The sequence below is a fragment of the Tibeticola sediminis genome, from assembly GCF_003843835.1.
GTDB lineage: Bacteria > Pseudomonadota > Gammaproteobacteria > Burkholderiales > Burkholderiaceae_C > Tibeticola > Tibeticola sediminis.
The window spans coordinates 168,681-279,702 of the sequence record NZ_RKQL01000003.1 but is presented as its reverse complement, the minus strand read 5'-3'; the positions used below and the strand labels follow the sequence as shown (position 1 = coordinate 279,702).

General features: G+C 67.6%; 105 protein-coding genes, 1 other RNA gene, 1 pseudogene and 1 riboswitch. Of the genes and pseudogenes, 70 read left to right on the top strand and 37 right to left on the bottom strand.

What is annotated here, in order from left to right; all coding sequences use genetic code 11:
* Positions 1–2 precede the first annotated feature (2 nt).
* From EDC62_RS08280 to EDC62_RS08270, 3 genes are all read left to right on the top strand, one after another.
* The gene (locus EDC62_RS08280; protein WP_124222534.1) at positions 3–1,808 is read left to right on the top strand and encodes a sodium:solute symporter family protein; all 1,806 of its coding nucleotides are present in this window, start codon (positions 3–5) and stop codon (positions 1,806–1,808) included.
* Positions 1,809–2,040: 232 nt separating this feature from the next.
* Positions 2,041–2,394, top strand: a complete 354-nt coding sequence (locus tag EDC62_RS08275; protein ID WP_124222531.1) for a hypothetical protein — start codon at positions 2,041–2,043, stop codon at positions 2,392–2,394.
* Between the two features lie 8 nt (positions 2,395–2,402).
* Positions 2,403–4,574 (top strand): 3'-5' exonuclease, encoded by a 2,172-nt coding sequence (locus tag EDC62_RS08270; RefSeq protein ID WP_124222530.1) that lies wholly within the window; start codon positions 2,403–2,405, stop codon positions 4,572–4,574.
* A gap of 135 nt (positions 4,575–4,709) precedes the next feature.
* On the opposite strand, the gene EDC62_RS08265 is transcribed toward EDC62_RS08270, so the two are convergent.
* From EDC62_RS08265 to EDC62_RS08250, 4 genes are all read right to left on the bottom strand, one after another.
* Positions 4,710–6,242 (bottom strand): putative nucleotidyltransferase substrate binding domain-containing protein, encoded by a 1,533-nt coding sequence (locus EDC62_RS08265; RefSeq protein ID WP_211330957.1) that lies wholly within the window; start codon positions 6,240–6,242, stop codon positions 4,710–4,712.
* A 69-nt stretch (positions 6,243–6,311) separates the two neighbouring features.
* Entirely contained in the window at positions 6,312–7,157 is an 846-nt protein-coding gene (locus EDC62_RS08260; RefSeq protein ID WP_124222528.1) for an HAD family hydrolase, read from the bottom strand.
* The gene (locus EDC62_RS08255) at positions 7,154–8,797 is read right to left on the bottom strand and encodes a peptide chain release factor 3 (RefSeq protein ID WP_245968808.1); all 1,644 of its coding nucleotides are present in this window, start codon (positions 8,795–8,797) and stop codon (positions 7,154–7,156) included. The genes EDC62_RS08260 and EDC62_RS08255 overlap by 4 nt, the downstream gene beginning before the upstream one ends.
* A gap of 97 nt (positions 8,798–8,894) precedes the next feature.
* Positions 8,895–10,478: a glycerol-3-phosphate dehydrogenase/oxidase gene (locus EDC62_RS08250; RefSeq protein WP_124222526.1), complete on the bottom strand. Its 1,584-nt coding sequence runs from the start codon at positions 10,476–10,478 to the stop codon at positions 8,895–8,897.
* An 89-nt stretch (positions 10,479–10,567) separates the two neighbouring features.
* On the opposite strand from EDC62_RS08250, the gene glpK reads away from it, so the two are divergent.
* From glpK to EDC62_RS08220, 6 genes are all read left to right on the top strand, one after another.
* Positions 10,568–12,061 carry a glycerol kinase GlpK gene (glpK, locus tag EDC62_RS08245; RefSeq protein WP_124222524.1) on the top strand — a complete coding sequence of 498 codons (1,494 nt, stop codon included), beginning with the start codon at positions 10,568–10,570 and terminating at the stop codon, positions 12,059–12,061.
* Between the two features lie 46 nt (positions 12,062–12,107).
* The gene (locus EDC62_RS08240; protein WP_124222522.1) at positions 12,108–12,296 is read left to right on the top strand and encodes a hypothetical protein; all 189 of its coding nucleotides are present in this window, start codon (positions 12,108–12,110) and stop codon (positions 12,294–12,296) included.
* Positions 12,297–12,348: 52 nt separating this feature from the next.
* Positions 12,349–12,428: riboswitch (S-adenosyl-L-homocysteine riboswitch) on the top strand.
* 69 nt (positions 12,429–12,497) lie between these two features.
* Positions 12,498–13,937: an adenosylhomocysteinase gene (gene ahcY / locus EDC62_RS08235; protein ID WP_124222520.1), complete on the top strand. Its 1,440-nt coding sequence runs from the start codon at positions 12,498–12,500 to the stop codon at positions 13,935–13,937.
* A gap of 13 nt (positions 13,938–13,950) precedes the next feature.
* A complete protein-coding gene (locus EDC62_RS08230; RefSeq protein WP_124222518.1) occupies positions 13,951–14,769 on the top strand; it encodes a TlyA family RNA methyltransferase in 819 nt (272 codons plus the stop codon).
* On the top strand, positions 14,766–15,617 hold the full coding sequence (gene metF, locus EDC62_RS08225; protein WP_124222515.1) for a methylenetetrahydrofolate reductase [NAD(P)H]: 852 nt from the start codon (positions 14,766–14,768) through the stop codon (positions 15,615–15,617). The genes EDC62_RS08230 and metF overlap by 4 nt, the downstream gene beginning before the upstream one ends.
* A 112-nt stretch (positions 15,618–15,729) precedes the next feature.
* Positions 15,730–17,007: an O-acetylhomoserine aminocarboxypropyltransferase/cysteine synthase family protein gene (locus tag EDC62_RS08220; protein ID WP_124222513.1), complete on the top strand. Its 1,278-nt coding sequence runs from the start codon at positions 15,730–15,732 to the stop codon at positions 17,005–17,007.
* 220 nt (positions 17,008–17,227) lie between these two features.
* Here the strand turns inward: EDC62_RS08220 and paaE are convergent, their stop codons facing one another.
* The 6 genes from paaE to EDC62_RS08190 form a co-directional block, all read right to left on the bottom strand.
* On the bottom strand, positions 17,228–18,331 hold the full coding sequence (gene paaE / locus EDC62_RS08215) for a 1,2-phenylacetyl-CoA epoxidase subunit PaaE (protein ID WP_124222511.1): 1,104 nt from the start codon (positions 18,329–18,331) through the stop codon (positions 17,228–17,230).
* Between the two features lie 44 nt (positions 18,332–18,375).
* The gene (gene paaD / locus EDC62_RS08210) at positions 18,376–18,921 is read right to left on the bottom strand and encodes a 1,2-phenylacetyl-CoA epoxidase subunit PaaD (RefSeq protein ID WP_425469991.1); all 546 of its coding nucleotides are present in this window, start codon (positions 18,919–18,921) and stop codon (positions 18,376–18,378) included.
* Between the two features lie 13 nt (positions 18,922–18,934).
* On the bottom strand, positions 18,935–19,801 hold the full coding sequence (paaC, locus tag EDC62_RS08205; protein WP_124222509.1) for a 1,2-phenylacetyl-CoA epoxidase subunit PaaC: 867 nt from the start codon (positions 19,799–19,801) through the stop codon (positions 18,935–18,937).
* Positions 19,801–20,115 carry a 1,2-phenylacetyl-CoA epoxidase subunit PaaB gene (paaB, locus tag EDC62_RS08200; protein ID WP_124222507.1) on the bottom strand — a complete coding sequence of 105 codons (315 nt, stop codon included), beginning with the start codon at positions 20,113–20,115 and terminating at the stop codon, positions 19,801–19,803. Before paaB ends, paaC begins: the two co-directional genes overlap by 1 nt.
* The gene (paaA, locus tag EDC62_RS08195; RefSeq protein WP_124222505.1) at positions 20,112–21,134 is read right to left on the bottom strand and encodes a 1,2-phenylacetyl-CoA epoxidase subunit PaaA; all 1,023 of its coding nucleotides are present in this window, start codon (positions 21,132–21,134) and stop codon (positions 20,112–20,114) included. The genes paaB and paaA overlap by 4 nt, the downstream gene beginning before the upstream one ends.
* A 134-nt stretch (positions 21,135–21,268) precedes the next feature.
* Complete coding sequence (locus tag EDC62_RS08190) at positions 21,269–22,207, bottom strand: 23S rRNA (adenine(2030)-N(6))-methyltransferase RlmJ (protein WP_124222503.1); 939 nt, start codon at positions 22,205–22,207, stop codon at positions 21,269–21,271.
* 196 nt (positions 22,208–22,403) lie between these two features.
* On the opposite strand from EDC62_RS08190, the gene rplM reads away from it, so the two are divergent.
* The 3 genes from rplM (at position 22,404) to erpA (ending at position 23,828) form a co-directional block, all read left to right on the top strand.
* Positions 22,404–22,832 (top strand): 50S ribosomal protein L13, encoded by a 429-nt coding sequence (rplM, locus tag EDC62_RS08185; protein ID WP_124222501.1) that lies wholly within the window; start codon positions 22,404–22,406, stop codon positions 22,830–22,832.
* 11 nt (positions 22,833–22,843) lie between these two features.
* Positions 22,844–23,236 (top strand): 30S ribosomal protein S9, encoded by a 393-nt coding sequence (gene rpsI, locus EDC62_RS08180; protein WP_124222499.1) that lies wholly within the window; start codon positions 22,844–22,846, stop codon positions 23,234–23,236.
* Positions 23,237–23,441: 205 nt separating this feature from the next.
* On the top strand, positions 23,442–23,828 hold the full coding sequence (erpA, locus tag EDC62_RS08175) for an iron-sulfur cluster insertion protein ErpA (RefSeq protein WP_124222497.1): 387 nt from the start codon (positions 23,442–23,444) through the stop codon (positions 23,826–23,828).
* Positions 23,829–23,855: 27 nt separating this feature from the next.
* Here the strand turns inward: erpA and EDC62_RS08170 are convergent, their stop codons facing one another.
* Both EDC62_RS08170 and EDC62_RS08165 read right to left on the bottom strand, forming a co-directional pair.
* A complete protein-coding gene (locus EDC62_RS08170) occupies positions 23,856–24,989 on the bottom strand; it encodes an anhydro-N-acetylmuramic acid kinase (protein WP_124222495.1) in 1,134 nt (377 codons plus the stop codon).
* A gap of 22 nt (positions 24,990–25,011) precedes the next feature.
* Positions 25,012–26,352 (bottom strand): M23 family metallopeptidase, encoded by a 1,341-nt coding sequence (locus EDC62_RS08165; RefSeq protein ID WP_124222493.1) that lies wholly within the window; start codon positions 26,350–26,352, stop codon positions 25,012–25,014.
* A gap of 167 nt (positions 26,353–26,519) precedes the next feature.
* Here EDC62_RS08165 and tyrS point away from each other — a divergent pair, with 167 nt between their 5' ends.
* The 3 genes and pseudogenes from tyrS to EDC62_RS13235 all read left to right on the top strand — a co-directional run.
* On the top strand, positions 26,520–27,752 hold the full coding sequence (gene tyrS, locus EDC62_RS08160; protein WP_124222490.1) for a tyrosine--tRNA ligase: 1,233 nt from the start codon (positions 26,520–26,522) through the stop codon (positions 27,750–27,752).
* Positions 27,749–28,702: a cation diffusion facilitator family transporter gene (locus EDC62_RS08155; protein ID WP_124222488.1), complete on the top strand. Its 954-nt coding sequence runs from the start codon at positions 27,749–27,751 to the stop codon at positions 28,700–28,702. Before tyrS ends, EDC62_RS08155 begins: the two co-directional genes overlap by 4 nt.
* An 82-nt stretch (positions 28,703–28,784) precedes the next feature.
* Positions 28,785–28,907: pseudogene (locus EDC62_RS13235) on the top strand (c-type cytochrome); the annotation flags it as partial.
* A 30-nt stretch (positions 28,908–28,937) separates the two neighbouring features.
* Here the strand turns inward: EDC62_RS13235 and ybeY are convergent.
* Both ybeY and EDC62_RS08140 read right to left on the bottom strand, forming a co-directional pair.
* Entirely contained in the window at positions 28,938–29,399 is a 462-nt protein-coding gene (gene ybeY, locus EDC62_RS08145) for an rRNA maturation RNase YbeY (protein WP_124222486.1), read from the bottom strand.
* Positions 29,400–29,484: 85 nt separating this feature from the next.
* On the bottom strand, positions 29,485–30,438 hold the full coding sequence (locus tag EDC62_RS08140) for a PhoH family protein (RefSeq protein ID WP_124222484.1): 954 nt from the start codon (positions 30,436–30,438) through the stop codon (positions 29,485–29,487).
* A gap of 77 nt (positions 30,439–30,515) precedes the next feature.
* Between EDC62_RS08140 and ruvA the strand changes: the two genes are divergently transcribed.
* The 3 genes from ruvA (at position 30,516) to ruvB (ending at position 32,424) form a co-directional block, all read left to right on the top strand.
* Positions 30,516–31,088 carry a Holliday junction branch migration protein RuvA gene (gene ruvA, locus EDC62_RS08135; RefSeq protein WP_124222481.1) on the top strand — a complete coding sequence of 191 codons (573 nt, stop codon included), beginning with the start codon at positions 30,516–30,518 and terminating at the stop codon, positions 31,086–31,088.
* A gap of 46 nt (positions 31,089–31,134) precedes the next feature.
* Positions 31,135–31,281 carry a hypothetical protein gene (locus tag EDC62_RS13005; RefSeq protein WP_170159038.1) on the top strand — a complete coding sequence of 49 codons (147 nt, stop codon included), beginning with the start codon at positions 31,135–31,137 and terminating at the stop codon, positions 31,279–31,281.
* An 84-nt stretch (positions 31,282–31,365) separates the two neighbouring features.
* Positions 31,366–32,424 (top strand): Holliday junction branch migration DNA helicase RuvB, encoded by a 1,059-nt coding sequence (gene ruvB / locus EDC62_RS08130; RefSeq protein WP_124222479.1) that lies wholly within the window; start codon positions 31,366–31,368, stop codon positions 32,422–32,424.
* Positions 32,425–32,624: 200 nt separating this feature from the next.
* Here the strand turns inward: ruvB and EDC62_RS08125 are convergent, their stop codons facing one another.
* On the bottom strand, positions 32,625–34,424 hold the full coding sequence (locus EDC62_RS08125) for a lysoplasmalogenase family protein (protein WP_124222477.1): 1,800 nt from the start codon (positions 34,422–34,424) through the stop codon (positions 32,625–32,627).
* Between the two features lie 207 nt (positions 34,425–34,631).
* On the opposite strand from EDC62_RS08125, the gene EDC62_RS08120 reads away from it, so the two are divergent.
* A complete protein-coding gene (locus tag EDC62_RS08120; protein WP_124222475.1) occupies positions 34,632–35,222 on the top strand; it encodes a DUF4124 domain-containing protein in 591 nt (196 codons plus the stop codon).
* Between the two features lie 118 nt (positions 35,223–35,340).
* Here the strand turns inward: EDC62_RS08120 and EDC62_RS08115 are convergent, their stop codons facing one another.
* From EDC62_RS08115 to EDC62_RS08090, 6 genes are all read right to left on the bottom strand, one after another.
* A complete protein-coding gene (locus tag EDC62_RS08115; protein WP_211330967.1) occupies positions 35,341–35,991 on the bottom strand; it encodes a histidine phosphatase family protein in 651 nt (216 codons plus the stop codon).
* A 196-nt stretch (positions 35,992–36,187) separates the two neighbouring features.
* Positions 36,188–39,601 carry a response regulator gene (locus EDC62_RS08110; RefSeq protein WP_124222471.1) on the bottom strand — a complete coding sequence of 1,138 codons (3,414 nt, stop codon included), beginning with the start codon at positions 39,599–39,601 and terminating at the stop codon, positions 36,188–36,190.
* 12 nt (positions 39,602–39,613) lie between these two features.
* Positions 39,614–40,735: a response regulator gene (locus EDC62_RS08105; RefSeq protein WP_124222469.1), complete on the bottom strand. Its 1,122-nt coding sequence runs from the start codon at positions 40,733–40,735 to the stop codon at positions 39,614–39,616.
* A gap of 10 nt (positions 40,736–40,745) precedes the next feature.
* Complete coding sequence (gene ttcA / locus EDC62_RS08100; protein ID WP_124222466.1) at positions 40,746–41,672, bottom strand: tRNA 2-thiocytidine(32) synthetase TtcA; 927 nt, start codon at positions 41,670–41,672, stop codon at positions 40,746–40,748.
* Positions 41,673–41,706: 34 nt separating this feature from the next.
* The gene (locus EDC62_RS08095; protein ID WP_124222464.1) at positions 41,707–42,084 is read right to left on the bottom strand and encodes a dihydroneopterin aldolase; all 378 of its coding nucleotides are present in this window, start codon (positions 42,082–42,084) and stop codon (positions 41,707–41,709) included.
* Between the two features lie 8 nt (positions 42,085–42,092).
* On the bottom strand, positions 42,093–42,911 hold the full coding sequence (locus EDC62_RS08090) for an SDR family oxidoreductase (RefSeq protein ID WP_124222462.1): 819 nt from the start codon (positions 42,909–42,911) through the stop codon (positions 42,093–42,095).
* 35 nt (positions 42,912–42,946) lie between these two features.
* Between EDC62_RS08090 and EDC62_RS08085 the strand changes: the two genes are divergently transcribed.
* The 5 genes from EDC62_RS08085 (at position 42,947) to trxC (ending at position 46,885) form a co-directional block, all read left to right on the top strand.
* Positions 42,947–44,107 (top strand): class I SAM-dependent methyltransferase, encoded by a 1,161-nt coding sequence (locus tag EDC62_RS08085; protein WP_124222460.1) that lies wholly within the window; start codon positions 42,947–42,949, stop codon positions 44,105–44,107.
* Between the two features lie 19 nt (positions 44,108–44,126).
* The gene (locus tag EDC62_RS08080) at positions 44,127–44,321 is read left to right on the top strand and encodes a DUF2905 domain-containing protein (protein WP_124222458.1); all 195 of its coding nucleotides are present in this window, start codon (positions 44,127–44,129) and stop codon (positions 44,319–44,321) included.
* 68 nt (positions 44,322–44,389) lie between these two features.
* On the top strand, positions 44,390–45,373 hold the full coding sequence (locus EDC62_RS08075; protein WP_124222456.1) for a sulfurtransferase: 984 nt from the start codon (positions 44,390–44,392) through the stop codon (positions 45,371–45,373).
* 31 nt (positions 45,374–45,404) lie between these two features.
* Complete coding sequence (locus tag EDC62_RS08070) at positions 45,405–46,370, top strand: ROK family protein (RefSeq protein ID WP_124222454.1); 966 nt, start codon at positions 45,405–45,407, stop codon at positions 46,368–46,370.
* 74 nt (positions 46,371–46,444) lie between these two features.
* Positions 46,445–46,885, top strand: a complete 441-nt coding sequence (trxC, locus tag EDC62_RS08065) for a thioredoxin TrxC (RefSeq protein WP_124222452.1) — start codon at positions 46,445–46,447, stop codon at positions 46,883–46,885.
* A gap of 69 nt (positions 46,886–46,954) precedes the next feature.
* On the opposite strand, the gene EDC62_RS08060 is transcribed toward trxC, so the two are convergent.
* Genes EDC62_RS08060 through EDC62_RS08050 form a run of 3 tightly spaced genes read right to left on the bottom strand, consistent with a single transcriptional unit; the run spans position 46,955 to position 49,931 of the window.
* The gene (locus EDC62_RS08060) at positions 46,955–48,244 is read right to left on the bottom strand and encodes a multifunctional CCA addition/repair protein (protein ID WP_124222450.1); all 1,290 of its coding nucleotides are present in this window, start codon (positions 48,242–48,244) and stop codon (positions 46,955–46,957) included.
* A complete protein-coding gene (locus EDC62_RS08055; protein WP_124222448.1) occupies positions 48,241–48,933 on the bottom strand; it encodes a glutathione S-transferase family protein in 693 nt (230 codons plus the stop codon). Before EDC62_RS08055 ends, EDC62_RS08060 begins: the two co-directional genes overlap by 4 nt.
* Positions 48,934–48,953: 20 nt before the next feature.
* Complete coding sequence (locus EDC62_RS08050) at positions 48,954–49,931, bottom strand: complex I NDUFA9 subunit family protein (protein WP_124222447.1); 978 nt, start codon at positions 49,929–49,931, stop codon at positions 48,954–48,956.
* A gap of 201 nt (positions 49,932–50,132) precedes the next feature.
* Here EDC62_RS08050 and EDC62_RS08045 point away from each other — a divergent pair, with 201 nt between their 5' ends.
* The 7 genes from EDC62_RS08045 to htpX all read left to right on the top strand — a co-directional run bounded on the left by EDC62_RS08045 (position 50,133) and on the right by htpX (position 56,351).
* Positions 50,133–51,032, top strand: coding sequence for an amino acid ABC transporter substrate-binding protein (locus EDC62_RS08045; RefSeq protein WP_124222445.1), 900 nt, complete (start codon positions 50,133–50,135; stop codon positions 51,030–51,032).
* Positions 51,033–51,161: 129 nt separating this feature from the next.
* Positions 51,162–51,881 carry an amino acid ABC transporter permease gene (locus EDC62_RS08040; RefSeq protein ID WP_124222443.1) on the top strand — a complete coding sequence of 240 codons (720 nt, stop codon included), beginning with the start codon at positions 51,162–51,164 and terminating at the stop codon, positions 51,879–51,881.
* A 57-nt stretch (positions 51,882–51,938) separates the two neighbouring features.
* Positions 51,939–52,625: an amino acid ABC transporter permease gene (locus EDC62_RS08035; protein ID WP_124222442.1), complete on the top strand. Its 687-nt coding sequence runs from the start codon at positions 51,939–51,941 to the stop codon at positions 52,623–52,625.
* A gap of 30 nt (positions 52,626–52,655) precedes the next feature.
* Positions 52,656–53,393: an amino acid ABC transporter ATP-binding protein gene (locus EDC62_RS08030; RefSeq protein WP_124222441.1), complete on the top strand. Its 738-nt coding sequence runs from the start codon at positions 52,656–52,658 to the stop codon at positions 53,391–53,393.
* Positions 53,394–53,503: 110 nt separating this feature from the next.
* Positions 53,504–54,547: a dihydroorotase gene (gene pyrC / locus EDC62_RS08025; protein ID WP_124222440.1), complete on the top strand. Its 1,044-nt coding sequence runs from the start codon at positions 53,504–53,506 to the stop codon at positions 54,545–54,547.
* Between the two features lie 41 nt (positions 54,548–54,588).
* On the top strand, positions 54,589–55,371 hold the full coding sequence (locus EDC62_RS08020; protein WP_124222439.1) for a DUF3025 domain-containing protein: 783 nt from the start codon (positions 54,589–54,591) through the stop codon (positions 55,369–55,371).
* A 107-nt stretch (positions 55,372–55,478) separates the two neighbouring features.
* On the top strand, positions 55,479–56,351 hold the full coding sequence (gene htpX, locus EDC62_RS08015; RefSeq protein ID WP_124222438.1) for a protease HtpX: 873 nt from the start codon (positions 55,479–55,481) through the stop codon (positions 56,349–56,351).
* Between the two features lie 82 nt (positions 56,352–56,433).
* Here the strand turns inward: htpX and EDC62_RS08010 are convergent, their stop codons facing one another.
* Positions 56,434–58,251, bottom strand: coding sequence for an NAD(P)/FAD-dependent oxidoreductase (locus EDC62_RS08010; protein ID WP_124222436.1), 1,818 nt, complete (start codon positions 58,249–58,251; stop codon positions 56,434–56,436).
* Positions 58,252–58,354: 103 nt separating this feature from the next.
* On the opposite strand from EDC62_RS08010, the gene rnpB reads away from it, so the two are divergent.
* Positions 58,355–58,687, top strand: an RNA gene (gene rnpB, locus EDC62_RS08005) — RNase P RNA component class A.
* A gap of 67 nt (positions 58,688–58,754) precedes the next feature.
* Here rnpB and EDC62_RS08000 read toward each other — a convergent pair.
* A complete protein-coding gene (locus EDC62_RS08000) occupies positions 58,755–59,294 on the bottom strand; it encodes an Rrf2 family transcriptional regulator (RefSeq protein ID WP_124222434.1) in 540 nt (179 codons plus the stop codon).
* A gap of 136 nt (positions 59,295–59,430) precedes the next feature.
* Between EDC62_RS08000 and nhaR the strand changes: the two genes are divergently transcribed.
* From nhaR to EDC62_RS07980, 4 genes are all read left to right on the top strand, one after another.
* Positions 59,431–60,330, top strand: coding sequence for a transcriptional activator NhaR (gene nhaR / locus EDC62_RS07995; RefSeq protein ID WP_124222690.1), 900 nt, complete (start codon positions 59,431–59,433; stop codon positions 60,328–60,330).
* A gap of 103 nt (positions 60,331–60,433) precedes the next feature.
* Positions 60,434–61,480 carry a sulfurtransferase gene (locus EDC62_RS07990; RefSeq protein WP_124222432.1) on the top strand — a complete coding sequence of 349 codons (1,047 nt, stop codon included), beginning with the start codon at positions 60,434–60,436 and terminating at the stop codon, positions 61,478–61,480.
* Entirely contained in the window at positions 61,477–62,712 is a 1,236-nt protein-coding gene (locus EDC62_RS07985) for a YeeE/YedE family protein (RefSeq protein ID WP_124222430.1), read from the top strand. Before EDC62_RS07990 ends, EDC62_RS07985 begins: the two co-directional genes overlap by 4 nt.
* Before the next feature lie 4 nt (positions 62,713–62,716).
* Entirely contained in the window at positions 62,717–62,917 is a 201-nt protein-coding gene (locus tag EDC62_RS07980) for a hypothetical protein (RefSeq protein WP_124222428.1), read from the top strand.
* A 47-nt stretch (positions 62,918–62,964) separates the two neighbouring features.
* Here the strand turns inward: EDC62_RS07980 and EDC62_RS07975 are convergent, their stop codons facing one another.
* Both EDC62_RS07975 and EDC62_RS07970 read right to left on the bottom strand, forming a co-directional pair.
* Positions 62,965–63,690, bottom strand: a complete 726-nt coding sequence (locus EDC62_RS07975; protein ID WP_124222425.1) for a S4 domain-containing protein — start codon at positions 63,688–63,690, stop codon at positions 62,965–62,967.
* Positions 63,687–65,345, bottom strand: coding sequence for an MBL fold metallo-hydrolase (locus tag EDC62_RS07970; RefSeq protein ID WP_124222423.1), 1,659 nt, complete (start codon positions 65,343–65,345; stop codon positions 63,687–63,689). The genes EDC62_RS07975 and EDC62_RS07970 overlap by 4 nt, the downstream gene beginning before the upstream one ends.
* 220 nt (positions 65,346–65,565) lie before the next feature.
* On the opposite strand from EDC62_RS07970, the gene dapF reads away from it, so the two are divergent.
* The 24 genes from dapF to EDC62_RS13000 all read left to right on the top strand — a co-directional run bounded on the left by dapF (position 65,566) and on the right by EDC62_RS13000 (position 92,673).
* On the top strand, positions 65,566–66,498 hold the full coding sequence (dapF, locus tag EDC62_RS07965) for a diaminopimelate epimerase (protein WP_124222421.1): 933 nt from the start codon (positions 65,566–65,568) through the stop codon (positions 66,496–66,498).
* Positions 66,499–66,558: 60 nt separating this feature from the next.
* Positions 66,559–67,242, top strand: a complete 684-nt coding sequence (locus tag EDC62_RS07960; protein WP_124222419.1) for a DUF484 family protein — start codon at positions 66,559–66,561, stop codon at positions 67,240–67,242.
* 37 nt (positions 67,243–67,279) lie between these two features.
* Positions 67,280–68,299, top strand: coding sequence for a tyrosine recombinase XerC (locus tag EDC62_RS07955; RefSeq protein ID WP_124222417.1), 1,020 nt, complete (start codon positions 67,280–67,282; stop codon positions 68,297–68,299).
* Positions 68,300–68,375: 76 nt separating this feature from the next.
* Entirely contained in the window at positions 68,376–69,563 is a 1,188-nt protein-coding gene (locus EDC62_RS07950; protein WP_124222415.1) for a class I SAM-dependent rRNA methyltransferase, read from the top strand.
* Positions 69,564–69,756: 193 nt separating this feature from the next.
* On the top strand, positions 69,757–70,797 hold the full coding sequence (locus tag EDC62_RS07945; protein WP_124222413.1) for a CobW family GTP-binding protein: 1,041 nt from the start codon (positions 69,757–69,759) through the stop codon (positions 70,795–70,797).
* A 164-nt stretch (positions 70,798–70,961) separates the two neighbouring features.
* Entirely contained in the window at positions 70,962–71,912 is a 951-nt protein-coding gene (gene dksA, locus EDC62_RS07940; protein ID WP_245968807.1) for an RNA polymerase-binding protein DksA, read from the top strand.
* 86 nt (positions 71,913–71,998) lie between these two features.
* Complete coding sequence (locus EDC62_RS07935; RefSeq protein WP_124222411.1) at positions 71,999–73,738, top strand: STAS domain-containing protein; 1,740 nt, start codon at positions 71,999–72,001, stop codon at positions 73,736–73,738.
* A gap of 439 nt (positions 73,739–74,177) precedes the next feature.
* Positions 74,178–74,606 (top strand): division/cell wall cluster transcriptional repressor MraZ, encoded by a 429-nt coding sequence (gene mraZ / locus EDC62_RS07930; RefSeq protein WP_124222409.1) that lies wholly within the window; start codon positions 74,178–74,180, stop codon positions 74,604–74,606.
* Between the two features lie 10 nt (positions 74,607–74,616).
* Positions 74,617–75,525, top strand: coding sequence for a 16S rRNA (cytosine(1402)-N(4))-methyltransferase RsmH (gene rsmH, locus EDC62_RS07925; RefSeq protein ID WP_124222407.1), 909 nt, complete (start codon positions 74,617–74,619; stop codon positions 75,523–75,525).
* Positions 75,522–75,812 carry a cell division protein FtsL gene (ftsL, locus tag EDC62_RS07920; RefSeq protein WP_124222405.1) on the top strand — a complete coding sequence of 97 codons (291 nt, stop codon included), beginning with the start codon at positions 75,522–75,524 and terminating at the stop codon, positions 75,810–75,812. The genes rsmH and ftsL overlap by 4 nt, the downstream gene beginning before the upstream one ends.
* Positions 75,809–77,545, top strand: a complete 1,737-nt coding sequence (locus EDC62_RS07915; protein WP_124222403.1) for a peptidoglycan D,D-transpeptidase FtsI family protein — start codon at positions 75,809–75,811, stop codon at positions 77,543–77,545. Before ftsL ends, EDC62_RS07915 begins: the two co-directional genes overlap by 4 nt.
* Entirely contained in the window at positions 77,545–79,053 is a 1,509-nt protein-coding gene (locus tag EDC62_RS07910; RefSeq protein WP_124222401.1) for a UDP-N-acetylmuramoyl-L-alanyl-D-glutamate--2,6-diaminopimelate ligase, read from the top strand. The genes EDC62_RS07915 and EDC62_RS07910 overlap by 1 nt, the downstream gene beginning before the upstream one ends.
* Positions 79,050–80,495: a UDP-N-acetylmuramoyl-tripeptide--D-alanyl-D-alanine ligase gene (locus EDC62_RS07905; RefSeq protein WP_245968806.1), complete on the top strand. Its 1,446-nt coding sequence runs from the start codon at positions 79,050–79,052 to the stop codon at positions 80,493–80,495. Before EDC62_RS07910 ends, EDC62_RS07905 begins: the two co-directional genes overlap by 4 nt.
* Positions 80,485–81,663, top strand: a complete 1,179-nt coding sequence (mraY, locus tag EDC62_RS07900) for a phospho-N-acetylmuramoyl-pentapeptide-transferase (protein ID WP_124222399.1) — start codon at positions 80,485–80,487, stop codon at positions 81,661–81,663. Before EDC62_RS07905 ends, mraY begins: the two co-directional genes overlap by 11 nt.
* A gap of 5 nt (positions 81,664–81,668) precedes the next feature.
* Positions 81,669–83,189: a UDP-N-acetylmuramoyl-L-alanine--D-glutamate ligase gene (murD, locus tag EDC62_RS07895; RefSeq protein ID WP_124222397.1), complete on the top strand. Its 1,521-nt coding sequence runs from the start codon at positions 81,669–81,671 to the stop codon at positions 83,187–83,189.
* Entirely contained in the window at positions 83,186–84,457 is a 1,272-nt protein-coding gene (ftsW, locus tag EDC62_RS07890) for a putative lipid II flippase FtsW (RefSeq protein WP_124222395.1), read from the top strand. Before murD ends, ftsW begins: the two co-directional genes overlap by 4 nt.
* Positions 84,454–85,584, top strand: a complete 1,131-nt coding sequence (murG, locus tag EDC62_RS07885) for an undecaprenyldiphospho-muramoylpentapeptide beta-N-acetylglucosaminyltransferase (RefSeq protein ID WP_124222393.1) — start codon at positions 84,454–84,456, stop codon at positions 85,582–85,584. The genes ftsW and murG overlap by 4 nt, the downstream gene beginning before the upstream one ends.
* Positions 85,581–87,002 carry a UDP-N-acetylmuramate--L-alanine ligase gene (gene murC, locus EDC62_RS07880; protein ID WP_124222391.1) on the top strand — a complete coding sequence of 474 codons (1,422 nt, stop codon included), beginning with the start codon at positions 85,581–85,583 and terminating at the stop codon, positions 87,000–87,002. Before murG ends, murC begins: the two co-directional genes overlap by 4 nt.
* Positions 86,999–87,988 carry a D-alanine--D-alanine ligase gene (locus tag EDC62_RS07875; protein WP_124222389.1) on the top strand — a complete coding sequence of 330 codons (990 nt, stop codon included), beginning with the start codon at positions 86,999–87,001 and terminating at the stop codon, positions 87,986–87,988. Before murC ends, EDC62_RS07875 begins: the two co-directional genes overlap by 4 nt.
* Entirely contained in the window at positions 87,985–88,815 is an 831-nt protein-coding gene (locus tag EDC62_RS07870) for a cell division protein FtsQ/DivIB (RefSeq protein ID WP_124222387.1), read from the top strand. Before EDC62_RS07875 ends, EDC62_RS07870 begins: the two co-directional genes overlap by 4 nt.
* Before the next feature lie 3 nt (positions 88,816–88,818).
* Complete coding sequence (gene ftsA / locus EDC62_RS07865) at positions 88,819–90,048, top strand: cell division protein FtsA (protein ID WP_124222385.1); 1,230 nt, start codon at positions 88,819–88,821, stop codon at positions 90,046–90,048.
* Positions 90,049–90,226: 178 nt separating this feature from the next.
* On the top strand, positions 90,227–91,447 hold the full coding sequence (ftsZ, locus tag EDC62_RS07860; RefSeq protein ID WP_124222383.1) for a cell division protein FtsZ: 1,221 nt from the start codon (positions 90,227–90,229) through the stop codon (positions 91,445–91,447).
* Between the two features lie 115 nt (positions 91,448–91,562).
* Positions 91,563–92,486 (top strand): UDP-3-O-acyl-N-acetylglucosamine deacetylase, encoded by a 924-nt coding sequence (lpxC, locus tag EDC62_RS07855; protein ID WP_124222381.1) that lies wholly within the window; start codon positions 91,563–91,565, stop codon positions 92,484–92,486.
* A gap of 10 nt (positions 92,487–92,496) precedes the next feature.
* A complete protein-coding gene (locus tag EDC62_RS13000) occupies positions 92,497–92,673 on the top strand; it encodes a hypothetical protein (protein ID WP_170159037.1) in 177 nt (58 codons plus the stop codon).
* 33 nt (positions 92,674–92,706) lie between these two features.
* Here EDC62_RS13000 and ruvC read toward each other — a convergent pair whose 3' ends face one another.
* The 8 genes from ruvC to EDC62_RS07815 form a co-directional block, all read right to left on the bottom strand.
* Entirely contained in the window at positions 92,707–93,255 is a 549-nt protein-coding gene (gene ruvC / locus EDC62_RS07850; protein ID WP_124222379.1) for a crossover junction endodeoxyribonuclease RuvC, read from the bottom strand.
* A gap of 96 nt (positions 93,256–93,351) precedes the next feature.
* Positions 93,352–94,347 carry a phosphatidate cytidylyltransferase gene (locus EDC62_RS07845; protein WP_124222377.1) on the bottom strand — a complete coding sequence of 332 codons (996 nt, stop codon included), beginning with the start codon at positions 94,345–94,347 and terminating at the stop codon, positions 93,352–93,354.
* A gap of 10 nt (positions 94,348–94,357) precedes the next feature.
* Positions 94,358–94,978, bottom strand: coding sequence for a lysophospholipid acyltransferase family protein (locus EDC62_RS07840; protein WP_124222375.1), 621 nt, complete (start codon positions 94,976–94,978; stop codon positions 94,358–94,360).
* Entirely contained in the window at positions 94,975–95,721 is a 747-nt protein-coding gene (locus tag EDC62_RS07835; protein ID WP_124222373.1) for a transglycosylase domain-containing protein, read from the bottom strand. The genes EDC62_RS07840 and EDC62_RS07835 overlap by 4 nt, the downstream gene beginning before the upstream one ends.
* Before the next feature lie 27 nt (positions 95,722–95,748).
* Complete coding sequence (gene aroE, locus EDC62_RS07830) at positions 95,749–96,621, bottom strand: shikimate dehydrogenase (protein ID WP_124222372.1); 873 nt, start codon at positions 96,619–96,621, stop codon at positions 95,749–95,751.
* Positions 96,618–97,484 (bottom strand): cell envelope integrity TolA family protein, encoded by an 867-nt coding sequence (locus tag EDC62_RS07825; protein ID WP_124222370.1) that lies wholly within the window; start codon positions 97,482–97,484, stop codon positions 96,618–96,620. Before EDC62_RS07825 ends, aroE begins: the two co-directional genes overlap by 4 nt.
* A complete protein-coding gene (locus tag EDC62_RS07820) occupies positions 97,484–99,601 on the bottom strand; it encodes a ribonuclease catalytic domain-containing protein (protein WP_124222368.1) in 2,118 nt (705 codons plus the stop codon). Before EDC62_RS07820 ends, EDC62_RS07825 begins: the two co-directional genes overlap by 1 nt.
* Positions 99,602–99,798: 197 nt before the next feature.
* A complete protein-coding gene (locus EDC62_RS07815; protein ID WP_124222366.1) occupies positions 99,799–100,410 on the bottom strand; it encodes a YqiA/YcfP family alpha/beta fold hydrolase in 612 nt (203 codons plus the stop codon).
* A gap of 46 nt (positions 100,411–100,456) precedes the next feature.
* On the opposite strand from EDC62_RS07815, the gene rodA reads away from it, so the two are divergent.
* From rodA to EDC62_RS07795, 4 genes are all read left to right on the top strand, one after another.
* On the top strand, positions 100,457–101,611 hold the full coding sequence (gene rodA / locus EDC62_RS07810) for a rod shape-determining protein RodA (RefSeq protein ID WP_124222364.1): 1,155 nt from the start codon (positions 100,457–100,459) through the stop codon (positions 101,609–101,611).
* 96 nt (positions 101,612–101,707) lie between these two features.
* Positions 101,708–103,168 (top strand): metalloprotease TldD, encoded by a 1,461-nt coding sequence (gene tldD / locus EDC62_RS07805; protein WP_124222362.1) that lies wholly within the window; start codon positions 101,708–101,710, stop codon positions 103,166–103,168.
* A gap of 216 nt (positions 103,169–103,384) precedes the next feature.
* On the top strand, positions 103,385–104,515 hold the full coding sequence (locus EDC62_RS07800; protein WP_124222360.1) for a 3-deoxy-7-phosphoheptulonate synthase: 1,131 nt from the start codon (positions 103,385–103,387) through the stop codon (positions 104,513–104,515).
* A gap of 103 nt (positions 104,516–104,618) precedes the next feature.
* Positions 104,619–104,930, top strand: a complete 312-nt coding sequence (locus EDC62_RS07795) for a hypothetical protein (protein WP_124222358.1) — start codon at positions 104,619–104,621, stop codon at positions 104,928–104,930.
* A 61-nt stretch (positions 104,931–104,991) separates the two neighbouring features.
* Here EDC62_RS07795 and mpl read toward each other — a convergent pair whose 3' ends face one another.
* Positions 104,992–106,413: a UDP-N-acetylmuramate:L-alanyl-gamma-D-glutamyl-meso-diaminopimelate ligase gene (gene mpl / locus EDC62_RS07790; protein ID WP_124222356.1), complete on the bottom strand. Its 1,422-nt coding sequence runs from the start codon at positions 106,411–106,413 to the stop codon at positions 104,992–104,994.
* Positions 106,414–106,526: 113 nt separating this feature from the next.
* Here mpl and EDC62_RS07785 point away from each other — a divergent pair, with 113 nt between their 5' ends.
* From EDC62_RS07785 to EDC62_RS13065, 6 genes are all read left to right on the top strand, one after another.
* Positions 106,527–107,123 carry a hypothetical protein gene (locus EDC62_RS07785; RefSeq protein ID WP_124222354.1) on the top strand — a complete coding sequence of 199 codons (597 nt, stop codon included), beginning with the start codon at positions 106,527–106,529 and terminating at the stop codon, positions 107,121–107,123.
* Positions 107,116–107,700 carry a TlpA family protein disulfide reductase gene (locus tag EDC62_RS07780; RefSeq protein WP_124222352.1) on the top strand — a complete coding sequence of 195 codons (585 nt, stop codon included), beginning with the start codon at positions 107,116–107,118 and terminating at the stop codon, positions 107,698–107,700. Before EDC62_RS07785 ends, EDC62_RS07780 begins: the two co-directional genes overlap by 8 nt.
* Positions 107,701–107,836: 136 nt before the next feature.
* A complete protein-coding gene (gene accB, locus EDC62_RS07775) occupies positions 107,837–108,304 on the top strand; it encodes an acetyl-CoA carboxylase biotin carboxyl carrier protein (RefSeq protein WP_124222351.1) in 468 nt (155 codons plus the stop codon).
* 15 nt (positions 108,305–108,319) lie between these two features.
* Entirely contained in the window at positions 108,320–109,684 is a 1,365-nt protein-coding gene (gene accC / locus EDC62_RS07770; protein ID WP_124222349.1) for an acetyl-CoA carboxylase biotin carboxylase subunit, read from the top strand.
* Positions 109,685–109,752: 68 nt separating this feature from the next.
* The gene (gene prmA, locus EDC62_RS07765) at positions 109,753–110,634 is read left to right on the top strand and encodes a 50S ribosomal protein L11 methyltransferase (protein WP_124222347.1); all 882 of its coding nucleotides are present in this window, start codon (positions 109,753–109,755) and stop codon (positions 110,632–110,634) included.
* Between the two features lie 48 nt (positions 110,635–110,682).
* Positions 110,683–111,022 (top strand): zinc-ribbon domain-containing protein (locus EDC62_RS13065; RefSeq protein WP_281273845.1); only part of this gene is annotated, 340 nt, incomplete at its 3' end.

The window sequence follows — 111,022 nt, the reverse complement described above, 5'->3', positions numbered from 1 at the left end:
TCATGGATCTTCAAACCACCATCTACATCATCGTCGGTCTGAGCTTCGCGCTCTACATCGGCATTGCCATCTGGGCGCGTGCGGGCTCCACCAGCGAGTTTTACGCGGCCGGCGGCTCCGTGCACCCCGTGATGAACGGCATGGCCACGGCGGCGGACTGGATGAGCGCAGCGTCCTTCATCTCCATGGCCGGCTTGATTGCCAACATGGGGTACGGCGGCGGCCTCTTCCTCATGGGCTGGACGGGCGGCTACGTGCTGCTGGCCATGCTGCTCGCGCCCTACCTGCGCAAGTTCGGCAAGTTCACCGTGCCGCAGTTCATCGGCGACCGCTTCTATTCCAAGAGCGCGGGCGTGGTGGCTGTTATCTGCCTGCTGGTCGCTTCGCTGACCTACATCATCGGGCAGATGACGGGCGTGGGCGTGGCCTTCGCGCGCTTCCTTGGCGTTTCGTCTGAAGTGGGCATTTATGTGGGCATGGGCATCGTGTTCCTGTACGCGGTGTTCGGCGGCATGAAGGGCATCACCTACACCCAGGTGGCGCAGTACATCGTGCTGATCCTGGCCTATACCATTCCGGCCATCTTCATCTCCTTGCAACTGACGGGCGTCTTCCTGCCGCAAATCGGCCTGGGCAGCACCTTGACGGGAACCGACACCTACCTGCTGCAACGTCTCGATCAGGTCGTGACCGAGCTGGGCTTTGGCAAGTACACGACGACCACCGCGGGCAGCACGCTCAACATGTTCGTCTACACCCTGTCGCTGATGATCGGCACGGCTGGTTTGCCGCACGTCATCATGCGCTTCTTTACCGTGCCCTCGGTCAAAGATGCACGTTCCTCGGCCGGCTGGGCGCTGGTGTTCATCGCCATCCTCTACACCACGGCCCCCGCTGTGGCAGCCATGGCGAAGTACAACCTGCACGCCACCGTCAACACGGCGGTCAAGGCCGGCGGCGACCTCTATGCCCCCGAGGCCAGCATCAAGTATGACGAGCGTCCGGACTGGATGAAGCGTTGGGAAAAGACCGGTCTGCTGAAGTTCAAGGATGCCAACGGTGACGGTCGCATCCAGTACTACAACGACAAGACCAAGAACGAAGACGCCAAGAAGAAGGCCGAGGCGGCTGGCTGGAAGGGCAACGAACTCGACGTCAACGCCGACATCATCGTGCTCGCCAACCCCGAAATCGCGCTGCTGCCCAACTGGGTCATCGGCCTGGTGGCGGCGGGCGGTCTCGCGGCGGCGCTCTCGACGGCAGCCGGCTTGCTGATGGCGATTTCGGCGGCCATTTCGCACGACCTGGTCAAGAACGTGTTCATGCCTGACATCTCCGAGAAGGGTGAACTCATGGCGGGCAAGATCGCGATGGCCGTCTCCATTCTGGTGGCGGGCTACCTGGGCCTGAACCCGCCAGGCTTCGCGGCCGGTACCGTGGCGCTCGCCTTCGGGATTGCCGCGTCCTCGCTGTTCCCGGCGATCATGATGGGCATCTTCTCGAAGAAGATGAACAAGGAAGGCGCCATGGCCGGCATGCTCGCGGGCCTGTTCGTGACGCTCTTCTACGTGTTCGCGCACAAGGGCCTGTTCTTCATCAAGGGCACGGAGTACCTGGGTCTGATCGGCGGAGCCAACAGCTTCTTCGGCATTACGCCGGAAGCCTTCGGTGCGGTCGGTGCCCTGGTGAACTTCATCGTTGCCTTCATCGTCGACAAGATGACGGCCGAGCCGCCCGAGCACATCCAGCACATGGTCGAGAGCGTGCGGATCCCGCGCGGCTCGAAGCTGGTGGACGGCGCGCACTGACATCGCGCGTCCCGTTCGCCGGGCCGTCGGATCGATACCCAACGGTGTCGGCCGGCGGCCTGCTGGAGTCCCTCAGGCAACGCTGAATCCGTTCCGGCGATGCGCGGCGCGCGAGGAACTGGTTCAGCGTTGCCCCAAGCCTTGCCGCGCCTCTCGCCGGCAAGGCTTTTTTGTTTCGTCTCGTGTGGGATGATCCCGTGCCGTCCCTGGCGAGCGATCCTGGAGCCTTTTTATGGTGTTTGACGTCAGCGTCGCGCTGAGCTGGATTTTGTATCTCGCGCTGTTCCCCATCGCCTTCGTTTGGTTGCGTCGTGCCTGGCGCATCGGCGTGCGGCGGGATTTTTCCGAAGTGGCGCTCCGCCGGGGTGAGAGTCCGCCGAACGCAGAAAAGTATGCGCCTTACGATCTTGCTCTCCATCTGATCGCGGGCGGCATCGTTGCCTTTGTCATCGTCTCCGTCGCGCTTGGCGAACTGGAGTATCAGACGTGGACCGCCATTGCGGGCAGCACGATTTGGTGCAAGGTCTTTTTGAGCTATGCGCTGGCCCGCCAGGCCCACAGTGCCGCGGGCAAGGCGAAAACCTGATCCTGGCTATGAAACGGTTGCCTTGGGCCGTAAGGGCAGCGGCCATTCTTTCGGCGGCCCTGGGGCTGTGGCTACTGCTCGTGCTGGGCATGGTGAGCTCGACACTCGAGGGTGCGGCCCGGGCGGAGTGGTTGGGCGCGATCGAGGGGCACTGGCCCTTGCTGCTGATGGGGTGGTTGTTTGCCAGCCTTGGCGTTTATTCGTTCGCGCGTGCTGTCGAGCGACGCTTCGTACGCATGCCGGCCCGCTTGGCTGAGCGGGTCCGCAGCCTCGTCGCCGATGAGCGGGCGCAAGGCATCGAACCCCAGCGCGGGGGAGACGATGCGCCCCTCGTTGAAGCGATCAATGCCCTGGCCGCACAGCGACAGGCGCTTCGGGCCGAGGTTGAGGCACGCGTGGCCGAAGGTAGCCGCCGTGTGGAGGCCGAGCGCAACCGCCTTGCGGCGCTGGTTGGCGAATTGCCGCAGGCCGTCGTCGTCTGCAATGTGGATGGTCGCATCGTCCTCTACAACCGGCGGGCCCGGTTGCAGTTTCGGGCCTTGTCCGAGCATGGGGACTTGACCGAGGGTAAGGACCTGCTCGGCATTGGGCGTTCGATTTACGCGGTTTTTGAGCGCGCGCTCATCGCGCATGCACTCGACCGCATCCAGACCCGCCTGGAGCGGGGTGCGCGGCTGCCGACGGCACAGTTCGTGACGGTCACCCGCGCGGGTCAGTTGCTGCGCGTGCTCGTCACACCGGTCTTGGCTGCGGAGTCCGTAGACGGTGTGGAGGATGGTGCCGACGGCGAGAAGGGCGCGGCCGAATTGCGCGGCTTCGTTCTGATCCTGGAAAACGTGACTCGTCAGTATGCGGAGGCGGCCGAGCGCGAGGCCGCCGTCCTGGCTCTGGGCTTGAAGGTTGGGCCGGTGCTCGGGGAATTGCGCGCCGCCGTTGCGGGCCTGGATGAACCCGCGAGTCAAAGCCGCTTGCGGGAGTCGCTGCGGACACTGGAGCAGTCGATCCAGACCTGGACGCAGGAGAGTGCACGGCTCGTGCAGCAGCGCTGGCCGCTGGAAGACGTTCTTGCAGGTGACTTTTTCCGCGCCGTTGCTGCACGCATTTCGGCGGCGACGGGACGCGCCCCCTCGATCGAGCTTCCCGACGAGGCGCTGTGGATGCGACTCGACAGCTTCTCGATGATCCAGGCGCTGGCTTACCTTGCGCAGCGTCTGGTCGATGAATATGACGTGCGCTACCTGCGGCTGCGGGCGATGGCAGCAGGACCGGTGGTCCACGTCGACCTGGTTTGGACCGGGCAAGCCTTGAACAATGAGACCGCAATGTCCTGGGGTTTCGACCCATTCGGACCGGGCGCACCGGCATCAGCGCTGACGGTGCGGGAGGTGGTCGACCGACACGCTGCGCAATGGTGGTTTGAGCGCGATCGCGTGCGCAATGAAGGCTTTTTCCGTTTCGTTTTGGCGCGGGTGCAGGATGTGCACGCCTCGGTCGAGGCGACCGAGGCCCCGCTGCAGAGTCGCCCCGAGTTTTTCGATTTCGATTTGTTCGCCCACCGCGAGGTCGATGAAGCGCTGCTCGATCGGCCGCTGTCGAGCTTGACCTATTGCGTGTTCGACACGGAAACCACGGGTTTGAATCCATCGGCGGGCGACGCAATCATCCAAATCGGTGCGGTGCGCGTCGTCAATGGGCGCGTGTTGCGGCAGGAGTCGTTTGAACAGCTCGTCGATCCGGGACGGCCGATTCCTGCTGCGAGCATACCGATACACGGCATCACGCCCGAGATGGTGGCGGGCAAGCCGCGGATCGAGAATGTCCTGCCCGCGTTCCACCGATTCGCGACGGACGCGGTTCTGGTGGCGCACAACGCGGCGTTCGACATGAAGTTCCTGCAGCTGTTGGAGCCCCGTACCGGCCTGCGCTTCGATCATCCCGTGTTGGACACGCTGCTCCTGTCGACCCTCGTGCACCCCAATGAGGAGTCGCACCGCCTCGAGGCGCTGGCCGAACGCTTCCACATCCCGGTGGTGGGTCGCCACACCGCACTGGGGGACGCGCTGGTGACCGCCGAGGTGTGGGTGCGGCTGCTGCCCCTGCTGCAGGCACAGGGAATCCATACACTCGGGCAGGCTCTCGAAGCCTCCCGGAAAACCTACTACGCGCGGCTCAAGTACTGAGCCTAAATCCTGCAGTTGACCGCTGCTCGCGAAAAGCAAGGTGTCGAGGCAACGCTGAACAAGTCCCTCGCGCGCGCCCTCGCGGGAGCGGATACCGCGTCGCCTCAAGGCGCCTCGGTGCCCGGCGTGTCGGGGCTATTTGTAGCTGCCCCCGCCATACCGCTGCGCCAACACGCTCTGGAGCGTCTGGATGACCTTGAACGCTTCCAGCAATTGGCGTTGGTCCAGGCTGGAGAGCTCTTTGGGGGAAACGAAGTTGTCGGGCTTGAGGCCGGCCTCGGTTTGCCGGGCTTGATGGCTCAGGCGAATGCGCCCGATGACCTCGAGTGCATCCGTCAGGTCCCGGGCCGCTTCGTCGCTCAAGCTGCCGGCGCGGGCCGCGGCTTGCAATCGGTCGTAGGTATTGACCTCAGGCACCCCTGCAGCGAGGGCGAAGATCCGTGCCAGGTCGATGACGGGCACGCTGCCTTTGTGTTTGAGGTCGATCCGCCCCTTGTGTTCGCCGCGACTTTCCGTCGCGAGCTGGCCGAGCCAGGTCAGAGCGGGCCGATGTTGCAGCGCGTTGCCGGCCAGATGCGCCAGGAACAGGCTGTTGCCTCGTGTCTGCGCGAGCGTTTGCGTGCGCAGACGATCGAGCAAAGCGGTGTCGCCCGCGATCGCCCTCAGGTCGAAGAACACGCTGGTCAGCATCAGCGCCTTGGGCTCCGGCCGGTTGATCCAGCCGTCGAAATACGCCTGCCAGCGGCCCAGCGGCTGCCGCCACTGGTCCGTCATCGCCATCATTTCGCCTGGGCAGTACACATAGCCGCAGGCATTGAGTCCGTCGCATACAAAGCGCGCGAGCGCCTCGAAATACTCGCCGTCCCGCTGCGGGTCGTAGGCGTCGTCGAGGATCATGCAGTTGTCCTGGTCGGAGCGCGCGGTCTGCTCGCTGCGACCCTGCGAGCCGGCCGCCACCCAGACATACGGCACGGGCGCGTTCCCAAGCTGCTGATGCGCGAGTTGCAGCAGGCGCCGCGTGACCGCGTCCGTGATACTGGTGATGATGCGCCCGCTCGTGCCGGCTGGTGTCGCATTCGCGGCCAGCTGCCGCTGCAGTTGCGCCACCTGGGCGGACGCGCGCGCCAGACCGGCCACGTCGCCTTGGCGTGAGATGTCCCCCACGAGGTAAATTGCCGACGCGGTTTGCCGCTGGGCGAGGTCGCCGGCGGTCAGCATGCCCAGAACCCGACCGCCCTCCACCACGGGAAGGTGGTGGATGCCCCGCTCGGTCATCAGCAGCAAGGCCTCGAAGGCCGCCGCGGTCGCGGGCAGGGTGATCGGGTCGCGCGTACCGACCTGAATGGCCGGGCGCGCGGTATCGAGTCCTTCGGCCAGCACGCGGTTGCGCAGATCGCGGTCGGTCACGATGCCCACCAATCGATCCCCATCCATGAGCAGGACGGACGACACTTTGGCGTCGCGCATCCGGACCGCCACCTCCCGAATCGAGGCATCTTGGTTTGCGGTGACGGGGGTGCTGCGCATGAGCGCGCGCACGGGGGTGGCCATCCACCCGGTGTCGGCGTTCGATGCCGCCGTCGCCGTCGCCGTCGCCGCCGCCGCTGGCGTGGGCGCCTCCGGGGCGGCCGGATGTTCTTCGGGCTTTGGCGTCAGATTTCTGGGCATGGGCTTGGGTGGGGAATCCAGCGTGGTGTCGGCGCTATGGTCGGTCCTGTCCCGCCCGGGTTCCCCAGGCTACGGTTGGCGAGCCGCGAGCAAAGCGCGGGTGAGTTCGGCAAAACCGGCGCCGTGTGCGGCCTGTGTCCGATAGAGCGGCGGCGGGCGCAGTTGGTCGGCAAAGCGCGCGATGTTGGCCACGCCGACGCTGTAGCGGAAGTGGCGGAACATCGGCTCGTCGTTGATCGAGTCGCCCACGGCGACCCAGTGGTCGAGCTCGTCGTTCAGCCGGCGGCCGAACAAGGCCTCGGCGGCCCACTGGGCGCCACTCCATTTGTCGAAGGCGTTGACCGCGCCGTGCACATGGATGCTGCTGCGGGTGGTGTGCAGCCCCTCGGCGCGCAGCAGCGCGAGGATGGCGTCGATCTGCGCAGCGTCGAGGTGCTGGAACTCCGCGACGTCGAAAGCGATGTCGGTTTCACGCCCTTCGCTGTCGCGCGAGAGCGCTGCGCCCGGCACCTCGCGCAGCACGCGCGCGGCCACGCGCTGCATGTGCGCCCTGTTGCGCGCGCGGGTGGGGGCGTCTTCTCGGTATAGTTTTGATAGCGAAACATCCCCGTTTGGCGCTGGGGTTCCGGCGTTTTTTTCTGAAAACAGGGCCACGGCGCCGTTTTCGGCCACGATGGCGGGCACGGGCCAGCGCGCGGCGAGCGTTTCGCACCAGCCCACGGGCCGGCCGGTGATGGGGACGACGATGACCCCCGCCTCCCGCAGCGCGGCCAGCGCGGCCAGCGCGTCGGGGGTGATCTGCCCCTCGGTGGTCAAGGTGTCGTCGATGTCGGTGAATACGCCGTGGATGCGCGCGCGCTGGGCGGCCGGCCATTCATGCAGCGGACGCAGCGGCTGGGGGCGCGGCGTGCTCATGCTGCGCTGCCGAGGCTCAGGCCCGCATGCTCGCGCAGCGGGTGGAAGTGGATTTTGGGAAAGCGCTCCTGCGCGAGCCGCACGTCGTAGGGGCTGGTGCAGAGGTAGGCCAGCGCGTCGGCGGCGTCGCGCGCCAGGCGCTGCGGATAGGCGTCGCAGAAGGCGCGCAGTTCGGCCGGGGTGTCCGCGCTGATCCAGCGCGCGCCGGTGTAGGGGCAGCCTTCGAGCCGCACGTCGCAGTCGTATTCGGTCTTGAGCCGGTGTTGCACCACCTCGAACTGCAGCTGGCCGACGGCGCCGAGCAGCATCGGCCCGCCCATTTCGGGCTTGAAGACCTGGATCGCGCCCTCCTCGCCGAGCTGCGCGAGGCCCATCTGCAATTGCTTGGTCCGCAGCGGGTTCTTGAGGATGACGGTCATGAACAGCTCGGGCGCGAAGAAGGGCAGGCCCGTGTATTGCAAGGCCACCGTTCCGTCGGTGATGGTGTCGCCGAGCTGCACGCCACCGTGCGTGGTAAAGCCGATGATGTCGCCCGCATAGGCTTCATCGACCGCCTCGCGGCGCTGGCTCATGAAGGTCACGACGGAGGTGGGGCGCAGTTCCTTGGCGGTGCGCTGCACCTTGAGCTTCATGCCCGGCTGGTACTGGCCCGACGCCACGCGCACGAAGGCGATGCGGTCGCGGTGGTTCGCATCCATGTTGGCCTGCACCTTGAACACCACCCCGGAGAAGAAGCCATCGTCGGGCTGCACCACGCGCTCGACGGTCTGGCCTTGGGTGAGCAAATGGCTCTTGCGCGGCCCAGGCGGCGGCGCCAGGTCCACCAGCGCGTCGAGCACTTCCATGACGCCGAAGTTGTTGACGCCCGAGCCGAAGAACACCGGGGTCTGCTTGCCGGCCAGGAAGGCTTGGCGGTCGAAGGCGGGCGAGGCGCCGGTGGCCAGCTCCATGCTCTCGAGCGCCGTGTCCCAGTCGTGCCCAAAGCGCGCGCGCAGCGCGTCGGCCTGGGCGAGCGGCAGCGTCTCGAAGTCCTGCGGCCGGCGCTCGCTGCCGGCTTCGAACACCGTCATCGCCTGCGTGCGCAGGTTGATGATGCCGCCGAAATGCTTGCCCTGGCCCACCGGCCAGGTCATCGGCACGCAGGGCATGCCGAGCTCGCGCTCGACCTCGTCGAGGATGTCGAGCGGGTCGCGCACCTCGCGGTCCATCTTGTTGACGAAGGTGAGGATGGGCGTGTTGCGCTGGCGGCAGACTTCGATGAGCCGCTTGGTCTGCGCCTCGACGCCGTTGGCCGCGTCGATCACCATCAGCGCCGAATCGACCGCGGTGAGCACGCGGTAGGTGTCTTCGGAAAAGTCTTTGTGGCCGGGGGTGTCGAGCAGGTTGATGACATGCTCGCGGTAGAGCATTTGCATCACCGAACTCGCCACCGAAATGCCACGCTGCTTCTCGATCTCCATCCAGTCGCTGGTGGCATGGCGGCTGGCCTTGCGGCCCTTGACCGCACCGGCGATCTGGATCGCGCCCGAGAACAGCAGCAGCTTCTCGGTCAGCGTGGTCTTGCCCGCGTCGGGGTGCGAGATGATGGCAAAGGTGCGGCGGCGCCGGACCTCTGCGGCGATCTGAGAATTCTGGGACACGGGTTTCCTGTGCGGTGGTGACGCTGCCCGCGCGGACCCGGCGGGCCTGGGCGCGCAGACGCGGCGCCGTCGAGGGCTCGATTTTACTAGTCGGCCGTCATGCGGGATGTTGCGGGCCGTCGGGCAGGTAGTGGCGGCACAGCGCCTCGAACTCGCCGAGTCGAGGCTCCGCGCAGCCTTCTTCGGTCAGGATCTCGGCGACCCGGGGCGCCATCGCGGCGGCGGCTCGGGCATCGAGAAAGAGGGCGCGCCAGCGCCGGGCGAGCACGTCTTCGACCGTGTGCGCGTATTCATGGCGCACGGCGTAGCGCACCATGGCTTCGGTCAAGCCCAGTCCCAGCAGGTTGTGCGCGCCTGGACAGGCCAGCACTTCCGGGGCCCGGCGGCCATAGAGATGCAAGCCCGGTGGCGCGTGTATCGGCACCGGCGGGGACGGAGGCTCGCCGTCGACAGGGGCTCCGTCCAGACGGTGCCGGGCGGTTTGCGCGCCGGGCCTGGGGGGCAGTAAGCCCGCCGCAAAGCAGTGCGCCATCACATCTTCGGCCATCGCGCGGTAGGTGGTCCACTTGCCGCCGGTGACCGTCAACAGCCCGCCGTCCTCGACCACGACGGTGTGTTCCCGCGACAGCGCCTTGGTTTCGCCGCGGGCGTTCCGGGGCGGCGCCACGAGCGGTCGCAGCCCGACCCAGACGCTGCGGATGTCGCGCCCAAGCACGGGGCGGCGCAACACATGGGCCGCTTCGCTCAACAAAAACGCCAGTTCCTCGGCAAAGGGCTGCGGTTCGCGCGGAGAATCGGGGCGCGGCGTGTCGGTTGTGCCCAGCACCAGCTTGCCCAGCCACGGCACCGCGAACAGCACGCGACCGTCGCGCGTCTTGGGCACCAACAGCGCGTGATCGCCCGGCAACACCGTGCGGTCCACCACCACATGCACGCCCTGGCTGGGGCTGACCATGCGCTCGGGTTCGCGGGTCACCCCGGCACGCGCGCGCAGCGCGTCGACCCAAACCCCGGTGGCGTTGACCACACACGAGGCTTCCACCGACTGGCTGTGACCCGAGCAGCGGTCACGCACCGTGACGCTCCAGCCGCCTGCCGCGAGCCGCTGCAGCGCCTCGACCTCGGCGTAGTTGAACAACTGTGCGCCGGCTTCGACAGCCGTGCGGGCCAGGGCCAGGGCCAGGCGGGCGTCGTCGAACTGGGCGTCCCAGTATTCGACGCCACCCTGGAGTCCCTCGGGGCGGATGCCGGGCAAGGCCGCCAGCGTCTGCGCTGGGTCCAGCAGGCGCGTAGGCCCGAGCCGCGCACGGCCGGCCATCCAGTCGTAGAGCTTGAGCCCGGCGCCATACCAGGGCTTTTCCCACCACGCATAAGCCGGCATCACGAAAGGCAGTGGCTGCGCCAAATGGGGGGCGATGCGCAGCACGGTGCTGCGCTCGGTCAAGGCCTCGCGCACCAGTGCGATGTTGCCCTGCGCCAGATAACGCACGCCGCCGTGCAGCAGTTTGGTCGACCGCGACGAGGTGCCGCCCGCAAAATCGTGCGACTCGAACAGGGCCACCGTAAACCCCCGCAGCGCGGCGTCCAGAGCCACTCCGAGCCCGGTGGCGCCACCGCCGACCACGACCAAATCCAGCCGGGGTTGGCGTTCGAGGCAGGCGAGGCGTTGGGTGGGTTTCATGATCGGTCGATCGCCTGGGAGGGCGTGCGGACTGGGGCTGGCTTGATGTATTGTCGCCTTCCACGACGCTCACGTTTGCGAGGCACCCCATGAGCCATCTTCTGGCCCTGGATCAGGGCACATCGAGTTCGCGCAGCATCGTGTTCGACCCCGAGGGGCGGGTGCGGGCGATGGCGCAGCGCGAGTTGCGCCAGATCTACCCGCAGCCGGGCTGGGTGGAGCACGACCCGCGCGAGATCTGGAGCACCCAGTTGGAGACCGCGCGCGAGGCGCTGGCCAAGGCGGGTCTCCAGGCCGCCGACATCCGCGCCGTGGGCATCACCAACCAGCGCGAGACGACCATCGTGTGGAACCGCCGTACCGGCGAGCCCATTTACAACGCCATCGTCTGGCAGGACCACCGTACCGAGCCCGAATGCGCCGCGTTGCGCGAACGCGGCCTCAGCGAATCGGTGTTGCAAAAAACGGGGCTGCGCATCGACGCGTATTTCTCGGGCACGAAGCTGCAGTGGATCTTGGACCATGTGCCCGGTGCGCGCGCCCAGGCCGAAGCGGGCGAACTGGCCTTTGGCACCGTGGACAGTTGGCTGATTTGGCAGCTGACCGGCGGGGCGGCCCACGTCACGGATGGGAGCAACGCCTCGCGCACCCTTTTGTTCAACATCCACACCCGACAGTGGGACGCGGATTTGCTGGCGGCTTTGCGCATCCCGGCGGCGCTGATGCCCGCGGTCTTGCCCTCCAGCGCCCATTTCGGCGAGGTTCGGCCCGATTGGTTCGGCGGCCCGCTGGAGATCGCGGGCGTCGCGGGCGACCAGCAAAGCGCGCTGTTCGGCCAGGCGTGTTTTTCCGCGGGCATGGCCAAGAACACCTACGGTACGGGCTGCTTCATGTTGATGCATACCGGCGAGCACTTTCAGGTCAGCCAAAACGGCCTCATCACCACCGCCGCGGCGCAGTTGCCGGGGCCGCCGCAATATGCCCTCGAAGGCAGTGTGTTCATCGGCGGCGCGGTGGTGCAATGGCTGCGCGACGGCCTGCGGGCCATTGCGTCGAGCAGCGAGGTGCAGGCGCTGGCGCAGAGCGTGCCCGACTCCGGCGGCGTGGTGCTGGTTCCCGCGTTCACCGGCCTGGGCGCGCCTTATTGGCAGCCCGATGCGCGCGGCGCCATCGTGGGCCTCACGCGCGGCAGCACGGTCGCGCACATTGCCCGGGCGGCGCTCGAGAGCATCGCCTTTCAGAGCGCGGCGCTGCTGCAAGCGATGAGCCGCGACGCGGTTGCCAGCGGCGGATCGCCCGTGACCGAGCTGCGGGTCGACGGGGGCGCCAGCGTCAACGATCTGCTCATGCAGTTTCAGGCCGACTTGCTGGGCATACCTGTGGTGCGGCCCGCGGTGGTCGAAACCACGGCGCTCGGCGTGGCTTATCTGGCCGGCCTGCATGTGGGCTTGTACGCTGGGCTCGACGAGCTGTCGCGCCAGTGGCGGGCCGAGCGCGTGTTCCATCCCACGATGTCGCGCGAGCGCGCGGCCGAACGGATGGCGCAATGGGAACATGCGGTTCGGCAGACGATCGCGCCTTGAACCTAAATCCGGCAGTTGACCGCTACTCGCGAAAAGCAATGTGTTGATGTTTCAGCAATTTTCAGTGCGCAGGCCCTACACCTTTTGGGCGAGCGCTGTGCGCCCGTTCGAGTCGCCCTCGGGCGCGGGGGCGGCGTTGCAAATCCTCGCCATGGCACCCGCCATGGCTGTGGTTTGCGCCTTGCCCGCGCACCCGATGACGACCCGCCCAGGCGCGCCCAACTGCCGGATTTAGGTTGAACAACTCCCTCGCGCGCGGGCCCGAGTCTGTTCGCGTAAAATCCGGCGCTTCCGAGGAGCGTTGCAGCGCCCCTGCCGATGGTGGGGCGTGAGGCTCGGAACAGAAACACAACGACGCTCACCCGCTGCAACTGGGGTGAGTTCGTCCCCCTCCCGGTGTGCGGCGGTTCCACTCTTTGTTGTTTTGGAGCCCCTCATGAACGCACGCATCCCCACCCCCAACACAGCAGCCGATCGCGCCATTGCCGACATGGGCCTGGCTGACTGGGGCCGCAAAGAAATCCGCATCGCCGAGACCGAGATGCCCGGCCTCATGGCCATCCGTGAGGAACTGGCCGCATCGCAGCCGCTCAAGGGCGCGCGCATCACCGGCAGCCTGCACATGACCATCCAGACGGCGGTGCTGATCGAGACGCTGCAGGCACTCGGCGCACGGGTGCGCTGGGCCTCGTGCAACATCTTCTCGACGCAGGACCATGCGGCCGCCGCGATTGCCGCCGCCGGCACGCCGGTGTTCGCGATCAAAGGCGAGAGCCTGGCCGACTACTGGGACTACACCCACCGCATCTTCGAGTTCGGCCCGGCCGGAGCGCCCGACGAAGGCCCGAACATGATCCTCGACGACGGCGGCGACGCCACGCTGCTCATGCACCTGGGTCGCCGCGCCGAGACCGACCCGTCCGTCATTGCGAACCCGCAGAGCGAGGAAGAGCGCTGCCTCTACGCTGCGATCCGCGCCAAGCTCGCGCAGGACCCGACCTGGTACAGCCGCAAGAGCGCGCAGATCATCGGCGTGACCGAGGAGACGACCACGGGCGTGCATCGCCTCAAGGAAATGTCGGCCCAAGGCACGCTGCTGTTCCGCGCGATCAACGTCAACGATTCAGTGACCAAGAGCAAGTTCGACAACCTCTACGGCTGCCGCGAGTCGCTCGTCGACGGCATCAAACGCGCGACCGACGTGATGATCGCCGGCAAGATCGCCGTGGTGTGCGGCTACGGCGACGTGGGCAAGGGCAGCGCGCAGGCGCTGCGTGCGCTCTCGGCGCAGGTGTGGGTGACCGAGATCGACCCGATTTGCGCGCTGCAAGCGGCGATGGAAGGCTATCGCGTCGTCACCATGGACGAGGCGGCCGACAAGGCCGACATCTTCGTCACCGCCACCGGCAACCGCGACGTCATCACCTACGCGCACATGGCGGCCATGAAAGACCAGGCCATCGTGTGCAACATCGGTCACTTCGACAATGAAATCGACGTCGCCGCGCTCGAGGCGAATTGCCGCTTTGAGGAGATCAAGCCCCAGGTCGACCATGTGGTGTTCCCCGATGGCAAGCGCATCATCCTGCTGGCCAAGGGGCGGCTCGTGAACCTCGGCTGCGCCACCGGCCACCCGAGCTTCGTGATGTCGAGCTCGTTTGCCAACCAGACCATCGCGCAGGTCGAGCTCTACACCCACCCCGAGCGCTACGAGCCCGGCAAGGTCTACGTGCTGCCCAAGCACCTCGACGAGAAAGTGGCCCGCCTGCACCTCAAGAAGGTCGGCGCGAAGCTGACCGAACTGACCGACGCGCAAGCCGCGTACATCGGCGTGCCCCGTCAAGGCCCCTACAAGGCCGACAGCTACCGCTATTGACCGCAGCGCGCCGATGCGGGCGGATCAACTGCTCGTCGAGCGCGGCGTTGCGGCCTCGCGCGCGCAGGCGCAGCGCCTGATCGCCTCGGGCCTGCGCTGGCGGGTCGCGGGCGGGGCGTGGCAGCGCGTCACGAAGAACGGCGCCGAACTGCCCGCCGAGGCCGAGCTGGAGCTGCTCGACGACGCCGAGGCGCGTTACGTCTCGCGCGGCGGGCTCAAGCTCCAAGGGGCGCTCGATGCGGCGGGCCTCGACGTGCGCGGCTGGCGTTGCCTCGACGTGGGTCAAAGCACCGGCGGCTTCACCGATTGCCTGCTGCAGCGCGGCGCAGAGCGCGTCGTGGGCGTGGACGTGGGCCACGGGCAATTGCACCCGCGGCTGCGCGCCGACCCGCGCGTGTGCGCGCTCGAAGGGGTCAACGCCCGCAGCTTGGACTTATCAAAAACAATAGCAGAACATGAGCATTTCACGCCGGCGTTCGGGGGAAAAAGCCCAGAATTCGACCTGATCGTCGGTGACCTGTCCTTCATCTCGCTCACGCGGGTGTTGCCCGCCCTCACGCCCATGCTCGGGCCTTCGGGTCAGTTGCTGATGCTGGTCAAGCCGCAGTTCGAGCTGCAGCCGGCGGACATCGGAAAGGGCGGCCTCGTCAAGGACGCGGCCCGCTACCCGGAAGTCGAGCAACGCCTGCGCGCGGCCTGCCGCACGCTCGGCCTCGAAGTGCTCGGCTGGTTCGACAGCCCGATCACCGGCGGCGACGGCAACCGCGAGTTTTTCATTCACGCCCGCTGGCCCGCAAACGCGGCGCCGACCCACGAGAGAGTCCCGGCATGAACGCCTTGCCCATCAGTTTCGAATTTTTTCCCCCGAAGACGCCCGAAGGCGCCGAGAAGCTGCGCGTCGTGCGCCGCGCGCTCTATGCTTGGGCGCCCGAGTTTTGCTCCGTCACCTACGGCGCGGGCGGCTCGACCCACGAAGGCAGCTTTGCGACCGTGCGCGAGATCCTCGCCGAAGGCGTGCCTGCCGCCGCGCACTTCTCCTGCGTGGGCGCGACCCGGGAGCGCGTGCGCGCGCAGCTGGCCGAACTCCACGCCATGGGCGTGCGCCGACTCGTCGCGCTGCGCGGCGACCTGCCCAGCGGCTACGGACTCGGCGGCGAGTTCCAGTATGCGAGCGACCTGGTCGCCTTCATCCGCGCCGAGACCGGCCGCGCGTTTCACATCGAGGTGGCCGCCTACCCCGAAATGCACCCGCAGGCGCGCAGCCCCGAGGCCGATGTGCAGGCCTTCGCCACGAAGGTGCGCGCGGGAGCCGACTCGGCCATCACCCAGTATTTCTACAACGCAGACGCGTATTTCCGGTTCCGCGACGAGGTGCACGCGCTGGGCTTGGACGTGCCCATCGTTCCCGGCATCATGCCGATCACGAGCGCCACGCAGCTGTTGCGCTTCTCCGACGCCTGCGGTGCCGAGGTGCCGCGCTGGGTCCGGCTGCGCCTGCAATCCTTTGGCGACGACGTGGAATCCATCAAAGCCTTTGGCCTCGATGTGGTTGCCGCACTGTGCGAGCGGCTGCGCGCAGGCGGCGCGCCGGGGCTGCACTTCTACACCATGAACCAAAGCGCGGCCACCATCGAGATCCTGCGCCGGCTCGGTCTGGGCAGGGCGGCGGTTGACGGTTGAATAAGCAAACAACCGATCCGTATTTCCGCCTTCCCGCGCGCCCTGGCATCATGGCGCGGTTTTTCGGCGGCGCGTCCGCCGCTTGATTCCCGCATCGCAACCGGAGTCCTCCATGAAACTCGAAACCCTTGCCGTCCACGCCGGCTACAGCCCCGACCCCACCACCAAGGCCGTGGCTGTGCCGATCTACCAGACCGTGGCCTATGCGTTCGACGACACGCAGCACGGGGCGGATCTGTTCGACCTCAAGGTGCCCGGCAACATCTACAGCCGCATCATGAACCCCACCCACGCGGTGCTCGAGGCGCGCCTGGCCGCGCTCGAAGGCGGCATCGGGGCGCTCGCTGTCGCCTCGGGCATGGCGGCCATCACCTACGCGATTCAGACCATCGCCGAGGCAGGCGACAACATCGTCTCGGCCAGCACGCTCTACGGCGGCACCTACAACCTGTTTGCGCACACGCTGCCGCAGCAAGGCATCACCGTGCGCTTTGCCGACCCGCGCGACCCGGCGTCCTTTGCTGCGCTCATCGACGAGCGCACCAAGGCCATCTATTGCGAATCGGTGGGCAACCCGCTGGGCAACGTGACCGACATCGGCGCGCTCGCCGCCGTCGCCCATGCCGCAGGCGTGCCGCTCATCGTCGACAACACCGTGCCCAGCCCCGCGCTGTGCCGCCCCTTCGAGTACGGCGCCGACATCGTCGTGCATTCACTCACCAAATACCTCGGCGGGCACGGCACCAGCATCGGCGGCGCCATCGTCGACAGCGGCAAGTTTCCCTGGGCTGAACACAAAGCCCGGTTCAAGCGCCTCAACGAGCCCGATGTGAGCTACCACGGCGTGGTCTACACCGAGGCGCTGGGCCCAGCGGCCTACATCGGGCGTGCCCGCGTCGTGCCCTTGCGCAACATGGGCGCGGCGCTCTCGCCCTTCAACGCTTTCCAGATCCTGCAGGGCATCGAGACGCTCCCGCTGCGCATGGACCGGATCTGCGAAAACGCGCTGCAGGTGGCGCGTCACCTGCAAGCGCACGCCAAGGTCGCTTGGGTGAATTACGCGGGCTTACCCGACCACCGCGACCACGCGCTGGTGCGCAAGTACATGGGTGGCCGCGCCTCGGGCATCATCAGCTTCGGCCTCAAGGCCGACGACGCGATGGCCGCCGGCGCGCGCTTCCAGGACGCGCTCAAGCTCTTCACCCGGCTCGTCAACATCGGCGACGCCAAGTCGCTCGCCTGCCACCCAGCCACGACCACCCACCGCCAGCTCAACGCCGAAGAAATGAAGAAGGCCGGTGTGAGCCCCGATATGGTCCGCCTGTCGATCGGCATCGAGCACATCGACGACCTTCTGGCCGACTTGGATCAGGCGCTCGAACGCGTGTGATCCGTGCCACAAAAAAGCCCGCGACTGCGGGCTTTTTTGGGCAACGCTGAACAAGTCCCTCGCGCGTCGCGCATCCCGGCTGCGGGCGGTCTGCGTCGTTGCAAATCCTCGCCATAGCTGCGGCTATGGCTGTGGTTTGCGCCTCGCATCCCATCCCGCGGCCGGGCGCGCGCCATCACGGGGACTTATTCAGCGTTGCCTTTGTGTGCGGCGCGTTGCCTCATCGCTCGTCGTAGCTCACCGTCAGCCGCTCGGAGGTCGGACGGGCTTGGCAAGAGAGCACGAAGCCCTGCTCGGTTTCCCAACGCTCGAGCGTGAAGTTCTTGTCCATCTGCACGCTGCCCTCGAGCACCTTGGCGCGGCAGGTGCAGCAGACCCCGCCCTTGCAAGACCAGGGCACGTCCAGCCCGGCGGCCAGCGCCACATCGAGCACATGCTGCTCGGGGTGCATGCGCAGTTCATGCGGCTTGCCGTCGAGCACCACCGTCAGCGCCACCGGGCCCGCATCGACCGGTGCATGTGCGGCAATCGCGGCGCGGCGGTTTTCCGGCGTCATGGCTTCGAGCGCGGGCGAGGTGAAGCGCTCGGTGCGGATCGCCCGAGGGCTGACACCGGCGGCAAGCAGCGCGCCTTCGGTCGCTTCGATCATCGCCTCGGGGCCGCAGATGAACACCTCGTCCATGCTGCCCGGGGGCAGCAGCGTGGCCATGAGGTCGCGCACTTTCTGCGCGTCGATACGGCCTTGCAGCAGATCCGACTCCTGCGCCTGGCGCGACAGGATGTGGATGAGCGTGAGCCGGTCGCGGTAGCGGTCCTTGAGGTCTTGCAGCGTCTCGTTGAACATCACGCTGTCCATGCGCCGGTTGCCAAACACCAGCGTGAATTTGCTCTGCGGCTGCTCCTCCAGCGTGCTCGCCATGATGGAGAGGATGGGCGTGATGCCCGAGCCCGCCGCAAATCCCACCCGGTGCAGCGCATGGGGCCGCAGCGAGACGAAGCGCCCCTGCGGCGGCATCACGCCCAGCGTGTCGCCCACGCGCAGCTTCGTCGCGGCCCAGTTGGAGAACAGCCCGCCCTCCATCGGTCGAATGCCGATTTCGAGCTCGTGCGTGCGTGCGTAGTCGCTGCGCGGCATGCAGATCGAATAGCTGCGACGCACCTCCTGCCCGTCGATGGTCGCGCGCAGCGTCAGGTACTGCCCGGGCTCGAAGCGGAAGGTGTCCACCAACTCGGGCGGGACGGTGAACCGAATGGCGACCGAGCCTGCCGCCTCGGGGCGGATCTGCGCAACGGTCAGGTCATGAAAGCGGGAAGCGGCAGACATGGTGCAAATCTCGCGCGGTCGCGCGTCCGTGTGGGGCGGTCGGGTCAATAAGGTTTGAAGTAATCGAAGGGCTCGAGGCAGTCGAGGCACCGCCACTGGGATTTGCAGGCGGTCGAGCCGAAATGCGCGAGCTCAGAGGTATGCGTCGAGCCGCAGCGCGGGCAGGGCACCGGCTCGGCAGACGCGCGTGCGGCAAAGCGCAGCACCCGTTCGCCGGCCGCAGCCGGTGGCGTGCAGGCGCTCGGCGGCGCAATGCCGTACTGGCGCAGCTTTTCCCGCGCGGCCTCGGTGATCCAGTCGGTGGTCCAGGCGGGCGCGAGCTGGGTCACGACGCGCACGGGCAGCCCCAGCGCGGCCAGCGTCGAGCGAATGTCGTCCTCGATCTGGGCCATGGCGGGGCAGCCGCTGTAGGTGGGTGTGATGACGACCTCGACCCCGCCGTCGTCCCCGCGGCGCACCTCGCGCAGGATGCCCAGCTCGCGCAGCGTCACGACAGGGATCTCCGGGTCCGTGAGCGCTTCGAGTGCAGCCCAGATGGCGCTCAAGTCTGGTGCGGGGTGAAGCTCGGTCATGGCGGGCGCGAGGTTCATCGGGCCTTGCGACTCACCACCGCGCATCCGGGTGGGCGCGTGCCAGGCTTTGCATTTCGGCCAGCAGAAAACCGAGGTGTTCCGAGTGCCTGCCGTGCTTGCCCTCGGTGACATAGCCCTGGTGCGGAGCCGGGCGCTGCAGCGTCGCTTCGAGCAGCGCGTCATCGACCCGCGCCTCCCACTCGCCGCGCAGCGCCACCCCATCGACCCCGGTGCCTGCGCGCCGCGCGGCGGCTTCCGCCTCGCTCGGGCTCCAGAATTCTTCGGTGTAGGGCATGAGGTGGTCGATGGCCACTTGCGCGCGGGCATGCGACTCGGCCGTGCCGTCGCCGAAGCGCACCAGCCAGTCCCGCGCGTGGCGGTAGTGGTATTGCACTTCTTTGACCGCGCGCGCCGCGATGCCGGCCAGTGCCGGATCGGCGCCACGGGCCAGGCGATCCCAGACGCCGAGCATCAGCGCGCTGTAGAGGAAGTTGCGCACGATTGTCGTGGCGTAGTCGCGCAGAGCCGCGTGGGTGGCCGCGCGCGGCGGGCTGTGCGGCAGTTCGAGCAGCGTGTAGTTGCGGAATTCGGCGGTGTCCCGGAAGTAGGCGAGGGTGTCTTCGGTGACGGCGCCATCCACCCGTGCGCCGCGCAGGTGCGCAAAGCGCGCGGACTCGGCGGCATCGCCGTTGATGCGATCGGCGGCGAGTTGATAGAGCAGCCGCGCTTCGCCGATGAGGTCGAGGCTGTTGTTGGCCATCGAAAGGTCTTCCTCGATGACCGGGCCGTGGCCGCACCATTCGGCATTGCGCTGGCCGAGCACGAGCGCGTTGTCGGCCAGGTGCAGCAGGTAGTCCACCGGCGCCGTGGCGGTGGTGGTTGCGAGCGCCGCGTCCATCACATGTGCCCCACTTGTTCGGGGATTTCGTAAAAAGTCGGATGGCGGTAGATCTTGTCGGCCGCCGGGTCGAAGTAGCTGTCTTTGTCGGAGGGGTCGCTCGCGGCGATGGCCGCCGACGGCACCACCCAGATGCTCACGCCCTCCTGCCGGCGGGTGTAGACATCGCGCGCCATCTGCAGCGCGTGTTGCGCATCGGCGGCATGCAGGCTGCCGCAATGCTTGTGCTCCAACCCCTGCTTGCTGCGGATGAACACTTCCCACAGCGGCCAGTCGCGCAGGGCGGGCGCTGCGGCTTTCGTCTCTGGGCTCATGCGGCCTCCTTCAGGGTGCGTTGCCGTTGCTTCTCGGCGTGGGCGAGCGCGGCTTCGCGCACCCAGCGGCCTTCTTCCCACGCGGCCACGCGCGTGGCGAGCCGCTCCTTGTTGCACGGGCCGTTGCCGTTGACGGTGGCCCAGAATTCATCCCAGTCGATCGCGCCGTAGTCGTAATGGCCGCGCTCGGGGTTCCATTTGAGGTCGGGGTCGGGCAGCGTCACGCCCAAGACCTCGGCCTGCGGTACCGTGGCGTCGATGAACTTCTGTCGCAGATCGTCGTTGCTGATGCGCTTGATGCCCCAGCGCATGCCTTGCGCGCTGTGCGGGCTGTCGGCGTCGGGTGGGCCGAACATGGCCAGGCACTTCCACCACCAGCGGTTGACCGCGTCTTGCACCATGGCGCGCTGCTCGGGCGTGCCCTGCATCATCACCAGCAGCGCTTCGTAGCCCTGGCGCTGGTGGAAGCTCTCCTCTTTGCAGACGCGGATCATCGCGCGCGCGTAAGGGCCATAGGAGCAGCGGCAGAGCGGAATCTGGTTCATGATGGCCGCGCCGTCGACCAGCCAGCCGATCACGCCCACGTCGGCCCAGTTGAGCGTGGGGTAATTGAAGATGGAGCTGTACTTGGCGCGGCCGCTGTGCAGGGCGTCGAGCATCTGCTCGCGGCTCGTGCCCAGCGTCTCGGCGGCGCTGTAGAGGTACAGGCCGTGGCCGCCTTCATCCTGCACCTTGGCGATCAGGATCGCCTTGCGCTTGAGGCTCGGGGCGCGGCTGATCCAGTTGCCCTCGGGCAGCATGCCGACGATCTCGCTGTGCGCGTGCTGACTGATCTGCCGCACCAGCGTCTTGCGGTAGCCCTCGGGCATCCAGTCGCGGGGCTCGATTTTTTCGTCGGCGTCGATGCGTGCATCGAAGCGGGCCTGCAACTCGGCTTCGGCCTGGCTCAGCGGCGGCGCGACGGCCTTGAGCCCGGCTTCTTCGCCGGCGTCACGGACATTGAACGATTGGGTGTACATGCGCGTCTCCTGCGCCCACGGACGGCGGGCGAGGAGCGCAGTATATCGATTAACCGACCGGTCGGTCGGTTAATTCGGGTTTGTCCCGATGCGGTCTTTGGGGTGCATCGGTTGCACGGTGCTGAGCCTTTGCTTCAGCCGCCGCTTTCAAGCGTATAGCCTTTGCCGCTGCCGCGACCCAGCGCCGCCAGCACCTGGGGCAGCGCGGCTTGCAAGGCGGGCTTGAGCGTGTGCGGCGGGTTGATGACCCACAGGCCGCTCGCACGCAGTCCGGGGCGGCGCGGCTCGCCGGCCTGCACCGCGGCCGTGGCGGGCGTCGACGCCGCACCGATCGACAGCGTCGCGTGCAGCCAGGGGCGATGGGCCTGATGGCTCAAGGTCTTGAGGCGCCGGGGCAGTTCATGCGCCTCAGGCCGCGGGATGATCGGGTACCAGACGAGATAGGTGCCGGTGGCGTAGCGCTTGAGGCTGTCTGCGATGGCGTCGGCCACGCGTGAGTAGTCGTTCTTGATTTCGTAGCTCGGGTCGATCAGCACCAATGCGCGGCGCGGCCCGGTACCGGCCGGTGGCGGGGGCAGCGACGCGCGCAGCCCCTCGAAGCCGTCCTGGCGCAGGACGCTGACGCTGCGGCCTGGCTTGAGTTGCGCGATGTTTCGGGACAGCGCCCGGCTGTCGGTGGGATGCAGTTCAAACAGCTTGAGCCGGTCACCGCCTTCGCTGCGCATGAGGCGCTGCAGGATGAAGGGCGAGCCGGGGTAATAGCGGAGCTGGCCGTCGGGGTTGAAGGCCGCGATCATCTGCAGATAGTCCGCCAGGGCGTCCTCTGCGGCGCCTGGATCTGCCGCAGGCTTGGCGGCGGCCGCCTCCCAGAGACGCACGATGCCATCGGCGGCTTCGCCGGCGGTTTGCGCAAAGTCGCTGTCGAGCCGGTAGAGCCCGGCGCCTGCATGCGTGTCCACCAGCAGCACAGGTGTCGGCTTGCGCAGCAAATGCCGCATGGTGGCGATGAGCGCGAGGTGTTTGAGGACGTCGGCATGATTGCCGGCGTGAAAGGCGTGGCGATAACTGAACATGCCGCCATGGTAGCCCGAGGCGGGCACGGACGGCCGAATTTCATATAATGTCGGGCTACGCAGCGAATCCGTGACTCCGCGGCGAAGGAAGTCCCTGCCGCCAGGCCAGGGGCTTCAACCCCACCTAAGAGGTTCTCGGAAGAAGAACGCCGACCGTGGAAAAGAGTCCGACAAACCACCTCGAAAGAGCAAACTCATGAAAACGTTCAGCGCAAAACCCGCTGACGTGACGCACGAGTGGTTTGTGATTGACGCGACCGACAAGGTCCTCGGACGAGTAGCCAGTGAAGTTGCTCTCCGTTTGCGCGGCAAACACAAGGCCATTTACACGCCTCACGTCGATACCGGCGACTACATCGTTGTCATCAACGCAGCCAAGCTGCGCGTCACCGGCACCAAGGAGACCGACAAGGTCTACTACCGTCACTCCGGTTTCCCGGGCGGCATCAAGGCCACCAACTTCCGCGACATGCAAGCCAAGCATCCGGGCCGTGCGCTCGAGAAAGCCGTCAAGGGCATGCTGCCCAAGGGGCCGCTGGGCTACGCCATGATCAAGAAGCTCAAGGTGTACGGCGGCGCCGAGCATCCGCATACCGCACAACAGCCCAAAGTGCTGGAAATCTGAGGAGCCTCGAGATGATTGGTGAATGGAACAATGGCACCGGCCGTCGCAAATCGAGCGTCGCCCGCGTGTTTCTGAAAAAAGGCTCCGGCAAGATCACGATCAACGGCAAGGACATCAAGGACTATTTCGGTCGCGAGACGTCCATCATGATCGCCAAGCAGCCGCTGTTTTTGACCAACCATGTCGAAACCTTCGACATCCAGGTCAATGTGCACGGCGGCGGTGAGTCGGGTCAGGCCGGCGCGACGCGCCACGGCATCACCCGTGCGCTCATCGACTACGACGCGACGCTCAAGCCCGTGCTGAGCCAGGCCGGCTTCGTCACCCGCGACGCCCGTGAGGTCGAGCGTAAGAAGGTCGGTCTGCGCAAGGCCCGCCGCGCGAAGCAGTTCTCCAAGCGCTGATTTTCCCGGGGGCTTGGCCCCCGTTGGAACGAAGGCTGCAAGCCGCAGTGGACGATACGTCTGCCGCGGCTTTGTCTTTTGGGGCCTCGTTTCCCTGCTGGAGCCGAATGTCCCCACCCGCACAGGCGCCAAAGGCGGCGGGATCTTTCCGCCGCGGTGCATTGCGCTACCATGTGGGCCCTTTATCGTTTCCGGGAGCCTTCCGATGAGTGAAGTTGCCGAATCCACCGCCCCTGCTGTTGCAGCGCCTCAGACACCCCCCGACCCCATCATCTTCACCGACGCCGCCGCGGCCAAAGTGGCCGATTTGATCGCCGAGGAGGGCAATCCCGATCTGAAACTGCGGGTCTTCGTCCAAGGGGGCGGCTGCTCGGGCTTCCAGTACGGATTCACCTTCGACGAGATCATCAACGACGACGACACCGTGATGACCAAGAATGGCGTCACGCTGCTCATCGACGCGATGAGCTACCAGTATCTCGTGGGCGCCGAGATCGACTACAAAGAAGATCTGCAAGGCGCTCAGTTCGTCATTCGCAACCCGAATGCCACGACGACCTGCGGCTGCGGCTCCTCGTTCTCGACCTCCTGATCGCCGCCGTCGCTTGCCGACGTCGCCTCAGCGCGGGTAAATCGCCCCGAGGATCCGCGGTCCGCGCGCCCCGGTGACCCGGGGGTCGTTGCCGGGCCGACCCTCGATGGTCTGGCGCGCCAGCCAAGCAAAAGCCGCCGCCTCGACCCATTGCGGCGGTAAGCCATGCTCGGCGCTGCTGCGCACGGGCATCGGGGCGAGCAGATGGCCCAGCCGCTCCATCAGTCGATCGTTGCATGCGCCACCCCCGCAGACCACGAGCGCCTCGGCATGAGGCGCGTGTCGACGGCAGGCCTCGGCGCAGGTTTGCGCGGTGAGTTCCAGCAGCGTGGCTTGAACATCGACGGGTGTGACCCCCGCGCCCGCGCGCTCGAGGTGGTGCTGCAGCCAAGCGCGGTTGAAGCGGTCGCGTCCGGTGCTCTTCGGTGGCGGCGCATCGAAGTAGGGGTCGGACTTCATCGACGCGAGCAAACCCGCATGCACGCGGCCTAGGCGGGCCCATGAGCCCTGCGCGTCGTAGGGTGCGCCCGTGTGCTGCTGGCACCAGGCGTCCATCAGCACGTTGGCGGGCCCGCAGTCAAAGCCGATGAGTGCGCCCTCGGGGGCGGTCCAGGCCGAGAGGTTGGCCATGCCGCCGAGGTTGAGCACCGCCAAGGCGCTTCGAGACTGCCCGAAGAGCGCGCGGTGAAACCGGGGCACGAGCGGCGCCCCCTGGCCGCCGGCGGCGACGTCGCGGCTGCGAAAGTCGGCCACGACGGTCACGCCCGTGAGCTCGGCGAGCAGCGCAGGGTTTTGCAATTGCAGCGTATAGCCGATGCCGTCGTGGGCGCCGGGCTGGTGGCGCACGGTTTGCCCATGAGCGCCGATGGCCATGATGTCCTCTGCGCTGCAGCCGCTCGACTCGAGCAGCCGTGCCACGACCTCGGCGTAAAGGCGGCTGAGGGCATTGGCGGCGAGGGCCGCGCGGTGCAGTTCGTTGTCGCCGGCGTGTTGCAGTTCGAGCCACTGGGCGCGCAGGCTCTGCGGCATCGGAACCGAGGCCGAACCCAGAAGCTCGAGCGGGGCGTGCTCTCCCGGGCCGTCAAAGCGCAGCAGCACGCCGTCGACGCCATCGACGGAGGTGCCCGACATCAGGCCGATGTAGCGCGCCGCGTGGGGCACCGGGGATGCCGTCGTTCGGTGCTTACTGCGCCGCGGCGAGGTCGTAGCCGTCGGCCGCGCGCAGGTTGATGCGCATGGTGCGGGCGACCTGCTCGAACGCCGGGCGAGCCGCGGGTGAGACGGGTACCGCCTCGGCCGTGCGCGCGATCTTCAGCGGGTCTTCCGGGCGGCCGTTGACGCGGAACTCAAAGTGCAGATGCGGGCCCGTGGCCCAGCCGGTCGCGCCGACCGCGCCGACGGTCTCCCCCTGGCTGATCGATTGCCCCACGCGAACGAAGATGCGGCTGAGGTGCGCATAGACCGTCTGGGCACCGTTGCGGTGGCGCAGGATGACGACGTTGCCATAGCCGTTTTGGACGCCGGCAAATTCCACCTTCGCGTCGCCGACGGCGCGGACGGGGGTGCCCGTGGGGGCTCCGTAGTCGACCCCGGTATGTGCCCGCCACTGGTTCAGGATTGGATGAAAGCGCAGCGAAAAACCGCTGGTGACGCGCGAGAAAGCGAGCGGTGACGCGAGGAAGGCGTGCTGCAGACTCTTGCCGCTGAAGTCGTAGTACTGGCCTTTCTTGCCGGCTTCCTGGAACCAAAGCGCCTGAAAGGTCTTGCCGTCGTTGACGAATTCGGCGCTGAGCACGCGCCCGGCACGCAGCGGTTCCCCGTCGGCTTCGAGCGATTCATACACGACGCTGAACCGGTCGCCCTTGCGCAGCGCGCGGTGGAAGTCGATGTTGCTGGCGAAGATTTCCGCGAGCTGGATGGTGACCGCGTCGGGGATTCGGGCCGCGTCGGCCGCTGCAAACAGCGAGGAATCGATCGTTCCGCTGGCGAGCCGATGGCTGGCGACGAGCGGGGCGCGCTGCCATTCCGAGGTGAAGCCTCGGTCGGTTCGGCGCACGACCAGCCGCTGGAAGTCGCGGTCTTCGTCGGTCAGCACCCAGCGTGCGGTGAGTTCGGTGAGCTCATGGCGCGCATTGGCCTCGGCGCGAACGATGCGGCCGCTGCGGCCCAACAGCGCTTGGCGCGCGAGCGGGTCGCAGCGCAAAAACGCGGCGGCGTCCGGGTCGGCAATGCCCAGGCGTTGCAACAGGCTGTCGGTGGTGTCGGTGGCTCGGGTGGTGGTGCTGCGCCGAAGTTGCAGCTGGAGCTGGTCGAGTGCCTGTACCTGGGGTTGCAGCGGCAGGGGTTCGACGGCTTCGAGCACTTCGCGCACCGGGAAGGTGCTGGGGTCGGGGCCGAGTGAGGCGACGGCGAAAGCGCCGCCACCGCTGACGGCAGCGAGCGTGGCGACGATGGCCGTCACGCGTTTGGGATGGCGCTGCAGCAGCTTCCAGAACGACAGCACCACGCGCGGCAGATCATGCATGCGGGCAAGGTCTCCAAAGGGGAAGGGCGATGCAGTCCCACGAGGAGCCGCAAGCCAGAGGGCGAGCGGCGGGGGCTGCCGGCCGGTCGAGGCGCCTAAAATGCCGGCACCTCGCGAAGCGGCCAAGTATAGCGACCCCCCGTTTCGCAGCCTCCGAGAAAACCCTTATGAATGAAACAAACGTCTCAACGTATCCGGTCACGGATCGCGTGCGCGAGGCGCTGGCGGTGACGCTGCGCGGCTGTGAGGAACTCATCCCTGAAGCCGATTGGCTCAAAAAGCTCGCCCGTTCGGAAGCGACGGGCGTGCCGCTGCGCATCAAGCTGGGCCTGGACCCCACCGCGCCCGACATCCATCTCGGGCATACGGTGGTGCTCAACAAGCTGCGGCAGTTGCAGGACTTGGGGCACCAGGTGATTTTTCTGATCGGTGACTTCACCAGTCTGATCGGCGACCCGTCCGGGCGCAACACCACGCGGCCGCCGCTGACGCCCGAGCAGATCAAGGCCAACGCCGAAACCTATTACAAGCAGGCGAGCCTGGTGCTCGACCCCGCGCGTACAGAAATTCGTTACAACAGCGAGTGGTCGATTCCGCTGGGCTCGATGGGCATGATTCAGCTCGCGGCCAAGTACACGGTCGCGCGCATGATGGAGCGCAACGACTTCCACGACCGCTTCAAGGCCGGCACCCCGATCAGCGTGCACGAGTTTCTGTACCCGCTGATGCAGGGCTACGACTCGGTGGCGCTGAAAGCCGACCTGGAGCTCGGCGGCACCGACCAGAAATTCAATCTGCTCATGGGGCGGCACCTGCAGCAGGAGTACGGCCAGGAGCCGCAATGCATCCTCACCATGCCGCTGCTCGAGGGCACCGACGGCGTGGAGAAGATGAGCAAGTCGAAGAACAACTACATTGGCATCAGCGAGCCAGCCAACACCATGTTCGCCAAGGTGATGAGCATCTCGGATACGCTGATGTGGCGCTGGTATCCATTGCTGTCGTTCAAGCCCATGCGCGAGATCGAGACGCTCAAGGCCGAAGTCGAGGCCGGCCGCAACCCGCGCGACGCCAAGGTGGCGCTGGCCAAGGAAATCACGGCGCGCTTTCATGGCGCTGCCGCAGCCGAGGCGGCCGAAGCCGACTTCAACAACCGCGCGCGCGGCGGCATTCCGGATGAGATTCCCGAGGTGTCGCTCAGCGGCGCGCCGCTGGGCATCGCGGCGTTGCTCAAGTCGGCAGGGCTTGCGCCCTCGACCAGCGAAGCCAACCGGCTGATCGACGGCGGCGGCGTGCGGGTCGATGGTTCGGTGGTGTCCGACAAGGGTTTGAAGCTCAACGCCGGCACCTACGTGGTGCAGGTCGGCAAGCGCAAGTTCGCCCGGGTGCATCTGTCATGACGGAGCCGACACGCACGGGGGGCTCGACCGGGCTGCTGCGGGCCTTGACGCCGCGTCGGTTGATGATGGCCTCGGTCGCGGTGGCCATCATCACGATTGGTCTCAAGACGCTGGCCTGGTATCTGACCGGGTCGGTTGGGTTGTTGTCCGATGCGATGGAGTCGCTGGTCAACCTTGCGGCGGCGGTGTTCGGGCTCATCATGGTCACGATCGCAGCGCGGCCCGCGGACGACGATCACCCCTATGGGCACCACAAGGCCGAATATTTTTCGTCGGGTTTCGAGGGCATTTTGATCATCGCCGCGGCGGCAGGGATCATCTGGGCGGCGGTGGAGCGATTGTTCGCGCCTCAGCCGCTCGAGCAACTGGGCTTAGGGCTGGGACTTTCGGTGCTGAGTTCGGCGCTCAACGGCCTGCTGTCATGGCTGATGCTGCGCTCGGCGCGCGTGCACCGCTCTATGGCGCTCGAGGCCGATGCCCGCCATTTGCTCACGGATGTCTGGACTTCGGCGGGCGTGGTGGTGGGACTGGCTGCGGTGCAGTTCACGGGTTGGCTTTGGCTCGACCCAGTGGTGGCGATCGGCGTGGCGCTCAACATCCTGCGTGAAGGCTTCGACCTGCTCTGGCGTTCGGCGCAGGGCCTCATGGATGAGGCGGTCGAGCCCGAGGTGTTGAAGACGATTCAGGAGACGCTCGCGAGTTTCGAGCACCGCCGGGGCAACACCGCGATTGTGCGCTTCGATCACCTGACCACGCGCCGCGCGGGCCAGCGTCGTTTCCTCGACGTGCACATGCACATGCCCGCGCATTGGACGCTGGGGCGCGCGGCGGCCTTGCGCACCAGCGTCGAGCAGGCCCTGATGAGCGCCGTGCCGGGCTTGCGCGCCACGATCCAGCTGCTGCCCAGCGATGTCGAGGGGCATTTCGACGATCCGAAGGACCTGATCTGAAGGCGTGCTGCTGATTGATTTTTGTCAATTCAATCGGTTAGCATCGCGGCTCCATAAGTACACACTGATGAGGAGACGCGCCATGTCCGAGCAGCACGACGAGAGCCACACCGGTCCGATCAAGACGCCCAAACAGCTCCTGTGGGTGAGTTTTGCGGCATTCGTGGTGCCGATCTTTGCCATCATCGGCATCGTCAAGCTGATCGTGCGCTGAGCGCCCTGAAGCGGCCGCCGTTCAGCCATAGGGGTTGGCCACACCGAGCGCGGCGAGGATTGCCACTTCGCGTGCTTCCATGGCTTCGGCGTCTTCGGGGCTGGTTTCATGGTCCCAGCCCTGCGCGTGCAAGGTGCCGTGCACCAGCAGGTGCGCGTAGTGTGCTTCGAGCGTTTTGCCTTGTTCTTCGGCTTCGCGGGCCACGACCGGCGCGCAAAGCACCAGGTCGGCACAGACCATAGGGTGCTGCGCATAGTCGAAGGTGAGCACGTTGGTCGCGTAGTCCTTACCGCGGTAGTCGCGGTTGAGCGCGCGACCTTCGTCGGCGTCGACGATGCGCACGGTAATCTCGGCCTCGCGTTCGAGCGCATGGCGGATCCAGCGCGCCACGCGGTGGCGGGGCAGCGCGGCGCGGTGGCGTGCGGCCTCCGCGGGCGCGAGCCGGGCGAACTGCAGCGACAGGGTGAGGGCAGGCAGGCTCATGGCAACGATTTCTGAGGGTTATGGGCCGAGGGCCAGCTTGGAACGTTGATGTTTTGCTCTTGAAAACAGAGCATCCGATCTGCGCTCAGGCCGCGCCGGGTGCGCGGCCGCGTGCTTCGTAAGCGTCGACGATGCGCGCCACCAAGGGGTGACGCACCACGTCCGCGCTGGTCAGGCGGCACATGGCGATGCCCTTGACGCGCTTCAACACCCGTTCGGCATCGATGAGGCCGCTGGTCTGCGTCTTGGGCAGGTCGATCTGGCTCACATCGCCGGTGACGACGGCTTTCGAGCCAAAACCGATGCGCGTGAGGAACATCTTCATCTGCTCGGGCGTGGTGTTCTGCGCTTCGTCGAGGATGATGAAGGCATGGTTGAGCGTGCGCCCGCGCATGAAGGCGAGCGGCGCGATTTCGATCTGCGCGCGCTCGAACGCTTTTTGCACTTTGTCAAAACCCATGAGGTCGTAGAGCGCGTCGTAAAGCGGGCGCAGGTAGGGGTCGACCTTCTGCCCGAGGTCGCCGGGCAGGAAGCCGAGCTTTTCACCGGCCTCGACCGCCGGCCGAGTGAGCACGATGCGCTGCACCGCCGAGCGCTCCAGCGCGTCGACGGCGCAGGCGACCGCGAGGTAGGTTTTGCCCGTGCCTGCCGGGCCGATGCCAAAGGTGATGTCGTGCGTGGCGATGGCCTCGAGGTAGAGGCTTTGGTTGGGCGTGCGCGCCCGCAGATCGGCGCGGCGGGTGTGCAAGACGATGGGGTTGACACCTTCGTCGCCGGGCGCGGTGGCCTCGTCGCCGGCGAGCATGAGTTGCACGGTGTCGGCCGGGATGTCGCGCTCGGCCATTTCATAGAGGGCTTGCAGCACTTCCATGGCGCGGGTGGCGCGGGCTTTGGGGCCCTCGACTTTGAACTGCTCGTGGCGGTGGGCGATGCGCACGTCGAGCGCGACCTCGATCGTGCGCAAATGCGCATCCATCGGGCCACAGAGATGCGCGAGGCGCGTGTTGTCGTGCGGGGTGAAGGTGTGACGCAGGATCAAGCGGATAATTCCTCTAACTCGGCTCGGGGGTCCATCATAGGCGCCCGCAAGCCAGCGATCGAATCCTGAAAGCGCCCATGATCGGACAGTTGAGCGGCACGCTCGCCCAGAAAAACCCACCCGAGATTCTTGTCGACTGCCACGGCGTCGGCTACGAGCTCTCGGTGCCGATGAGCACGTTTTACCACCTGCCCGCCGTAGGGCAGCCGGTGGTGCTGCTCACCCATTTCGTGGTGCGTGAAGATGCGCAGCTGCTCTACGGTTTTGGCACCGCGGCCGAGCGCGAGGCGTTCCGCCAACTCATCAAGATCAGCGGCGTGGGGCCGCGCACGGCGCTGGCGGTGCTCTCGGGGCTGTCGGTGGCCGAACTCGCGCAGGCCATCACCGCGCAAGAGGCGGGCCGGCTGGTGAAGGTGCCGGGCATCGGCAAAAAAACCGCCGAGCGGCTGCTGCTCGAGCTCAAAGGCAAACTCGGCGCGGAGCTCTCCAGCCCGCGCAGCGCCAGCAGCGACGCGCAGGCCGACATCGAGCAGGCGCTGCGCGCGCTGGGCTACAACGACAAGGAAGCGGCCGCTGCGGTGCAGGCGCTGCCGCCCGACGTGGGCGTGAGCGAAGGCATCAAACTCGCACTCAAGGCGCTGGCACGCTGAGCCTAAATCCGGCAGTTGACCGCTTTTCGCTGAATGCAAGGTGTTGATGTTTCAACAATTTTCGGTGCGCAGGCCGTTCACCGTTTGGGTGAGCGCTGCGCACCCGTTCGAGTCGCCCTCGGGCGCGGGGGCGGCGTTGCAAATCCTCGCCACGCCATGGCTGTGGTTTGCGCCTTGCCCGCGCGCCCGATGACGACCCGCCCGGGCGCGCCCAACTGCCGGATTTAGGCTGAGTGCACCGCGTTCGGGTTTTCGTAGCGTTCCGGGATATTCCGTCATGGCCATCATTACCGACGATTTCGGCCCCTTGCCTGAGCGGCGCGTGGTCTCCGCCGCGCCGGCTTCGCCGCAGGAGGAGGCGATCGAGCGCGCGTTGCGGCCCAAGCTGCTCGACGAATACGTGGGCCAGGCCAAGGTGCGCGAGCAGTTGGAAATCTTCATCGGCGCGGCGAGGAAGCGCGGCGAAGCGCTCGACCATGTACTGTTGTTCGGCCCGCCGGGGCTGGGCAAGACCACGCTCTCGCACATCGTCGCGGCCGAGCTCGGCGTGAACCTGCGCCAGACCAGCGGCCCGGTGCTGGAAAAGCCCAAGGACCTGGCCGCCATCCTCACCAACCTCGAGAAGAACGACGTGCTCTTCATCGACGAGATCCACCGGCTCTCGCCCGTGGTCGAGGAAATCCTCTACCCCGCGCTGGAGGACTACCAGATCGACATCATGATCGGCGAGGGTCCCGCAGCGCGGTCCATCAAGCTCGAACTCCAGCCCTTCACCCTGGTGGGCGCCACCACCCGCGCGGGCATGCTCACCAACCCGCTGCGCGACCGCTTCGGCATCGTCGCGCGGCTGGAGTTCTACAGCCCCGAGGAACTCGCGCGCATCGTCACGCGCAGCGCGGGCCTGCTCAAGACGCCGCTCGACGAGGCCGGCGGCTTCGAGATCGCGCGCCGCAGCCGCGGCACGCCGCGCATCGCCAACCGGCTGTTGCGCCGGGTGCGGGACTATGCCGAAGTCAAGGGCCAGGGCCGCATCACGCAGCCGATCGCGCAGGCCGCGCTGGCCATGCTCGATGTCGACCCCGAGGGCTTCGACCTCATGGACCGCAAGCTGCTCGAGGCCGTCATCCACCGCTTCGACGGCGGCCCGGTGGGCCTGGACAACATCGCCGCGAGCATCGGCGAAGAGGCCGGCACCATCGAAGACGTGATCGAGCCCTACCTGATCCAGCAGGGCTTTTTGCAGCGCACCCCACGCGGCCGCTGTGCCACGCTGGCCGCATACCGCCACCTGGGCGTGGCGCCACCGAAGGCCAGTGGCGGCCTTTTTTCTGAGTAAAGGCAACGCTGAATAAGTTCCCGCGATGGCGCGCGCCCGGCTGCGGGATGGGATGCGAGGCGCAAACCGCAGCCATAGCCGCAGCTATGGCGAGGATTTGCAACGAAGCAGACCGCCCGCAGCCGGGATGCGCGACGCGCGAGGGACTTGTTCAGCGTTGCCTAAACGCTGTACCGCCGGCTCCAATCGTTTGCTGGGTGCTATGAAGACGAGAGCGTATCGGCATCCCTTGGGGGCCGTTCGGCGGCTGCCGCAGCGCCGCGCACCCAGCCGCCGACGATGAGCCCCTGCGCGGCGTAGTAGGTCGCCAGCACCCAGAGCTGCGCCGCCGGCACGGGGCTGACGAAACGGTTGAACGCCAGCAGCGCGTCGCTGGCCATGAAGCAGCACGCCCCAAGCGCCACCGTCCACGCGGCGCGGCTGCCGAGCCATCGCGCGCGCCCGAGCGCCTGGGCGGTCATGAGCGCAATCACCATCACGTACACGGCCACCGGCACGCGCAGCCCCTGGGGCAGGCCGCCAAGCCCGAGTACTGCGAACCCGGCGGTGCCCACGGCCAAGGTGGCGAACAGCGCGACGCGGCTCGCAAACCAAGGCGCGTCGCGCGACAGCAGCATCAGGTAGGCCCCGTGCGCGAGCAAAAAACAGCCCAGGCCGACGATGAAGTGCCCCGGCAGCATCAGCGCCATATCCCCCGCGAGCGAGGCCACCAGCGCGAGCAGCAGCCAGCGCCGGCCGGTTTCGTTGATTTCCAGAGGTTTTGGGCCGGATGCCGGCGCGAAATGCTCAAACCTTGCTACGAAAAAAAGAGCAATCAGCATCACCGCCGGCTTCGTCACCAGATGCAGCTCGTTCCAGCCCAGCGCGCTGCTGACGGTGGCCAGGGCCGCCGTGTCGATGCCGAGCATCTCGAGCGCCTGAATACGCCCCTGAGCCAGCGCGCCGGTCGCCCAAAGTCCGGCCGTGAGCGCGGCGAAGACCGCCAGCGCATCCGCGACGGGCAGGGTTTCCGCATGCCAGAGGAACAGCAGCGCCCCCACCAACAGCGCCGCGAACTGCAGCACGACGAGCGCGGCCACGCGCGGCGCGAGCGGCTGCGCTTGGCGACGCGGTCGGGCGAGTTCGAAAGCCGGTTTGGGAAAGCGCGCAGCCACGTCGGCAGGCCGCCAGCCCGGCGGCTTGAGCCACACCCGCAGCTTGTCGCTCCAGCGCCGTGCATGCCAAGCGTCGCGTGCCAGCGCCGCATAGACCTCGGCATTGGCCCACAACGGGTCCCAGCTCTTGAGCGGCGCGCGGGTGCCGTACACGCAGGGCTCGCGCGGGTCCTCCTCGCAAAAGCTGCCGAACAGCCGGTCCCAGACCATGAGGATGCCGCCGTAGTTGCGGTCCAGGTAGCGGTCATTGACCGCGTGGTGCACGCGGTGGTTGCTGGGGCTGCAGAACCAGCGGTCGAACCAGCCCAGCCGCGGCACATGCTCGGTGTGCACCCAGAACTGGTAAAGCAGGTCGATCAGCGCGACCACGCCGAACACCAACGGCGGCACGCCCGCCAGCGCCATCGGCACATAAAACACCCAGCCCAGCAGCGCGCCGGTACTGGTTTGCCGCAGTGCGGTGGTGAGGTTGTAGTGCTCGCTTTGGTGGTGCACGACATGCGCCGCCCACAGCACCGCGACCTCGTGGCCCAGCCGGTGGTGCCAGTAGTAGCAGAAGTCGTAGAACAGCAGCGCCAGCAGCCAGCCGTACCCGCTCGTCCAGAACGCCTGCGCCGCTTCGGCCGGCACCAGCGACAGGCTTTCCGCCACCGCGGTGTAGAGGCCGATGCGCAGCAGCCGAGTGAACACCGCGCTGATCTGGCTCAGGATGCCGAGCGACAGGCTGCTCACCGCGTCGGCCAAGCCGTAGCTGCCGCGCCGCGTGCGCCAGTCCCAGGCGACTTCCAGCGCGATCAGGAGCAGAAAGACCGGCGTGGCAAGAACGATGATCTGGCTCGGGTTCATGGCGCGCATGGTGCGCAGGGCGGCTGCGGCCCGCAAGCGGGAAAACCCAAGGCGACCCGGGCAGCGTTCCGGGGATGCGCAGTCCGGGAGCGATCCGTTCGGCCTTGCCAGAAGTACTCCTCGCCGGGCGCGCGGGTTCCGCCCCGCAGGTCATCCGCGGCGTACCATGGCGCGTTGTGCAGGCTGCGCGTCGCCCTCTTTGCCCCCATGAAACACCGCTTTGCCGTTCTCCTCGCTTTGGGCTCTTGCCTGGCTGTCACGGCGTCGGCTCAGGTCTGGCGCTGCACCGATGCCGCGGGCAAGACCGTGTATGCCGACGCCCCTTGTCCCAGCGGCCAAAGCGCGCGGCTGGTCGAGTCGGCACGGACCCCGGCACAGGTCGAGGCCGACGCCCGCGCGGCCGAGGCGGCGCGCGCGCGCCTGGAGCGCGAACAGGCGGCGTCGCGCGCAGCCGAAGCGGAGCGCCGTGCCGCCGAAGCCGCACCCATGCCGCCGGACCGCAGTCAAAGCACCGAATGCCGCGCCGCAAAGAAGGAACTCGACTTCGTCTCCAGCATCCGCACGCTGCCCGACGAGGAAAAGCGCGCGCGCATGAACGCCCAAATCGCCGCCATGAACGCCGCGTGCGGCACCCAGATGGACCTGCTGCCCGACCCGCCTCCGCCCCCGCTGCCGCGTCGCCACGCCCAGCCCATGCCGGTCGGCCCGATCGCCATCACGCACTGCGACGCGCTCTATTGCTACGACGTCCGCGGCCGGCGCTACCCGCGCGCCGAAGTGGGGCCCGTGCCGCGCTGAAGGCGCAACGCCCAAGGCGCCGGGCTGGGGAGCTTCGGGCAACGCCGAAGAAGTTCGCGCGATGCGCGGCGCCCGCGGGACGGGTTCGGCCTTGCCTTCGGTCGCTGCGCTCAGCCTCTCAGCCCGCGCGCTCGTCGAGCACCGCATCCGCCTCGTCCAGATGGCTGGTGTCGCCCCAGGCCAGCAGCGTGAGCGCTTCACCCGAGCGCAGGAAGCGGTGCACCGCGGTGTTGGTGATTTTCCAGGTGCGCGGCGCGGACAGCTCGATGCCCACGGCGGCGCGGTAGAGGCTGTCGAGCACGCCGCCGTGCGAGACGATGGCGATTTGTTCGCCCGGATGCGCTGCGGCCAGCGCATGCACGGTCTGCAGCACCCGCTGGTGCAGCGCATGCAGCGACTCGCCACCCTCGGGCACCCAATGCGGGTCGCGCATGCGCCAGCGCTGGGCGTCTTCGGGGTGCCGAGCAGCAATGTCGGCATAGGTCAGCCCTTGCAGCCGCCCGAAATGCCGCTCGCGCAGCCCGGTGTGCGGCACCAGCGGTGCGCCGGTGGCCTCGGCCAGCGCACGCGCGGTGTCCCAGGCGCGTTGCAGGTCGCTGCTGTAGACGGCGGCCAGCGGCTCGCCGCGTGCGGCAAGCGCGCGCGCCAGCCGCGCCGCTTGGCCGCGCCCGGTGTCGTTGAGCGCAATGTCGAGCTGGCCCTGGATGCGCGTGTCCACATTCCAGGCGGTTTCGCCGTGGCGGATGGCGAGGATGCGGGTCATGTTCAAGGGCATGGCAAGAGTCGGTCGGGGCGGAGGTTAGGGCAACGCTGAATAAGTTCCCGCGATGGCGCGCGCCCGGCCGCGGGATGGGATGCGAGGCGCAAACCGCAGCCATAGCCGCAGCTATGGCGAGGATTTGCAACGACGCAGACCGCCCGCGGCTGGGATGCGCGGCGCGCGAGGGACTTGTTCAGCGTTGCCTTTAGGGGCACGGCGGCGTTTGCCAGGTCGCCAGCGCCTCGCGTGTTGCCTGCGCGAGGGCCGCGAGGCGCGTGGACACGGCGGCGGCATTTTCGGGCAAGGCCCCGGTTTGAGCCACCGACTCCAGTTCCGCACAGGCTTGCTGCAAGGCCAGCGCCCCGATGTTGCTGGCCGCTCCTTTGAGCGCATGGGCGGCGGTGCACAGCGCCTCGGCCCGCGCCGCAGCGAGGGCGGCATCGATGTCGGCGAGCCGCTGCGCCAGCGTGTCGAGGAACAGCCGCACGACTTCGCGCGTCAGGGTCTGCGCCTCGTCGTCGAACTCGCGGAATTCCTCGAGCCGACTTCCATCCAGCACCGGCAGGTCGCTGGCCGCCATGGCGCCGGGTTCGGCGGGCCCAGACGGCTCGGTGGTGTTGGTGCGCCCGGGGGCATCAGAGCGGGCCCAGCGCTCGAGCGCCCGCGCGAGTGCAGCCACCTGCAAGGGCTTGGTGAGGTAATCGACCATGCCGGCCTCGGCACAGCGCGCCTGGTCTTCGGGCAGCACGGCGGCGGTCAACGCCAGGATGGGTGGCGCACGCTCCCCCCAGCGGGCGAGGATCTCGCGCGTGGCCTCGAGCCCGTCCATCTGCGGCATGTTCATGTCCATCAACACCGCGGCGAGCGTTTCGCCCTGTGTGATCGCCTCGGCTACGGCCGCAACCGCCTCGTGGCCATCATCGGCGGTGCGCACCGCAAACCCCAGCCGGCTCAGCATCGCGCGGGCCACCTTGAGGTTGACCGGGTTGTCGTCGGCCACCAGCACCGTGCCGCGCGGCTTGGGTTCGTCCACGCGCCGCGCCTGTGCGCCTTCGGCGAGCGTGTCCGACGAGAGGCAGCGCACCAGCGTCTCGAACAGCTGCGTCTGCCGAGCGGGTTTGAGCAGCCGCGCGTCGAACAGCCGCGCCGCCTCGTCGCTGGCGGGCAGGTAACCGGAGCTGAGCAGCACGAGCGACAGCCCCTCGCCGAGCGGCTGGGTACGCAGCGTGCGGGCAAAGTCCACCCCGTCCATTTCCGGCATGTGCATGTCGGTGATGATGAGGTCGGGCAGCCAGCGCGGCTCGCTCGCATGGGCGTCGTCTCCCCCAGCGCCCGCCCCGGGCACCGCGGCGGCTTCGAGCAGGCGCAAGGCTTCGCCGGCGGATTCGGCGCTCTCCACCTCCAGCCCCCAGCGTTCGAGCTGGCGCCGCAACAGACGCAAATTGGTGGGGTTGTCGTCGACGATCAGCGCGCGGCAGCCCTGAAGCCGGGTTGCAGCGAGCGCGCCGTTGGGCCGGTCGAGCGTGGTGACCGGTGCGACCACGGTGAACCAGAAGCTCGAACCCTGGCCCAGCGTGCTCTCGACCCCGATCTCGCCGCCCATGAGCGCGACCAGCCGCTGGCAGATCGCCAGGCCCAGCCCGGTGCCGCCGTACTTGCGCGTGGTCGAGGCGTCGGCCTGCGTGAAGGCCTGGAACAGGGTGCCGATGCGATCCTCGGGAATGCCGATGCCGGTGTCGGTGATGCGGAACTCGATCGTGACGCGTCCGTGGGCATCGGGGGCGCCGCGCGGGCGCACATGCACGGCGACTTCGCCCTTGGGCGTGAACTTCACCGCGTTGTTCACGAGGTTGATGAGCACCTGTCGCAGCCGCGTCACATCGCCCACGATGGCCTCGGGCATCTGCCCGGGTGCCGGGTCGGGCATGTCGATCAGCAGTTCGATGCCTTTCTCGCGGGCCCGTGGCGCGGCGATGTCGCAGGCTTCCTCGACGGCGGTGCGCAGCGCGAGAGGCTCGGCCTCGAGTTCGAGCTTGCCCGACTCGATTTTGGAGAAATCGAGGATGTCGTTGATGACCGAGAGCAGCTGGTCGCTCGAGAGCCGGATGGTCTGCAGATAGTCGCGCTGTTCGGCGTCGAGCGCGGTCTCGGCCAGCAGCGTGCTCATGCCGACCACGCCGTTGAGGGGGGTGCGGATCTCGTGGCTCATCGTCGCGAGGAAGGCGGCCTTGGCCTGCGCCGCTGCCAGCGCCTCCTCGCGCGAGGCGGCCAGCTCGGCCGTCCGCTCGGCCACGCGCGCTTCGAGCGTCTCGTTGGCCTGCTGCAACTGCCGCGCGTCCCGCGCCACCTGCTGGCGGTAGCGCCCGATCTGCGCGGCGCTGTCGTGCAGCACGGTCGAGAGCGCATGCACCTCGCGGATGCGGGTGGCCGTGTCTACCGCGGGCACCACGCCTTCGCCGATCGAGCGGGCCGAGTCACCCAGTTGCTCGAGCCGCCCGGCCAGCCGGCGCGCCAGCCACCACGCGGCGAGCAGGCCCAGCACGCCCACCCCGGCCGTGAGCGCGAGCGAGGCGTCGCGCGCGCGCAGCAGCCCGGCGGTGAAGTCGGTCTCGGGTGCGGCCACCACCAACACCCAGTGCAGTCCCCAGTCCTGGCCAAAGGGGCGCTGCACCATCAGCAAGGGGCCCGCCGCGGCCGGCACGCGCTGCACCGCGGTGTCGAGGGCGACATTGTCGGCACTCTGGCGCGCACGCAGGGCCTGCCACGCGGTATGGGCGTCGCGGATCACCGCGTTGGCGCTCTCGGCCGGGCTGCGCAGCGAGGCCCGGCCGTCGGCCAGGCGCAGCAAGGAGTCGCCCGCCGAGCCCGCCAGGAGTTGACCGCGCTCGTCCATCACGAAGGCCGCCCCGTGGGCGCTCATGCGCTGGGTGCGCAGGCTGTCGGGAAGACGGCCCAGGCGCAGATCGGCCGCAAACACGCCGGCCACGCTCCGGTCTTCGGCATACACCGGCTGGGACAGCGTGACCCGCGGCTCGCCGTCCACCAGCTCCACCGGCGAAAACACCCGGCCTTTGGCGTCCACCGCGCGCTGGTACCAGCCGCGGGTGCGGGGTTCGAAGCTTTGCGGCTCGATCATCGCCGCGCGGCCGCGGTCGCCCGGATGCTGGACGTCGAAGGAACGGCGGCCCACGCCGTCGGCGGCGCGCTCGTGGATCCGGGTGTGGCCCTCACGGGTTTCGACCGACAGATAAGCCCCTCGCTGCGTGCCGAAATAGAGCGCCGGAACGTCGCCCGACTGGCGGGTCAGCGCAAAGGCCATGGCTTCGAAGTCCCGCGGGTCGTCGAGCCAGGCGCGGGCGCGTGCCACTTCCTCGGCGCTCGGACGCTCACCGAGCAGGGCGTTGAGCGCGTCGGGCGCGCGACGCAGCAAATCCTCGGTGCCGAGTTGCACCCGGTCGGCGATGCGCCCGAGCAGCGTGCCGGCGAGTTCCCCCGTCGCTTGCGTCCCCGCCCGTGCCATGAGCCAGGTCGCGAGCGTCGCGGGCACCACGGCGAACAGCACCAGGCTCGCGGTCAGCAGCCAGCGCAGCGAGAAGCGACGCAAAGGGGCACGGACCATGGCAATCGGCCTTCAACGCGTCAGCGCGACGAGCTCGACCGCGTCGAACGGCGCGGGGCGGCCGGGCAGTCTCACCAGACCGCGCCGGCCGGTGCGAACTGCGCCCGCGATGTGACGCACGGTCGAAAGGCTCGCCGCAATCGGCCAGCCCAGGGCCTGGGCTTGGCGCTGCAACTGCATCGCCGTGACCGTGGTCTCGCCCATCGGCAGCAGCTGGCCGACCGCGTCGTGCAGCGGGTCCTTGAGCCGCGCGAGCGTGACCGGGCCGTGGTGCAAGGCCATGGCGACGGTGAACGCGGGCAGCGCGCGCCGGCCGCTGCCGAGGGTTTGCAGGTGCTGGGTCATGGCATGGGCCGCGCTGGCCAGGCCGAGGGCCGCGCGCGCGGCACGCAGGCTGTGGCTGACCGATTCGGTGTCGGACGTGTCGGCAAAAATGGCGAGCAGGCCTTCGCCGACGAACTGCATCGAGCGGGCACCGAAGAGATAGACCGTATCGCCTGCGCTGCCGTAGAAACGCTTGACCAGACCGGTGAGCTCATCCGGTGTGAGTGCCTGGGCCAGCTCGGGAAACACCGGGATGTCGACGAACAACACCGTGGCGTCGCTCAAATGCTCGTCGTCGGCGGCCTGACCCGGGGCGGGCCAGCGCTCGCTCAAAGCCTTGGCCAGACGTTGCTCGTAGAGGCGCGAAAGATTGTGGGTGCGCTCTTCGACGGCCACGCGCACGGCAGCCTCGGTGGCGAGTTTTTGCATCTCGGCCTGCTTCTCGCGCCGGCGCAGCTGCGCAAGGACCGCTTCGCGCAGCTCGCCGGGGCGAAAGGGCTTGGTGATGTAGTCGTCCGCGCCCGTCGTCATGCCGATGCGCATGTGCGCGCGCTCCTGCAGCGAGGTGAGTAGGATGACCGGCAGCGCGGTGAATTCGGCTTGACTGCGGAGTAGGGCCAGCATCTCGAAGCCGTTGAGCCCCGGCATGTGCACGTCGCTCACCACGAGGTCGGGCTTGACCGCCTGGATGAGCGCGAGCCCTTCGGCCCCGTCGGACGCCGTCGCGACCTCGTGACCTTCTTTGCTGAGGACCGAGCGCACGAGCATGAGCGTGCCCGCGTCGTCCTCGATGACCACGATCGACGCCATGGGCTGGCCTTCAACCGAAGTGCACGACCTGCACGCCCGCGGGCGGGGCCTCGGGCCAGAGGTCGGCATCGAAGGCGCGGTCGCCTTCCGGGTCGGGGCGGCCGGTGGCTTCGAGGTGCGCGAAGTCGTGCAGCCGCGCATCGAGCAGGTGCGAGGGCACGACGTTTTGCAGCGCATGCAGCATGTTGTCGAGCCGGCCCGGGAACTTCTTTTCCCACTCGCGCAGCAGCGCCACCGCTTGCGCGCGCTGCAGATTTTCCTGGCTGCCGCACAGCGTGCAGGGGATGATGGGGAACTGGCGGTGTTCGGCCCAGCGGATGAGGTCGCGCTCGGCCACGTAGGCGAGCGGGCGGATGACCACATGCCGGCCGTCGTCGCTCACCAGCTTGGGCGGCATCGCCTTGAGCTTGCCGCCAAAGAACATGTTGAGCAGCAGCGTCGCGAGGATGTCGTCGCGGTGGTGACCCAGCGCGATGCGCGTGGCGCCAAGTTCGCTCGCCACGCGGTAGAGGATGCCGCGGCGCAGCCGACTGCACAGGCTGCACATGGTTTTGCCCTCGGGGATCTTGTCTTTGACGATGGAATAGGTGTCCTGCGTCTCGATGTGAAACCGGACGCCCAAGCCGCGCAGGTAGTTGGGCAGCACGTCGGCCGGGAAGCCGGGCTGCTTCTGGTCGAGGTTGACGGCGATGAGTTCGAAGCGCACCGGTGCGCGCGCCTGCAGCTTGAGCAGGATGTCGAGCAGGCCGTAGCTGTCCTTGCCGCCCGAGAGGCAGACCATCACGCGGTCGCCCTCGCCGATCATCGAATAGTCGACGATGGCGCGGCCCACCTCGCGGCAGAGGCGTTTTTCGAGCTTGTGCGCCTCGAAGGCGGCGCGGCGGCGCGCGCGCTCGGTCTCGGCGGCGTCGGCGCTGGGGTTCAGGGTCGGGTGCATGGTCTGTGCAGGGGCGGGGCGGATGCGGCGTCGCTCACCATTGGCCGGCTTGCGCGCGGATGGCGACTTCGCAGTCGTCGAAGATTTCCAGTTTGGCGATTTTCACGCGCACGCCGATCACGCCGGGCAATTGCATCAGCCGGTGCGCGAGCTTGCCGATCAGCGTCTCGAGCAGATTGACATGCTCGGCGGTGCATTCCTCGATGATGATGCGCCGCACCTTGCGGTAGTCGAGCACCTGCGAAATGTCGTCGTCGCGCGGCAGCAGCGGTTGCGGGCCGAGATTGAGCTCGGCGTCCACCTGGATGGGCTGCGGCGCGGTTCGCTCATGGTCGAGGATGCCGAGGTTGGCGTCGAAGCGCAGCCCGGTGAGGCTGAGGCTTTGCGAGGCGTGGGCAATCGGGTGGGGCATGGGCGCCTTCACATCATCGAAAAATCGCGCTCGAACCGCATCAGGTGCTGGCCGCCGTCGACCAGCAGCGTGGTGCCAGTGAGCGCGCGGTTGGTGAGCGCAAAGCGCACCGCGTGCGCGACATCCTCGGGCGTGGACGAGCGGCCCAGCGGGCTGAGCCGGTGCAGCGCGGCGAACTTCTCGTCGCTCAGCCACGGGCTCGTGAGCGTGAGGCCTGGTGCCACCCCGACCACGCGCAACCGCGGCGCCAGTGCCTGCGCGAGCAGCGTCACCGCGCTCTCGAGCGCCGCCTTGGAGAGCGTGTAGCTCAGGAAGTCGGGGTTGGGGTTCCAGAGCTTTTGGTCCAGCAGCGGCACCAGGACACCGTGGGCGTCGGCCTCGCCCGCCTCGGCGCGCGCGGCGAGCTGCGCGGCCAGCGCCTGTGCGAGGATGATGGCCGCGCCGCAGTTGGTGCGCAGGTGGCGCTCCATCGCCGCGTAGGAAAAGCTCGCGGCGTCGTCGTGCTCGAACAAAGCGGCGCTGTGCACCACGGCCTCGACCGGGCCCATCGTGGCGGCCACGCGCGGCAGCAGCATACGGGCGGCGGCCTCGTCGTCCAGATCTGCAGAAAAAGCGGCAGACCCCAGCGTCAAACGGTCACAGTCCGCTACTGTTTTGAGAGCTTCTTCGGCTGAATTGCGGTAGTGCACCGCCACCCGCCAGCCGTGCGCGGCCAGGTCCAGCGCGATCGCACGCCCGAGGCGCTGCGCTGCACCCGTGACGAGCACCACCCCGTGCGCAGGCGTGCAGCCGCCGGGCGCAACAACCAGCGCATCGGGGGAGGGCATCGGGTCAGGGGCCATTGGGTGACAATCGGCGGGTGATGGACGAACGCGCAAGTGTACCGACGCCCCCCCCGCCGCGCGGCACCGAGGGGCATGCGGCTTTGGATCGCCTGTTGGCGCAGACCATCGCCGCGGCCGGCGGCTGGATAGGCTTCGACCGTTTCATGGCGCTGGCCTTGTATGCGCCGGGGCTGGGGTATTACAGCGGCGGCGCGCCCAAGTTCGGCCACTTTCCGCAGGGCCAGAACGGCGCAGGCAGTGATTTCGTCACCGCGCCTGAACTCTCCCCGCTGTTTGCCCAGACGCTGGCCGTGCCGCTCGCCGAGGCTCTGGCGCGTACCGGCACCGATGCGCTGTGGGAGTTCGGCGCCGGCAGCGGCGCACTGGCCGCGGAGCTATTGGCGGCGCTCGACGCGATGGGGGTGGCGGTGCGCCGCTACACCATCGTGGAAGTCTCGGGCAGCTTGCGTGCGCGGCAACGCGAGCGGCTTGCGGCTTGGGGTCAGCGGGTGCAGTGGGCCGACACCCTGCCCGATGCGATCGAGGGCGTCGTCATCGGCAACGAGCTGCTCGACGCGATGCCGGTCAAGCTTCTGGCACGGCGCGGCGGGGTGTGGTTCGAACGTGGCGTCGCGCGCGCGGCCGATGGTGCCTACGCCTGGGTGGAACGCCCGACCGAGCTGCGCCCGCCGATCGAGCCCGAGGGGCGGCACGACTACCTGACCGAAATCCACCCCCAAGCCGAAGCCTTCGTCGCCACCCTGGCCGAACGGCTGCGCGCCAGCCCGCGTGGCGGCGCGGCCTTTTTCATCGACTACGGCTTCCCCGAAGCCGAGTACTACCACCCCGAACGCAGCGCTGGCACGCTGATGTGCCACCGTGCGCATCGCGCCGACGCCGATCCGCTCTCGGACGTCGGCGAGAAAGACATCACCGCGCATGTGAACTTCACCGGCATCGCACTCGCCGCGCAGGATGCGGGCCTCTCCACCCTGGGTTACACCGCGCAGGGCCGGTTTCTGCTCAACTGCGGCATCGCCCAGCGCATGGAGGCTGCGGACCTGGCCACGCGCACGCAGGCGCATCGGCTCATCGCCGAGCATGAAATGGGCGAGCTGTTCAAGGTGCTGGCGCTGTGCACGGGCGAGGGCTGGCCGAGCTGCGGCTTTGCCACCGGCGACCGCACGCACCGCTTGTGAGCGCAACCGGCCCACGCGCATGATCCGCTGGCTCATCGTCGTTTTTCTCGCGCTGGTGCTGCTCAACGGGCTCACGCCTTGGTTGCAGCGGCTCGGCTTTGGGCGGCTGCCGGGCGATTTCCGCTTTCGCCTCTTTGGCCGTGAGTGGTTCATCCCTTTGACCACCACGCTCATCCTGAGCGCGCTGGCGAGCGTCATCGCGCGCTGGATTTGACCGCAGGCAGGCGCTCGATTACTGTGCGGCTCGTATACCCCTATCCCTATATTTCTGGAGGAGATCCCATGAACCGAACCCCCCGCTGGCTCTCAGCGCTGATTGGCGGCGCTGCGCTCCTGGCCGCCAGTGCCGTGCAGGCGCTCACCTTGCCCGGACCGCTCGTGGACGTACCTTGGCTCAAGGCGCACCAGGCCGAGGTGCAGGTCGTCGATCTGCGCGACAACCTCAACAGCCTGACCGAAAAACCCAAGTACGAAACCGTCGCCGGCAAGCCCGTGCTCGAGCAGGTCGGCGGGCACATCCCCGATGCGCTGTCGGTGAACTTCTGGGGGCTGCGTACCAAGCGCAACATCGCAGGCAAGGAGATCGACTACCAGATGCTCAGCGCCGCCGAGTTCCAGGCGCGCATGCGCGGCGTGCAGCTCGAGCCGGGCAAGCCCATCGTCGTCACCCCCACCGGCGACGACGCCACCTCGCTGCAAGAGGCCGCGTATTTCGTGTGGATGCTGCAGGTCTACGGTGTGCCGCCTGAGCAAATCGCCATCCTCAACGGCGGCGTGCGCGCCTGGATCATGGCCGGCGGCGAGATCGACACCGACGCCATCGCGCCCATGGGCCAGAGCAACTGGACGGCCCAGAGCGCCCGCGCCGGCATGGTGGCGAGCCGCGAGCAGCTGCAAGCCGCCTTGAAGGCGAAAAAGCCGGTGTTCGACACCCGGCCGATCACGCAATACCTCGGGCTCGACGCCGTGCCCGCCATCCCGAAGCGCGGGCGCATCGCAGGCACCGAGCCGATTGCGGCCGAATGGCTCTATGAGCAGGCGGCCGATGGCTCGTGGCGTTACCTCAGCGCCGAGAAATACCGCGCGATCTTCTCGCTGCCCGGCATCGTGCGCCCGCGCCCCGGCATCGTGTTCTGCAACACCGGCCAATACGCGGCCGGCGCCTGGTTCGTGCTCGAGCGCGTGCTCGGCATGAAGGGCGTGGCGATGTTCCCTGGCGGCTTCTACGAGTGGGTCATGCTGGGCCTGCCCGTCGACGAGCGTTGAGGCTGCGCGGGGGCGGGGAGGGCTCGCAGCGGTGCGCTGGTTTGCCTGCGTCGACATCGGCGGCACCAAGGTCGCCGTGGCGCTCGCCCGTGCAGCGGGCGCGGCGCGTCCCGAATTCGGCCCCGCGCGGCGTGAGCCGACGGTGCGCCAAGGCGAGCCCGTAGCCCTGGCCCTACAGGTGCTGCGGCTCGTCGACGCCGTCTGTGCCGAGGCCGGCATCCGTCGCGCGGCGCTGGCGGCGGTCGGCGTGGCCTCGGCTGGGCCGTTTGCGCACCAAGGCGGTGCGCTCGGCCTCGTCACGCCCAACCTCTGCGGCGGCTTGAGCGGCGGGCAAACCGGCCTGCCCAATGACTGGACCTTTTTGCCGCTCGAAGCGCCGCTGCGCGCCGCCTTGCCCGAGGCGGTGCGCCTGCGCATCGAGAACGATGCCATCGCCGCGCTCGAGGCCGAGCGGCGCTGGGGCGCGCTGCAGGGCCGCTCGCACTGCGCGTATGTGACCTGGAGCACCGGGGTCGGCGTCGGGCTGTGCGTCGATGGGCGGGTGCTGCACGGCAAACACGGCAACGCAGGCCACGCGGGGCACCAATTCGTGAATGACGACGCCAGCGGCGCGCGCTGCGGCTGCGGCAACCTGGGCGATGTCGAGGCCCAGGTGGCGGGCGGCGCGCTCGAGCGGCGCTTCGGGCGCGACCCGGCCGCGCTGTGGGCCGCCGCGCTCCAGGGTGGCGACGCGCGCGCCCGGGCGCAGGTGGAGGCTGTCTGCGCGGTCATGGGGCGCATGCTCTACAACCTCGTCGTCACGCTCGACCTCGATGCGGTGGCACTCGGCGGCGGCGTGTTCTGGCCACACCGCGACTGGCTGTTGCCGCGGCTGCAGGCGCAGATCGACGCGCATTTCCCCGCGCTGACCGCCGGCGTGCGGCTGCACCCGGCGGGCCTCGGCGAGCAGGTCGGCCAGTACGCGGCGGCCGCACTGGTGGCGGGGGCGGAGGAATGACCGGCGGGGGTATCGCCTTGAAAACGCACGCCTCGGCCCAAAACTGACCAAAAACCAAATTCAGGAATTACGCCATGTCCAATCCCCTGCACATCGTTTGCCCGCACTGCCACACCACCAACCGCGTTGCGCCCGAAGCTTTGGGCAGCGCGCCCAACTGCGGCAAATGCCATCACGCCCTGTTCGACGCGCATCCGGTCGCGCTCGATGAATCCAATTTCGACCGCCACATCAGCCGCAACGACATCCCTGTGCTCGTCGACTTTTGGGCCCCGTGGTGCGGGCCCTGCCGCATGATGGCGCCGGCGTTCGAGCAGGCCGCCGCGCAGCTCGAACCGCGCGTGCGGCTGGCCAAGGTCAACACCGAAGAGGCGCAGCAACTCGCCGCGCGCTTCAACATCCGCAGCATTCCCACGCTGGCGCTGTTCCAGGGCGGCCGAGAAATCGCCCGCCAGGCCGGCGCCATGACCTCACCCGCGCAGATTGCGGCTTGGGTGCGGCAGCACATCCGCTAAAACCTGTTTCTCGCGCCGTCCATCGCACACTGCCAGGCGCTCGAGGTCGGGTCCCGGTTCCGCGTTACCCTACGCGCAGCCTGACGCCGGTTTGTCGGGCGCGGACAGCCCAGCCTGCTCGACCGCAGCCACCCGTGCCGCATGCACCGCAGCGCCGATGGCCGGGCCTTGGGCGCCTCGGGCCGCCGCTGCTGCGGCGACGGCTGCGGTGTCGACCGATTGCGCGGCAGCGAGCGCCTGCAGCAGCCGATCGCGCTGTGGGTAGGGCAGTTCCTCGTAGCCCAGGCGGCCGCGGGCGTCGCATTCACACGCGAGCAGCACGTCGGCAAAGCGTGCGGGCTTGCGCAGCGCATCGCAACGCTCGAGCAGGCGCACCGTCGCGGCGGCGCTGAAGCCGAGGCTGGCATGGATGTGGCCGTGCTCGCGCGCGACCACGTCGGCGAGCTCGCGGCAGTCCTTGGGCACTTTGAGTCGTTCGCACAAGGGGCCGAGCAAGCGCACGCTGCGCTCTTCGTGGCCGATGTGCCGTGGCAGCACGTTGGGCGGCGTCGTGCCCTTGCCGAGGTCATGCGTGAGCGCGGCAAAGCGCACCGGCAGGGACGCCGCGAAGCGTGCGGTTTGCTGCAGCACCATCATCACATGCACGCCGGTGTCGACTTCGGGGTGGTAGTCGGCGCGCTGCGGCACGCCCCAGAGCCGGTCGACTTCGGGCAGCAGCACGGCCAAGGCACCGCAGGCCCGCAGGACCTCGAACATGCGCGCTGGCGCCGTCTCCATGAGGCCGCGGGCGAGCTCCTGCCACACGCGCTCGGGCACGAGGTGGTTCACCTCGCCCGCCGCCACCATCTCGCGCATCAGCGCGAGCGTCTCGGGGGCGACTTGGAAGTCGGCAAAGCGCGCGGCAAAGCGTGCCACGCGCAGGATGCGCACCGGGTCTTCGCGGAAGGCGTCGGTCACATGGCGCAGTACGCGCGCGCGCAGGTCGCGCAGGCCGCCGTAGGGGTCGATCAGGTGTTCTTCCAGGCTGTTTGGGCCCGATGCCGGCGTGAAATCGGCCGGGAGTGCCATCGCATTGATCGTGAGATCGCGCCGAGCCAGATCCTCTTCGAGCGTCACGTCGGGCGCGGCATGGACCACGAAGCCGTGGTAGCCGGGCGCCGTTTTGCGCTCGGTGCGGGCAAGCGCGTATTCCTCATGCGTTTCGGGGTGCAAAAAGACCGGGAAGTCGCGCCCGACTGGGGTGTAGCCCAGCGCGACCATTTCCTCCGGCGTTGCGCCCACGACCACCCAATCGCGGTCTTGCACGGGCCGACCGAGCAGCTCGTCGCGGACCGAGCCGCCGACGCGGTAGATCTTCACGCCTTGTTGCCGTGCAGCCGGTACGGTTCCTCGAACGGCCGAAAGTCATGTTCGGCTCGTGCGTCGTCGACCCAGGCTCGCACCGAAGGCAGCGCGCACACGCGCTCGACATAGCCCGCGACGGGCTCGGGCACGGGCAGGGCATAGGTTTGGATGCGCATCACCACCGGTGCGAAATACGCGTCGGCGATGCTGAAGTCGCCAAACAGCATCGGCCCCCCGTGGGCGTGCAGCAGTTCACTCCACATGGTGGTCAGGCGTTGCAGGTCGCTGCGAACCGCCGGTTTGTCGCGCAAGGCCAGCGCGCCGACCTCGGGCAAGGACGCCTCGATGTTCATGGGGCAGGCCGCGCGCAAGGCCATGAAGCCGCTGTGCATTTCGGCGCAGATGCTGCGGGCATGCGCCCGCGCGCGCGGCTCGCGTGGCCACAACGCGCGATCGGGGAATTGCTCGGCCAGCGTCTCGGCAATGGCCAGCGTATCCCAGACGACGAGATCGTCCTCGACGAGCACCGGCACCTTGCCGGTGGGGCTGATGCCGGCGAGCCGCTGCTTGAACGCGCTGTCGGGCCCGAAGCCGTCAAAGCGCACCATCACTTCCTCGAACGGGATGCCCGCTTCGCGCATCAAGACCCACGGCCGCATCGACCAGGACGAATAGTTTTTGTTGCCGATCCAGAGTTGGCGCATGGCGAGGTTCCTAGGATGGTTTACGGAGTGTCGACGCGGCGGCGGACGAGATCGAGCCCGCTGCGCGGCCCACGGTGGCCGAGATAGCCCGGCGCGATGCCCGAGGGCGGCGCGGGCCGGATGCCCAGCGCCTCGAGGCCGAGAAAGGCGCCGGTGGCGACGTTGTCGACTTTGAGCGAGTCGAGGTTGTCGCGGCTCATCAGTGGCTCGCCCGGAAGCAGCTCGAGCAGTGCGGCCTGCAGCCAGCCCAGGGCATCGGGCAGCGGCAGCACCGGTCGGCCTCGACCCTCGTTGACGCCGGCCCAAGCACCGGCGGCACGCGCGAGCTCGCCGAGCGTATACACCTCGGGGCCCGCGGCTTCGTAAATCTGGCCGAGGCTCTCGCGCGATTGCGGCCCCGAGATCGCGCGCGTCATGCCGAGCGCGACGTCTTCGACCCAAACCGGCTGCAGCCGCGCCTGCGCCCGCGCCAGCGGCATCACGGGCAGCTTGCGCTGCAACTCGGCAAACAGGTTGAGGAAGCGGTCGTCCGCGCCAAAGATGACGCTGGGCCGAAACACCGTCAGATCGATCAGGCCGGCTGCCGCAGCGTTGCGGAAGACCGCCTCGCCGCGCGCCTTGCTGCGCAGATAGCGCGAAGGCGCATCGACCGCCACGCCCAGCGCACTGACGTGGATGACGCGCCGAACGCCGGCCTTGCGCGCGGCGCGCAGGATGCGTTCGGGCAGTTCGACATGCGTGCGCTCGAACGCTTCCTCACTGCCGTGCAGGATGGCAATGAGGTTTACGACGGCGTCATGTCCCGCGAGTTGCCGCGCCAGTTGCGCCTCATCGAATACGTCGACCTCGATCGGGGTGACCAGCGGTAGGCTCTGGATCGCTTGGGCATTCACGAGCCGCCGCGTCGCCACGGTGATGCGCTGGCCGGCGCGGTTGAGCTGCTCACACAGATGGCGGCCGACGAAGCCGGTGCCGCCGAGGACAAAGATCTTGTTCATGGGGCGAACTGTAGGGCAACTGGGACCGGTCCGCGACAGGACCAGGGCAAGGCTGAATGAGTTCGCGTGATGGGATGCGAGGCGCGCGAGGGACTGTTCAGCGTTGCCCTAGGGTTTGTTCGGGACCGGCGGTAAGCGGCGAGGCCTAAAATCTGCCGTTGGGTTGATCCATTTTTATCCACTGGCCCTAAGGATGTTCTCATGAAGAAATCGATCGTCGCCTTCGCAGTCGCCGCCCTCACCATGGGCAGCGCGCTTGCTCAGACCAACGACACCATCGCCAAGGTCAAGGCTTCCGGCACCATCACGATGGGTGTGCGCGACTCGTCGGGCGCCCTGTCTTACACGCTCGGCGACGGCAAGTACGTCGGCTACCACGTCGAGCTGTGCCAGCGCATCATCGACAACCTCGAGAAGCAAATCGGCAAGAAGCTCGAGGTCAAGTACCAATCGGTGACGTCGCAAAACCGCATTCCCTTGGTTCAAAACGGCACGGTCGACATCGAGTGCGGTTCCACGACCAACAACCTCGCGCGCCAAAAGGACGTCGCTTTTGCGGTCACGACCTTCATCGAGGAGGTGCGCATGGCGGTCAAGGCCAACTCTGGCATTACCTCGATCGCACAGCTCGACGGCAAAAACGTTGCCACCACGACCGGCACCACGTCCGTGCAAACGCTGCGCAAGAACGAGCGTGCCCGCGGCATCGACTTCAAAGAGGTCTATGGCAAAGACCATGCCGACAGCTTCCTGCTGCTCGAATCGGGCCGTGCGGATGCGTTCGTGATGGACGGCTCCATCCTCGCGGGCCTGATTGCCAACTCGAAGAACCCGGCCGACTACAAGATCGTCGGTGAAGTGTTGTCGGTCGAGCCCATCGCCATCATGATGCGCAAGGATGACCCGGCCTTCAAGAAGCTCGCGGACGACACCCTCATCGGGCTGATGAAGTCGGGCGAAATCGCCAAGATCTACGACAAGTGGTTCATGCAACCGATTCCGCCCAAGGGCGCACGGATCGGCTTGCCGCCGAGCGAAAACCTCAAGGCAGCCTGGGCGAATCCGAACGACAAGCCCATGGAAGCCTACAACGCACGTTAAGGACAATCCGCTTCGTCCCGGCCGGGCCGGGCCAGCGCAACCCCGCCTGGGTATCGTGCCCTGGCGGGGTTGCCGTTTTGCGCCTGGCGCGACGCGGCGATGCGCCCAAGCTTCGAAAGGAGAGTTCCGATGACATGGGAATGGCAGGTTTTTCTGGCGGATGACGGCAGTGGTCGCACGTATCTGCAGTGGATGCTCGAGGCCTGGCGCTGGACGCTGGCGGTCGCGGGCGCATCTTGGGTCGTCGCGGTGTTCGTGGGCTCGGTGGTCGGCGTGCTGCGCACCTTGCCCGACAGCCCTTGGCTGAGCCGTTTTGCCAATGGATGGGTCGAGGGTTTCCGCAACATTCCGCTGCTGGTTCAGGTCTTCCTCTGGTACTTCGTGGTACCCAAGGTGTTCCCAGCGTTTCAGCAAGTGCCAGGCTTTGTGCTGGTCGTCTTTGCGCTCGGGTTTTTCACCTCCGCGCGCATTGCCGAGCAGGTACGCGCGGGTATTCAGTCGCTGCCGCGCGGGCAGCGCTATGCGGGCATGGCGCTGGGCCTGACGACGGCGCAAACCTATCGCTACGTCATCCTGCCGATGGCCCTGCGCATCATCCTGCCGCCGCTCACGAGTGAATCGATGAACCTGTTGAAGAACTCCTCGGTGGCGTTTGCGGTGTCCATTCCGGAGTTGACGATGTTTGCGATGCAGGCGCAGGAAGAGACGTCGCGCGGCATCGAGATCTATTTAGCGGTCACGGCGCTCTATGCGGTCTCGGCGTTTGCAGTCAACCGCATCTTTGCCTTCATCGAGAAGCGGGTGCGCATTCCGGGCTTCATCGTCGCTGGCGGCGCGGGAGGGCATTGAGATGCAGATCCAACGCTTCGACCTTGGGCCCACGACCCGACTGAAAGGAGCCTGACCATGCTCGGACTCGACTTCAGCTGGCTCGACTGGGACATCATCGACAAGTTCGTGCTGGGCGGGCTGCGCTTCAGCGTGCAACTCACCCTGGTGGCGACCGTCGGGGGCATTTTGTTTGGAACGCTGCTCGCGCTCATGCGGCTCTCGGGCAAGTCCGTGTTGGCCGGTCCTGCGACCGTCTACGTCAACGGCATGCGTTCAGTGCCGCTGGTGATGGTGATTCTGTGGTTTTTCCTGCTCGTGCCGGCGGGTTTCTACACCTACCTGCCCGACGGGGCGAACCACCGTGCCGAGTATTCGGCCATCATCACCTTCGTGGCCTTCGAGGCGGCCTATTTCAGCGAAATCATGCGGGCGGGGATTCAGTCGATTCCGCGCGGCCAGGTGTTTGCGGCGCAGGCGCTCGGCATGAACTATGCGCAGACCATGCGCCTGGTCGTTCTGCCGCAGGCGTTTCGCAACATGGTGCCGGTGCTGCTGACGCAGACCATCATCCTGTTCCAGGACACCTCGCTGGTCTACGCCATCGGTGCCTACGACCTGCTCAAGGGCTTCACCAACGCCGGCAAGATCTATGGCCGCACCGAAGAGGCGTATCTGCTCGCGGCGGTCGTTTATTTCGTGATTTGCTATGCCTTGTCGTGGACCGTCAAACGGCTTCAGGCCCGCATTGCCATCATCCGCTGATGGCGCTCGCATCCACGCCGGAGAATGAACATGATCGAACTCAAGAATGTTTCCAAATGGTATGGCCCTGTGCAGGTGCTCAACGACTGCTCGGTCAGCATCGCCAAGGGCGACGTGGTGGTGGTTTGCGGCCCTTCGGGCTCGGGCAAGTCCACCCTCATCAAGACCGTCAACGGCCTCGAGCCGATCCAGAAAGGCGAAATCTGGGTCGACGGCATTCCCGTCCACGACCCCAAAACCGATTTGCCCAAGTTGCGCAGCCGCGTGGGCATGGTGTTTCAGCACTTCGAGCTGTTTCCGCATCTTTCGGTCACCGAGAACCTCACGCTCGCGCAGGTCAAGGTGCTCGGGCGCAGTCCCGACGAGGCCAAGACGCGCGGCCTCAAGATGCTCGACCGGGTGGGCCTGATGGCGCACAAAGACAAATTCCCGGGCCAGCTCTCGGGCGGGCAGCAGCAGCGCGTGGCCATTGCGCGTGCGCTCTCGATGGACCCCATCGTCATGCTGTTCGACGAGCCCACCTCGGCGCTCGACCCCGAAATGGTCGGCGAGGTGCTCGACGTGATGGTGACGCTGGCCAAGGAGGGCATGACCATGATGGTGGTCACGCATGAGATGGGCTTTGCACGCAAGGTGGCGAGCCGCGTGATCTTCATCGACGTGGGCGGGCGCATCCTCGAAGACTGCTCCAAAGACGAGTTCTTCGGCCACCCCGAAAACCGTCAGCCGCGCACCAAGGATTTCCTCGACAAGATCCTTTCGCACTGACCTTCATCTTTGCCTCACGCGCAGCGGGCACCCTCGGGTGCCCGTTTTCGTGGTGCGGCGGTCGCAAGGCGGGGCGCCATGGATCGGCGCATTTGGGACAATCCGGCTCCATGACTGACACCCTCACCCTCACCCGACCCGACGACTGGCATCTGCACCTGCGCGACGGCGCGGCGCTGGCAACCACCGTGCCGCACACCGCCGCGCAGTTCGCGCGCGCCATCGTCATGCCCAATTTGAAGCCGCCCGTCACCACGGCCGAGGCGGCGTTGGCCTACCGTGCGCGGATCCAGGCCGCCGTGCCCACGGGAATGGCGTTCGAGCCGTTGATGACGCTCTACCTCACCGACAACCTGCCCCCGGAGGAAATCCGCCGCGCCAAGGCCGCTGGCGTGGTGGCGGTCAAGCTCTACCCCGCTGGCGCCACCACCAACAGCGATGCCGGCGTGACCGACATCCGCAAGACCTATGCAACGCTCGAAGCCATGCAGCGCGAGGGCCTGCTGCTGCTGGTGCACGGAGAAGTGACCGACCCCGAGGTCGACCTGTTCGACCGCGAAGCCGTGTTCATCGAGTGCGTGCTCGAGCCCCTGCGGCGCGACTTTGCGGGACTCAAGATCGTGATGGAGCACATCACCACGCGCGAAGCCGCTCAGTACGTCGCCGAGGCCGATGGGCTCCTGGCCGCCACCATCACCGCGCATCATCTGCTCTACAACCGCAACGCCCTGTTCACCGGTGGCATTCGCCCGCATTGGTACTGCCTGCCCGTGCTCAAGCGCGAGCAGCACCGGCAGGCGCTGGTGGCCGCGGCGACCAGCGGCAGCCCGAAGTTCTTCCTCGGCACCGACAGCGCGCCGCATCCCGCGGCTCTCAAGGAAGCCGCGGTGGGCTGCGCCGGCTGCTACACCGCCCACGCCGCAATCGAGCTCTACGCCCAGGCTTTCGAGGCCGCCGGCGCGCTCGACCGGCTCGAAGCGTTCGCCAGCCACCACGGCCCCGACTTCTACGGCTTACCGCGCAACACCGGCACCCTCACCCTGCGCCGCGAGCGCTGGACACCGCCCGCGTCCTTCCCCTTCGGCGAAGCCGAGCTCAAGCCGCTGGCTGCGGGCGAGGCGCTGGGGTGGCGGGTGGTGGCTGAGCGGGCTTGAGCACGCGGGGCATGGCCGGTACCGGTGTGCTTCAGTGCCCGATGGACACATCCGGCTGGGCCGACGCGCTGCCTGCGGCGACTCCAACACCCGCGCCCTGGTTTGCACCCTGGCAGCCGACGATCGTGGCGGTGCGGCAGCGGCTTGCGGCGGGTGAGGCGCTGCACGCGGCGCTCGATGCAGAGGGGCGGGCGCGGGGCGCGCCGGTGGGCTTCGTGCCGCAGCAGGACTTGCCCGCCGGGCAGGCCTATGAAGACTACATTTTTAAGAGCAAACGAGTGCCAGTTCGCGCCGGGCTACACGATTTTTTCAATGGAATTTGTTGGCTAGGACTGCCCGGGGTGAAGGCGCGCATGAACGCCTTGCAGGCGGCCGAGATCGCCGCGCGCGGCGTGGGCGCGACCCGTGGGCCGATACGTGACGCGCTCACCGTGCTCGATGAAAACGGGGCTTTTCTGTACGCCCCCGAGCCCCTGTGGGACGCCTTGGCGGCGCGCGCCTGGTCGGTGCTGTTTGGCGCGCTGCGGCCGCTGTGGGCACAGACGCAACTGCTCGTTTTCGGCCATGCGGCGCTGGAGAAGCTCGTGCGGCCCTACAAGTCGATCACGGTGCATGTCTGGCGGGTGCGCTCGCCGTGGTCGGATTTGCGCGCCCTCGAGGCGCAGGTCGTGCCGGAACTGCTGCCCGAACGGCTGGCGGCCAAGCCCTTTGCGCCTTTGCCGGTGCTGGGCGTACCGCTCTGGTGGCCCGCGAATGCAGACCCGGGCTTCTACGACGACCCGGCGGTGTTTCGGCCGGCGCGCGCCCGCCCTGCGTCTGGCTGATTTCCACGCCGCGGGCGGGAATTTCGGCTGCGGTGCTTGATTTCCCCTCGTCTGACCCTGCCATCCGCATCTCGCCCAGACTTCGGGGCGCTCTCAGCCTGTTCAACATGTTCAAACGCATCACACTGTTCGTGCTCACCAACCTGGCGGTCATCGTGGTTCTGGGGATCGCCGTGCGCTTGCTCGGCGTCGACCGCTATCTTTCCGCCAGCGGCATCAACCTCGGTTCGCTGTTGATGTTTGCCTTGGTCATGGGTTTTGGCGGCTCGATCATTTCGCTGCTGATGAGTAAGCCGATCGCGAAGTGGAGCGCGGGCGTGCAGGTGATCGAGCAGCCGCGCAACGCCGACGAGGCCTGGCTCGTCAACACCGTGCACAACCTGGCCCAGAAGGCTGGCATCGGCATGCCCGAGGTCGGCATTTTCGAGGGTGACCCCAACGCCTTTGCCACCGGTGCGTTCCGCGATTCGGCACTGGTGGCGGTGTCCACCGGGCTGCTGCAGAACATGACGCACGAGGAAATCGAGGCCGTGCTCGGGCACGAGGTGGCGCACATTGCCAACGGCGACATGGTCACGATGACGCTGATTCAAGGCGTCATGAACACCTTCGTCGTCTTCCTGAGCCGCGCGATTGGGTTTGCCGTCGACAGTTTCCTGCGCCGTGGCGACGACCGCGACAGCGGTCCCGGCATCGGCTACATGGTCACCACCATCGTGCTCGACATCGTGCTGGGCTTCCTCGCGGCCATCATCGTGGCCTGGTTCAGCCGGCAGCGCGAATTCCGCGCCGACGCGGGCTCGGCGCAACTGCTGGGCCGCAAGCAGCCGATGATCAATGCACTGGCGCGGCTCGGCCGCCTGCACCCGGCCGAATTGCCCAAATCGGTCGAGGCCTTCGGAATCGCGGGCTCGGTCGGCGCGCTGTTCGCCACCCATCCACCGATCGAAGAGCGCATTGCCGCGCTGCAGGCCTTGTAAGACCGATACGGGTCTTTTCGCTGGGATGCCAGCGTCAGATGGACCTTGATTGCTCTGAAAACCGCAGCATCGTCTGCGGTTTTTAGTTTTGGACGGCGGCCGCCACGAGGCTCTGGGCCACCGCTTCGCCAACCTCTATTCCGTCCACCCCGGCCGAGAGAATGCCGCCGGCATAGCCCGCGCCCTCGCCGCACGGAAACAGGCCGCGCGTGTTGAGGCTTTGAAAATCGGCGCCGCGCGTGATGCGCAGCGGCGCCGAGGTGCGGGTTTCGACGCCGGTGAGCACGGCGTCGGCCCGGTCGTAGCCGGGAATGCGGCGCCCAAACACCGGCAGCGCCTCGCGCATCGCCTCGATGACCTCAGCGGGCAGCACCTCGGCGAGGTCGCCAAGCTTCACGCCGGGTTTGTAGGACGGCAGCACCTCCCCAAAGCGGGTCGAGGGCCGACCGGCGAGCAAGTCCCCCACCAGCTGCCCCGGCGCCTCGTAGGTGCCGCCGCCCGCGGCAAACGCGCGCGACTCGAGCCCGCGCTGCAGCACGATGCCCGCAAGCGGATGCACGCGCGCGGGCGTCTCCCGCGCCAGCGCTTCGGCCTCATCGGCAAAGCGCCCACCGTCTTCGGCACCGAAAGCCTCGACCCAAGCCGCGCGGTCGAGTGTGGGGAAGTCGGCCGGCTCGATGCCCACCACCAGACCCGCGTTGGCATTGCGCTCGGCGCGCGAGTATTGGCTCATGCCGTTGGTGACGACCCGCCCCGGCTCGCTGGTGGCGGCGACCACCGTGCCGCCCGGGCACATGCAAAAGCTGTAGACGGTGCGCCCGTTTGCCGCGTGGTGGACCAGCTTGTAATCCGCCGCGCCCAAGAGCGGGTGGCCGGCATGGCGGCCCCAGCGCGCGCGGTCGATGAGGCTTTGCGGATGCTCGATGCGCACGCCGATGGAGAAGGGCTTGGGCTCGAGGAACACGCCGCGTCGGTGCAGCCTCGCAAAGGTGTCGCGCGAGCTGTGGCCGAGGGCGAGCACCACATGGTCGGCATCGAGGCGCTGTGTTTGGCCGCTGCGCTGGTCGAGCACCTCGAGCCCGGTGACGCGCCGCACGCCTGCCTCGTCCGACAGGACCAGGTCGGTCACGCGTTGCTCGAAGCGCACCTCGCCACCGAGCGCGAGGATCTGTGCGCGCAGACTCTCGACCACCTTCACGAGCTTGAAGGTGCCGATGTGCGGATGCGCCTCATACAGAATTTCGGGTGGGGCGCCGGCGTCGACGAACTCCTGGAGCACCTTGCGGCCCAGATGGCGCGGGTCGCGGATCTGGCTGTAGAGCTTGCCGTCCGAGAACGTCCCCGCGCCGCCCTCGCCGAACTGCACGTTCGACTCCGGTGTGAGGATGCGCTTGCGCCACAGGCCCCAGGTGTCCTTGGTGCGCTGTCGCACCGGGCGGCCGCGCTCGAGCACGATCGGCCGAAACCCCATCTGCGCGAGCACCAAGGCCGCGAACATGCCGGCTGGCCCAAAGCCCACCACCACCGGCCGCCGCGCCAATCCCGCGGGGGCGTGCACCGGCGGGTGCCAACGCATGTCGGGTGTGGGGCGGATGTGCGGGTCGCCCGCATGCTGCGCGAGCAGGTCGGCCTCGGACAGTCCCTCACGCAAGGCGACATCGACGATGTACACCGCGCGGATCTCGGCCTTGCGCGCATCGAAGCTGCGTTTGAACACTTCGAGCGTGGCAATGTCCCGCTCGGCCAAGCCCAGTCGCTCCGCGGCCAGTGCGCGCAGCGCCGCGATGGGGTGCGGTGCGGGGGCCCGGTCGGCCTCGGTCTCGGCGGGTGCGTCGGCCGCGCGGCGCACTTCGACCGGCAGCGCCGCCAGCGGCAGCTTGAGTTCGGAGAGTCGGATCATCTGTGTCAGCTTGTGTCGATCAAGCAGGGGGCTGGATCATATCCATCGTTCGCAAATCCGGCGCGACACCGGTCCATTCGGACTCACCGATAATCGCTCGTGTGAAGCCTGCCAGGCCGTCGCTGGTGCATGTCCCGAAAGGGCGCACTGGAGGAACGTCCGGACTGCACAGGGCAGCGTAGGAGGTAACACCTCTCCACCGAAAGCCGCAAGGTATAAGGTGAGGATCAGAGCAACAGAGACGAGCCGATTGAGTTCGGGTGAAACGGGCAATCTCTACGCGCAGCAACACCAAATAGGCACACGATGATGCGGCCCGCGGAGTGTGCGGGTAGGTGGCACCGAGCCGGGTGGGTGACCCCCGGCCCAGATGAATGACGGTCACGCCCCGGGTCACCGGGGTGCACAGAATCCGGCGTATCGGCGGGCTTCACACTTTTTTCCCGAGCAAAAAAATGCCCACGCGTCGGCGTGGGCTGCGGTGGCTCGGTCGCGGGAGCGCCTCAACGCGGCGCCAGTGCGAGTCGACCGAGTTCAAACACGGAGTTGGGCACCGCTGGTGCAGCCGGTGCGCGGGTTTCTGGCCGGCGGTAAATGCCGCGCTTCATCCGGGGCTTTTCCTCGGCGACGGGTTCCCCGACAAGGGCGCGTTGCTCCTCGATGAGCTGCTCGAGCGAGATCGACTGCATGTAGGCGAGCATGCGTGCCTGCAGCTCGGACCAGAGCTGCGCCGTCATGGCCGAAACGCCGTCTTCGGCTCCAGCGCGGGGCGCCTCGTCGTCATCGGTCGTCTCGACCGCCGTGATGATGTCGGCGACCGAGATGTCGCGGGCGGGCCGCGCCAGCGTGTAGCCGCCGCCCGGGCCGCGCGTGCTCTCGACCAGACCCGAGCGCCGCAGGCGGGCGAACATCTGCTCGAGATACGACATCGAAATGTGATGCCGGGCCGAAATGTCGTTGAGCGACACGGGCCCTGCCTTCTGGCGCAAGCCCACATCAATCATGGCGGTGACGGCGAAACGGCCTTTGGTGCTCAGACGCATGGCAACTCTCCTGGTTTTCCCCTTCAGATACGGAATGTGGGGATAAGTTCAGTGTAGGCAAGCCTATCCTTCGAGTAAATTCGAATTTCAAACTATTTCACTTCGAGTTTTTCGATGAATACGGGCGAGCCGGATGATCAACTTCAAGCATTTGCACTACTTTTGGGTCGCGGCGCGCGCGGGCGGCATCGTGCGCGCGGGCGAGGTGCTGGCCACGACGCCGCAGACGCTCTCGGGGCAGATCAAGCTTCTCGAGGCCGCGCTCAACTGCAAGTTGTTTCGCAAACAGGGCCGGCAATTGGTGCTGACCGACGAAGGGCGCACGGCGCTGCGCTATGCCGATGAAATCTTCGCGCTCGGCCGCGAGCTCGAGGAGGCGCTGCGGCGACCGCAGCGCGAAGCGCCCCGGGTGCTGGAGTTTCGCGTCGGCGTCGCCGATTCCGTGGCCAAGGCGGTGGCCTATCGCCTGCTCGAGCCGGCGCTGGCGCTCACACAGCCGCTGCGGCTCATCGGCAGCGAAGGCCGGCTGGGTGATCTGCTGGCGCAGCTCGCGCTGCACCGGCTCGACCTGGTGATCGCCGACGAGCCGCTGTCGCGTCGGCTCAGCGTGCGGGCCTTCAACCATCCCTTGGGCCGCACCACGACCAGCTTTTTCGCCGCGCCAGCGCTGCAGGCGCGGCTGCACGGCGCCTTCCCGCATTGTCTCGACGGGATGCCGATGCTGCTGCCGGGCGCGAGCTCGGCACTGCGCGGGCAGATCGACGGTTGGCTCGCGCGCGAGCGGCTCAGCCCGCAGATCGTCGGCGAGTTCGACGACGGCGCACTCATGACCGCCTTTGGCCGCGAGGGCCGCGGGGTGTTCGTCGCACCCAGCGTGCTCGAAGCCGAGGTGACGGCCCAAACCGGCGCCGTGTGCATCGGGCGCAGCCACGAACTGGTCGAGGAGTTCTTTGCGATCTCGGTCGAACGTCGCATCACCCACCCGGCCGTGACCGCGATTACCGAAGTGGCGCGCACGGGCTTGTTCGAGGTGTGATCGGCGGAGAGGCTTCTCTGCTCGCGCGTCGGTGCGGGCGGGGCGGCCCGCGCGTCGTTATTACGTCCCGTTCGAAGCGTATGAAAATTCAGTCGTTTCGAATATGAAGGCGATTTCGGACAATACCGGCATGGACATCGGTTTTTCTCTGCGCCGCCGCACGGTTCTGGCCGGGTGGGCGCTCTCCGTCGTGATGTTGGGCCATGCGCCCGCGGCGTCGCTGCGCCCGGTGGGCGAGGCGGCGGCAGCGACGGGCTCCAACTTGGGTCCGCTGATCGAGGCGTCGGCTCTGCGCCCTTGGCTCGGCCGCGTGCGCATTCTCGACATCCGCGAGCCCGACGACGAGGCACCCGCTGACGCCGCGCGCTGGCTCGCCGGGGCGGTCTCGGCGCCGTATTCGCGCTGGCGTGGGCCGCTCGGGGAGGAGCGACCGCTGCCCGAACTCACCGCCTGGGTGCGCAGCTTGGGCCTCGACGCGCAAACGCCGGTGGTGATCGTCGGCGATGGCGAGGAGGCGTCGGATTTCGGGGCGGCCGCGCGCGTCTATTGGACGCTGCGCTGGCTGGGCCTGCGCCGCCTGGCCATACTCAACGGCGGCGCACCGGCCTGGATCGACGCCGGTTTGCCCTTGGCCCGGCAGCCGGCGACGGTCACGCCCTCCACCTATACACCGCGGCTCGACGCATCGGTGCGGGCCAGCCTGGAAGAGGTGCGCGCGCGGCTCGGTGATCCGCAAACGCTGCTGCTCGATGCGCGCCCGGCGCCGTTTTACCGGGGTGCGATCAAGGCTCCGGCCGCCCGCCGCCCGGGCACGCTGCCGGGCGCGCAGTCCTTCGACCATGCACAGTGGTTCCCCGACGGCAGCGCCCGTCTGCCCGATGCCGCCACGCTGGCGCGCATCGCCGCGCAAGGCCCGTGGCAGGCCCGCGCCGGAGCTGCGCCCACGCGCATGGTCAGTTTTTGCAACACCGGCCACTGGGCTGCGATCAACTGGTTCGTGCTCTCCGAGGTGTTGGGGCAAAGCGGCGTGCAGCTCTATCCGGGTTCGATGGTCGAGTGGTCGCGCGCGGGGCTGCCGATGGACCATGTGCCAGGCCGTGCCGAACAGCTCTGGGCGCAGCTGCGCACGCTCTGGAGGAGCACGCCATGAGCCCTGCATCGGCCCGTGTGGCTCAAACAGTCCAGCGTGGAACCCTGGACGGGGCTAGCCCATGCTCGAACCCGCTGGCCTCGAGGAACGGGGCGGGCGTGCCGGGCGCGGCCGGGAACGCTCGTCCGCAGCGGCCTTGGGGCCTGTTGGGGCTGGCGGTGGCGGCCTTTGCGGGCATCACCTGGCTCGTCGGTTGGCGGCAAGGATTTTTGTGGGCGATCGGTGTGGGCTACGGCGCTGCGCTGGCCGGGGCGGCGTTTGGCTTCACCACCGGCTGGCGGGTCTGGATCACCCGGCGCGATGCGAAAGGCTTGTGGGCGCAGTTTTTGGCCATTGCGGTGGCGATGGGCATGAGCGTCCCGCTGCTGGCGGCGCATCCCGAGCTGGGCGCAGCCAACGGCCCGCTGTCGGTGAGCCTGCTGGTCGGCGCGTTCGTCTTCGGCGCCGCGATGCAGGTCACCGACGGCTGCGGATCGGGCACGCTCTACAAGGCGGGCCTGGGGCATCCGGTCAGCATGGCGGTGCTGCCGGCTTTCATCGTCGGCAGCTTTTTCGGTGCCGCGCACCTGCCGGCGTGGCTGTCGCTCGGCGCTTTGCCGCCCGTGAACCTGGTGCAACGCTGGGGCGCGCCGCTGACGCTGGCGGTGCAGTTGGGGGCCCTGGCCGCTCTGGCGCTGCTGCTTTGGGTCTTCAGTGCGCAGCGGCGGCAGGGTGCGTCGTTTGCATCGCGTTGGTCCGGGCGCGCGGTGTGGTTGGCCGCGCTGGCCTTGGGCGTGCTGGCTGCGGCCAACCTCGTGGTTGCGGGCCAGCCTTGGGGCATCGTCTATGGCCTTGGGCTCTGGGGCGCTAAGCTCGCGCAGGCGCTGGGCATGGATTTGTCCGGCAATGCGTTTTGGGGGCAGGCGGCCCAGCAAGCGCAACTGCAGGCCAGCGTGCTGACCGACAACACCAGCGTGACCGACCTCGGCCTGCTTTGGGGGGCTTGGCTCGCCGCACGCTGGCGGGGTCAGCCCACGCCCGTGGTGCGGCTCTCCCCTCAGGCTTGGACCGCGTCGGTGGCGGCGGGGCTGGTGCTGGGCTACAGCTCACGGCTCGCCTTTGGCTGCAATGTGGGCGCGTATTTTTCGGGCATAGCCACCGGCAGCGTCCACGGTTGGGTGTGGTTCGCCGTCGCCTTTGCGGGCAGCCTCGTCGGCGTGCGGCTGCGCCGTCGGCTGGGCTTGGGGGACTGAGACCATGAACCAACCATCGAGGCCCAATGGGACGACCGGGCGCTGGCGCGCCCGGCCCGTATTCTTTTGGCTGGTGGTCGTGCTGCTTTTGCTGCTCGATTGGCAGAACAGCACGCCGCATGACCGATTCGCCGAGCCGCCGCCGCTGGCTCTGGGTTCCGGCCCGTCGGCGAGCGCGGGCCATTGCTCGTTGGCGCCGCAGTGAACGAAGGGCTGGACGACCGCTGCCGGCCGGTTCAGCGTTGCCTAGTTTTAAAACCGCTCGAACGGCCGCAGGAAGCGCCACCGGCCTTCGGGCAGCGGGCCGAGGGCGATGCGGCCGATGCGCAGGCGCTTGAGCGCAAGGATCGCAAGTCCGGCGCGCGCGCTCGCGTCGAGCAGCACCGCGGGGGCCTGTGCGCCCTTGCCGACCACCCGCAGCCGCGTGCGGTCGGCCTGGCTGCTGCCGACGCTGGCTTTGCCTCCGGGCAGGGCTTGCTGCAGCGCGGCGCGTTGCACGGGGCTCACGGGGCCCGCCACGTCGAGTTGAAATTCCTGCTCGAGCAGCGTCTCGTCCTCCATCAGGCGGCGTGCGACCGCGGCGTCCTGCGTCCAGACGACGAGGCCGCTGCACGCCGGCGGCAGCGAGAGGGGCGCCTGCAAGGCCTGCAGATGGCGGCGCAGCAGCCGCTCGCGCGAGGGGTCGGCGTCCCAGCGGTCGGCCGCAGCGGGCGGGGCCGCGGCGGCAGCCGCGCTTCGATGCAGCAGCAGCGTCATGGGGCGCAGTGCGGCGGCTTGGGCGTTCGGGTCGATCTCGATGCGTTCATCTCGCACGCGGTGTTGCGGCTGCTCGACCACGACCCCATCCACCCGCACCCAGCCGCCTTCGATCAGCCGCTCGGCCTCGGCGCGCGAGCAGCCGCGCAGCGCGGCCACCCGCTTGGCGAGCCGCTCGCCGACCTCTACGGGGGCAGCGCCGGGATTCGGGGGACGGTTCATAGGCCGTCGTTGCCCGGGGCGAGTGCGCGCAGGCGCTGCACATGGGCGAGCAGGCTGCGCTCGGCCAGCGGCCACATGCGTTCGGGCACGTCGTCATAGGCCAGGCGCACCCAGTCTTGCAGCGTGCCCTCGGGCGCGGCCTGCATGGCGGCGATGACCTTGGCTTCGCGCTGCAGTCGGTGCGCTTTGAGCCGTGCGATGGCGGCGGGGGCGTCGGCGATCACGTAGCCATGCGCGGGCAGGATGTAGCGCACCTCGTGTGCGTGGCCATGCGCGGCGAGTCGGTCGAGCGAGTCGAGGTAGGCACTCATGTCGCCATCGGGGGGGTCGACGATGGTGGTGCTGCCGTTCAAGATGTGGTCGCCACTGAACAGCAGGCCGTCTTCGCGCAGCACCAGGCAGAGGTGGTTGGCGGCATGGCCGGGCGTGTGCAGCACCTCGAGCGTGTGGGTCGTGGTGCCGTCGGCGCTGCGCAGCACCAGGTATTCACCGTCGCAGAGCGTTCGGTCGGGCGTGAACGCACTGGCGGCACGCGCGGTGGCGGCCGAGGGTAGCCCGAGGACGGGTGGTCGGTGCGCGCACAGCGCCTGCAGCGGCCACGCGCCGGGCGCATGGTCGGGATGCGAGTGCGTGCAGACGATGGCGTAGATCGCGCCGCCCGTGGCGCGCCAGAGGCGCTGTTGGTGCTCGGCATCCACTGGCCCGGGGTCGATGACGATGTAGCCGGTGCTGGGGTCGCCGACGAGGTAGCTGTTGGTGCCGGGGCCGGTCATGGCGCCCGGGTTGGCGGCGGTCAGGCGCGCGACGTTTTTGAGCAGCGGCGTGGGCTCGTCGCGGTGCCAGTCGAGCGGATGCAGGATCTGGCCGTCGGGGCAGACGAGTTCGAGTTCGCCGTAGGGCGGCTCGTGCTCCATAAAGCGCGCCTCGCGCCCACCGAGCAGGCCCGCACGCGGGCAACTCGTCCACAGCGGCTCCTCGTTGGCGGCGCAGGCGGCGAGCACGGCGTCCACGCCGGCAAAGTGTTGCAGCCGCTCGAGCGTGCGGATGGTCGGGAAGATCATGAAGAACTGCCCCGCGGCATGGCGCGCGAGCGCATCGGCCGGCCGCACCCAGACCGGCTCGAACTGCTCGGCCTCGTCGGCCACGGGCTCTTGGCCTTCGGGCATGCGCGCGACGAGAAAGGGCACGTCGAAGCGCCGCGGCAGGTCACGGTCGGTGATCCAGTGCGCCAGCACGAACACATCGGCGGCGGCGAGCTGGAGGCCGCGCGCGGCGCACTGGGCGACGAAAGAGCCCTTGCGGTCGAGGGCGGCGATGTCGGCCGCATCCGCCATGCGCCCGTCGGCGTGGCGCGCGAGCAGCACGCCGAGTTCCTCGAAGCTCTCGCGAATGGCGGCAATCGCCTGGGTGAGATGCGCTTCGCGCTGGCCGGGGCGCCGCGTGGCCTGCGCGTGTGCTTCGGGACTCGCGTCAGCGGCGTCGATGCCGCCGCCGGGAAACACGTAGGCGCCGGGCGCAAAGCTTGCATGCGCGCTGCGCCGGGTCATGAGGACCTCAAAGCCGGCCGGGCTGTCGCGCAGCAGCAGGACGGTGGCGGCGGGGCGCGGTGGCGCGGGTTCGCGCTGCGGGTGCAGGAGTTGGGTGGGGCGGACCATGCGCTGGATTATGGCAACGCTGAACAAGTCCCTCGCGCGCCGCGCATCCCGGCTGCGGGCGGTCTGCTTCGTTGCAAATCCTCGCCATAGCTGCGGCTATTGTCTCGGTTTGCGCCTCGCATCCCATCCCGCAGCCGGGCGCGCGCCATCACGGGAACTGATTCAGCGTTGCCTTATGGCGACCCAGGCCGCGTTCGGCTGGCGCCTGATAATGGCGGCCATGAAGATCCGCTTCACCAAGATGCAGGGTGCGGGCAACGATTTCGTCGTGCTCGACGAGACGCAGGGCCGGTTTGGGCTCGAGCCCGCGCATTACCGCTTCCTGGCCGACCGGCATTTCGGGGTCGGCGCCGACCAGATTCTGAGCGTGCGCGCGCCCACGCCTGAAGATGCCGCCGCCGGCATTGCATTCGGCTACGTGATCCACAACGCCGACGGCGGCGAGGTGGAGAACTGCGGCAACGGCGCGCGCTGCTTCGCACGCTACGTGCATGAGCGCGGCCTCACCCAGGACAACCCGGTGCGCGTGCGCACCGCGAGCGGGGTGTTGTCGCTCGCCGTGCAGCCCGACGGCCGCGTCACGGTGGACATGGGAGCGCCGGTGTTCGAACTTGCGCGCGTGCCATTCGAGCCCGGCGCCCGAACGCCGATGGTGGTCGGCTCGTGGCAGATGTGGCCGCTGGATTTGAAAGAAAATCGTCCTATGGCCGGCGCAAATTGCGATTCAGATGCTCTCATTCATGTAGCGGTTTTGTCGATGGGCAACCCACATGCGGTGCTGCGCGTCGACGATGTGGCGCGTGCCGAAGTCGAGGTCCTCGGGCCCTGCATCGAGCATCACCCGGCTTTTCTGCGGCGCGTGAATGCGGGATTCATGCAGGTGGTCGATCGTTCGAACATCCGGCTGCGGGTCTTTGAGCGGGGCGCGGGCGAAACGCTCGCCTGCGGAACCGGCGCCTGCGCCGCCGTCGTGGCGGGCATCCGCCTGGGCTGGCTCGATTCCCGGGTGGATGTGCGCACGCGTGGCGGTCGACTGACCATCGAGTGGTCGGGCCGGCTCGAGGATTCCGTGCACATGACCGGGCCGGCGGTCACCGTTTTCGAGGGCGAGATCGAACTGCCCGAACACCCGGCCGGGCCGGATGCGCCGTGAATGCGTGATGGCTTTGGCAGCGACACTTCGACGCCGCTGCGTCGGCAAAGGAAAGAACCCATGAATACCCACACCCCTGGCGTGCCCCCGATCACCGAGGATGACATCGCCAACTATCTGATCCAGACGCCGGACTTTTTCAACCGGCACGCGGAGCTGCTCGCCAGCGTGCAACTCACCAGCCCGCACGGGGCACGTGCCGTCAGCCTGCAAGAGCGCCAGGCCGAGATGCTGCGCGAGCGCATCAAGGGCCTGGAGCGACGGATCATGGAAATGATTCGCCACGGGAACGAAAACATGCTGCTCACGGAGCGGCTGCTGGCGCTGGCGAGGACCCTGCTGCTCGTGCGCGCGCCCGCCGATCTGCCCGAGCGCGTGCTCGAAGAACTGCGCGAGCGTTTCCAAGTGCCGCAGGTGGCGCTGAAGGTCTGGGAGGTGGCGGACGCGCACCGCACCGAGCCGTGGGCGCAGGGGGCAAGCGGCGATGTGCGCAGCCTCGCGTCGTCACTGGCGCAGCCTTACATCGGCGCCAATGCGGGCTTCGAAGCGGTGCATTGGCTGCCCGAGCCCGAGCGCGCCGCGTCGCTGGTGCTGTTGCCTTTGCGCGATACGGTCGAGACGCCGGCCTTTGGTCTGCTGGTGCTGGCTTCGCCCGACCCGCAGCGCTTCGCGGCGGGCATGGCGACCGACCTGATCGAGCGCCTGGGTGAAATCGTCAGCGCGGCGCTCTCCCGGCTCCGCTGAAGCCCGCCACCGTCGCGCCCAGCCGCCCCGTCGCGCCATGCCCGCCCCGGCAAATGGCACCGCCGCCTCGGCCCAAAGCGAAGACGACGCTCCCAGCCCGCTCGAGCTGCCCGCGATCGCGCGGGCCTACCTCGAGCATGTGCGCGTGGTCAAGCGGCTCGCACCGCGGACCGTGGCGCTCTACCAGCTCGACCTCGAAAAACTCCATGCGCGCGCCCTCGAGGCCGGGGTATCGCTCGAGGAGGTGCAAGCGCACCACATCCGCGCCTGGGCGGCGCGCATGCACGCCGGTGGACGCACGCCGCGCGGCATCGCGCTCATCCTCTCGGGCTGGCGCGGGTTTTACGCGTGGCTCGGGCGTGAGGGCCGCATCGCCACCAACCCCGTGCAGGGGGTGCGCGCGCCCAAGGCGGCCAAGCGGCTGCCCAAGGCGCTGCCGGTGGATGACGCCGTGCAGCTCGCCGAGTTTGCGAACGAATCCGCCGACCCTTGGCTCGAAGCGCGCGACGCGGCCATGGTCGAACTGCTCTACGGCTGCGGCCTGCGCGTGGGCGAGCTCGTCGGGCTCGACGTGGGTGCGAGCGCCGAAGCCGCGCAAGCCGGACGCGGCTGGATCGACCGCGAGGCGGGCGAGGCGCATGTGACCGGCAAGGGCCGCAAGCGCCGCAGCGTGCCGGTCGGGCGCGCGGCGCTCGCCGCACTCGACCATTGGCTGGCCGTGCGCGGGGCCGCGCAGCCGACCGAGCCTTTGTTCGTCGGGCGGCGCGGCACGCGGCTCACCGCGCAGTCGATCTGGCAGCGCTTGCGGCGGCGCGCACAGCTTGCGGGCCTGTCGGCCCCGGTGCATCCGCACATGCTGCGCCACAGCTACGCCAGTCACCTGCTGCAGTCGAGCGGCGACCTGCGCGCGGTGCAGGAATTGCTCGGTCACGCCAGCATCACGAGCACGCAGGTCTACACCCGGCTCGATTTCCAGCATCTCGCCCGCGCCTACGACGCCGCGCATCCGCGCGCCAAGGCCACGCGCAAGTCCAAGTCCAAGCCCAAGCCCGATTGAGGCGCGGCGCTCGGGCGGTATGTTGGCGGCTTGGGGCCGGGTTCTCGGCGGCGCTGCGCCGGCGACAATCGGACGCATGAAAACCATCCGACTCAAACCGGGCAAAGAGCGCTCGCTGCTGCGCCGTCATCCTTGGGTGTTCGACGGCGCCATCGACAAGGGCAGCGGCGACGCCGGTGAACTCGTGCGCATCGAGTCCAGCGAAGGGCGCTTCCTCGCGTGGGCGGCATTCAGCCCGCGGTCGAAGATCCGCGCCCGCGTCTGGAGCTTCGAGGAGGCTGAGCGTATCGACGCGGCGTTTTTCCGCGCGCGCATCGAGCGCGCCGTGCGGGCACGCGCCCTGCTCGGGGTCGAGAGCGACGGCGTGCGCCTGATCCACGGCGAGGCCGACGGTCTGCCCGGCCTCATCGTCGACCGCTATGCCGACACGCTGGTGGCGCAGTTCACCGCCTGCGGCGTCGAGCGCAACAAGTCGCTGATCGCCGACAGCTTGCTCGAGCTGACCGGCTGCCCGCGCCTGTACGAGCGCTCGGACGCCAGCGTGCGCACGCTCGAGGGGCTCGCGGAGTCCGTGGGCTGGCTGCGCGGCAGCGGCGAGACCGAAGTGACCATCCGCGAGCACGACTGGCGCCTCACGGTGGACATCGCGCAGGGCCACAAGACGGGCTTTTATCTCGACCAGCGCGACAACCGCGCGCGTTTTGCCGTGCACACGCGGCGCCGCGGCTTTGTGCGCGTGCTCAACTGCTATTGCTACACCGGTGGCTTCAGCGTGGCCGCGCTGGCCGGCGGCGCTGCCGAGGTGGTGTCCATCGACTCCTCGGCGCCCGCGCTCGAGCGCGCCCGCGCGCATGTCGCGCTCAACGGCTTTGATGCGGCGCGCGCGCAGTTTCTCGATGCCGACGTCAACGCCTCGCTGCGGCGTTTTCTGGACGCGGGCGAGCGTTTCGACGCCATCATTCTCGACCCGCCGAAGTTCGCGCCGACGGCCGCCCACGCCGAACGCGCCGCGCGTGCGTACAAAGACATCAACCGCCTGGCGCTCAAGCTGCTCGCGCCCGGCGGCGAGCTGTTCACGTTCTCGTGCTCGGGCGGCATTGACGCCGGCCTGTTCCACAAGATCGTCGCCGGCGCGGGCATCGACGCCGGTGTGGATGGCGCCATCACCGAGCGGCTGGCCGCCGCCCCGGACCACTCGGCCACCCTGTTTTTCCCTGAGGGCGACTACCTCAAGGGGCTGGTGGTGCTGCGCCAGCCGCTTTGAGCCCTGTTTTCAGGAAAATATCCCGAAAACCCAGCGTCAAATGGTCATATCGTGCTATCAAAAAAGGATTCAAATCCGGGCTTGACACCTCATGTAGAGTGGTCACGGTGCGCTGTCGACCGCGCGGCTACACTGTCGCCCCGCTCGCGCGCCGCGCAGCCGCATTGCTTTCCATGACTCGAGGCCTCACCGTATGGCACTGATTCCCGCCACCATCCTCACCGGCTTTCTCGGCTCGGGCAAGACCACGCTGCTCAAGCGCGTGCTCACCGAGGCACACGGCCAGAAAATCGCCGTGATCGAAAACGAATTCGGCGAGGAAAACATCGACAACGACATCCTCGTGACCGACACGCAGGAGCAGATCATCCAGATGAGCAATGGCTGCATCTGCTGCACCATCCGCGAAGACCTCCGCACCACGCTGCAGGACCTCGCGCAGAAAAAGCGCCGTGGCGAACTCGACTTCGAGCGGGTGGTGATCGAAACCACCGGCCTCGCCGACCCCGGCCCGGTCGCGCAGACCTTCTTCATGGACGACGAGATTGCCGAGAGCTATCTGCTCGACGCCATCCTCACGCTCGTCGACGCCAAGCACGCGCAGCAGCAACTCGATGAGCGGCAGGAGGCACGACGCCAGGTGGGTTTTGCCGACCGCATCTTCATCAGCAAGGCCGACCTGGTGAGCCCGGACGAACTCGCTGCGTTGCAGCACCGGCTCACCCACATGAACCCGCGCGCCCCGCAAAGCATGGTGCACTTTGGCGAGGTGCCGATCGCTTCCGTCTTCGACCTGCGCGGCTTCAATCTCAACACCAAACTCGACATCGACCCGGACTTCCTCAAGGAAGACGCGGGTCACGACCACGCCCACTGCGACCACGACCACGCGCCCGGCGAGCACTGCAGCCACCCGCATCACCACCATCACGACGACGACGTCAAGAGCTTCGTCTACCGCGCCGAGCGCCCGTTCGACCCGGCCAAGCTCGAGGATTTCCTTGGCGCCATCGTCAACATCTACGGTCCGCGCATGCTGCGCTACAAAGGGGTGCTGCACATGGCCGGCACTGACCGCAAGGTGATCTTCCAGGGCGTGCACCAGCTCATGGGCAGCGACCTCGGGCCGAAGTGGTCCGAGGGCGAGCCGCGCGTGAGCAAGATGGTGTTCATCGGCATCGACCTGCCGCGCGACATCCTCGTGCAAGGTCTGAACCAAAGCCTGGTGGGCTGATCCGCAACGTTTTCTGAAACCCACGCACCATGTTTGTCTCGATTCTGCAACTCATGGGGCTGGCCTGGGGGAAGCCGATACAATCGCGCGCCGATTCGGCGCCGGCGCCGGCCGAACCCCCCGCTATTGCCGACGCGGAGCCCATTGATAAGAGGAGACCCGCTGTGAAAAGCGCAACCGCCAAAGCCCGTGCGGAATCCAAGGCCAGCCCGAAGGTCGATGCCCCGGTGAAAAAGGCCAAGGCCAAAGCCGCGGCACCCGCCGCAGCTGAGCCCGCCAAGAAGGCTTCGGTCAGCCCAGCCAAAGCCAAAGTCGGGGCACCCGCCGCGCTCTCGAAGGCTGCATCAGCGGCCCCAAAGCCGGCTCCAGCTCCAGCCCCAGCACCCCGGAAAACTCAGACGACGACTGTGGCCAAAAAAGCCAAGCCCGCGCCTGAGCAAGCCCGTGCCGCAGTGCCCGCCAAGCCTACACCGGCCGTTTCGGCTCCAGCCGCTCCCGTCGCCACGCCGCCGCGAACCCGGGTGACCCGGGGCGCGCGGCTGGCCCAGATGACCGTTCCATCCATGGCCCAGGCCGTCGCCTCGACCGCGGCCAAGGCCTCTTACGACCACACCATGCCGATTGCTACCCTGCCTTCAGCGCCGAATTCCGCGGCGCTGAAGAAAGACCCGAAACGCGCCAACAACTGGAAGATCAAACCCGTCGAGGAACTGACCGACGACGATATCCTCGCGATGCCGGACGAGGAGTACATGAATCCGACGCAGCTCGCCTTCTTCCGGCTCAAACTGCAGCGTCTCAAAGCCGACATTCTCAACAACGCCGGCGAGACCACGGAACATCTGCGCGAGGACACCGTCGTCGTGCCCGATCCGGCCGACCGCGCCACGATCGAAGAAGAACACGCGCTCGAACTGCGCACGCGCGACCGCGAGCGCAAGCTGCTCAAGAAAATCGACCAGTCGATCGCCCGGATCGAATCGGGTGACTACGGCTATTGCGACGAAACCGGCGAGCCCATCGGCGTTGGCCGCCTGCTCGCCCGTCCGACCGCGACGTTGTCGCTCGAGGCGCAGCAGCGCCGCGAACTGCGGCAAAAGATGTTTGGCGACTGAGCGCCCAAGTCCGTGAACCTGTTGGCGGAAAGTGGTGTTTGCGAGCATGCCCAAACCGCCTCAACCGTGCGACACTGGCGAGCATCATGGCCAAAGAGGATAAGCGCAGCCTACTCGCCAAAGTGGTGAAGTTCGTCCGCAACCCGACGACGGACTGGGCCGACCTCGACCAGGCATCGACGTTTGAGCCAAGCGGCCACAGCCAGCTCATGCTCAAAGAGATGATGGAGCGCAAGAAGCGCAACGACTTCGTGCGTCGCCGTGAGTTCGACATGCTGCGCAAGATCCGCCGGCGCGAGCAGGTGCAAGGCGCCATGCCCGTGGAGCGGGCGTCTTTCTTCCAAAGCAGCCTGCCGTCCAATCAGGCCGAGCGCGCCAACACCCTGAAAAAAATCGACGAAATCGAAGCGCAGATGTCGATGCAGTGGTGGAAAACCAAGGCGCGCGACGGCTCCCTGGACTCGGTTTCGTCGGTGACGAGCACCGTTTTTTCTCGCCACCCGGAGGCGCCGGTGCCGCCTGCCGCTGCGCAGGCGACGACGATTGCGGCCCCGTTGGCCGCCGCTGCAGCGCAGGCGGCTCGCGCGCCAGCACCAGCCCCAGCGGCAAGTTCTGCTCCCGGTCTGGAGCCCTCGGGTGGCACGAGCCCCCAGCCTGCCGCTGCGCCGGGCACGAACACGTTCGCGTCGACCCAGTCCGGCGCGATCGAAGTCCACGAGGTCGCCCACGACCCGGAGATGGAAGAGGTATACATCCGCTTTGCCGGAGGGGATGTGCCAGGTGCAGAGGCCACATTGCTCGACCTGCTGGGACGCGAGAGCGCCGAACGCGACCCGATCGAAGCCTGGATGACGCTGTTCGACCTCTACCGCGCGACTGGGCAGCAAGAGCGCTTCGAGCTTGCGGCGCTCGATTTTGCAAGCCAGTTCCAACGCTCGGCGCCGCAGTGGTGGTCGATGCCCAGCTTGGCCCAGAGCCGACTGGCAGCCCAGGCCGGCACGGGCAGTGCCGCGCTGCATTGGAGCAGCCCCGGGCGCTTGAATGCGGCGGCCGTGATGGGCTTGCGCCAGCGGCTCGAAAAAACCGCACAACCCTGGCGGCTCGACTGGTCGCCGCTGCAGTCGATCGAACCCGACGCTCTCCCGAGCCTGCATCTGTTGTTTTCCGACTGGGCCGCCGAGCCGGTCGAGGTGCATATGGTCGGTGCCGACGGCTTGCTCGAGTTGCTGGCGGCTGCGGCTCCTTCGGGCGACCGGTCGATCGACGCCCGCTGGTGGCACGTCCGCCTGTCGCTGTTGCGCGCCATGGGTCGGGCCGACGAGTTCGAACTGGCTGCACTCGACTACTGCGTGACGTATGAGGTTTCGCCGCCCTCCTGGGAGGCGCCGCGCGGGCGTTACCGCCGCATCAACGCCGAAGGCGTGGTCGAAGAAGGAATCAGTACCTTCATCGGGCTCGTAGAAGACGCGGCTGCGGCGGCTCCAAGGCGGGCCGGCTTTGAGCCCACGGACTTTCGAGCCAGCAGCATCCATTCCAGTTTGCTCGGGCCCACTGTGGTCGAACTCAGCGGTGAGCTGGTCGGGGACATCTCGGCGACGGTGCGCACGCTCGCCGAACGTCTGGAGGGGGCCGAACTTCCCGTCATTTCTTGCCGGGCGTTGGCTCGGGTCGACTTCGCTGCAGCGGGTGAACTGCTCAACTGGCTCAGCGAGCAGCAAGCGCAAGGCCGGTCGGTGCATTTCGAGCAGGTCCATCGCCTGGTCGCAGGCTTCTTCCGCCTGCTGGGCATTGCGGACGTGGCCCAAATCTCCACGCGCGTCGATTGAGCCCACGCTGAGCGAGTTCGGGCGCCCGTCCGGGTAGCGCTTGCCGGGCTGTACGACTCACTGGTGTCGCACCTCCGCAGCGGCCGCATTCTCGGGGCAGGCCCTTTCCCACGCTCGATTCCCCCGACGCCCTAGACCGCTCGGCTTCACCACCGACGAGCGGGTCAGTCGTGAAGGAAGTCACGCTCCCGCCGCCGGCTTGTTCCTTGCCAGGACTTCACAGCCCACTTTCGGAGCGTGCGCCAAGTCTATGCTGGCGAATGGTTTTTGAGCGGCTTCGGCCGAAAAGTCGGCTCTAAGTGATTGATTTCCCTGCAAGATTTTGTTGCAACACGTCTTTGCATGCCCTAGCGTTCCTGCTACAGTGCAAAAAAGTGCAATGAAGTGGTAGAAAGTGCCAAAAGCGGTCCGTCCGCCGATGGCTCAACGAGGGATCAGCGTGTTTCAAGGGGCTTCAGCGTTGTGTCTGGATGCGAAAGGCCGGCTGTCGGTGCCCACCCGGCACCGCGAGGTCCTGCACGCAACGGCCCAGGGCGCCTTGACCGTGACGAAGCATCCGCATGGGTGTTTGATGCTGTTCCCGCGGCCGGAGTGGGAGCGCTTCCGTGAGCGGATCGCGGCTTTGCCCATGTCGGCGCAATGGTGGAAGCGGATCTTTCTGGGAAACGCACTCGACGTCGAACTCGATGGCACCGGGCGGGTGCTGATTTCTCCCGAGCTGCGCAAGGCGGCCGGGATCAGTCGCGACGTCGTTTTGCTGGGCATGGGCAACCACTTCGAGCTTTGGGATCAGGCGACCTATGAGGCGCAGGAAGCCGAGGCGATGAAGGCCGAGATGCCCGACGTCTTCAAGGACTTCTCGTTCTGAGGGGCCAGGCATGACGGACCTTGCCCACACCACCGTGCTGCTCGAAGAGGCAGTCGATGCGCTCGTGACGAACCCTCTGGGGGTTTATGTCGATGGAACCTTCGGCCGCGGCGGTCACACCCGTCGCATCCTCGCCAAGCTCGCTCCGGAAGGCCGCGTCCTCGCGTTCGACCAGGATCCGCAAGCGGTTGCGGCCGCCGCCGAGCTCAGCGACCCGCGGTTTTCGATCCGGCATGCCAATTTCAGCGATCTGGCGCAGCTGCCCCCGGAAAGCGTGGATGGGGTCCTGCTCGATCTTGGGGTCAGCTCCCCGCAGATCGACAGCCCCGAAAGGGGTTTTTCTTTTCGTTTCGAGGGCCCTTTGGACATGCGGATGGACCCGACCCGCGGCCCGAGTGTGGCCGACTGGCTCGCGGTGGCGTCGGTTCGGGAAATTGCGGAGGTGATTCGTGACTACGGCGAAGAACGGTTTGCTCTGCCGATTGCAAAGGCGATTGTGGCTCGCCGCGACAGCGGACAGCCTGTGCGCACCACGACCGACCTCGTCGGGGTCGTGGCTGGTGCGGTCAAGACCCGGGAAGCCGGACAAAACCCGGCCACGCGCACCTTTCAAGCTCTACGGATTTTCATCAACCGGGAGCTCGAATCCCTCGACGCGGCGCTTGCCGCGGCGTTGAAGGTGCTCCGGCCCGGTGGGCGGCTCGTGGTGATTGCCTTTCATTCGCTGGAAGACCGCATCGTCAAGCGATTCATCGCGGCGCATGCGCGCGAGACCGTCGACCGACGCCTGCCATTTGCGCCGCCCAAGGCGCTGCCGCTCAAGGCGCTCGGGCGCGTGCGGCCGAGCGAGGCCGAGATCCAGGCCAACCCGCGCGCGCGCAGCGCCGTGATGCGCGTGGCCGAGAAGGTGGCGACATGACGCGGCTCAACCTCGTCCTCCTGCTGTCGGTGGTGGCCAGCGCGCTCTACGTCGTACATGTCCAGGCGGCCTCGCGGCATTTGTTCGTCGAACTCGAGCAGGCGCAGGCGCAGGCCCGGGCGCTTGCGAGCGAGCGCCAAAGGCTCGAAGTCGAACGTCGCGCTCAGGCGACCCCCTTGCGGGTGGAGCGGCTCGCGCGGGAACGACTGGGCATGCGCACGGCGACACCCGCGATCACCCAGTACGTCGCCGTGCCGGCGGCCGTGGCATCGGAGGCTCAGCGATGAGGGGCGGCAGTGTGGCCTACGCCGCCAGTCCTTTGCTGGCGGGCAAGACACCGGCCTGGCGCAGCAAGTTCATCGTGGCCTCGCTCGCGCTGGGCTTTGGCGCGCTCGCCGTTCGGGCGGCGTACGTGCAGGTCTGGAACAACGCGTTTTTCTTGCGTCAGGGCGAGGTTCGGTATGCCCGCACCCTGGAGTTGCCGGCCAACCGGGGTCGCATACTCGACCGCAATGGACTGCTGCTGGCTTCCAGCGTGTCTGCGCAGAGCATCTGGGCGATCCCCGAGGACGTGGATCGTGATCCGGAGCGGCTGCGGGCGCTCGCGCGTTTGCTCGAAATGCCGTTCGACGAGTTGCAGCGGCGCCTGGCCGACGAGGACAAGACCTTCGTCTGGCTCAAGCGGCAGGTCGACGAGTCGGTCGCGCGCGAAATCGCCGCGCTCGGGATCAAAGGCGTCTACCAGCGCCGGGACTACAAACGGATGTACCCCGAGGGCGAAGCGGCCGCCCACATCGTGGGTTTCACCAACGTCGAAAACCAGGGCCAGGAAGGGATGGAACTGCTGTTCGACCGCGAACTCGCCGGCCGCCCTGGGTCCCGCCGCGTCATCAAGGACCGGCTCGGTCGTGTGGTCGAGGACGTGGGCGAGCAGGTGCCGCCGGTCGATGGGCGCGATCTGCAGCTCAGCATCGACAGCAAGGTTCAATTCTTCGCCTACCAAAAGCTGCGCGACGCCGTGTTGGCGCACAAGGCCAAAGCCGGCAGCGTCGTGGTGCTCGATGCGCGCACGGGCGAGGTCTTGGCACTCGCGAACTACCCGAGTTACCAGCCCGATCGACGGCAAAACCTCTCGGGCGAGCAGTTGCGCAACCGCGCCTTGACCGATGTGTTCGAACCCGGCTCGACCATGAAGCCGATCACGGTCGCCATGGCGCTCGAAGCGGGCCGGGTCACCCCCCAGACCCTGATCGAGACGTCTCCGGGCCGCTATCAGATCGGGGGCTTCACGATCAACGACACGCACAACTACGGGACCTTGACCGTCGAGGGCGTGATCCAGAAGTCGAGCAACGTCGGCGCGCTCAAGATCGCGCAGCGCATGAGCCCGCGCGAGATGTGGGACACCTTTGTTTCCTTGGGCTACGGTCAAAAACCGCAGATCGAGTTTCCCGGTGCCGCCGCGGGTCGGCTGCGCCCCTGGAAAAGCTGGAAGCCCGTCGAGCAGGCCACCATGTCCTATGGCTACGGTCTTTCGGCTTCGCTGTTCCAGATGGCGCACTCCTACACGGCCTTCGCCCATGACGGTGAAGTGCTGCCCGCGACCATGATCAAGCGCAACGAGCCCGTGCATGGGGTCAAGGTGTTCTCCGCACAGACGGCCGCGGCCGTGCGCAAGATGCTGCAAATGGCGGCCGGTCCTGGAGGCACCGGACAGAAGGCGCAGACCGTGGGTTATTCCGTGGGCGGAAAGTCCGGCACGGCGCGCAAACAGGTCGGCAAGGGTTATGCGACCAATCGCTATCGCGCCTGGTTCACCGGCATGGCGCCGATCGAGCAGCCACGGGTGATCGTCGCGGTGATGATCGACGAGCCGAGCAACGGCGAGTTTTACGGGGGCGTGGTGGCCGCGCCCGTATTCAGCGAAGTCGTGCAGCAGACGCTGCGCCTGATGAACGTGCCGCCGGACATGGCGGTGCAGCCGCAGATCGTCGTCGACGCCGCGGAGGAGTCGTTCTGATGCGCGTTCTCCAAACCCCCCAAGCAGTCGTCGACTGGTTGCGCACGCGCGACGTGCGCGGCCTGTGCAGCGACAGCCGTGCGGTTCGGCCGCTCGACGCGTTCGTGGCCTGGCCGGGTGCGGCGGTGGATGCGCGGGCCTACGTCGGTGCCGCGCGGCAGTCGGGCGCGCGGGCATGCCTGGTCGAGCGCGAAGGCGCAGAGCGCTTCGACTGCGACGGGGACGACGTGGCCGCCGTGCCGGGCCTCAAAGCTCAGGCCGGGCCGATTGCCTCGCTGTGGTACGGGCGGCCCTCGGAGCGCCTCGACGTCGTCGCGGTGACCGGCACCAACGGCAAAACCTCGAGCACTTGGTGGATTGCCCAAGCACTCTCAAAACTACAGCAAGAAACTGCCCATTCATGCGGGGTCATCGGCACTTTGGGTACCGGAATCCTGCCCACGCTGAAGCACAACGGGCTGACCACGCCCGACCCGGTGCTGCTCGCGCAAACGCTCGGCTCGTTCGTCGAACGAGGCGTGCGCGTCTGCGCCATGGAAGCGTCTTCGATCGGCCTTGCCGAGCACCGGCTCGATGGCACGCGGATCGCGATCGCAGCCTTCACGAATTTCACGCAAGACCATCTCGACTACCACGGGACCATGGAGGCCTATTGGCAGGCCAAGCGGTCCTTGTTCGACTGGCCAGGGCTGCGCGCCGCGGTCATTTTTGTCGACGACCCCAAGGGTGCCGAGCTGGCCGAGGCGATGGCCGGTCGCCTGGATGTCTGGACGGTCGGCACCGTGTCATCCGCGCGCCTGCGCGCCCGCGGCTTGGGTTACCGGCTTTCCCCGACGGGCGAGGGTTTGAGCTTCGAAGTGCTCGAGGGCGGGACGGTGCATGCCGTGCAGACTGGGCTGATCGGTGACTACAACGCGGCGAATCTGCTCGTCGTGCTGGGTTGCTTGCGCGCGCTCGGCCATCCGCTCGACGCGGCCGTGCAGGCGTGCTCGGCGCTGCAGCCCGTTCCGGGGCGCATGGAGCGCCTTGGTGGTGCGGGCGAGCCGCTGGTCGTCGTCGACTATGCGCACACGCCGGACGCGCTCGAACAGGTTCTTGCCGCCTTGCGGGGCCTTGCCGTGCAGCGTGGCGGTCGCTTGTGGTGTGTGTTTGGCTGTGGCGGCGACCGCGATCCGGGCAAACGCCCGCTGATGGGCGCCATTGCCGAGCGCCTGGCCGATGCCGTCGTCGTTACCAGCGACAACCCGCGCTCGGAGGACCCCGAGGCGATCCTGGCCCAGATTCTCGCGGGCATGGCGCATGCCCCTGCAGCCGTCGAGCCCGATCGCGCGCGCGCCATCGCTTATGCCTTGGATCGCGCGGCGGGGGCGGACGTGGTGCTGCTGGCCGGCAAGGGCCACGAGACGTATCAGGAGGTCGCCGGTGTGCGGCGGCCGTTTTCGGATCGGGCCGAGGCCCTCGCGGCGCTCGAGCGCCGTCGTGCGACCAGCGGAGGCGGCCGCGCATGAATTCCAGCTCAGCCATGATGACCCTGAAAGAAGCCCAGGCCTGGATTCCGGGCAGCCGCCTCGTCGGCGACGGGTCGCTGCGCCCCCAGCGCGTGCACACCGACACCCGCACCCTCGCAGCGGGCGACTGCTTCGTCGCGCTCAAGGGTGAGCGCTTCGACGGCGCTGCCTTCCTCGATCAGGCCCGCGCGCAGGGTGCCGTGGCGGCCCTCTGCAACTTCGAGAGCGAAGCCGCGCTGCGCGCATCGGGCCTTGCCGGTTTGCTCGTTCCCGACACCCGAGTGGCGCTCGGCCAGCTGGCCCAGGCATGGCGCGCGCAGTTCGACCTGCCGCTGATCGCTGTGACGGGCAGCAACGGCAAGACCACGGTGACGCAGATGATCGCGTCCATCCTGCGCGCGTGGGTGGGCGACGCAGCGCTGGCCACGCAAGGCAACCTCAACAACGAAATCGGTGTGCCGCTCACGCTGCTGCGCTTGCGCGAGGGCCATCGCGTCGCCGTGGTCGAACTCGGCATGAACCACCCTGGCGAAATCGCCCAACTCGCCGCGTGGGCGCAACCCACGGTGGCGCTCGTCAACAACGCGCAGCGCGAGCATCTGGAGTTCATGGAGACGGTCGAGGCCGTCGCCCGTGAAAACGGCTCGGTGATCGAGAGTCTGCCGCCCGACGGGGTTGCGGTCTTCCCGGCGGATGATCCCTACACGCCGCTTTGGAGCCGTATGGCCGGTGCGCGGTCGACCTGGCGTTTCACGGACCAAAGCGAGCCGGCTGAGGGCTCGAATCGGGTGCGCGCCGAGGCCGATTGGATCGAGGCCGGGGGTGCTTGGCAGCTCCGGCTCGAGACCCCGGCGGGCCGGGTGCAGACCCGGCTGCGAATTGCCGGGCGGCACAACCTGCGCAATGCGGCTGCGGCGGCTGCCTGCGCGCTCGCTGCGGGCGCACCGCTCAAGGCCGTCGCTGCGGGCCTGGAACATTTCGAGCCCGTGCGCGGCCGATCCCGCGCGCTGACGCTGCGGCTCGGCAGCGTGCCGGTCACGCTCGTCGACGACAGCTACAACGCCAATCCGGATTCGGTTCGGGCCGCGATCGATGTGCTCGCGGCGCTGCCCGCGCCTCGGTTCCTGATTCTCGGTGACATGGGCGAAGTCGGTCAGCGCGGGGTCGAGTTTCACGAAGAGGTGTTGCGGCTGGCCGTCGAGCGCGGACTCGAGCGGATCTGGGTCGTGGGGCCGCTGAGTGCGGCTGCGGCACGCGCCGTTGCGGGCGTCGAGGCCTACCCCTCGGTGGAGGCTTTGCTCGATGCGCTCGGGCCGGCCTTGGCGGCGGCTCGTTCCGTGTTGGTCAAAGGCTCGCGCTTCATGCGCATGGAGCGCGTCGTCGCCGCAATTGAAAGCCGCTCGGATCGGTCCGGCTCGGAAGGAGGTCGGCATGTTGCTTAGCCTGGCCCAGTGGTTGCAGGCCCTGCAGCCGGAATGGGGCTTTTTGCGGGTGTTCCAGTACCTGACCTTTCGCGCCATGATGGCCGCGATGACCGCGCTGGTGATCGGGCTGGCCGCAGGCCCCGCCGTGATCCGTCGATTGACGGCGCTGAAGATCGGTCAGCCGATTCGCGGCTACGGCGTCGAATCGCACCTGGCCAAGAGCGGGACCCCGACCATGGGCGGCGTGCTCATCCTCGTGGCGCTCACGACCGCGACCTTGCTGTGGGCCGACTGGAGCAACCGCTTCATTTGGATCACGCTCGCGGTCACGCTCGGCTTTGGCGCGATCGGCTGGGTGGACGACTGGCGCAAGGTGGTGCGCAAAGACCCCGAGGGCATGCGCTCACGCGAGAAATATTTCTGGCAATCGGTCATCGGCTTGCTCGCTGCGCTCTACCTGGTGTTCAGCATTTCGGAGAGCTCGAACGCGAAGGTGTTCGAGTTGTTCCTGACTTGGGTGCGCTCGGGCTTCGATGTCGATCTGCCGCCCAAGGCTGGTTTGCTCGTGCCCTTCTTCAAAGCGGTCAGCTACCCACTGGGCGTCGTCGGCTTCGTGGTGTTGAGCTATCTCGTCATCGTGGGCTCGAGCAACGCGGTCAACCTCACCGACGGGCTCGACGGCCTAGCGATCATGCCCGTGGTCATGGTGGGCGCGGCGCTGGGCGTGTTTGCCTACGTCACGGGCAATGCCGTGTTCGCGCGCTATCTGTTTCTGCCGCACATCCCCGGCAGCGGCGAGTTGCTGGTGTTTTGTGCGGCCATGAGCGGCGCGGGGCTGGCGTTTTTGTGGTTCAACGCGCATCCGGCCCAGGTGTTCATGGGCGACGTGGGCGCGCTTGCCCTCGGGGCGGCTTTGGGCACGGTGGCCGTGATCGTGCGCCAGGAAATCGTGCTCGCGATCATGGGTGGCGTGTTCGTCGTCGAGGCGCTGTCGGTGATGTTCCAGGTCAGCTGGTTCAAATGGACCAAGCGGCGCTATGGACAGGGACGCCGCTTGCTGCTGATGGCGCCGCTGCACCACCACTTCGAAAAGAAGGGGTGGAACGAGACTCAAGTCGTCGTTCGTTTCTGGATCCTCACGATGCTGCTGTGCCTCGTGGGCCTCTCCACGCTGAAGTTGCGCTGATCGACATGAGCCCTTTCTTGCATGATCGCCGCGTTCTGATTCTGGGCCTGGGAGCTTCGGGGCTCGCCATGGCGCGCTGGTGCACGCGCGCGGGCGCTCGGGTCACGGTCGCCGACACCCGGGCTGAGCCGCCGCAGCGATCGCGCTTGCTCGAAGATTGCCCAGGGGCGAAGTGGCTGCACGCCCCGTTCGATGCGGCCTTGCTCGATGCGGCGCAGGCGGAGTTGCTGCTGCTGAGCCCCGGCCTCACGCCCGATCAGACGGCCCAAATCCGCGAAGCCGCCCAATCGCGCGGCGTGTGGATCGGCGGCGAACTCGCGCTGTTTGCCGAGGCGCTGGCAGAGCGGGCCCAGAGCGAGGGCTATACGCCGAAGATCCTGGCCGTCACCGGCACCAACGGCAAGACGACCGTGACGGCGCTGACGGGTCAGCTGCTGGCCCGTGCGGGGCTGCAAACGGCTGTGGCCGGCAACATCGGTCCGACCCTGCTCGACACCCTGCGTGAGCGGATCGAGCAGCACGCGCTGCCCGAGGTCTGGGTGCTCGAGCTCTCGAGCTTCCAGCTCGAGCACGCCGGGCGCTTCGAGCCGACGGCGGCGGCGGTGCTCAACCTGACCCAGGACCATCTGGACTGGCACGGTTCGATGGAGGCGTATGCGGCGGCGAAGGCACGGATTTTCGGTTCGCAAGGGGTGCGGGTGCTCAATCGCGATGACGCACGGGTGATGGCCATGGTGCCGCCCGCGCCGGCCAAGGGTGCACCGGCCTTACGCTGGGTCAGCTTTGGCTCCGATGTGCCGCAGCGGCCGCTGGACTGGGGCCTCGAGACGGTGCACGACATGACTTGGCTGGTGCGTGCCGGGGCGGCCGACGAGCTGCCGCGGCGGCGTGGCAGCGCCGAGGGTGAGAGCGCCGCAGCGCCGCTGCTGCGCTTGATGCCTGCCGATGCCTTGCGCATCCGCGGCCGCCACAACGCGCTCAATGCACTGGCGGCGCTGGCGCTGGCGACCGAAGCCGGGGCCTCGCTGGCACCCATGCTGCACGGGCTGCGGGAATACCGCGGTGAGCCCCATCGCGTCGAGACGGTCGCCATCGTCGACGGCGTGGAATACATCGACGACAGCAAGGGCACCAACGTCGGGGCGACGGCCGCGGCCATCAGCGGTCTGGCGCAGGGGCGTTCGTTGGTGCTGATTCTGGGCGGCCTCGGCAAGGGGCAGGACTTTGCGCCGCTGGCACCGCTGGTGGCGCAGCATGTTCGGGCGGTCGTGCTCATCGGACAGGACGCGCCCCGGATTCGTGCGGCGCTCTCCCCCGCAGGCGTCGAGCTGATCGACGCGGCGGACATGCCCGCAGCGGTGCGCTTGGCGGCGGCGCGTGCGCGCCCGGGCGATGCGGTGTTGATGTCTCCTGCCTGTGCCAGCATGGACATGTTTGCCGATTACGCGCACCGGGCCGAGGTGTTTCGCGCGTCGGTGGCGGCCTTGGCTGCCGAGGCGGGCACACCGATCGAGGGGGTGCGATGAGTCTTGCGCAAACCATGGGGGATCGGTTCTCTTCGCTCTTTTCGCGGGCGCGGCGCGCAGCGCACCCCTCCGCCGAGCCGGTTCCGACCCCGTGGGAGCGCACGCTGCCGCGCCAGGATGGACGGGTCGCGGGCTTGGCCACCTTTGATCAAAGCCTGGTTTGGGTGGTGCTGGCGCTGCTGACCTGGGGCCTGGTAATGGTCTATTCGGCCTCGATCGCACTGCCCGACAACCCCAAGTTCGCTGCCTATGCGGGCACGCACTTCCTGCTGCGCCACCTGTTGTCGCTGGTGCTGGGGTTCGCCGTCGCCTTGCTCGCCTATCAGGTGCCGATGCGGCGCTGGGAAGAGGCTGCGCCCTGGATCTTCATTCTGGCGCTGCTGCTGCTCGTCGCCGTCTTGATTCCGCACGTCGGCCGCGGGGTCAACGGCGCGCGTCGTTGGATTTCGCTGGGTGTCATGAACTTTCAGCCCTCGGAGTTCGCGAAGCTCGCGACCGTCCTGTACGCCTCGGACTACATGGTGCGCAAGATGGCGGTCAAGGAGCGCTTCTTCCGCGCCGTCCTGCCCATGGGGGCGGCGGTTGGCATCGTGGGCATTCTGTTGCTGGCCGAGCCCGACATGGGCGCGTTCATGGTGATTGCGATGATCGCCATGGGTATTCTGTTCCTGGGCGGCGTCAATGCGCGGATGTTCTTCTTGATCGCGGCGGTGTTGCTCGTGGCCTTCGGGTTGATGATCGGCTTGTCGGAATGGCGCCGCGAGCGCATCTTTGCTTACCTCGACCCCTGGAGTGAGAAGCACGCACTGGGCAAGGGCTACCAGCTCTCGCATGCGCTGATCGCCATCGGGCGGGGCGAGGTGTTCGGCGTCGGCCTCGGCGGCAGTGTTGAAAAGCTCAACTGGCTGCCCGAAGCGCATACCGACTTTTTGCTCGCGGTGATCGGCGAAGAATTCGGGCTCGTCGGGGTGCTCAGCCTCATCGTGCTGTTTTTCTGGCTGACGCGGCGCATCATGCAGATTGGCCGCCAGGCGATCGCGCTCGACCGGGTGTTCTCGGGGCTCGTCGCGCAAGGCATCGGGATCTGGATCGGCTTTCAGGCCTTCATCAACATGGGCGTGAACCTCGGCGCCTTGCCGACCAAAGGCTTGACCTTGCCGTTCATGAGCTACGGTGGGTCGGCGATTCTGATGGGCTTGGTTTCGATGGCCATCGTGCTTCGGGTGGACTTCGAGAACCGCGCGCTGATGCGAGGAGGGCGGGTATGAGCGCCGTGCCGGAAGGCGCATCCATCCCCACGGACCGCAGCCCGCGCCCGCGTGCGCTCGTGATGGCGGGGGGCACCGGCGGGCATATCTTCCCGGGGCTTGCGGTGGCCGCCGCGCTACAGGATCGCGGCTGGCGCGTGCACTGGCTGGGTACGCCCGAGAGCATGGAGAGCCGCCTCGTCCCGCCGCAGGGCTTTGCCTTCGAGGCGATCGACTTTGGCGGTGTGCGCGGCAAAGGCTGGCGGTCCTTGTGGACGCTGCCTGCGCGGCTGCTGCGGGCGCTGGTGCAAACCTGGCGCACGCTCGACCGCGTCCAGCCGAACGTGGTCGTGGGCTTTGGGGGCTATGTCACGGCGCCGGGCGGCGCCACCGCATGTCTGCGTCGTATCCCGCTCGTGCTGCATGAGCAAAACGCGATTGCGGGTTTGGCCAATCGGGCCTTGGCGCCGTGCGCGCGGCATTGCTTCACGGCCTTCCCCGACGTGTTGCCGCGCGGGGTTTGGGTCGGCAACCCGTTGCGCGCACCGTTTTGGCAGCAACCAGAGCCGCGTGCGCGTTTTGCCGGGCGCAATGGCCCGCTGCGGGTGCTGGTCGTCGGCGGCAGTCTCGGCGCCCGCGCGCTCAACGAGACGGTGCCGCAGGCGCTGGCCCGACTCGATCCCGCGCGCCGACCGAGCGTGCTGCACCAAAGCGGCGAGAAGCAGTTCGAGGCGTTGCAAGACGCCTATGCCCAGGCCGGGGTCCAGGCGCGGCTCGTGGCCTTCATCGACGACATGGCGCACGCGCTTGCAGACGCGGATCTGGTCATCGCCCGCGCTGGGGCTTCGACCGTGACCGAAATCGCCGCCATCGGCGCCGCAGCCGTTTTCGTCCCCTTCCCGCATGCCGTGGACGACCATCAGACGCACAACGCGCGCTTTCTCGTCGAACGCGGTGGGGGCTGGCTGATGAACCAGACCGACTTCACGCCCGAGCGGCTGGCGGCGTTTCTCGCCGGCCTCGACCGTGCGGAATTGCTGCGGCGCGCCGAGGCCGCCCATGCGGCCCGCCGGGCCGGTGCGACCGAGGCGATCGTCGACGCCTGTGAGCGGCTGCTCGGGCCGCAGATCACGAGAGATTCCCCATGAAACACGCGATTCGTCACATCCATTTCGTCGGCATCGGCGGCTCGGGCATGAGCGGTATTGCCGAAGTGCTGCACAACCTGGGCTACACGGTGTCGGGTTCCGATCTGGCCGACAGCGCGAGCTTGCAGCGGCTGCGCGCGCAGGGCATCCGCACCTTCGTGGGCCACGCCGCCGAGCAGGTCGAGGGTGCCGATGCGGTGGTGGTCTCGACCGCCGTGCGCGCAGACAACCCCGAGGTGCTGGCCGCGCGTGCGCGCCATGTGCCGATCGTCCCGCGTGCGGTGATGCTCGCCGAGCTCATGCGGCTCAAGCAGGGCATTGCGATCGCGGGCACGCACGGCAAGACGACCACGACCAGCCTGGTCGCGAGCGTGCTGGCCGAAGGCGGGCTCGACCCAACCTTCGTGATCGGCGGGCGGCTCAACAGCGCCGGCGCGAATGCGCGACTCGGGCAAGGCGAGTACATCGTCGTCGAGGCCGATGAATCCGACGCCTCGTTCCTGAACCTGATGCCCGTGATGGCCGTCGTCACCAACATCGACGCCGACCACATGGAGACCTACGGGCACGACTTCGCACGCCTGAAGGACGCGTTCGTCGACTTCCTGCACCGCATGCCTTTTTACGGCACGGCGATTCTGTGCATCGACGATCCCGGCGTGCGCTCGATCTTGCCCCGCGTCTCGCGCCCGATCACGAGCTACGGCTTCAGTGAGGAGGCGCAGGTCCGGGCGGTCGATGTGCGGGCGGTCGGCGCGCAGATGCAGTTTCGCGTGCAGCGCCGCAACGGCGTGACGCTGCCCGATCTCGAAGTCACCCTGAACCTGGCCGGCGAGCACAACGTGCGCAATGGGCTGGCAGCAATTGCGGTTGCCGTCGAGCTCGATGTCCCGGACGACGCGGTCTTGCGGGCACTCGCCGGATTCAAAGGCGTGGGGCGGCGCTTTCAGAACTATGGCGACTGGCCCGCGCGCGATGGCGGGCGGTTCACCGTGCTCGACGACTATGGCCACCATCCGGTCGAGATGGCGGCGACCCTCGCTGCGGCCCGGGGGGCCTTTCCGGGCCGACGCCTGGTGCTGGCTTTTCAGCCGCATCGCTACACCCGCACGCGGGACTGCTTCGAGGATTTCGTTCGGGTGCTTGGGCTCGCAGACCTCGTGCTGCTCACCGAGGTTTACCCCGCGGGCGAAGCGCCGATCGTCGCCGCCGACGGGCGCAGCCTGGCGCGCGCGCTGCGGGTCGGCGGGCAGGTCGAGCCGGTCTTCGTCGAGTCGGTGGCCGAGCTGCCTCAGGTCATCCTCGAGCAAGCCCGCGGCGGCGACGTGGTGCTGTGCATGGGCGCGGGTTCGATCGGAGCCGTACCGGGCAAAGTGGTCGAATTACTTCAAAAACAAGAGCAAGAGGTGACCGGATGACGCCGGCAATCCAAGAAAAAGCTTCAAAAATGGGCAAGGTCGCCGTCCTCATGGGCGGGCGCTCGGCCGAGCGTGAGATTTCCTTGCTCTCGGGCGCGGGGGTCTTGCAGGCGCTGCGGGCCTGCGGTGTCGATGCCGAGGCCTTCGACCCGGCCGAACGCCCGATCTGCGCACTGAAGGACGAAGGCTATGCGCGCTGCTTCATCGCGCTGCACGGACGCTACGGCGAAGACGGCAGCGTTCAGGGCGCGCTCGAGCTGCTCGGCATTCCATACACCGGCTCGGGCGTGATGGCCTCGGCGGTGGCGATGGACAAGGTGATGACCAAGCGCTTGTGGCAGGCGCAGGGCTTGTCGACGCCGCGCTTCGTTTGGCTCCAGCCGCAGGAGCAGAGCCGCGAACGCGTGCGCGCCGTACCCGATGAGCTGGGGCTGCCGCTGATCGTCAAGCCCCCGCGTGAGGGCTCGTCGCTCGGGGTCAGCAAGGTGCGGGGCGATACGGACATGGACGAGGCGGTGGCGCTCTCGGCGCGGTACGACGCCGATGTGCTGTGCGAGGAATTCATCGAGGGCGAGGAAGTGACCTGCGCCGTGCTCGGGTCCGGTGCCGAGGCCAGGGCTCTGCCGGTGATCCGCATCGTTGCGCCCGAAGGTGCCTACGACTACCAAAACAAATACTTCACCGACAGCGTGCGCTACCTCTGCCCGAGCGGTCTGCCGCCCGAGGAAGAGGCCGAAATCCAGCGCCTGACGCTGGCCGCCTATCGCGCGCTCGGCTGCCGAGGTTGGGGCCGGGCCGACCTGATGATTCGCGCCAGCGACCGCAAGCCCTTCCTGCTCGAGATGAACACCTCGCCGGGCATGACCGGTCACTCACTGGTGCCGATGGCCGCGCGGGCTGCGGGCCTGCGCTACGAAGAACTGTGCCTGCTCGTGCTCGAGTCCGCGAGCCTCGACAACACTGCCGGTGGAGGCGCTCACTCATGAGCCTCAGCCCGCTGCCACTCGACGTGCGACTGATGAATGCCACCGCGGGCGTTTTGTTCGCGGGCGTGTTCCTGTTCGCGCTGGCAGCCCTGCTGGGCTGGGCGGCACGGCATCCGGCCTTCGACATCCGCGCCATCGTCGTCGATGGCGAGGTCACCCACAACAATGCCGTGACCCTGCGCGCGAACGTCGCACCGCGCTTGCGCGGCAATTTCTTCACGATCGACCTCAAGGATGTGCGCGTCGCGTTCGAGGCCGTACCCTGGGTGCGTCGGGCATTCGTGCGGCGCGAGTTTCCCTATCGGCTGCATGTGACGCTCGAAGAGTTCCAGCCCGTGGCCTTGTGGGCGCGGGACGACACCGACGTCGATGCCCGGCTCATCGACCGCACGGGCGTCCTGTTCGACGCCAACCTGGGCGATGTGGACGTCGATGCACTGCCGCGCCTTTGGGGGCCGCCACAGCGTGCCGCCGAGATCCTGGCCACGCTCGGGGCGCTGCGGCCGGTGTTCGCGCCGCTCGACGCGGAGCTGGTGGGCCTCGATCTCACCGAGCGTGGCCAGTGGCGTGCCGAGCTCGACAACGGCGGCCGCATCGAACTCGGGCGTGGTGAGGCGGCTGAACTCATCGAACGCAGTCGCCGCTTCGTGGCAACGGCCCCGCAGGTCGCTGCGCGCTACCACCGCAGCGCCGATGCGATCGAGGCAGCCGATCTGCGCTATCCCCGCGCCTATGCCCTGCGACTCAAGGGGGTGACGACCGTGAGCGCCGCGCTGCCGTCGCGCAAGGGCCCGGCCCCGCAGCCCCAGACGAAACGAAACGGATGAATCATGGCCAAGGAATACAAGGACCTCGTCGTCGGACTCGATATCGGAACCTCCAAAGTGATGGTGGTCGTCGGGGAGGTGCTCGCCAACGGTGAACTCAAACTGGCGGGCCTAGGGGTTGCGCCGAGTCAGGGGCTCAAGCGCGGCGCCGTCGTCACCATCGAGGCGACGGTCCAGAGCATCCAGCAGGCGCTCAAAGAAGCCGAACTGATGGCCGACTGCAAGATCACCCGGGTGCTCACGGGCATCACCGGTAGCCACATCCGCGGCTTCAACTCGAGCGGCATGGTAGCGATCAAGGACAAGGAGGTGACGCCCTCGGACGTCGCCCGTGTGATGGAGACCGCCAAGGCCATCAACATCTCGACCGACCAGCGGCTGCTGCTTGTCGAGGCGCAGGAATTCATCATCGACGGGCAGGAGGTCAAAGAGCCCATCGGCATGAGCGGCATCCGGCTCGAGGCCAAGGCGCACATCGTCACCGGCGCGCAAAGCGCGGCCGAAAACATCCTCAAGTGCGTGCGGCGCTGTGGGCTCGAAGTCGAGCAACTCTTGCTCAATCCGCTCGCGTCGAGCCAGGCCGTACTCACGCCCGATGAGCGCGAACTGGGCGTGGCCTGTGTCGACATCGGCGCCGGCACCACCGACGTGGCCATCTTCTCGGGCGGGTCGATACGCCACACCGCCGTGATTCCGATCGCGGGCGACCTCATCACCAGCGACATTGCGATGGCGCTGCGCACGCCCACGCGCGATGCCGAGGAAATCAAGGTCGAAGCCGGCTGCGCCAAGCAGTTGCTGGCCGACCCCGAGCAGCAGGTCGAAGTGCCGGGTCTGGGCGACCGCGAGCCCCGCATGATCAGCCGCCAAGCGCTCTCGGGCGTCATCGAGCCCCGCGTCGAGGAAATCTTCGCCCTGGTGCAACAGGTCATCCGCGAGTCGGGTTTCGAGGAAGTGCTGTCGTCGGGCGTCGTGCTCACCGGCGGCTCGAGCGTCATGCCCGGCATGGTCGAACTGGGCGAAGACATCTTTCTCAAGCCGGTCCGCCGGGGCCTGCCGCATTACACGGGCGCCCTCGCCGACATGGTGGCGCAGCCGCGCTGCGCCACGGTGCTCGGCCTGATGGAAGAGGCGCGGCTCGCCCGGCTCCGCGGCTTCAAGGCGGCCCGGCAGGTCGGGACGGTCAAGAGCGCCTTCGGGCGCATCAAGGACTTCATCGTGGGGAATTTCTGACCATGTGCCCGATGCCCTTTGGAACCCGCGCGCGGCGGGGTGCCGTGCGCAAGCGAATGCGCAAGCGGTGGTGCGGTCCGGCCGCGCCACCGCGCCCCGCCGCCGATGGTCCGGTTCAGTCCATCCCATTCCGTTTTCATTTGAGTTTCAGTTTCAGTTTCAACGTAAGGAGCGCCCCATGAGCATCGAAATGATCGAAGTCGAAGAATTCAACCAAGGCACGCAAATCAAGGTGATCGGCGTCGGTGGCGGCGGCGGCAATGCGGTCGAGCACATGATCGAACGCGCCGTCGGTGGTGTGGAATTCATCTGCGCGAACACCGATGCCCAGGCGCTGGCGCGCAGCTCGGCGCACCGCACCATCCAGCTCGGCACCAGCGGGCTCGGCGCCGGAAGCAAGCCCGACAAAGGCCGCGAAGCCGCCGAAGCGGCAGCCGACGACATCCGTGCGGCGATCGAAGGCGCGCACATGCTGTTCATCACCGCCGGCATGGGCGGCGGCACGGGCACGGGCGCGGCACCGGTGATTGCGCGTATTGCGAAGGAAATGGGCATCTTGACCGTGGGCGTGGTGACCAAACCGTTCGATTGGGAGGGCGGGCGCCGCATGACCAACGCCGACCAGGGTCTGGCCGAGCTTGAGGCCAATGTCGACTCGCTCATCGTCGTCCTGAACGAAAAACTGCTCGAGGTGCTCGGTGACGATGTCACGCAGGACGAGGCCTTTGCGCACGCCAACGACGTGCTCAAGAACGCGGTCGGCGGTATTGCGGAAATCATCAACGTGCCGGGCCACGTCAACGTCGACTTCGAAGACGTGCGCACCGTCATGGGAGAGCCCGGCAAGGCCATGATGGGCACGGCCGTGGCCAGCGGCCCGGACCGCGCGCGCATCGCTGCCGAGCAGGCCGTAGCCTGCCCGCTGCTCGAAGGCATCGACCTCTCGGGCGCCAAGGGCGTGCTGGTGCTGATCACGGCGGCCAAGGGCAGCCTCAAGCTCTCCGAATCGAAGCTGGCGATGAACACCATCCGCGCCTACGCCTCGCCCGATGCGCACGTCATCTACGGTACCGCGTACGACGATACGCTGGGGGACAACATCCGCGTCACCGTCGTCGCCACGGGCTTGTCGCGCCAGGGTGCGCGGCGCACGGCGCCGCCGCTGCAGGTGCTGCGCACCGGCACGGACAACCAGCCGATCGCCCACGCCCAGGCCGGCGCGACGGCGACCGGCCCAGGCATGGCGGGCGCGGCGACCGATTTCAGCGACATCAGCACCCGGCCCGCGGTCTGGCGCCAGCCCAACCGCACCCAGGCCGCCCAGCGCGTCGACGCGTTGGTGATGGGCGGCATGGACGACATCGACATCCCGGCTTACCTGCGCAAGCAGGCCGATTGAGGGCAGCGCTGCAACCCGCGCCTTGCGCCGCGTCGCGGAGGCTGGGTCCGCGTTGCTGCAAGGTCATGGAGTCCCCAGGCCGGCTCGGTTGACGGGGACTTCATACAATCGCGCGATGCTCGCTCAACATACGCTCAAGTCGCTCACCCGTGCCGTCGGCGTGGGCCTGCACAGCGGCCAACGGGTGGAGCTGACCCTGCGGCCCGCGCCGGTCGATACGGGCATCGTGTTCCGCCGCGTCGATCTGGCCGAACCGGTCGACATTCCCGTGTCGGCCGAGGCCGTCGTCGACACCCGGCTCGCGTCCACCATCGGCCGCGGGGATGTTCGGGTGCTCACCGTCGAGCATCTGATGTCGGCCTGCGCCGGGCTTGGGGTGGATAACCTCTATGTCGACATCACCGCCGAAGAAGTCCCGATTCTGGACGGGTCGGCAGCATCGTTCGTGTACTTGCTCAGCAGCGCGGGCCTTGAGCGTCAGCCGGCGCCGCGCCGCTTCGTGCGCGTCACCGATGCCATCGAGGTGCGCGAGGGTCAGGGAGCCGATGAAAAGTGGGCGCGCCTGATGCCCTATGAGGGCTTTCGGCTGAGTTTCGAGATCGACTTCGACCATCCGGCCGTCGACGCCACCGGCCAGCGGGTGATGTTCGACCTAGCCGACGGTTCCTACGCGCGCGACATTGCGCGGGCGCGCACCTTTGGCTTCACGCGCGACGTCGAGGCGCTGCGGTCGAAGGGGCTGGCGCTCGGCGGGGGGCTGGACAACGCCATCGTGATGGACGACTACCGCGTGCTCAATGCCGACGGGCTGCGTTACGACGATGAGTTTGTCAAGCACAAGATACTCGACGCGATGGGCGACCTCTATCTTCTCGGGCATCCCCTGTTGGCGGCGTACAGCGCGTTTCGCTCGGGGCATGCGCTCAACAACCGACTGCTGCGCGCCTTGCTGGCGCGGCGCGACGCCTGGGAGTGGGTGAGCTTCGAAGACGAGCAACGCGCGCCGCGCGGGTTTGCGCAGCCGGCGATGGCCTGGTGAGGCGGGCTCGATGCTGCTGTTTCGCTGGATTCTGCTGCTGCTCTTGCTCGGCGCAGGCACCGCGTTCGCGTTCTACATCGCCACCGGCCAGGTGCGTTTTCGGCGTTTTGGCCTGCAATTGCTCAAGTGGGTGCTGGTCGCGGGCTTGATGTTCTTTGGCGTACTCATCCTCGAGCGGCTCGCCTGAGCGCACCGCTCGAGGGGAACGGGGCTCAGCCTCTCAGTGCCCGCGGCCACCACGGTACATCCCGCTGGTCGTGCGCTTGAGCGGGTGGGCGGCTTCGAGGCGCGCGAGGGATGCGCCCGCGTGGGCATGGGTGATGGCGAGCCCGAGCGCGTCGGCGGCGTCTTGCCGGGGAACGGCGGGCAGGTTCAGCAGCCGCCGCACCATTTCCTGAATCTGGGCCTTGGTGGCATGGCCATGGCCGGTGATGGCGCGCTTCATCTGCAGCGCGGTGTATTCGGCCACCGCGAGGTCGCAGGCGACCAAAGCCGTGACGCAAGCACCGCGCGCCTGCCCGAGCAGCAGCGTGGCCTGCGGGTTGACGTTGACGAAGACGATTTCCACCGAGGCTGCATCGGGCCGATAACGGGCGTGCAGTTCCCGGATGCCCTCGAACAGCAGCTTGAGACGCGCGGGCAGATCGCCGACCGGCGCGGCCGAGGTCTTGATGACGCCGCTGGCGACATAAGCCAGTGCGGAACCTTCGGTGTCGATGACGCCAAAGCCCGTCACCTGCAAACCCGGATCGATGCCCAAAATGCGCATGGTGTCCAATCTACGCTGAAAGTTTGCGCCGCGCCGCCTGGATGCGACGCCGTGCCGGTGCTCGGTGCTGTCTCAGGGCCGTGTCGGACCCGAGGCTCAATGCAAACCAAAAGTCCATCGGATGGAGTGAAAAAACACCGGCGCCGCAAAACTCAGGGCGTCGACCCGATCGAGCAGGCCGCTCGCGCCCGTGACCGAGCGGCCTTGCGAACCCCAGCTTGGAATGCCGCGGTCGCGTTTGATGGCTTTCATGACCAAGTGACCCAGTGAGCCCGAGGCGCAGGCGATCAACGCCATCGCCAGCGCCTGGCCGGGCTTGAACGGCGTTATTCCGGCGAGCAAGCCACCCAGCAAGCCGCCTGCGGCCATGCCCCAGCCCCATGACGTCCAATGGAAGCTCCGGCTGATTCGCGGAGCGACGGGCGGGCGCCGCAGCCAACGGCCGGCGAGATGCTGCGCGAGCATCCCGGTTTGCACCACGGCGGCCAGGAAGAAGACGAGGAAGGCATTGCGCTCCGTGCCACAGCCCGGAAACTGCAGCAACAGCAGTGCCGGCACATGGCTCAGTCCGTAGACACAGACCATGATGCCCCACTGCAGCTTGGCCGTGCGCTCGAGGAAATGTTCGGGGTCGTCGGCGAGCGCACTGACCACGGGCAGCGCGAGAAAGACGTAGACCGGGATGAAGACGGTGAACCGGTCGAACTGCCCCGTCCAGACGAGCCAAAACTGGGTCGGAAGCACGACGAAAAACGCGAGGACGAGGCTGCGGTGGTCGCGCCGGCTGGGCGGCGAGAGCGTGACGAACTCGCGCAGTGCGAAGAAGGCGACGAAGGCAAACAACAGGGTTGCGACGCCCCCGCCGAGCACCCAAGCGAGCCAAAAGACCGACACCATGACCCAGGTTGTGCGCAGCAGTCGACGGGCCTCGCGCAGCCGGGCTTGGCGCAGCGACGCTGTGGCAGGCTCGCCCGTGTCCCGCAGCGCCAACAGGGTGTAGACGATGCTCGCGAGGGCGAGCAGGCCGAACACCATCAGAAACAGCGCGCCGACCTGTTGGTGGGCGCTGAGGCTACGAAAGAAGTGATTCATGCGCGGAGATTCAGGTCTGTCGAAGCGCGATCACCGCGGCGCGGGCGCGTTCGAGAAAGGCGGCGCGATCTTCGCCCGGCTCCAGCCGGATGGGCGGCCCGAAAGTGACGGAACACAACACCGGCACGGGAACGAATTCGCCTTTGGGCATGAGTCGCTGCACATTGTCGATCCAGGTGGGCACCAGGACGACATCGGGGAAACGCAGGGCCAGGCTATAGAGGCCAGCTTTGAACGGCTGCGGCTCTGCGCCATGGCCCCGCGTGCCTTCGGGGAAGAGAATGAGCGAATCCCCTTTTTCGAGGGCTTCGATCAGCGGGGCCAAGGGGTCTTCGTCGCCCCGACGCTCGCGGTCGACATACACCGCGTGGAAGACTTCGGTGGTGATCCACTTTCGAAACCGCGTCTTCGTCCAGTAGTCCTTCGCGGCGATTGGACGCGTGATGGCGCGCAGCTCCTCGGGCAGCGCGGCCCAGATCAGCACGAGGTCGGCGTGGCTTTGGTGGTTGGCGAAGTAAATGCGTTGCTCGGCCTTCGGCGGACAGCCGACCCAACGTGCCTGGGCCCCGGTCAGCAGGCGAACGAGGCCGAGCAGGAAGCCGCCGACCAGGCGCGCAAGCAGGCGGTTCATGGGAGCTCCACGGCCGGCATACGGCCCAAAATGATTTCGGCGCGGTGGCTCAGGTAGGCCGATTGGGGGAGCTTCTCGAAATACTTGGGGCGCGGCAGCATCACGGCGAGGCGCGCGGCCTCCCATGCGCTGAGCTGGGCTGCCGACTTGCGGTAGTAGTGCTGGGCGGCGGCCTCGGCCCCGAAAATGCCCTCGCCCCATTCGACGTGGTTGAGGTAGATCTCGAGGATGCGTTGTTTGCTGAGGAAGGCCTCGAGCATCAGCGTCAGCACAAACTCCTGTCCTTTGCGCAGCAAGGTGCGCTCGCCCGAGAGCAATAAATTCTTCGCCAGCTGCTGCGTGATGGTGGAGCCGCCGACGATCTTGGGCGTGGGCGCCCCGCGGGCGGCGCGGGCGGCGCGGGCGAGCGCGGAGCGGTGTGCTGCAGCGGCTTCGGCTTGGGCGTTTTTCTCCCAGGCTTTCTCGAGCGCTTCCCAGTCCACGCCCTCGTGGTTGACGAAGTCGGCGTCCTCGCTGGCGATGACGGCGCGCTTGAGGGTATCGGAGATCCGCGCGTACGGCACCCAGCGCTGGCTCCAGCGCAGGCGGTCCTTCTGGGTCAGGAGCCGCCAGGCTTCCGAGCGCTCGAAGGTCGTGGACTCGGGGTTGACCACCGCCAGGGTCGCGATGCGCGCCAAAAAGAACAGCTGCAGGCCGAGCGCGGACAGCGCGACCCACAGCACCCAACGCGAGAAGAATTTCATCACTGCCACCCGCTGCGACTCAGCCTCTCAGTCGGGCGTGCGCGCCGCGCGCGCCTCTTCGTCGAGCCGCGCGCGCAGTTCGGCGAGTACCGACGCCGTCGGCGGCCGCACGCCGCGCCAGCGCGCAAACGCCTCTGCGGCTTGTTCCACCAGCATGCCGAGACCGTCGCGGGTGCGGGCGCCGTGCCGCTCGGCCCAAGCCAGGAAGGCACGCGCCGCCGGGCCGTACATCATGTCGAGCACCAGCGCTTCGGGGCGCAGCACCGTCGCATCCACGGGGGATGTGGCCCCGGCGAGGCTGCTGGACGTCGCATTGATCACGAGGTCGAAGCCGCTGGCCAGCCGGGCCGCGTCGGTGGCGCACGCGAGCAGTTCGGTGCCGCCAGCTGCTGCAAGGGCAGCATGCCGGTCGACGAGTTCCTGTGCCCGCCCGACGGTGCGATTGGCAACGACCAGCCGGCGGGGTCGCTCGCGCAGCAGCGGCCCCAGCACGCCGGCCGCGGCGCCGCCCGCGCCGATGAGCAGCAGATCGCGGCCCGCCAGCGTCTCGCCGGCGTTGCGCGTCAGGTCGGCAACGAGGCCTGCGCCGTCGGTGTTGTCCGCGACGATGCGCTCGCCGTCGAAGCTCAGCGTGTTGGCTGCACCCGCCAACGCCACGGCGGGGCTGCGCTCGTGCGCGAGGGCTGCGGCTTCGTGTTTGAACGGCACGGTGACGTTACAGCCACGCAGGCCTTGCGCGCGCAGCTGAGTCAGCGTCTGCGCGAACCCGTCGAGCGGGGCGAGCACTGCCTCGTACACGATGGGCTCGCCCGTGAGCTGTGCAAAGCGGGCATGGATCCAGGGCGAACGACTGTGGGCCACGGGATGGCCGACGACGGCATAACGATCGGGTGGGTTCATTGCTCGCGCAGTTTGGTCTCGAGCGTGTCTTCGCGCGTGAACTTGAAGCGCGAGACGACGACGATTTGGTCGCTCTTGCGGCGCATTTCCGGCGAAAAGCGGCCGAATGGCCCGGCTTCTCGGGCGATGGCCTCGGCACGGCGATCCAGGGCTCGGTTGCCGGAACTCTCGACGACCTCGGTTCGTACCACGCGACCCTGTTGGTCGACCGTGACGATCATCGTCAATTCGCCATAGAGTTTCTGGCCGGCCAGTTCGGGGAAGTTCTCGGTACCTTTGTCTTCGATCTTCCGGCGCAGGCGGTCGTAGTACACCGCGTATTCGGCCTCACGGGTCGAGGGGCTGATGAAGCGCTTGCGCGGCCGGGCGTTTTCCTGGTTGATGCGGCGCTCGATTTCAGCCAGCAGTTGCAGCAGTTGGCGGCGCCGCTCCTCGATGGCCCGGTCGGCGGTGTCTGCCTGGTCGGCCGGCGCGCGCGGCATGTTGAGGCTGTCGAGCTGGCGGCGGATTTCGGCCATGAGCTGCTGCTGCCGCTGCTGCAAGGCTTCGATGCGCTTTTGCTCTTCTTCGGCGTCGTCCCCGAGTTCGGTCAACGCCGACGCCGGGGTTGGCGTGGTGGCGCGGCCGCGCTCGGCGTCTCCGCCGCCGGCGAGCGCGTGTTGCGCAATGGCTTGCGCGTGACGCGGGTCGGGCTTCTCGGTGCTCTTCGCGTTGACGAGGATGACTTCGAGCGGCGTGTCCTCGAACAGGCGGTCGAAGCGCTCGGGGTCGACGAAGCGGATCGTGAGCAGCACGCCATGCACGAGCACGGACGCGAGCAGTGCCCAGTGCAAGGTGTCGAGGCGTCGAAGCAGATCCGGCATCACGGCGTGTCGGGCTCCGTTTCGTTGGCGATGGCGTTCCCGGCGGGCGGCTCGGCCGCGGGCTCTTCGACCTCGAGCGCGATGGCGATCGGGCCGGCGGCGACCTCGGCCTCTAAACCATCTTCTTCGCCCTCGTCTTCGGCCTCGGCGAGTGCCGCCCCGTCGGGTGCGGCGTCGAGCCGCTCGAGCACGGTCGCGTTCACATCGAGCGTGATCTCGTCGATGGCGCCAAGTTTGACGCGTACCCGCGCGCCGCGCTCGAGCGCACCGCCGCCGAGCGTCGTGAACACCAGCGGCAGCGCGTCGGCACGGGCCAGCCAGACACCGCCGCCGTTGTCGCGCAGCAACGTGGCTTCGAGTTCCGTGATCTGGTTTTGCTCGAGGTATTTGAGCGTCCAGAAACGCTCCATCGCGGCCTGGTAGCCGTTGTAGGCGCTGTAGGCGGCGTCAAAGGCGCTGATGATGGAAAACAGCTCGGCATCCTTGGGCTTGAACGGCGCGGCCAGCGCGGCGGTGCGACCGTGGCGGGCACAAGCGATGATTTGCCACTGGTTGACGAGGTCGGTGTAGCGACGCAGCGGCGAGGTGCTCCACGCATACGCCGGCACACCCAGGCCGGCATGCGGCAGCGCCTTGGTACCCATGCGCACCTTGACACCAGGCGCCATCGAGGCCTGGCTGCGGTAGATCGCGGGCACGCCGAGTTCGGCCAGCCACTGGCCCCAGGTGCTGTTGGCCAGGATCATGGCCTCGGCCACGATCAGGTCGAGCGGCGCGCCGCGTTTGCGCGGCGTGATGTCCACCCGCTCCTCGCCGGTGGGGACGGCACCGTCGTTGCCGATCAGCCGGAAGGTGTAATCCGGCCGGTTGAAGTTCTCGGGCTTGCCGCGCACCTGCTCGCGGCCGGCCTTGAGGTGCTGCGCCAGTCGATATAAAAATGAGAGCGTCGAGTGACCGATTGACGCCGGCGTTACCGGGTTTTCTTTCGAAATCTCGGGGTTTTCCAGCCACTCGGCGGTGACGACCGCATCGAGCTGGTCGTGGCGCAGGTTGGCGACGATGGGCACGCGCTCGAGTCGGGTTTCATGGCCCTCGATCGCCAGCGTCGCCTCGTCGACGGTCACGTAGAGCGACACCGCCGGCACCGCGCGCCCTTCGGAGAGCGTATAGGCCTGCACCACGGCCTCGGGCAGCATGGTGATCTTGTAGCCGGGCATGTAGACGGTGGACAGGCGGCTGCGACCGAGCTGGTCGAGCGCGCTGCCCGGCGTGATCGCCAGGCCCGGTGCGGCGATGTGGATGCCCACCGTGACCTTGCCGCTGCCCAAGCCCTGCACCGAGAGCGCGTCGTCGATTTCGGTGGTGTGCGAGTCGTCGATCGAATAGGCCTCGACGCCCTCGGCGAGCGGCAACTCCTCGGCGATCGCCGGCGCCTGAACCTCGGGAAAGCCCGTCCCCTTGGGGAAGTGCTCGAACAGAAAGCGCTGCCAGTGGAATTCGTAGGGCGAGGCGATGGCGCCGGCCGCTTGCAGCAGCGCCAGCGGCGAGCGCTGCGTCTGCCGTGCGGCTTCGACCACGGCTTTGTACTCGGGCGCGTTCTTGTCGGGCCGGAAGAGGATTTTGTAGAGCTGGCTGCGGATCGGCTCGGGGCAGCGGCCGGCGGCGAGTTCAGCGGCCCAGGCTTCGATTTGCGCGGCGACCTGCTTCTTCTTCTCGATGGCGGCGAGCGCCTGCTGCAACACCTCGGCGCTGGCCTTGCGAAAACGCCCTTTGCCGGCGCGGCGGAAATAGTGCGGCGCTTCGAACAGCCGCAGCAAGGTCGCCGCGCGCTCGACCACCGTAGCCTGGGCGCTGAAATATTCCTGTGCCAGGTCGGCGTAGCCGAACTCGTCCTCAGGGGCGAATTCCCAGGCCAGATCGAGCTCGATCTGCGCCGCCAGCGCCTGCGCCTGCGCCAGCAATTCGGCCGGTGCGGGCTTGTCGAACTTCAGCAGGATGTTATGCGCCTTGACCTTGACGCGTTTGCCGCTGTCGAGCTCGATTTGAGCCGAGCTTTCGGCTTCGGAGAGCACCCGACCGACGAGGAATTTGCCCGTGTCTTCAAACAATGCATGCATGGGGTCGGATTGTCCCAGCTTTCGGCGGCCAGTCGTCAGAGGCTGAGAGGGAATTGGGCGTGCCCGAAGGGGCGCCCCAAAACGCGCCCGAGTAGGCGCAAAGCACAGCCGTAGCTCGGGCTACGGCGCGCATTTGCAACGCCCTCTGGCGTGTTTTGGGGCGTCAAAGCGGGCATGACCAATTCCCTCTCAGCCTCTCAGTCGGCTGCGGGGTCTTGGCCGAGTCCGAAATGCGCGAGCAGCCGCGGCACCCGCGTCGGGAAATCGCTCAGGCCATGGTCGCCGCCGTCGATGAGCTCGACCTGGGCGGAGCCGTAGCGCGCGAACATCTCGCGCCAGTCGAGCACCTCGTCGCCTTTGGCGATGAAGACCAGATAACGCTCGGGCTGCTGCAACGCTCCCGGGTGGAGCGCGCGCAGTTCATCGACATATTCGGGTCGGAAGAACACACGCGCCTGCGGGTCCTGCCAGACGCTGTGCTCGCCGATGTAGGCTGCCAGATCGCGCTCGGGGTAGACGGCCGGGTTGATCAACGCAGCCCGGCAACCCAGGCGCTCGGCCACGACGGTCGCATAAAAACCGCCCAGCGAGGAGCCGACCACCCCCATGCGTGCGGCAGGCCAGTCGGCCACGCCCTCGAACACCTGGGCCAGCGCCTCGCGCGGTGAGGCGGGCAGGGCCGGGCACCACCAGTGCACGTCGGGGTGGTGCGCGCGCATCAGCGCCTCCAAATGCCGCGCCTTCGCCGATTGCGGCGAGGAGCGAAAGCCGTGCAGGTAGAGCAGATGGGTGATGGGCTCAGGACGCATGGACCACCATCATAGAGAGCCGCCGCAGCGTCGATAATTCGCGCCCATGGCCGCTGTTTTCGACCGCCCCCCTCTGTGGCAACGCCTCTCGCCGATGCTGCGCGGCTTCGATGGGCCGCTGGCGTTTGCCGTGTTCGTCCTCTGTGGCCTGGGGCTGCTTGCGATGTATTCCTCGGGCTACGACCACGGCACGCGCTTCGTCGACCACGCGCGCAACATGCTGCTGGCAGGCTTCATCATGTTCGTCGTGGCTCAGGTGCCGCCGCAGCGCCTCATGAGCGTGGCCGTGCCCCTCTACACGGTGGGCGTGGCGCTGCTCGTTGCGGTGGCGCTGTTCGGATTGACGAAGAAAGGCGCGCGCCGCTGGCTCAACGTCGGGGTGGTGATCCAGCCGAGCGAAATCATGAAAATCGCCATGCCCCTGATGCTCGCCTGGTGGTTCCAAAAGCGCGAGGGTGCCTTGCGGGCGGTGGACTTTCTCGTCGCCGGGCTGCTGCTGGTGGTGCCGGTCGGGCTCATCATGAAGCAGCCGGACCTGGGCACCGCGATGTTGGTGCTGGCCTCGGGCCTGTCGGTCATCTTCTTTGCGGGCTTGAGCTGGAAGCTGGTGCTGCCGCCGGTGCTGCTCGGTCTGGCCGGCGTGGCGGCGCTCGCGATTTTTGGTGACGACTGGTGTGCGGACGGCGTGCGCTGGCCGCTGTTGCACGACTATCAACAACAGCGCATCTGCACCTTGCTCGACCCCACGCGCGATCCGCTGGGCAAGGGCTTTCACATCATCCAGGGCATGATTGCCATTGGCTCGGGCGGCGTCACCGGCAAGGGCTTCATGCAGGGTACGCAAACGCACCTCGAATTCGTGCCCGAGCGCACGACCGACTTCATCTTCGCGGCGTTCAGCGAGGAATTCGGCCTGCTGGGAAATCTGGTGCTGATCTCGGCTTTTGCGGTGCTGATCCTGCGTGCGCTCTACATCGCAGCGCAGGCGCCCACGCTGTTTACCCGGCTGCTCGCAGGCGCCATCGCGGTGATGTTTTTCTCCTACGCCTTCGTCAACATGGGCATGGTCAGCGGCATCTTGCCGGTGGTCGGCGTGCCGCTGCCCTTCATCAGCTACGGCGGCACCGCCATGGTCACGCTCGGCTTGGCACTGGGCATGCTGATGTCCATCGCCCGCGCCAAGCGGCTCATGCCCTCCTGACGGGTGCTGAGTGAGGGGCGGATTTGGGGGCGGGTTCGGCGTCACCCGCAATTCCCTGCGCCGGGGCGGCGGGCCGCGGCTGCCTACAATGAAGCCATGATTTCGCGTGAACCCACCCTCGAGCGCCTGGCCACCGCGCAGGCGCTGCTGCTCGAACCGTTTGGCCTGACCGAGGCGCACCTGAGCCGCGCGCTCGCGGAGATCCGACTGCGTCAGGTGGACGACGCCGACCTATATTTCGAATACACCCGTTCCGAAGGCTGGAGCCTCGAAGAAGGCATCGTCAAGACCGGCAGCTTCAGCATCGACCAGGGCGTGGGCGTGCGGGCGGTCAGCGGCGAGAAAACCGCGTTTGCCTACTCGGACGACATCTCCGAGGCATCCCTGATGGATGCCGCCCGCACCGTGCGCTCGATCGCCCAGGCCGCGCAGAACCGGCGTGTGCGCACGCCAGCGCGCAAGGTGGCGCGCAGCCGCAAGCTTTATGGCCCGGTGGACCCCATCGGCACGCTGGATAGCAACGCCAAGGTGGCGCTGCTCGGGCGGGTGGAGCAGATGGCGCGCAGCCGCGACCCGCGTATCGTGCAGGTGATGGCTGGCCTCGCGGCGGAGTACGACGTGGTGCTCATCGCGCGCGCCGATGGCACGCTCGCCGCCGACGTGCGGCCGCTGGTACGGCTGTCGGTCTCGGTGATTGCCGAGCAGCAGGGCCGGCGGGAGTCGGGCTTTGCCGGCGGCGGCGGCCGGTTTGGCCTGGGCTACTTCGACGATGCGGTGCTTGCGCAGTATGTGGACGAGGCGGTCAGCGCCGCGCTCACCAATCTCGAGGCGCGTCCCGCGCCGGCGGGCGAGATGACCGTGGTGCTCGGCCCGGGCTGGCCCGGCATCCTGCTGCACGAGGCCATCGGCCACGGCCTCGAGGGCGATTTCAACCGCAAGGGCTCCAGCACCTTTTCCGGGCGCATCGGCCAGCGCGTGGCGGCCAAGGGCGTGACCGTGCTCGACGACGGCACCCTCGCCGACCGGCGCGGTTCGCTCAACGTGGATGACGAAGGCCATCCCACTCAGCGCACGGTGCTGATCGAGGACGGCATCCTCAAGGGCTACATCCAAGATGCCACGAACGCCCGCCTCATGGGCGTCAAGCCCACCGGCAACGGTCGCCGCGAGAGCTACGCCCATGTGCCGCTGCCGCGCATGACCAACACCTACATGCTCGGCGGCGCGCACGAGCCCGAGGAAATCGTCGCCAGCATCAAGCGCGGCCTCTACGCCACCAATTTCGGCGGCGGCCAGGTCGACATTACCAGCGGCAAGTTCGTCTTCAGCGCGAGCCAAGCCTACTGGGTGGAAAACGGCCGGATCCAATACCCGGTCAAGGGCGCGACGCTGGTGGGCAGCGGGCCCGACGTGCTCAAGCGCGTCTCCATGATCGGGCGCGACATGCGGCTCGACTCCGGCGTGGGTACCTGCGGCAAAGAAGGGCAGAGCGTGCCCGTGGGCGTGGGCCAGCCCACCCTGCGTATCGACGGGCTGACCGTGGGCGGCACCGCGTAAGCCTGGCTTCAAGATTCATGTGCTAAAGTTCCTCGCATGTTGTTGCGCTTCGCTTTTGGTTTTTACTTTTGGTTCTCTGTCCCCGGCGGACGAGAGGCGAACGCGTAAGCACCCCCAACCCCTCGAAAAAACCGCCGCAGCGTCACCGCCCGGCGGTTTTTTCTTGGCCGCTCACAACCTTCCCTCATCCCAACGTTCGATTCCAGGAGCCCTCCGATGACCCCCAAGCCTCAGGCCAGCACCGACGTCTGGTCGCCGCGTCCCGCCGACCGCACCAGCCAGACCGACGACCAACGCATCAAGGACATCACCGTGCTGCCGCCGCCCGAACACCTGATCCGCTTCTTCCCGATCAGCGGCACCCCCGTCGAGACACTGATCGCCAACACGCGTCGCCGCATCCACGACATCATGTCGGGCAAAGACGACCGGCTGCTGGTGGTCATCGGTCCGTGCTCCATCCACGACCCGGCCGCAGCCATCGACTACGCCCGCCGCCTCAAGGCCGAGCGCGAACGCCATGCCGACACGCTGGAAATCGTCATGCGGGTCTATTTCGAGAAGCCGCGCACGACGGTTGGCTGGAAGGGACTCATCAACGACCCCTACCTCGATGAGAGCTACCGCATCGACGAAGGCCTGCGCATCGCGCGCCAACTGCTCATCGAAATCAACCGCCTGGGGCTGCCGGCCGGTAGCGAGTTCCTCGACGTGATCAGCCCGCAGTACATCGGCGACCTCATCAGCTGGGGCGCCATCGGCGCGCGCACGACGGAGAGCCAGGTGCACCGCGAGCTCGCCTCGGGCCTGTCGGCGCCGATCGGCTTCAAAAACGGCACCGACGGCAACCTCAAGATCGCCATCGACGCCATCCAGGCCGCGGCGCGTCCGCACCATTTCCTCTCGGTGCACAAAAACGGCCAGGTCGCCATCGTGCGCACCAAGGGCAACAAGGATTGCCACGTCATCCTGCGCGGCGGCAAACACACCAACTACGACGCGGCCAGCGTCGCTGCGGCGTGCAAAGAGCTCGAAGCCGCAAAGCTCCACCCCTCGCTCATGGTCGATTGCAGCCACGCCAACAGCGCCAAGCAGCATGAGCGCCAGATCGAGGTGGCCCGCGACATCGCCGGCCAGCTCGCGGCCGGTTCGCGTCAGATCTTCGGCGTCATGGTCGAGAGCCATCTGCAGCCGGGCGCACAGAAATTCACCGCGGGCAAGGACGACGTCGCTGCGCTCGAGTATGGCAAGAGCATCACCGACGCCTGCCTCGGCTGGGCCGATTCGGTCGGCGTGCTCGACATGCTCGCCCAGGGTGTTCGGGCGAGGCGCAAACAGGCAAAATGAAGGCAACGCTGAATAGGTTCCCGCGATGGTGCGCGCCTGCAGCCGGGATGTGCGGCGCGCGAGGGACTTGTTCAGCGTTGCCTGAAGCCGTAGGAGAGCCACCATGTACCAAGGCCTTACGCTGATCGGCCCAGACGGCCAGGAATTTTTTTATGCGTCCGATGATCCGGCCTCGCTCACGCCCGAGGCGGCGCGCGCTTGGCTGGACGCCGCATTCATCGAACTCGACTGCGAGCCCCTGCGAGCCAGCGGCAAGGTTCTGCTGGCCGACAAGGTTCTCGCCATCGCGCAAGCCGCCGGTTCCACCCGTTGGACGGACCCGGCCTGGGGTCAGGCCTTTGCGCGCGCCGCTTGCGCCGCGCTCGGCCGTACCCGCGTGACCGTGGACCTGCGTGCGCAGTCGGTCACGTTCTGAGCCGATCAGCGCATTTTGCAGGCTTTCGCGCCGGATACCGGCGTGAAATGTCGATGTATTGCTATCGGATTTGCAGCGCTTCGATCAGCCTCTGGTGCACGCCGCCGAAGCTGCCATTGCTCATGCACAGGATGTGGTCGCCGGCGCGGGCGGCCTGGGTGACCTGCTGCACCAGCGTGGGCAGATCGTCGGCGACCTGCGCGCGGTCGCCCAGCGGTGCGAGTGCGGCGCGGGCGTCCCAGTCGAGGCCGCCGGCGTGGCAAAACGCGAGATCGGCGTCTTCGAGCGCCCAGGGCAGCTGGGCCTTCATCGTGCCGAGCTTCATGGTGTTGCTGCGCGGCTCGAACACCGCGAGGATGCGCGCCTGCGGTCCGATGCGACGCCGCAGGCCGTCGAGGGTGGTGCGCATGGCCGTGGGGTGGTGGGCGAAGTCGTCGTAGACGGTGATCGAACCGCCGTCGCGCGCCACGCGGCCGCGCACTTCCATGCGTCGGCGCACGTTGCCGAACTGCGCCAGTGCCTCGGCGGCTTGCGCGGCGCTCACCCCGACATGTTCGGCCGCGGCGATGGCAGCGAGCGCGTTGAGCTGGTTGTGCACACCGCTCAAGCCCCACTGCACCTGGCCCACGGGCTCGCCCCGACGCAACACCGTGAAGGCGTCGGGCTCGCCCTCGGCGGTGTAGTCGGCCACGGCGCTGCCGAAGCTGCGCAGCTCGCTCCAGCAGCCTTGGGCCAGCACCCGCTGCAGGCTTTCCTCCAGCGCGTTGTAGATGACGCGCCCGCTCGATGGCACGGTGCGGACGAGGTGGTGAAATTGACGCTCGATCGCGGCCAGATCTTCGAAGATGTCGGCATGATCGAACTCGAGGTTGTTCAGCACCGCCGTGCGCGGGCGGTAATGCACGAACTTGCTGCGTTTGTCGAAAAACGCGGTGTCGTACTCGTCGGCTTCGATCACGAACAGCGGTCGCTCGGCGGCCCCGCGCGGCGCCGCCGATGCGCCTGATGCGCCGAGCCGCGCCGAGGTGCCGAAGTTGAACGGTACGCCGCCGATGAGGAAGCCGGGCCGCAACCCCGCATGCTCGAGGATCCAGGCCAGCATGGAACTCGTCGTCGTCTTGCCGTGGGTGCCCGCCACCGCCAGCACATGGCGGCCCTGCAGCACGTGTTCGGAAAGCCACTGCGGGCCGCTGGTGTAGGGAGCGCCGGCGTCGAGGATCGCTTCCATCAGCGGGAACTTCGGCGTGCCATCGGGCAGCCGGGCGCGACTCACGACATTGCCGACCACGAACACGTCGGGGCGCAGCGCCATCTGGTCGGCACCGAAGCCCTCGATGAGATCGATGCCGAGTGCGCGCAGCTGGTCGCTCATCGGCGGGTAGACGCCGGCGTCACAGCCGGTGACGGTATGCCCGGCCTCGCGGGCGAGCGCGGCGAGGCCGCCCATGAAGGTGCCGCAAATACCGAGGATGTGAAGATGCATGGCAGGTCGTTCGTCAAACAGGTGGGAAAGCGCGGCGGCTGGAACTCGGGAGGGGCGCCGGTCGGGTCGCCTTACGCGCCCGCGGGTTTGTCGCCGGCCTCACAATCCGCGTGATGGACGCTATTTTGGATGAGCTGACCCGGGTCGCTGCCCGCCTGGTGGTCGAAGAGGGCCTGGATTACGCCTCGGCCAAGCAGCGGGCCGCCCGCTTGCTTCGTCTCGGAGCCCGCGCGACCTTACCCGACAATGCCGCGCTCGAAGACGCCGTGCGCGACTACCTCGAAGCGTTTTGCGGCGACACCCAGCCGCAGGAACTGCAGGCGCTGCGCAGCCTGGCCGCGCGCTGGATGGAACGCTTGGTCGAGTTTCGCCCTTATTTGGTCGGTGCCGTGTGGCAGGGAACGGCGACGCGCCATTCGGACGTCTGCCTGGAGTTGTTCTGCGACGACCCGAAGATGGCCGAAATCGCCTTGATCAACCAAGGCGTGCGGTTCGACGCCGGGGTCGCGACCGGTGTTCGGGGGGAGCCCATCGCGGCCCTGCGGGTCCAGGAGCGTGTGGCGGACTGGCCCGAACCGGTCGGCGTGCAGATGCTGATTTTTGATGCGGACGACCTGCGTCAACGCGCGCGTGTCGACGGCCGTGGGCGCACGCGCCGGGGCGACTTGGCGGCTGTCCGCGCCTGTTTGGAGAGAACGGACGATGCATGATTCAGCTTCGGATCGGGCCGCGGTGCCGTTGCGCCGCCGCTCCGTGGTGGCAACGGTCGGCGCGCTTGCGGCGCTGGCCGGGGCCGGGTTTGCCGCTTGGCGCTTGCGCCCTGGTGACGGGACGCTGGGGGCTGGGGTCGGGCCCGAGGCCACGTTCTGGCAGCAAACCTTCGAGCGGCCGGAGGGCGGTGAACTCGCGCTGGCGCAGTTCCGCGGGCGACGGCTGGTGCTCAATTTCTGGGCGACCTGGTGCCCTCCCTGTGTCGCGGAGCTGCCGCTGCTCGACGGGTTTTACCGCGCGCAACAGGCTCGTGGATGGGCGGTGGTCGGTCTGGCGATCGATCAGCCCAGCGCGGTGCGCGCCTTCTTGGCGCAGCGCCCGCTGAGCCTGCCCGTCGGTCTTGCCGGCTTCGGGGGCTCGGAACTGGCCAAGGCCTTGGGCAATGCCACGGGCGGCCTGCCGTACACGGTCGTGTTCGACCGGGACGGCGCGGTGCTGCAGCGTAAAATGGGCAAGCTCAGCCCCGACGACCTGGCCGCTTGGGCGCAACTCCCGGTCGACGCAAGCGCCCGCTGAGCGGAGGTTTGGCGGCGCGCCCAACCTTCTTCGGCTGAAGGCGCGGCATCCGTTCCCTGCTGTTCGGCGACGTTTGCCGAAGATCGTGCGAAATCGAGTACATTTGCGCACTTTGTCACAGAAAACTGGAGACGGTATGGATCTGCGCAAACTGAAGACACTGATCGATTTGGTTTCGGAGTCGAATGTTTCCGAACTCGAAATCACCGAAGCCGAAGGCAAGGTCCGCATCGTCAAGGCGCAGCCGCTCGCGCCGGTGGTCGCGGTGCCAGCGGCCCCGAGTGCGGCTCCAGCTTCGATCGTCGCGACCGCACCGGCGGCGCCCGCCGCAGCTCCGGCGGCCGCGGCCGAGCCCGCAGCGGCGCCCGCAGGGCATGTGGTCAAGTCGCCCATGGTCGGCACCTTCTACCGCGCCTCAAGCCCCGGGGCAGCGCCCTTCGTCGAGGTGGGCAGTGTCGTGAAAGAGGGCGACACCGTCGGGATCATCGAGGCCATGAAAATCCTCAACGAAATCGAGGCCGATTGCTCGGGAACGGTGGTGGAAATCCTCGTCGAAAACGGGCAGGCGGTCGAGTTTGGCCAGCCACTGATGGTCATTGCTTGAGCCGGGCGCCCCAGCATGTTCAAGAAAATTCTGGTCGCCAATCGCGGGGAGATCGCCTTGCGCATCCAGCGCGCCTGCCGCGAACTCGGCATTCGAGCGGTCATGGTGTATTCCGAGGCCGATCGCGACGCCAAGTACGTGAAGCTGGCCGATGAGGCGGTTTGCATCGGGCCAGCACCGGCCGCGCTCAGTTACCTCAACATGCCGGCCATCATCTCGGCCGCTGAGGTGACGGATGCCGAGGCCATCCACCCCGGATACGGTTTTTTGAGCGAAAACGCCGACTTCGCCGAGCGCGTCGAAAAGAGCGGGTTCCAGTTCATCGGCCCGACTGCCGATTCGATTCGGCTCATGGGCGACAAAGTCTCGGCCAAGCAGGCGATGATCCGCGCCGGCGTGCCCTGCGTTCCGGGATCGGACGGCGCATTGCCCGACGACCCGGCCGAGATCCGTCGGATTGCGAAAAGCATCGGCTATCCCGTGATCATCAAAGCGGCGGGCGGCGGTGGCGGACGCGGCATGCGGGTCGTGCACACCGAGGCGGCGCTCGTCAACGCCGTTCAGATGACCAAGGCCGAAGCCGGCGCGGCCTTCGGCAACCCCGCGGTTTACATGGAGAAGTTTCTCCAGAATCCGCGCCACATCGAAATCCAGATCCTCGCCGACAAATACAAGAACGCCGTCTATCTCGGTGAGCGCGACTGCTCGATGCAGCGCCGCCACCAAAAGGTCATTGAAGAAGCCCCGGCCCCCGACATTCCGCGTCGCTTGATCGAGCGCATCGGCGAGCGCTGTGTTGCCGCCGTCAAGAAAATCGGCTATCGCGGGGCAGGCACCTTCGAGTTCCTCTATGAGAATGGGGAGTTCTATTTCATCGAAATGAACACCCGCGTACAAGTCGAGCATCCGGTGACCGAACTCATCACCGGGATCGACATCGTGCGAACGCAGATCATGGTTGCTGCCGGGGCGAAACTGCCGTTCACGCAGCGACAGATCCAATTCCGGGGACACGCCATCGAGTGCCGGATCAACGCCGAGGATCCGTACCGGTTCATGCCCTCGCCAGGTCGGGTCACCATGTGGCATGCACCGGGAGGGCCGGGGGTTCGGGTCGACTCCCATGTTTACACGAACTACTTCGTTCCACCGAACTATGACTCGATGATCGGCAAAATCATCGTTCACGGTGACACTCGGGAACAGGCCATTGCACGCATGCAAACGGCCTTGCTCGAAACCGTCGTGGAAGGCATCCAAACCAATGTGCCGATGCATCGAGAGTTGCTCGTCGACGCGCGATTCATGGCAGGTGGGACGAACATTCACTATCTGGAAGAGTGGCTGGAGCAGCGCAGCGGCATCCGTCAAGCCCGCTGAAGGCCTGCCGATCGACCGGCCCACGCTTGTTTCCATTTTGAGCCGGTGTCCGCCGGCGAGCCGCTGCCATGTTTGAACTCATACTGACCTGCCCTGAGGACCATGTCGAGCTCCTCAGCGATGCCCTCGAGGCGCTCGACGCGCTCAGTGTCGCTGTCGAGGATGCGGACGCTGGCACGCCCGAGGAGCGGGCGCTCTTCGGCGAGCCTGGCCTGCCGCCACCCAGCGAAGCTTGGCAGCGCTCGCGCATCGCGTCCCTGTTTGCCGAGCGGCAGCAGGCAGAGCACGCCGCGGCCGTGCTGCGCGCGCAGGATTTTTTTGCAGCCTGCGAGATCGTCGGGGTGCGCGCCATCGCCGACCAGGACTGGGTCCGGCTCACGCAGTCCCAGTTCGAACCCGTATCCATCACCGATCGCTTCTGGATCGTGCCCACCTGGCACGAAGTACCTCCGCAAGCCCAGCGTGCGATCCGCCTTGACCCGGGCTTGGCTTTTGGCACCGGTACCCACCCCACCACCCGGATGTGCCTGCGGTGGATCGCGGCCCATGAAGGCGAGCTTGGACGGGTGATCGACTATGGCTGCGGTTCCGGCATTCTCGCCATTGCCGCGGCCATGCATGGCGCCACGCGGGTCGAAGCCGTCGATATCGACCCTGCAGCGATCGAGGCCACCCGCTTCAACGCCGAGTCCAATCGCGTCGAACTCATCGCGGGTGCGCCGGAGGCGGCAAGCGGACCCTATGAAACCGTCGTTGCGAATATCCTGGCCACGCCCCTCAAGGTTCTGGCACCCTTGCTGAGTCGGCTGGTCGCTCCGGGAGGCAATTTGGTTTTGGCAGGCATCTTGCAGCGCCAGGCCGACGAGCTGAAGGATGCCTATGCCCCCTACCTCTCACTGCACGTGGCTGACGAGGAAGACGGCTGGATCCTCATGACGGCACGGGCCTGAAGCAGAGCCAAGGGCGAGCGCATGCAGCAGGATCGGACGTCTGCACCGATGAGCAAGAGCCAGATGACTCAATGCCCGGCCTGCGGCACCTGCTTTCGGGTCGTCGCGGACCAGCTTCGCATCGCGGACGGTTGGGTTCGTTGCGGGCAATGCGGGGAAGCCTTCGATGCGCGCGCCCGTCTGAACGAAGTGACGCTCGTCGCCAGCGACGCGATCCCTGAACCGGATTCGCCGACGGGCGCACTCAGTTCCGTCCCGCACACCGCTTCTGAACCGAGTCCAAGCATCGGCGAGCCTGAGCCTGAGCCTGAGCCTGAGCCTGAGCCTGAGCCTGAGCCTGAGCCTGAGCCTGAGCCTGAGCCTGAGCCTGAGCCTGAGCCTGAGCCTG

Excerpts from the sequence above, each read along its gene's own strand:
- EDC62_RS08155 (WP_124222488.1), top strand. The coding sequence starts at position 27,749 with ATGACGGAGCCGACACGCACGGGGGGCTCGACCGGGCTGCTGCGGGCC.
- EDC62_RS08085 (WP_124222460.1), top strand. The coding sequence starts at position 42,947 with ATGGACGAACGCGCAAGTGTACCGACGCCCCCCCCGCCGCGCGGCACC.
- EDC62_RS07950 (WP_124222415.1), top strand. The coding sequence starts at position 68,376 with ATGAAAACCATCCGACTCAAACCGGGCAAAGAGCGCTCGCTGCTGCGC.
- EDC62_RS07815 (WP_124222366.1), bottom strand. The coding sequence starts at position 100,410 with ATGCGTCCTGAGCCCATCACCCATCTGCTCTACCTGCACGGCTTTCGC.
- EDC62_RS08095 (WP_124222464.1), bottom strand. The coding sequence starts at position 42,084 with ATGCCCCACCCGATTGCCCACGCCTCGCAAAGCCTCAGCCTCACCGGG.
- murC (WP_124222391.1), top strand. The coding sequence starts at position 85,581 with ATGAAACACGCGATTCGTCACATCCATTTCGTCGGCATCGGCGGCTCG.
- EDC62_RS07800 (WP_124222360.1), top strand. The coding sequence starts at position 103,385 with ATGACCCCCAAGCCTCAGGCCAGCACCGACGTCTGGTCGCCGCGTCCC.
- EDC62_RS08080 (WP_124222458.1), top strand. The coding sequence starts at position 44,127 with ATGATCCGCTGGCTCATCGTCGTTTTTCTCGCGCTGGTGCTGCTCAAC.
- ttcA (WP_124222466.1), bottom strand. The coding sequence starts at position 41,672 with ATGCACCCGACCCTGAACCCCAGCGCCGACGCCGCCGAGACCGAGCGC.
- EDC62_RS13005 (WP_170159038.1), top strand. The coding sequence starts at position 31,135 with ATGTTTCAACAATTTTCGGTGCGCAGGCCGTTCACCGTTTGGGTGAGC.
- EDC62_RS08075 (WP_124222456.1), top strand. The coding sequence starts at position 44,390 with ATGAACCGAACCCCCCGCTGGCTCTCAGCGCTGATTGGCGGCGCTGCG.
- glpK (WP_124222524.1), top strand. The coding sequence starts at position 10,568 with ATGAGCCATCTTCTGGCCCTGGATCAGGGCACATCGAGTTCGCGCAGC.
- EDC62_RS07825 (WP_124222370.1), bottom strand. The coding sequence starts at position 97,484 with ATGCCGGATCTGCTTCGACGCCTCGACACCTTGCACTGGGCACTGCTC.
- rpsI (WP_124222499.1), top strand. The coding sequence starts at position 22,844 with ATGATTGGTGAATGGAACAATGGCACCGGCCGTCGCAAATCGAGCGTC.
- EDC62_RS08050 (WP_124222447.1), bottom strand. The coding sequence starts at position 49,931 with ATGAACAAGATCTTTGTCCTCGGCGGCACCGGCTTCGTCGGCCGCCAT.
- mpl (WP_124222356.1), bottom strand. The coding sequence starts at position 106,413 with ATGCATCTTCACATCCTCGGTATTTGCGGCACCTTCATGGGCGGCCTC.
- ahcY (WP_124222520.1), top strand. The coding sequence starts at position 12,498 with ATGAACGCACGCATCCCCACCCCCAACACAGCAGCCGATCGCGCCATT.
- lpxC (WP_124222381.1), top strand. The coding sequence starts at position 91,563 with ATGCTCGCTCAACATACGCTCAAGTCGCTCACCCGTGCCGTCGGCGTG.
- EDC62_RS08040 (WP_124222443.1), top strand. The coding sequence starts at position 51,162 with ATGACATGGGAATGGCAGGTTTTTCTGGCGGATGACGGCAGTGGTCGC.
- EDC62_RS07875 (WP_124222389.1), top strand. The coding sequence starts at position 86,999 with ATGACGCCGGCAATCCAAGAAAAAGCTTCAAAAATGGGCAAGGTCGCC.
- EDC62_RS08230 (WP_124222518.1), top strand. The coding sequence starts at position 13,951 with ATGCGGGCGGATCAACTGCTCGTCGAGCGCGGCGTTGCGGCCTCGCGC.
- tyrS (WP_124222490.1), top strand. The coding sequence starts at position 26,520 with ATGAATGAAACAAACGTCTCAACGTATCCGGTCACGGATCGCGTGCGC.
- prmA (WP_124222347.1), top strand. The coding sequence starts at position 109,753 with ATGTTTGAACTCATACTGACCTGCCCTGAGGACCATGTCGAGCTCCTC.
- ftsA (WP_124222385.1), top strand. The coding sequence starts at position 88,819 with ATGGCCAAGGAATACAAGGACCTCGTCGTCGGACTCGATATCGGAACC.
- EDC62_RS07990 (WP_124222432.1), top strand. The coding sequence starts at position 60,434 with ATGAAGGCGATTTCGGACAATACCGGCATGGACATCGGTTTTTCTCTG.
- EDC62_RS07915 (WP_124222403.1), top strand. The coding sequence starts at position 75,809 with ATGAGGGGCGGCAGTGTGGCCTACGCCGCCAGTCCTTTGCTGGCGGGC.
- EDC62_RS08280 (WP_124222534.1), top strand. The coding sequence starts at position 3 with ATGGATCTTCAAACCACCATCTACATCATCGTCGGTCTGAGCTTCGCG.
- EDC62_RS07785 (WP_124222354.1), top strand. The coding sequence starts at position 106,527 with ATGGACGCTATTTTGGATGAGCTGACCCGGGTCGCTGCCCGCCTGGTG.
- EDC62_RS07780 (WP_124222352.1), top strand. The coding sequence starts at position 107,116 with ATGCATGATTCAGCTTCGGATCGGGCCGCGGTGCCGTTGCGCCGCCGC.
- EDC62_RS07935 (WP_124222411.1), top strand. The coding sequence starts at position 71,999 with ATGGCCAAAGAGGATAAGCGCAGCCTACTCGCCAAAGTGGTGAAGTTC.
- rodA (WP_124222364.1), top strand. The coding sequence starts at position 100,457 with ATGGCCGCTGTTTTCGACCGCCCCCCTCTGTGGCAACGCCTCTCGCCG.
- mraY (WP_124222399.1), top strand. The coding sequence starts at position 80,485 with ATGTTGCTTAGCCTGGCCCAGTGGTTGCAGGCCCTGCAGCCGGAATGG.
- EDC62_RS07975 (WP_124222425.1), bottom strand. The coding sequence starts at position 63,690 with ATGAACCGTCCCCCGAATCCCGGCGCTGCCCCCGTAGAGGTCGGCGAG.
- EDC62_RS07960 (WP_124222419.1), top strand. The coding sequence starts at position 66,559 with ATGAATACCCACACCCCTGGCGTGCCCCCGATCACCGAGGATGACATC.
- EDC62_RS07795 (WP_124222358.1), top strand. The coding sequence starts at position 104,619 with ATGTACCAAGGCCTTACGCTGATCGGCCCAGACGGCCAGGAATTTTTT.
- EDC62_RS07835 (WP_124222373.1), bottom strand. The coding sequence starts at position 95,721 with ATGAAATTCTTCTCGCGTTGGGTGCTGTGGGTCGCGCTGTCCGCGCTC.
- rsmH (WP_124222407.1), top strand. The coding sequence starts at position 74,617 with ATGACGGACCTTGCCCACACCACCGTGCTGCTCGAAGAGGCAGTCGAT.
- ruvA (WP_124222481.1), top strand. The coding sequence starts at position 30,516 with ATGATCGGACAGTTGAGCGGCACGCTCGCCCAGAAAAACCCACCCGAG.
- EDC62_RS07970 (WP_124222423.1), bottom strand. The coding sequence starts at position 65,345 with ATGGTCCGCCCCACCCAACTCCTGCACCCGCAGCGCGAACCCGCGCCA.
- EDC62_RS08090 (WP_124222462.1), bottom strand. The coding sequence starts at position 42,911 with ATGCCCTCCCCCGATGCGCTGGTTGTTGCGCCCGGCGGCTGCACGCCT.
- EDC62_RS08110 (WP_124222471.1), bottom strand. The coding sequence starts at position 39,601 with ATGGTCCGTGCCCCTTTGCGTCGCTTCTCGCTGCGCTGGCTGCTGACC.
- paaA (WP_124222505.1), bottom strand. The coding sequence starts at position 21,134 with ATGTACACCCAATCGTTCAATGTCCGTGACGCCGGCGAAGAAGCCGGG.
- ftsL (WP_124222405.1), top strand. The coding sequence starts at position 75,522 with ATGACGCGGCTCAACCTCGTCCTCCTGCTGTCGGTGGTGGCCAGCGCG.
- accC (WP_124222349.1), top strand. The coding sequence starts at position 108,320 with ATGTTCAAGAAAATTCTGGTCGCCAATCGCGGGGAGATCGCCTTGCGC.
- EDC62_RS08035 (WP_124222442.1), top strand. The coding sequence starts at position 51,939 with ATGCTCGGACTCGACTTCAGCTGGCTCGACTGGGACATCATCGACAAG.
- EDC62_RS08250 (WP_124222526.1), bottom strand. The coding sequence starts at position 10,478 with ATGAAACCCACCCAACGCCTCGCCTGCCTCGAACGCCAACCCCGGCTG.
- erpA (WP_124222497.1), top strand. The coding sequence starts at position 23,442 with ATGAGTGAAGTTGCCGAATCCACCGCCCCTGCTGTTGCAGCGCCTCAG.
- EDC62_RS08260 (WP_124222528.1), bottom strand. The coding sequence starts at position 7,157 with ATGAGCACGCCGCGCCCCCAGCCGCTGCGTCCGCTGCATGAATGGCCG.
- EDC62_RS07820 (WP_124222368.1), bottom strand. The coding sequence starts at position 99,601 with ATGCATGCATTGTTTGAAGACACGGGCAAATTCCTCGTCGGTCGGGTG.
- ftsW (WP_124222395.1), top strand. The coding sequence starts at position 83,186 with ATGAGTCTTGCGCAAACCATGGGGGATCGGTTCTCTTCGCTCTTTTCG.
- EDC62_RS08055 (WP_124222448.1), bottom strand. The coding sequence starts at position 48,933 with ATGCGCCAACTCTGGATCGGCAACAAAAACTATTCGTCCTGGTCGATG.
- EDC62_RS08270 (WP_124222530.1), top strand. The coding sequence starts at position 2,403 with ATGAAACGGTTGCCTTGGGCCGTAAGGGCAGCGGCCATTCTTTCGGCG.
- EDC62_RS08125 (WP_124222477.1), bottom strand. The coding sequence starts at position 34,424 with ATGAACCCGAGCCAGATCATCGTTCTTGCCACGCCGGTCTTTCTGCTC.
- paaB (WP_124222507.1), bottom strand. The coding sequence starts at position 20,115 with ATGAGCCCAGAGACGAAAGCCGCAGCGCCCGCCCTGCGCGACTGGCCG.
- htpX (WP_124222438.1), top strand. The coding sequence starts at position 55,479 with ATGTTCAAACGCATCACACTGTTCGTGCTCACCAACCTGGCGGTCATC.
- EDC62_RS08190 (WP_124222503.1), bottom strand. The coding sequence starts at position 22,207 with ATGTTCAGTTATCGCCACGCCTTTCACGCCGGCAATCATGCCGACGTC.
- EDC62_RS08240 (WP_124222522.1), top strand. The coding sequence starts at position 12,108 with ATGTTTCAGCAATTTTCAGTGCGCAGGCCCTACACCTTTTGGGCGAGC.
- trxC (WP_124222452.1), top strand. The coding sequence starts at position 46,445 with ATGTCCAATCCCCTGCACATCGTTTGCCCGCACTGCCACACCACCAAC.
- EDC62_RS07845 (WP_124222377.1), bottom strand. The coding sequence starts at position 94,347 with ATGAATCACTTCTTTCGTAGCCTCAGCGCCCACCAACAGGTCGGCGCG.
- EDC62_RS08010 (WP_124222436.1), bottom strand. The coding sequence starts at position 58,251 with ATGATCCGACTCTCCGAACTCAAGCTGCCGCTGGCGGCGCTGCCGGTC.
- ruvC (WP_124222379.1), bottom strand. The coding sequence starts at position 93,255 with ATGCGCATTTTGGGCATCGATCCGGGTTTGCAGGTGACGGGCTTTGGC.
- aroE (WP_124222372.1), bottom strand. The coding sequence starts at position 96,621 with ATGAACCCACCCGATCGTTATGCCGTCGTCGGCCATCCCGTGGCCCAC.
- pyrC (WP_124222440.1), top strand. The coding sequence starts at position 53,504 with ATGACTGACACCCTCACCCTCACCCGACCCGACGACTGGCATCTGCAC.
- EDC62_RS08275 (WP_124222531.1), top strand. The coding sequence starts at position 2,041 with ATGGTGTTTGACGTCAGCGTCGCGCTGAGCTGGATTTTGTATCTCGCG.
- EDC62_RS08000 (WP_124222434.1), bottom strand. The coding sequence starts at position 59,294 with ATGCGTCTGAGCACCAAAGGCCGTTTCGCCGTCACCGCCATGATTGAT.
- EDC62_RS08220 (WP_124222513.1), top strand. The coding sequence starts at position 15,730 with ATGAAACTCGAAACCCTTGCCGTCCACGCCGGCTACAGCCCCGACCCC.
- ruvB (WP_124222479.1), top strand. The coding sequence starts at position 31,366 with ATGGCCATCATTACCGACGATTTCGGCCCCTTGCCTGAGCGGCGCGTG.
- EDC62_RS07945 (WP_124222413.1), top strand. The coding sequence starts at position 69,757 with ATGGCACTGATTCCCGCCACCATCCTCACCGGCTTTCTCGGCTCGGGC.
- metF (WP_124222515.1), top strand. The coding sequence starts at position 14,766 with ATGAACGCCTTGCCCATCAGTTTCGAATTTTTTCCCCCGAAGACGCCC.
- paaD (WP_425469991.1), bottom strand. The coding sequence starts at position 18,921 with ATGAACCTCGCGCCCGCCATGACCGAGCTTCACCCCGCACCAGACTTG.
- tldD (WP_124222362.1), top strand. The coding sequence starts at position 101,708 with ATGATTTCGCGTGAACCCACCCTCGAGCGCCTGGCCACCGCGCAGGCG.
- accB (WP_124222351.1), top strand. The coding sequence starts at position 107,837 with ATGGATCTGCGCAAACTGAAGACACTGATCGATTTGGTTTCGGAGTCG.
- EDC62_RS08020 (WP_124222439.1), top strand. The coding sequence starts at position 54,589 with ATGGACACATCCGGCTGGGCCGACGCGCTGCCTGCGGCGACTCCAACA.
- ybeY (WP_124222486.1), bottom strand. The coding sequence starts at position 29,399 with ATGAGCCTGCCTGCCCTCACCCTGTCGCTGCAGTTCGCCCGGCTCGCG.
- dapF (WP_124222421.1), top strand. The coding sequence starts at position 65,566 with ATGAAGATCCGCTTCACCAAGATGCAGGGTGCGGGCAACGATTTCGTC.
- paaC (WP_124222509.1), bottom strand. The coding sequence starts at position 19,801 with ATGGACGCGGCGCTCGCAACCACCACCGCCACGGCGCCGGTGGACTAC.
- EDC62_RS08120 (WP_124222475.1), top strand. The coding sequence starts at position 34,632 with ATGAAACACCGCTTTGCCGTTCTCCTCGCTTTGGGCTCTTGCCTGGCT.
- murG (WP_124222393.1), top strand. The coding sequence starts at position 84,454 with ATGAGCGCCGTGCCGGAAGGCGCATCCATCCCCACGGACCGCAGCCCG.
- EDC62_RS07870 (WP_124222387.1), top strand. The coding sequence starts at position 87,985 with ATGAGCCTCAGCCCGCTGCCACTCGACGTGCGACTGATGAATGCCACC.
- EDC62_RS07955 (WP_124222417.1), top strand. The coding sequence starts at position 67,280 with ATGCCCGCCCCGGCAAATGGCACCGCCGCCTCGGCCCAAAGCGAAGAC.
- EDC62_RS07985 (WP_124222430.1), top strand. The coding sequence starts at position 61,477 with ATGAGCCCTGCATCGGCCCGTGTGGCTCAAACAGTCCAGCGTGGAACC.
- EDC62_RS08105 (WP_124222469.1), bottom strand. The coding sequence starts at position 40,735 with ATGGCGTCGATCGTGGTCATCGAGGACGACGCGGGCACGCTCATGCTC.
- ftsZ (WP_124222383.1), top strand. The coding sequence starts at position 90,227 with ATGAGCATCGAAATGATCGAAGTCGAAGAATTCAACCAAGGCACGCAA.
- EDC62_RS07905 (WP_245968806.1), top strand. The coding sequence starts at position 79,050 with ATGAATTCCAGCTCAGCCATGATGACCCTGAAAGAAGCCCAGGCCTGG.
- EDC62_RS07910 (WP_124222401.1), top strand. The coding sequence starts at position 77,545 with ATGCGCGTTCTCCAAACCCCCCAAGCAGTCGTCGACTGGTTGCGCACG.
- EDC62_RS13000 (WP_170159037.1), top strand. The coding sequence starts at position 92,497 with ATGCTGCTGTTTCGCTGGATTCTGCTGCTGCTCTTGCTCGGCGCAGGC.
- EDC62_RS08265 (WP_211330957.1), bottom strand. The coding sequence starts at position 6,242 with ATGCCCAGAAATCTGACGCCAAAGCCCGAAGAACATCCGGCCGCCCCG.
- EDC62_RS08165 (WP_124222493.1), bottom strand. The coding sequence starts at position 26,352 with ATGCATGATCTGCCGCGCGTGGTGCTGTCGTTCTGGAAGCTGCTGCAG.
- EDC62_RS07840 (WP_124222375.1), bottom strand. The coding sequence starts at position 94,978 with ATGAACCGCCTGCTTGCGCGCCTGGTCGGCGGCTTCCTGCTCGGCCTC.
- EDC62_RS08030 (WP_124222441.1), top strand. The coding sequence starts at position 52,656 with ATGATCGAACTCAAGAATGTTTCCAAATGGTATGGCCCTGTGCAGGTG.
- rplM (WP_124222501.1), top strand. The coding sequence starts at position 22,404 with ATGAAAACGTTCAGCGCAAAACCCGCTGACGTGACGCACGAGTGGTTT.
- murD (WP_124222397.1), top strand. The coding sequence starts at position 81,669 with ATGAGCCCTTTCTTGCATGATCGCCGCGTTCTGATTCTGGGCCTGGGA.
- EDC62_RS07980 (WP_124222428.1), top strand. The coding sequence starts at position 62,717 with ATGAACCAACCATCGAGGCCCAATGGGACGACCGGGCGCTGGCGCGCC.
- EDC62_RS08045 (WP_124222445.1), top strand. The coding sequence starts at position 50,133 with ATGAAGAAATCGATCGTCGCCTTCGCAGTCGCCGCCCTCACCATGGGC.
- paaE (WP_124222511.1), bottom strand. The coding sequence starts at position 18,331 with ATGTCTGCCGCTTCCCGCTTTCATGACCTGACCGTTGCGCAGATCCGC.